This is a genomic window from Anaerobacillus sp. ABR4_321, assembly GCF_056158505.1.
This window is the reverse complement of sequence record NZ_JBSWTK010000001.1, coordinates 1,436,927-1,552,269: the sequence shown is the minus strand read 5'-3', so window position 1 is coordinate 1,552,269 and position 115,343 is coordinate 1,436,927. Positions and strand designations below refer to the sequence as shown.

The 115,343-nt window shown below is 41.9% G+C and carries 119 protein-coding genes, 1 tRNA gene, 1 pseudogene and 2 riboswitches (1 of these 123 cut by a window edge); of the genes and pseudogenes, 26 read left to right on the top strand and 95 right to left on the bottom strand.

Features of this window, described 5'->3' with window-relative positions; all coding sequences use genetic code 11:
• Positions 1-480, top strand: partial view of a PIG-L family deacetylase gene (locus ACXADT_RS08070; RefSeq protein WP_474834134.1) — the 3' end only. 2,049 nt of this gene lie to the left of the window's left edge; only the last 480 of its 2,529 coding nucleotides appear in the window; its start codon lies off the left edge, out of view; it ends in the stop codon at positions 478-480.
• Between the two features lie 119 nt (positions 481-599).
• On the opposite strand, the gene betA is transcribed toward ACXADT_RS08070, so the two are convergent.
• Positions 600-2,282, bottom strand: coding sequence for a choline dehydrogenase (gene betA / locus ACXADT_RS08065; RefSeq protein WP_474834132.1), 1,683 nt, complete (start codon positions 2,280-2,282; stop codon positions 600-602).
• A gap of 140 nt (positions 2,283-2,422) precedes the next feature.
• Positions 2,423-3,895, bottom strand: a complete 1,473-nt coding sequence (betB, locus tag ACXADT_RS08060; protein ID WP_474834130.1) for a betaine-aldehyde dehydrogenase — start codon at positions 3,893-3,895, stop codon at positions 2,423-2,425.
• Positions 3,896-4,181: 286 nt separating this feature from the next.
• On the opposite strand from betB, the gene cudC reads away from it, so the two are divergent.
• Positions 4,182-4,721, top strand: coding sequence for a choline uptake/conversion transcriptional regulator CudC (gene cudC / locus ACXADT_RS08055; RefSeq protein ID WP_474834128.1), 540 nt, complete (start codon positions 4,182-4,184; stop codon positions 4,719-4,721).
• Between the two features lie 72 nt (positions 4,722-4,793).
• Here cudC and ACXADT_RS08050 read toward each other — a convergent pair whose 3' ends face one another.
• Complete coding sequence (locus tag ACXADT_RS08050) at positions 4,794-5,381, bottom strand: TetR/AcrR family transcriptional regulator (RefSeq protein WP_474834126.1); 588 nt, start codon at positions 5,379-5,381, stop codon at positions 4,794-4,796.
• Between the two features lie 462 nt (positions 5,382-5,843).
• Here ACXADT_RS08050 and ACXADT_RS08045 point away from each other — a divergent pair, with 462 nt between their 5' ends.
• On the top strand, positions 5,844-7,418 hold the full coding sequence (locus ACXADT_RS08045) for a high affinity choline transporter 1 (protein WP_474834676.1): 1,575 nt from the start codon (positions 5,844-5,846) through the stop codon (positions 7,416-7,418).
• Positions 7,419-7,571: 153 nt separating this feature from the next.
• Here the strand turns inward: ACXADT_RS08045 and yiaA are convergent, their stop codons facing one another.
• On the bottom strand, positions 7,572-8,039 hold the full coding sequence (yiaA, locus tag ACXADT_RS08040; protein ID WP_270179797.1) for an inner membrane protein YiaA: 468 nt from the start codon (positions 8,037-8,039) through the stop codon (positions 7,572-7,574).
• A gap of 238 nt (positions 8,040-8,277) precedes the next feature.
• On the opposite strand from yiaA, the gene ACXADT_RS08035 reads away from it, so the two are divergent.
• A complete protein-coding gene (locus tag ACXADT_RS08035) occupies positions 8,278-8,790 on the top strand; it encodes a DoxX family membrane protein (RefSeq protein WP_474834124.1) in 513 nt (170 codons plus the stop codon).
• A 128-nt stretch (positions 8,791-8,918) separates the two neighbouring features.
• Here ACXADT_RS08035 and ACXADT_RS08030 read toward each other — a convergent pair whose 3' ends face one another.
• The 16 genes and pseudogenes from ACXADT_RS08030 to ACXADT_RS07955 all read right to left on the bottom strand — a co-directional run bounded on the left by ACXADT_RS08030 (position 8,919) and on the right by ACXADT_RS07955 (position 25,177).
• Positions 8,919-9,593: a response regulator transcription factor gene (locus ACXADT_RS08030; RefSeq protein ID WP_474834122.1), complete on the bottom strand. Its 675-nt coding sequence runs from the start codon at positions 9,591-9,593 to the stop codon at positions 8,919-8,921.
• Complete coding sequence (locus tag ACXADT_RS08025) at positions 9,568-10,980, bottom strand: sensor histidine kinase (protein WP_474834120.1); 1,413 nt, start codon at positions 10,978-10,980, stop codon at positions 9,568-9,570. Before ACXADT_RS08025 ends, ACXADT_RS08030 begins: the two co-directional genes overlap by 26 nt.
• A gap of 163 nt (positions 10,981-11,143) precedes the next feature.
• Entirely contained in the window at positions 11,144-11,473 is a 330-nt protein-coding gene (locus ACXADT_RS08020; protein WP_474834118.1) for a four-helix bundle copper-binding protein, read from the bottom strand.
• Positions 11,474-11,752: 279 nt separating this feature from the next.
• A complete protein-coding gene (locus ACXADT_RS08015) occupies positions 11,753-13,297 on the bottom strand; it encodes a multicopper oxidase family protein (RefSeq protein WP_474834116.1) in 1,545 nt (514 codons plus the stop codon).
• Positions 13,298-13,578: 281 nt separating this feature from the next.
• Positions 13,579-13,785: a copper chaperone CopZ gene (gene copZ / locus ACXADT_RS08010; RefSeq protein ID WP_270179813.1), complete on the bottom strand. Its 207-nt coding sequence runs from the start codon at positions 13,783-13,785 to the stop codon at positions 13,579-13,581.
• A gap of 27 nt (positions 13,786-13,812) precedes the next feature.
• Positions 13,813-16,218 carry a heavy metal translocating P-type ATPase gene (locus ACXADT_RS08005; protein WP_474834114.1) on the bottom strand — a complete coding sequence of 802 codons (2,406 nt, stop codon included), beginning with the start codon at positions 16,216-16,218 and terminating at the stop codon, positions 13,813-13,815.
• A 12-nt stretch (positions 16,219-16,230) separates the two neighbouring features.
• On the bottom strand, positions 16,231-16,551 hold the full coding sequence (locus tag ACXADT_RS08000) for a metal-sensing transcriptional repressor (RefSeq protein ID WP_270179815.1): 321 nt from the start codon (positions 16,549-16,551) through the stop codon (positions 16,231-16,233).
• Positions 16,552-16,722: 171 nt separating this feature from the next.
• A pseudogene (locus ACXADT_RS07995) lies at positions 16,723-16,950 on the bottom strand (glutaredoxin family protein); the annotation flags it as partial.
• A gap of 83 nt (positions 16,951-17,033) precedes the next feature.
• Entirely contained in the window at positions 17,034-17,765 is a 732-nt protein-coding gene (locus tag ACXADT_RS07990; protein WP_474834112.1) for an urease accessory protein UreH domain-containing protein, read from the bottom strand.
• A gap of 26 nt (positions 17,766-17,791) precedes the next feature.
• Positions 17,792-18,784, bottom strand: coding sequence for a F510_1955 family glycosylhydrolase (locus ACXADT_RS07985; protein ID WP_474834110.1), 993 nt, complete (start codon positions 18,782-18,784; stop codon positions 17,792-17,794).
• Positions 18,785-18,899: 115 nt separating this feature from the next.
• The gene (locus tag ACXADT_RS07980) at positions 18,900-20,426 is read right to left on the bottom strand and encodes a multicopper oxidase family protein (protein WP_474834108.1); all 1,527 of its coding nucleotides are present in this window, start codon (positions 20,424-20,426) and stop codon (positions 18,900-18,902) included.
• Positions 20,427-20,506: 80 nt separating this feature from the next.
• Positions 20,507-20,734: a DUF5385 family protein gene (locus tag ACXADT_RS07975; RefSeq protein ID WP_474834106.1), complete on the bottom strand. Its 228-nt coding sequence runs from the start codon at positions 20,732-20,734 to the stop codon at positions 20,507-20,509.
• A gap of 22 nt (positions 20,735-20,756) precedes the next feature.
• Positions 20,757-22,055: an APC family permease gene (locus tag ACXADT_RS07970; protein WP_474834104.1), complete on the bottom strand. Its 1,299-nt coding sequence runs from the start codon at positions 22,053-22,055 to the stop codon at positions 20,757-20,759.
• 189 nt (positions 22,056-22,244) lie between these two features.
• The gene (gene ltaS, locus ACXADT_RS07965; RefSeq protein WP_474834102.1) at positions 22,245-24,215 is read right to left on the bottom strand and encodes a lipoteichoic acid synthase; all 1,971 of its coding nucleotides are present in this window, start codon (positions 24,213-24,215) and stop codon (positions 22,245-22,247) included.
• 415 nt (positions 24,216-24,630) lie between these two features.
• A tRNA-Ala gene (locus ACXADT_RS07960) sits at positions 24,631-24,703 on the bottom strand.
• A 159-nt stretch (positions 24,704-24,862) separates the two neighbouring features.
• Complete coding sequence (locus tag ACXADT_RS07955) at positions 24,863-25,177, bottom strand: YggT family protein (RefSeq protein WP_270179827.1); 315 nt, start codon at positions 25,175-25,177, stop codon at positions 24,863-24,865.
• Positions 25,178-25,296: 119 nt separating this feature from the next.
• Between ACXADT_RS07955 and ACXADT_RS07950 the strand changes: the two genes are divergently transcribed.
• Complete coding sequence (locus ACXADT_RS07950) at positions 25,297-26,289, top strand: potassium channel family protein (RefSeq protein ID WP_474834100.1); 993 nt, start codon at positions 25,297-25,299, stop codon at positions 26,287-26,289.
• Here the strand turns inward: ACXADT_RS07950 and ACXADT_RS07945 are convergent.
• The 3 genes from ACXADT_RS07945 to ACXADT_RS07935 all read right to left on the bottom strand — a co-directional run bounded on the left by ACXADT_RS07945 (position 26,280) and on the right by ACXADT_RS07935 (position 29,550).
• Entirely contained in the window at positions 26,280-26,690 is a 411-nt protein-coding gene (locus tag ACXADT_RS07945) for a YugN-like family protein (protein ID WP_270179828.1), read from the bottom strand. The two genes, ACXADT_RS07950 and ACXADT_RS07945, sit on opposite strands and share 10 nt — an antisense overlap.
• A 106-nt stretch (positions 26,691-26,796) precedes the next feature.
• The gene (locus ACXADT_RS07940; RefSeq protein ID WP_474834098.1) at positions 26,797-28,164 is read right to left on the bottom strand and encodes a glucose-6-phosphate isomerase; all 1,368 of its coding nucleotides are present in this window, start codon (positions 28,162-28,164) and stop codon (positions 26,797-26,799) included.
• A 222-nt stretch (positions 28,165-28,386) separates the two neighbouring features.
• Positions 28,387-29,550 carry an iron-containing alcohol dehydrogenase gene (locus tag ACXADT_RS07935; protein WP_474834096.1) on the bottom strand — a complete coding sequence of 388 codons (1,164 nt, stop codon included), beginning with the start codon at positions 29,548-29,550 and terminating at the stop codon, positions 28,387-28,389.
• 160 nt (positions 29,551-29,710) lie between these two features.
• Between ACXADT_RS07935 and ACXADT_RS07930 the strand changes: the two genes are divergently transcribed.
• A complete protein-coding gene (locus tag ACXADT_RS07930) occupies positions 29,711-29,941 on the top strand; it encodes a DUF378 domain-containing protein (RefSeq protein ID WP_270179831.1) in 231 nt (76 codons plus the stop codon).
• A 40-nt stretch (positions 29,942-29,981) separates the two neighbouring features.
• Here the strand turns inward: ACXADT_RS07930 and yugI are convergent, their stop codons facing one another.
• Entirely contained in the window at positions 29,982-30,395 is a 414-nt protein-coding gene (gene yugI, locus ACXADT_RS07925; RefSeq protein WP_270179832.1) for a S1 domain-containing post-transcriptional regulator GSP13, read from the bottom strand.
• 300 nt (positions 30,396-30,695) lie between these two features.
• Here yugI and ACXADT_RS07920 point away from each other — a divergent pair, with 300 nt between their 5' ends.
• Both ACXADT_RS07920 and ACXADT_RS07915 read left to right on the top strand, forming a co-directional pair.
• On the top strand, positions 30,696-32,036 hold the full coding sequence (locus ACXADT_RS07920; RefSeq protein ID WP_474834094.1) for a sodium-dependent transporter: 1,341 nt from the start codon (positions 30,696-30,698) through the stop codon (positions 32,034-32,036).
• A gap of 176 nt (positions 32,037-32,212) precedes the next feature.
• On the top strand, positions 32,213-33,040 hold the full coding sequence (locus tag ACXADT_RS07915) for an alpha/beta fold hydrolase (protein ID WP_474834092.1): 828 nt from the start codon (positions 32,213-32,215) through the stop codon (positions 33,038-33,040).
• Positions 33,041-33,064: 24 nt separating this feature from the next.
• On the opposite strand, the gene ACXADT_RS07910 is transcribed toward ACXADT_RS07915, so the two are convergent.
• Complete coding sequence (locus tag ACXADT_RS07910) at positions 33,065-33,394, bottom strand: hypothetical protein (protein WP_270179835.1); 330 nt, start codon at positions 33,392-33,394, stop codon at positions 33,065-33,067.
• A gap of 417 nt (positions 33,395-33,811) precedes the next feature.
• On the opposite strand from ACXADT_RS07910, the gene modA reads away from it, so the two are divergent.
• A complete protein-coding gene (modA, locus tag ACXADT_RS07905) occupies positions 33,812-34,555 on the top strand; it encodes a molybdate ABC transporter substrate-binding protein (RefSeq protein WP_474834090.1) in 744 nt (247 codons plus the stop codon).
• A 5-nt stretch (positions 34,556-34,560) separates the two neighbouring features.
• A complete protein-coding gene (modB, locus tag ACXADT_RS07900) occupies positions 34,561-35,223 on the top strand; it encodes a molybdate ABC transporter permease subunit (protein WP_474834088.1) in 663 nt (220 codons plus the stop codon).
• A 32-nt stretch (positions 35,224-35,255) separates the two neighbouring features.
• Here modB and ACXADT_RS07895 read toward each other — a convergent pair whose 3' ends face one another.
• The 11 genes from ACXADT_RS07895 to ACXADT_RS07845 form a co-directional block, all read right to left on the bottom strand.
• Complete coding sequence (locus tag ACXADT_RS07895) at positions 35,256-35,396, bottom strand: hypothetical protein (protein ID WP_474834086.1); 141 nt, start codon at positions 35,394-35,396, stop codon at positions 35,256-35,258.
• 139 nt (positions 35,397-35,535) lie between these two features.
• Positions 35,536-36,444 (bottom strand): AEC family transporter, encoded by a 909-nt coding sequence (locus tag ACXADT_RS07890; RefSeq protein WP_474834674.1) that lies wholly within the window; start codon positions 36,442-36,444, stop codon positions 35,536-35,538.
• Between the two features lie 74 nt (positions 36,445-36,518).
• Complete coding sequence (locus ACXADT_RS07885) at positions 36,519-37,952, bottom strand: aldehyde dehydrogenase family protein (RefSeq protein ID WP_474834084.1); 1,434 nt, start codon at positions 37,950-37,952, stop codon at positions 36,519-36,521.
• Positions 37,953-37,968: 16 nt separating this feature from the next.
• Positions 37,969-38,862 carry a class II fructose-bisphosphate aldolase gene (locus tag ACXADT_RS07880; RefSeq protein ID WP_474834082.1) on the bottom strand — a complete coding sequence of 298 codons (894 nt, stop codon included), beginning with the start codon at positions 38,860-38,862 and terminating at the stop codon, positions 37,969-37,971.
• 16 nt (positions 38,863-38,878) lie between these two features.
• Complete coding sequence (locus tag ACXADT_RS07875; protein WP_270179841.1) at positions 38,879-39,607, bottom strand: GntR family transcriptional regulator; 729 nt, start codon at positions 39,605-39,607, stop codon at positions 38,879-38,881.
• The gene (locus ACXADT_RS07870) at positions 39,597-40,760 is read right to left on the bottom strand and encodes a diphosphate--fructose-6-phosphate 1-phosphotransferase (protein ID WP_474834080.1); all 1,164 of its coding nucleotides are present in this window, start codon (positions 40,758-40,760) and stop codon (positions 39,597-39,599) included. Before ACXADT_RS07870 ends, ACXADT_RS07875 begins: the two co-directional genes overlap by 11 nt.
• 13 nt (positions 40,761-40,773) lie before the next feature.
• Positions 40,774-42,117: a sulfoquinovose isomerase gene (sftI, locus tag ACXADT_RS07865; protein ID WP_474834078.1), complete on the bottom strand. Its 1,344-nt coding sequence runs from the start codon at positions 42,115-42,117 to the stop codon at positions 40,774-40,776.
• Positions 42,118-42,210: 93 nt separating this feature from the next.
• Positions 42,211-44,253, bottom strand: a complete 2,043-nt coding sequence (locus ACXADT_RS07860) for an alpha-glucosidase (protein ID WP_474834076.1) — start codon at positions 44,251-44,253, stop codon at positions 42,211-42,213.
• A gap of 27 nt (positions 44,254-44,280) precedes the next feature.
• Entirely contained in the window at positions 44,281-46,062 is a 1,782-nt protein-coding gene (locus ACXADT_RS07855; RefSeq protein WP_474834074.1) for a solute:sodium symporter family transporter, read from the bottom strand.
• The gene (locus ACXADT_RS07850; protein WP_474834072.1) at positions 46,055-46,744 is read right to left on the bottom strand and encodes a DUF4867 family protein; all 690 of its coding nucleotides are present in this window, start codon (positions 46,742-46,744) and stop codon (positions 46,055-46,057) included. The genes ACXADT_RS07855 and ACXADT_RS07850 overlap by 8 nt, the downstream gene beginning before the upstream one ends.
• A 211-nt stretch (positions 46,745-46,955) precedes the next feature.
• Positions 46,956-47,669, bottom strand: a complete 714-nt coding sequence (locus ACXADT_RS07845; protein WP_474810693.1) for a hypothetical protein — start codon at positions 47,667-47,669, stop codon at positions 46,956-46,958.
• A 139-nt stretch (positions 47,670-47,808) separates the two neighbouring features.
• Here ACXADT_RS07845 and ACXADT_RS07840 point away from each other — a divergent pair, with 139 nt between their 5' ends.
• Entirely contained in the window at positions 47,809-48,393 is a 585-nt protein-coding gene (locus ACXADT_RS07840) for a YiiX/YebB-like N1pC/P60 family cysteine hydrolase (protein WP_270179848.1), read from the top strand.
• 96 nt (positions 48,394-48,489) lie between these two features.
• A complete protein-coding gene (locus ACXADT_RS07835; protein WP_474834070.1) occupies positions 48,490-49,881 on the top strand; it encodes an N-acetylmuramoyl-L-alanine amidase in 1,392 nt (463 codons plus the stop codon).
• Positions 49,882-50,269: 388 nt separating this feature from the next.
• On the opposite strand, the gene ACXADT_RS07830 is transcribed toward ACXADT_RS07835, so the two are convergent.
• The 5 genes from ACXADT_RS07830 to ACXADT_RS07810 form a co-directional block, all read right to left on the bottom strand.
• A complete protein-coding gene (locus tag ACXADT_RS07830) occupies positions 50,270-50,851 on the bottom strand; it encodes a hypothetical protein (protein ID WP_474834068.1) in 582 nt (193 codons plus the stop codon).
• A gap of 4 nt (positions 50,852-50,855) precedes the next feature.
• Positions 50,856-51,545, bottom strand: a complete 690-nt coding sequence (locus ACXADT_RS07825) for a hypothetical protein (RefSeq protein ID WP_474834066.1) — start codon at positions 51,543-51,545, stop codon at positions 50,856-50,858.
• Between the two features lie 260 nt (positions 51,546-51,805).
• Entirely contained in the window at positions 51,806-52,402 is a 597-nt protein-coding gene (locus tag ACXADT_RS07820; protein WP_474834064.1) for a sulfite oxidase-like oxidoreductase, read from the bottom strand.
• An 82-nt stretch (positions 52,403-52,484) separates the two neighbouring features.
• Positions 52,485-53,804: a Na+/H+ antiporter family protein gene (locus ACXADT_RS07815; RefSeq protein ID WP_474834062.1), complete on the bottom strand. Its 1,320-nt coding sequence runs from the start codon at positions 53,802-53,804 to the stop codon at positions 52,485-52,487.
• Between the two features lie 81 nt (positions 53,805-53,885).
• On the bottom strand, positions 53,886-54,263 hold the full coding sequence (locus tag ACXADT_RS07810; RefSeq protein WP_474834060.1) for a DUF309 domain-containing protein: 378 nt from the start codon (positions 54,261-54,263) through the stop codon (positions 53,886-53,888).
• An 85-nt stretch (positions 54,264-54,348) separates the two neighbouring features.
• Here ACXADT_RS07810 and ACXADT_RS07805 point away from each other — a divergent pair, with 85 nt between their 5' ends.
• Together ACXADT_RS07805 and ACXADT_RS07800 are read left to right on the top strand one after the other, a co-directional pair.
• Complete coding sequence (locus tag ACXADT_RS07805) at positions 54,349-54,834, top strand: divergent PAP2 family protein (RefSeq protein WP_474834058.1); 486 nt, start codon at positions 54,349-54,351, stop codon at positions 54,832-54,834.
• A 9-nt stretch (positions 54,835-54,843) separates the two neighbouring features.
• Positions 54,844-55,644 (top strand): cobalamin-binding protein, encoded by an 801-nt coding sequence (locus tag ACXADT_RS07800; protein WP_474810686.1) that lies wholly within the window; start codon positions 54,844-54,846, stop codon positions 55,642-55,644.
• 37 nt (positions 55,645-55,681) lie between these two features.
• Here the strand turns inward: ACXADT_RS07800 and ACXADT_RS07795 are convergent, their stop codons facing one another.
• From ACXADT_RS07795 to ACXADT_RS07775, 5 genes are all read right to left on the bottom strand, one after another.
• Entirely contained in the window at positions 55,682-56,278 is a 597-nt protein-coding gene (locus tag ACXADT_RS07795; RefSeq protein ID WP_474834672.1) for a 3D domain-containing protein, read from the bottom strand.
• A 110-nt stretch (positions 56,279-56,388) separates the two neighbouring features.
• Complete coding sequence (locus ACXADT_RS07790; RefSeq protein ID WP_474834056.1) at positions 56,389-56,706, bottom strand: YuiB family protein; 318 nt, start codon at positions 56,704-56,706, stop codon at positions 56,389-56,391.
• Positions 56,707-56,801: 95 nt separating this feature from the next.
• Positions 56,802-56,942, bottom strand: coding sequence for a YuiA family protein (locus ACXADT_RS07785; protein ID WP_270179856.1), 141 nt, complete (start codon positions 56,940-56,942; stop codon positions 56,802-56,804).
• Positions 56,943-57,082: 140 nt separating this feature from the next.
• Entirely contained in the window at positions 57,083-57,553 is a 471-nt protein-coding gene (locus ACXADT_RS07780; protein WP_474834054.1) for an NUDIX domain-containing protein, read from the bottom strand.
• A 170-nt stretch (positions 57,554-57,723) separates the two neighbouring features.
• Complete coding sequence (locus tag ACXADT_RS07775; RefSeq protein WP_270179858.1) at positions 57,724-58,926, bottom strand: NAD(P)/FAD-dependent oxidoreductase; 1,203 nt, start codon at positions 58,924-58,926, stop codon at positions 57,724-57,726.
• Positions 58,927-59,296: 370 nt separating this feature from the next.
• Here ACXADT_RS07775 and ACXADT_RS07770 point away from each other — a divergent pair, with 370 nt between their 5' ends.
• Both ACXADT_RS07770 and ACXADT_RS07765 read left to right on the top strand, forming a co-directional pair.
• Positions 59,297-60,304 carry an NAD(P)/FAD-dependent oxidoreductase gene (locus ACXADT_RS07770; protein ID WP_474834052.1) on the top strand — a complete coding sequence of 336 codons (1,008 nt, stop codon included), beginning with the start codon at positions 59,297-59,299 and terminating at the stop codon, positions 60,302-60,304.
• A 13-nt stretch (positions 60,305-60,317) separates the two neighbouring features.
• Positions 60,318-60,446, top strand: a complete 129-nt coding sequence (locus ACXADT_RS07765) for a hypothetical protein (protein ID WP_270179860.1) — start codon at positions 60,318-60,320, stop codon at positions 60,444-60,446.
• Between the two features lie 50 nt (positions 60,447-60,496).
• On the opposite strand, the gene ACXADT_RS07760 is transcribed toward ACXADT_RS07765, so the two are convergent.
• Entirely contained in the window at positions 60,497-60,685 is a 189-nt protein-coding gene (locus ACXADT_RS07760) for a hypothetical protein (protein WP_474834050.1), read from the bottom strand.
• A gap of 692 nt (positions 60,686-61,377) precedes the next feature.
• Between ACXADT_RS07760 and ACXADT_RS07755 the strand changes: the two genes are divergently transcribed.
• A complete protein-coding gene (locus ACXADT_RS07755; protein WP_474834048.1) occupies positions 61,378-62,199 on the top strand; it encodes an SDR family oxidoreductase in 822 nt (273 codons plus the stop codon).
• Between the two features lie 52 nt (positions 62,200-62,251).
• On the opposite strand, the gene ACXADT_RS07750 is transcribed toward ACXADT_RS07755, so the two are convergent.
• The 17 genes from ACXADT_RS07750 to ACXADT_RS07670 form a co-directional block, all read right to left on the bottom strand.
• Positions 62,252-63,220 carry a sugar phosphate isomerase/epimerase family protein gene (locus ACXADT_RS07750; protein WP_270179863.1) on the bottom strand — a complete coding sequence of 323 codons (969 nt, stop codon included), beginning with the start codon at positions 63,218-63,220 and terminating at the stop codon, positions 62,252-62,254.
• A 26-nt stretch (positions 63,221-63,246) separates the two neighbouring features.
• Positions 63,247-64,284, bottom strand: a complete 1,038-nt coding sequence (locus tag ACXADT_RS07745; RefSeq protein ID WP_270179864.1) for a Gfo/Idh/MocA family protein — start codon at positions 64,282-64,284, stop codon at positions 63,247-63,249.
• Positions 64,285-64,288: 4 nt separating this feature from the next.
• Entirely contained in the window at positions 64,289-65,317 is a 1,029-nt protein-coding gene (locus ACXADT_RS07740) for a Gfo/Idh/MocA family protein (RefSeq protein WP_474834045.1), read from the bottom strand.
• Between the two features lie 24 nt (positions 65,318-65,341).
• Complete coding sequence (locus tag ACXADT_RS07735; protein ID WP_474834043.1) at positions 65,342-66,061, bottom strand: ThuA domain-containing protein; 720 nt, start codon at positions 66,059-66,061, stop codon at positions 65,342-65,344.
• Positions 66,062-66,080: 19 nt separating this feature from the next.
• Positions 66,081-66,908: a carbohydrate ABC transporter permease gene (locus ACXADT_RS07730; RefSeq protein WP_474834041.1), complete on the bottom strand. Its 828-nt coding sequence runs from the start codon at positions 66,906-66,908 to the stop codon at positions 66,081-66,083.
• A 30-nt stretch (positions 66,909-66,938) separates the two neighbouring features.
• Entirely contained in the window at positions 66,939-68,282 is a 1,344-nt protein-coding gene (locus tag ACXADT_RS07725; RefSeq protein ID WP_270179868.1) for a carbohydrate ABC transporter permease, read from the bottom strand.
• 66 nt (positions 68,283-68,348) lie between these two features.
• Positions 68,349-69,659, bottom strand: a complete 1,311-nt coding sequence (locus ACXADT_RS07720) for an ABC transporter substrate-binding protein (RefSeq protein ID WP_270179869.1) — start codon at positions 69,657-69,659, stop codon at positions 68,349-68,351.
• Positions 69,660-69,732: 73 nt separating this feature from the next.
• Positions 69,733-70,722: a LacI family DNA-binding transcriptional regulator gene (locus ACXADT_RS07715; RefSeq protein WP_270179870.1), complete on the bottom strand. Its 990-nt coding sequence runs from the start codon at positions 70,720-70,722 to the stop codon at positions 69,733-69,735.
• A 128-nt stretch (positions 70,723-70,850) separates the two neighbouring features.
• Positions 70,851-71,609 (bottom strand): sugar phosphate isomerase/epimerase family protein, encoded by a 759-nt coding sequence (locus ACXADT_RS07710; RefSeq protein WP_474834038.1) that lies wholly within the window; start codon positions 71,607-71,609, stop codon positions 70,851-70,853.
• A 122-nt stretch (positions 71,610-71,731) separates the two neighbouring features.
• A complete protein-coding gene (locus tag ACXADT_RS07705) occupies positions 71,732-72,490 on the bottom strand; it encodes a hypothetical protein (protein ID WP_474834036.1) in 759 nt (252 codons plus the stop codon).
• Between the two features lie 17 nt (positions 72,491-72,507).
• Positions 72,508-72,804 (bottom strand): hypothetical protein, encoded by a 297-nt coding sequence (locus tag ACXADT_RS07700; RefSeq protein WP_474834034.1) that lies wholly within the window; start codon positions 72,802-72,804, stop codon positions 72,508-72,510.
• Positions 72,805-72,954: 150 nt separating this feature from the next.
• Positions 72,955-73,311 (bottom strand): HesB/IscA family protein, encoded by a 357-nt coding sequence (locus tag ACXADT_RS07695; RefSeq protein ID WP_270179874.1) that lies wholly within the window; start codon positions 73,309-73,311, stop codon positions 72,955-72,957.
• Positions 73,312-73,384: 73 nt separating this feature from the next.
• Positions 73,385-73,582 (bottom strand): Spo0E family sporulation regulatory protein-aspartic acid phosphatase, encoded by a 198-nt coding sequence (locus ACXADT_RS07690; protein WP_474834032.1) that lies wholly within the window; start codon positions 73,580-73,582, stop codon positions 73,385-73,387.
• A gap of 78 nt (positions 73,583-73,660) precedes the next feature.
• Positions 73,661-74,518, bottom strand: a complete 858-nt coding sequence (dapF, locus tag ACXADT_RS07685; RefSeq protein WP_474834030.1) for a diaminopimelate epimerase — start codon at positions 74,516-74,518, stop codon at positions 73,661-73,663.
• A gap of 21 nt (positions 74,519-74,539) precedes the next feature.
• Positions 74,540-74,779 carry a hypothetical protein gene (locus tag ACXADT_RS07680; RefSeq protein WP_270179877.1) on the bottom strand — a complete coding sequence of 80 codons (240 nt, stop codon included), beginning with the start codon at positions 74,777-74,779 and terminating at the stop codon, positions 74,540-74,542.
• Positions 74,780-74,888: 109 nt separating this feature from the next.
• On the bottom strand, positions 74,889-76,112 hold the full coding sequence (locus ACXADT_RS07675; protein ID WP_474810674.1) for a NupC/NupG family nucleoside CNT transporter: 1,224 nt from the start codon (positions 76,110-76,112) through the stop codon (positions 74,889-74,891).
• Positions 76,113-76,346: 234 nt separating this feature from the next.
• Positions 76,347-76,565: a YuzB family protein gene (locus ACXADT_RS07670; RefSeq protein ID WP_474834028.1), complete on the bottom strand. Its 219-nt coding sequence runs from the start codon at positions 76,563-76,565 to the stop codon at positions 76,347-76,349.
• 221 nt (positions 76,566-76,786) lie between these two features.
• Here ACXADT_RS07670 and ACXADT_RS07665 point away from each other — a divergent pair, with 221 nt between their 5' ends.
• Positions 76,787-77,851 (top strand): NAD(P)/FAD-dependent oxidoreductase, encoded by a 1,065-nt coding sequence (locus ACXADT_RS07665; protein ID WP_474810673.1) that lies wholly within the window; start codon positions 76,787-76,789, stop codon positions 77,849-77,851.
• A 37-nt stretch (positions 77,852-77,888) separates the two neighbouring features.
• Here the strand turns inward: ACXADT_RS07665 and ACXADT_RS07660 are convergent, their stop codons facing one another.
• Entirely contained in the window at positions 77,889-78,194 is a 306-nt protein-coding gene (locus tag ACXADT_RS07660) for a DUF1462 family protein (RefSeq protein WP_270179881.1), read from the bottom strand.
• Positions 78,195-78,400: 206 nt separating this feature from the next.
• Here ACXADT_RS07660 and ACXADT_RS07655 point away from each other — a divergent pair, with 206 nt between their 5' ends.
• Entirely contained in the window at positions 78,401-78,628 is a 228-nt protein-coding gene (locus tag ACXADT_RS07655) for a NifU family protein (RefSeq protein WP_270179882.1), read from the top strand.
• Between the two features lie 43 nt (positions 78,629-78,671).
• On the opposite strand, the gene yutH is transcribed toward ACXADT_RS07655, so the two are convergent.
• The gene (yutH, locus tag ACXADT_RS07650) at positions 78,672-79,673 is read right to left on the bottom strand and encodes a spore coat putative kinase YutH (RefSeq protein ID WP_474810672.1); all 1,002 of its coding nucleotides are present in this window, start codon (positions 79,671-79,673) and stop codon (positions 78,672-78,674) included.
• A gap of 167 nt (positions 79,674-79,840) precedes the next feature.
• Between yutH and ACXADT_RS07645 the strand changes: the two genes are divergently transcribed.
• The gene (locus ACXADT_RS07645) at positions 79,841-80,338 is read left to right on the top strand and encodes a phosphatidylglycerophosphatase A family protein (protein WP_270179884.1); all 498 of its coding nucleotides are present in this window, start codon (positions 79,841-79,843) and stop codon (positions 80,336-80,338) included.
• A 35-nt stretch (positions 80,339-80,373) separates the two neighbouring features.
• Here the strand turns inward: ACXADT_RS07645 and ACXADT_RS07640 are convergent, their stop codons facing one another.
• Both ACXADT_RS07640 and ACXADT_RS07635 read right to left on the bottom strand, forming a co-directional pair.
• A complete protein-coding gene (locus tag ACXADT_RS07640) occupies positions 80,374-81,138 on the bottom strand; it encodes a TIGR01457 family HAD-type hydrolase (protein WP_270179885.1) in 765 nt (254 codons plus the stop codon).
• A gap of 57 nt (positions 81,139-81,195) precedes the next feature.
• A complete protein-coding gene (locus ACXADT_RS07635) occupies positions 81,196-81,639 on the bottom strand; it encodes a DUF86 domain-containing protein (protein WP_270179886.1) in 444 nt (147 codons plus the stop codon).
• Between the two features lie 142 nt (positions 81,640-81,781).
• On the opposite strand from ACXADT_RS07635, the gene ACXADT_RS07630 reads away from it, so the two are divergent.
• Positions 81,782-82,054, top strand: a complete 273-nt coding sequence (locus ACXADT_RS07630; RefSeq protein WP_270179887.1) for a DUF3055 domain-containing protein — start codon at positions 81,782-81,784, stop codon at positions 82,052-82,054.
• A gap of 49 nt (positions 82,055-82,103) precedes the next feature.
• Positions 82,104-82,379: a hypothetical protein gene (locus tag ACXADT_RS07625; RefSeq protein ID WP_270179888.1), complete on the top strand. Its 276-nt coding sequence runs from the start codon at positions 82,104-82,106 to the stop codon at positions 82,377-82,379.
• Between the two features lie 23 nt (positions 82,380-82,402).
• On the opposite strand, the gene ACXADT_RS07620 is transcribed toward ACXADT_RS07625, so the two are convergent.
• Positions 82,403-82,708 (bottom strand): YutD family protein, encoded by a 306-nt coding sequence (locus ACXADT_RS07620; RefSeq protein ID WP_270179889.1) that lies wholly within the window; start codon positions 82,706-82,708, stop codon positions 82,403-82,405.
• A 124-nt stretch (positions 82,709-82,832) separates the two neighbouring features.
• On the opposite strand from ACXADT_RS07620, the gene ACXADT_RS07615 reads away from it, so the two are divergent.
• Positions 82,833-83,492, top strand: a complete 660-nt coding sequence (locus ACXADT_RS07615) for a YhcN/YlaJ family sporulation lipoprotein (RefSeq protein WP_270179890.1) — start codon at positions 82,833-82,835, stop codon at positions 83,490-83,492.
• Positions 83,493-83,525: 33 nt separating this feature from the next.
• Here ACXADT_RS07615 and lipA read toward each other — a convergent pair whose 3' ends face one another.
• Entirely contained in the window at positions 83,526-84,413 is an 888-nt protein-coding gene (gene lipA, locus ACXADT_RS07610) for a lipoyl synthase (protein WP_474834025.1), read from the bottom strand.
• Between the two features lie 181 nt (positions 84,414-84,594).
• Here lipA and ACXADT_RS07605 point away from each other — a divergent pair, with 181 nt between their 5' ends.
• The gene (locus ACXADT_RS07605) at positions 84,595-85,587 is read left to right on the top strand and encodes a M23 family metallopeptidase (protein ID WP_442865125.1); all 993 of its coding nucleotides are present in this window, start codon (positions 84,595-84,597) and stop codon (positions 85,585-85,587) included.
• 30 nt (positions 85,588-85,617) lie between these two features.
• Here the strand turns inward: ACXADT_RS07605 and ACXADT_RS07600 are convergent, their stop codons facing one another.
• The 8 genes from ACXADT_RS07600 to ACXADT_RS07565 form a co-directional block, all read right to left on the bottom strand.
• The gene (locus ACXADT_RS07600; protein ID WP_270179893.1) at positions 85,618-85,722 is read right to left on the bottom strand and encodes a methionine/alanine import family NSS transporter small subunit; all 105 of its coding nucleotides are present in this window, start codon (positions 85,720-85,722) and stop codon (positions 85,618-85,620) included.
• 1 nt (position 85,723) lies between these two features.
• On the bottom strand, positions 85,724-87,250 hold the full coding sequence (locus ACXADT_RS07595) for a sodium-dependent transporter (RefSeq protein WP_270179894.1): 1,527 nt from the start codon (positions 87,248-87,250) through the stop codon (positions 85,724-85,726).
• Positions 87,251-87,482: 232 nt separating this feature from the next.
• Positions 87,483-89,054, bottom strand: coding sequence for a Na+/H+ antiporter NhaC family protein (locus ACXADT_RS07590; protein WP_270179895.1), 1,572 nt, complete (start codon positions 89,052-89,054; stop codon positions 87,483-87,485).
• Between the two features lie 116 nt (positions 89,055-89,170).
• A riboswitch (Lysine riboswitch) is annotated at positions 89,171-89,351 on the bottom strand.
• Positions 89,352-89,427: 76 nt separating this feature from the next.
• The gene (gene yunB / locus ACXADT_RS07585) at positions 89,428-90,198 is read right to left on the bottom strand and encodes a sporulation protein YunB (protein WP_270179896.1); all 771 of its coding nucleotides are present in this window, start codon (positions 90,196-90,198) and stop codon (positions 89,428-89,430) included.
• A 103-nt stretch (positions 90,199-90,301) separates the two neighbouring features.
• Positions 90,302-90,604, bottom strand: a complete 303-nt coding sequence (locus ACXADT_RS07580; protein ID WP_270179897.1) for a YunC family protein — start codon at positions 90,602-90,604, stop codon at positions 90,302-90,304.
• Between the two features lie 74 nt (positions 90,605-90,678).
• Complete coding sequence (locus tag ACXADT_RS07575) at positions 90,679-92,067, bottom strand: bifunctional metallophosphatase/5'-nucleotidase (RefSeq protein ID WP_474834022.1); 1,389 nt, start codon at positions 92,065-92,067, stop codon at positions 90,679-90,681.
• Positions 92,068-92,082: 15 nt separating this feature from the next.
• A complete protein-coding gene (locus ACXADT_RS07570; protein WP_270179899.1) occupies positions 92,083-92,904 on the bottom strand; it encodes a sulfite exporter TauE/SafE family protein in 822 nt (273 codons plus the stop codon).
• A 15-nt stretch (positions 92,905-92,919) separates the two neighbouring features.
• Complete coding sequence (locus ACXADT_RS07565) at positions 92,920-93,771, bottom strand: DUF72 domain-containing protein (RefSeq protein WP_474834670.1); 852 nt, start codon at positions 93,769-93,771, stop codon at positions 92,920-92,922.
• A 519-nt stretch (positions 93,772-94,290) separates the two neighbouring features.
• Between ACXADT_RS07565 and ACXADT_RS07560 the strand changes: the two genes are divergently transcribed.
• On the top strand, positions 94,291-95,337 hold the full coding sequence (locus ACXADT_RS07560) for an NAD(P)/FAD-dependent oxidoreductase (protein ID WP_474834020.1): 1,047 nt from the start codon (positions 94,291-94,293) through the stop codon (positions 95,335-95,337).
• A gap of 38 nt (positions 95,338-95,375) precedes the next feature.
• Here ACXADT_RS07560 and ACXADT_RS07555 read toward each other — a convergent pair whose 3' ends face one another.
• From ACXADT_RS07555 to ACXADT_RS07490, 14 genes are all read right to left on the bottom strand, one after another.
• Positions 95,376-98,504 (bottom strand): efflux RND transporter permease subunit, encoded by a 3,129-nt coding sequence (locus tag ACXADT_RS07555; protein ID WP_474834018.1) that lies wholly within the window; start codon positions 98,502-98,504, stop codon positions 95,376-95,378.
• 68 nt (positions 98,505-98,572) lie between these two features.
• The gene (locus ACXADT_RS07550; RefSeq protein ID WP_474834016.1) at positions 98,573-99,931 is read right to left on the bottom strand and encodes a sensor histidine kinase; all 1,359 of its coding nucleotides are present in this window, start codon (positions 99,929-99,931) and stop codon (positions 98,573-98,575) included.
• Positions 99,928-100,605 carry a response regulator transcription factor gene (locus tag ACXADT_RS07545; RefSeq protein ID WP_474834014.1) on the bottom strand — a complete coding sequence of 226 codons (678 nt, stop codon included), beginning with the start codon at positions 100,603-100,605 and terminating at the stop codon, positions 99,928-99,930. The genes ACXADT_RS07550 and ACXADT_RS07545 overlap by 4 nt, the downstream gene beginning before the upstream one ends.
• A 339-nt stretch (positions 100,606-100,944) precedes the next feature.
• On the bottom strand, positions 100,945-101,949 hold the full coding sequence (locus ACXADT_RS07540) for a FecCD family ABC transporter permease (protein WP_474834012.1): 1,005 nt from the start codon (positions 101,947-101,949) through the stop codon (positions 100,945-100,947).
• Positions 101,946-102,989 (bottom strand): FecCD family ABC transporter permease, encoded by a 1,044-nt coding sequence (locus tag ACXADT_RS07535; protein ID WP_474834010.1) that lies wholly within the window; start codon positions 102,987-102,989, stop codon positions 101,946-101,948. Before ACXADT_RS07535 ends, ACXADT_RS07540 begins: the two co-directional genes overlap by 4 nt.
• Positions 102,990-103,004: 15 nt before the next feature.
• On the bottom strand, positions 103,005-103,946 hold the full coding sequence (locus tag ACXADT_RS07530; protein WP_270179907.1) for an iron-hydroxamate ABC transporter substrate-binding protein: 942 nt from the start codon (positions 103,944-103,946) through the stop codon (positions 103,005-103,007).
• A gap of 66 nt (positions 103,947-104,012) precedes the next feature.
• Positions 104,013-104,825, bottom strand: coding sequence for an ABC transporter ATP-binding protein (locus tag ACXADT_RS07525; RefSeq protein ID WP_474834008.1), 813 nt, complete (start codon positions 104,823-104,825; stop codon positions 104,013-104,015).
• A gap of 174 nt (positions 104,826-104,999) precedes the next feature.
• Entirely contained in the window at positions 105,000-106,397 is a 1,398-nt protein-coding gene (gene sufB / locus ACXADT_RS07520) for a Fe-S cluster assembly protein SufB (RefSeq protein ID WP_474810658.1), read from the bottom strand.
• 101 nt (positions 106,398-106,498) lie between these two features.
• Complete coding sequence (sufU, locus tag ACXADT_RS07515) at positions 106,499-106,945, bottom strand: Fe-S cluster assembly sulfur transfer protein SufU (RefSeq protein ID WP_270179910.1); 447 nt, start codon at positions 106,943-106,945, stop codon at positions 106,499-106,501.
• Positions 106,935-108,158, bottom strand: coding sequence for a cysteine desulfurase (locus ACXADT_RS07510; RefSeq protein ID WP_474810657.1), 1,224 nt, complete (start codon positions 108,156-108,158; stop codon positions 106,935-106,937). Before ACXADT_RS07510 ends, sufU begins: the two co-directional genes overlap by 11 nt.
• Positions 108,158-109,465, bottom strand: a complete 1,308-nt coding sequence (gene sufD / locus ACXADT_RS07505) for a Fe-S cluster assembly protein SufD (RefSeq protein ID WP_270179912.1) — start codon at positions 109,463-109,465, stop codon at positions 108,158-108,160. Before sufD ends, ACXADT_RS07510 begins: the two co-directional genes overlap by 1 nt.
• Before the next feature lie 18 nt (positions 109,466-109,483).
• A complete protein-coding gene (gene sufC / locus ACXADT_RS07500; RefSeq protein ID WP_270179913.1) occupies positions 109,484-110,269 on the bottom strand; it encodes a Fe-S cluster assembly ATPase SufC in 786 nt (261 codons plus the stop codon).
• A 317-nt stretch (positions 110,270-110,586) separates the two neighbouring features.
• On the bottom strand, positions 110,587-110,727 hold the full coding sequence (locus tag ACXADT_RS07495; RefSeq protein ID WP_474810655.1) for a YuzK family famiily protein: 141 nt from the start codon (positions 110,725-110,727) through the stop codon (positions 110,587-110,589).
• A gap of 258 nt (positions 110,728-110,985) precedes the next feature.
• Complete coding sequence (locus ACXADT_RS07490) at positions 110,986-111,357, bottom strand: carboxymuconolactone decarboxylase family protein (RefSeq protein WP_270179914.1); 372 nt, start codon at positions 111,355-111,357, stop codon at positions 110,986-110,988.
• A gap of 162 nt (positions 111,358-111,519) precedes the next feature.
• Here ACXADT_RS07490 and ACXADT_RS07485 point away from each other — a divergent pair, with 162 nt between their 5' ends.
• Positions 111,520-112,470: an L-lactate dehydrogenase gene (locus tag ACXADT_RS07485; RefSeq protein ID WP_474834005.1), complete on the top strand. Its 951-nt coding sequence runs from the start codon at positions 111,520-111,522 to the stop codon at positions 112,468-112,470.
• A 42-nt stretch (positions 112,471-112,512) separates the two neighbouring features.
• Here ACXADT_RS07485 and ACXADT_RS07480 read toward each other — a convergent pair whose 3' ends face one another.
• Genes ACXADT_RS07480 through ACXADT_RS07470 form a run of 3 tightly spaced genes read right to left on the bottom strand, consistent with a single transcriptional unit; the run spans position 112,513 to position 115,062 of the window.
• Complete coding sequence (locus tag ACXADT_RS07480; RefSeq protein WP_270179916.1) at positions 112,513-113,355, bottom strand: MetQ/NlpA family ABC transporter substrate-binding protein; 843 nt, start codon at positions 113,353-113,355, stop codon at positions 112,513-112,515.
• A 23-nt stretch (positions 113,356-113,378) separates the two neighbouring features.
• Positions 113,379-114,047, bottom strand: a complete 669-nt coding sequence (locus ACXADT_RS07475) for a methionine ABC transporter permease (protein WP_270179917.1) — start codon at positions 114,045-114,047, stop codon at positions 113,379-113,381.
• Positions 114,040-115,062, bottom strand: coding sequence for a methionine ABC transporter ATP-binding protein (locus ACXADT_RS07470; protein WP_474834003.1), 1,023 nt, complete (start codon positions 115,060-115,062; stop codon positions 114,040-114,042). The genes ACXADT_RS07475 and ACXADT_RS07470 overlap by 8 nt, the downstream gene beginning before the upstream one ends.
• A gap of 116 nt (positions 115,063-115,178) precedes the next feature.
• Positions 115,179-115,288, bottom strand: a riboswitch (SAM riboswitch).
• Between the last annotated feature and the right edge of the window lie 55 nt (positions 115,289-115,343).

Below are 115,343 nucleotides of genomic sequence, written 5' to 3'. Positions count from 1 at the left end.
GATTTGGTGCAGCATAATGAGCGGTTATTGGAATATGTGAACAATGGTGGTCACCTTGTAGTACAATACAATAAACCATGGGATAACTGGGACACGAACACAACCGCTCCATATGAGCTCGAAATCGGACAACCTTCCATCGAGTGGCGCGTTACAGATGAAGACGCTCCGATTAACGTATTAAAACCTGAAGCAACGATTTTTAATTATCCAAATAAAATCAATCAATCTGATTGGGATAACTGGGTACAAGAACGAGGACTTTATTTCCCGATGAATTGGTCAGAGGAGTTTGAAACATACGTAAGCGTTGCGGATCCAGGTGAAGAGCCATTCGAAGGCGGGATCTTGAAGGCTGATTATGGAGAAGGTACTTACATCTATACGAACTTAGTTTGGTACCGTCAGATTCAGAACCAAGTTCCTGGTGGGTATCGCATTTTTACTAACTTGGTAAGCTATCCTTACTATGAAGAATAATATAGGCTAACCCTTCAATGTTTAAATGGTAATAAGTATAAAAAAACACCTTCAAAGTTGTATATCATGCTTTGAAGGTGTTTTTATATTCAGTGAAAAAATACTGGTTCTCTATCTTATTACTCAGTTACTGTTCCTGCATCAGCTGGATGTACACCATGACGATAGAAGTCAGCATCAATTGGTTCCAGTGGCTTACGTCCAAGAATAAGATCAGCAGCCTTTTCTGCCAGCATGAGTACAGGTGCGTGGATATTTCCGTTTGTTACATATGGCATTGCAGAGGCATCGACTACGCGAAGGCCTTCTACACCGTGTACCTTCATTGTTTCTGGGTCCACAACAGCCATTGGGTCTGTCTTAGGTCCCATCTTACACGTACATGATGGGTGAAGTGCCGTCTCAGCATCTTCTCTTACCCATTCAAGAATCTCCTCATCTGTTTGCACAGAAGGTCCTGGGGAAATTTCGCCACCATTGTATTTTTGCATAGCAGGTTGAGACATGATGTTACGAGTAACGCGAATTGCCTCTACCCACTCACGCTTGTCCTGTTCAGTGGAAAGGTAGTTGTAAACCATGCTTGGATGCTCTTTCGGATCTTTCGAGCGAATTTTTAGTGAACCACGAGCGTCAGAGTACATCGGTCCGATGTGAACTTGGAAGCCGTGTTTCGTTTCTGCTTTTTGACCATCGTAACGTACCGCTACAGGCAGGAAGTGGAACATCAAGTTCGGGTACTCAACATCCTCATTTGAACGGACGAATCCTCCACCTTCAAAGTGGTTTGTTGCGGCTGGGCCTGTACGGTTAAGCATCCACTGCAAACCGATCCATGGCATACGCGCTTTGCTTAAGTTAGGCTGTTCAGAAACTGGTTCTGGACATGTGTGCTGCACATAAACTTCTAGGTGATCCTGAAGATTTTCACCAACACCTGGAAGATCTACAATCGGATCGATTCCAAGAGAACGAAGGTGTTTAGCGTCACCGATTCCATTTAGTTGAAGCATTTGCGGCGTCGCGATCGCACCACCTGAAAGAATAACTTCACCAGCTTTGACTTGATGCGTTTGTCCGTTGCGACGGTACGTTAACCCTGTCGCACGTTTCCCATCAAAATCAATGCCCGTTACAAAAGCACGTGTACGAACCGTCAAGTTTTCACGGTCCATGAATGGGTGTAGATACGCACGTGAAGCAGATAGACGTTGACCTTTGTAGACATGCTTATCAAACGGTCCAAATCCTTCCTGACGGAAACCGTTCACATCTGGAGTACGTGAATAACCAGCTTCTACACCTGCATTAAAAAATGCTTGGAATAGTGGATTTTTTGCAGGTCCACGCTCTAGTTTAATCGGTCCATCGTGACCACGAAGCTCATCGTCTGGAGATGCTAGCGCATTTTCCAAGCGTTTGAAATATGGAAGGCAGTGTGCGAAGTTCCAGCTATCCATACCTTCGTCAGCACCCCAACGTTCATAGTCCATTGGGTTTCCTCGTTGGTAGATCATTCCGTTGATGGAACTAGATCCTCCAAGTACTTTTCCTCGTGCATGTGGGATGTTGCGCCCCTTCATGTAAGGTTCTGGGTCTGTTTCGTATTGCCAATCATATAGGTCTTTTCCAGATGGGAAAGGAAGAGCTGCTGGCATTTGAATTAAAAGGTCCCAAGAATAGTCACTTCGCCCAGCTTCTAATACAAGCACGCTTTTCTTTCCATCTTCACTTAGACGGTTACCGAGTACAGAACCTGCACTACCACCGCCTACGACTACGTAATCATATGATTCCATCATATTCTGTTCCTCCTTGATGTTGAAAATAGGAGAGGTAGTAGAACTAACGTCTACTCCCTCACCTATTACATGTATTTACTAGTTTGGTATGTTGTATGGTTAGCCGAATCGTCGGCTTTGGTTAATTAATAATCGGTATCTTAGAACCAGTTGATCGTTTCTGGCTTCAGGTTTTGGAAGATATGCTTTGTTTCTGTATATTCCTCTAAACCAAGCTTTCCAAGTTCACGTCCGATACCAGATTGCTTGAATCCACCCCACGGTGCGTGAGGGAAATAGAGGTTGAATTCATTGATCCAAACTGTACCCATACGCATTTTCGCAGCACAGCGTTCAGCTTTCGCAATATCGTTTGTAAAGACGCCTCCAGCAAGGCCGTAAATGGAATCGTTCGATAGCTTGATCGCATCTTCTTCTGTACGGAATTTCTCAACTGTGATGACAGGACCAAATCCTTCTTCCTGCACCACTTTCATATCTGTTGTGCATTCAGTTAAGATCGTAGGCAAATAGAAGAAACCGTTTTGCAATTCAGGGTCTTCAGGACGTTTGCCGCCTACTTCTACTTTTGCACCTTCTTGAATTCCTGCTTCTACATACTTTTCTACTTTCGCAAGATGCTCTGCAGAAATAAGAGGACCCATCTGCGTATCTTCGTCAAATCCGCTTCCAAGCTTGAACTTCTTCACTCGCTCTACAAGCGCATTAACAAATTTATCGTGAATGCTTTCTTCTACAATCAGTCTTGTACCAGCTGAACAAATTTGTCCTGCATGGAAGAATACTCCGTTAAGAGCTTGATCGACTGCTAGATCAAAATCAGCATCTGCAAAGATCACGTTTGGGTTCTTTCCGCCAAGCTCGAGTGCGAGCTTCTTCACATTTGTGCTCGCAGATTGCATAATCTTTTTCCCTGTCGCAATACCACCGGTGAAGGAGATAAGATCAACATCTTCATTGATAGAAAGCTCTGCACCTACTGTGTGACCTGAACCAAGAACAAGGTTAGCAACACCAGCAGGCACTCCAGCTTCTTCAATTAGTTCAAATACTTTGATATGAGTGAGTGGTGTAATCTCACTTGGCTTAATGATCAACGTATTCCCTGTCGCAAGTGCTGGAGCTAGTTTCCAAGATGCTTGAAGAAGAGGATAATTCCACGGTGTAATTTGCCCGCAAACTCCTACTGGTTCACGCACAACTTTACTGATGGAATTCGGGACAGGAGAATCGATGAGCTCTCCACCGTCTTTATCCGCAAGTTCCGCAAAATAACGGAACACCCCTGCGATATCATCCATGTCTCCGCGGCTTTCTTCGACTGTTTTACCTGTATCCAACGTTTCTAAGTGAGCTAACTCCTCTTTGTCTCTTTCAATGAGCTCAGCAATTCTTCTAACGATCGCTCCTCGTTCAGTCGCTGGTGTCGTAGACCATTCGCCGTTATCAAAAGCTTCTCTTGCAGCAGCGATCGCAGCTTTTGCATCGGACTCATTTCCTTCTGGAACAACAGCGATCTCTTCCTGGTTAAATGGGTTAATGATCGAACGTAATTTTCCAGAGTTCGCACCGACCCATTTTCCATTTATGTATTGTTGTAGTTTAAGATCCATATCTATCAACTCCAATTTCGAAGTAAATTAATTATATTAAAAATTTATTTAACATAATTAACGTTAACACGTCTTATTTTTGGTGTCAAAATAAATTCTTAAGTAGATAACCAAAGATTCAAGCCTCTCTATGATGGGTATAATGAGTACTATCCTCACTATCTCTATTCATTTTTTAACATCTTGTGTTTGACATTTAATGTGAACACGTCAACAATTAGTTCATAAATAAAATTCAATAACTTTTTAACTCGATTTACTTTTCTATAAAGGAGCGACCTATTTTATGAGTGAATCTATTGAAAGACTAGAAGAAGCCAAAGATAAAGTTATTGGCACGATAGCGGAGACAATGGATTTGTACGGGGTAACACCAGCTGCGGCCAATTTATACGCAACGATGTATTTTAAAGATCAGATGACTCTTGATGAAATGCGAACAGAACTCGGCATGAGCAAACCAAGCATGAGTACGAGCGTTCGGAGACTACAAGAAATTAAGATGGTAAAAAAAACATTCACACGCGGCTCGAGGAAACATACATACGTAGCAGAGAAGAATTTCTTCCGCTCTTTTATGGCATTTTATTGTCAGATGTGGGAACGCGAAGCGAAAATGAATATGGAAGCCATCGAAGAAGCACAAGAAGAATTCATCGAAGTCATCAAAGATTCAAGCAGCACTCCAGAAATCGTTGCAGAAGCAAAATCATACTATGATCAACTAGAAGAATCGAAGACCTACTATCGTTGGTTGGAGGATTTAGTTGAAAGCATTCGAAGCGGGCAAATATTCGAATTCTTACCGAAAGATCCACAAGATTAACGATCAAGAAAAGGTAGCCTATAGCAATGAGCTATAGGCTACCTTTTTTATTGGAATAGAAATTCACTCCTATCATTCATGCTTGATTCCATTCCAAAATATGCGCCATACATTTTTCAAACGCTCTTCATACTCAACTTCTGAATAATAGAATAGCTGCTCTAAGCTACCATCAAGTAAACATAAATAAGCATCGATCACTTGATCTTCCTTCGCTCGAATATCTCCTTTCCGCTTCCCCTCTTTAACAATCTCCATTAATACTTCCGTTAAGGCTTTTTCTGATTCGATAAACTGTTCATTGTAGGTATCATTTACTTTTAGCGAAGGGAAAAGCATGAATCTCTTAAATAATAGACCAAGATCTTCATTCTTAAGATAAGCAGAGTTATCTTTCAACAAATAATACAGTTGCTGCTCTGTTGTCATGTTCCTGAACTTCTCAACTCTTTCTTTTAGAAAAAGGCGATAGTCTCTATTTACTTTTTGAAGCATTCCGAGAAAGAGATCTTCTTTGCTATCGAAATGGGCGTATAAAGATGGCTTCTTTATTCCAACACATTGTGCGATTTTCGTTAAAGACGTTCCTTCAAATCCATTTCTAGCAAACAGCGGCAAAGCTGCTTTTTCTATTTTTTCAACCATTGGGGTAGATGACATGTTAACCACTCCTTGCTTTTTGTCCAAGCATCATTCATACCATACTACATTTCCTCTCTAGCGTAAAAACGGGTGCGACTGGAATAACGAAGGCACATTGCAGATTACTCAGACACCGGTTTGACAAAAAAAATCTCTTCCTGTAGCATTTACAATTAATTGCGTTAAGAAAATATTTAACATACTTAATTTTTTGTACAAAAAGGAGTGGAGCGTTACTTAAAAAGTATGAAACTCGTTGTCCTCTTGATTTGATAAGGATTCCGTAGTAACGAGTTAACAAAGTATGAAATGAAACCGTTGTTTTATAAAAATTGCATCATGAAGGAAGAAAGTGTCTTATTGCAGAGATACGCCTGAAAAAGGTTTTAAATTAAAACTATTTCGAGGGGTGATGATATTTTGACTAAACGAAAAGGAAACCTGTTAAAAGCAGGAGTTTTTGTAACAGCCATTGTCATTATGTTTATTTACTTAGGAGCAACAAATTCAGATATCAACTGGGGTTCATTTATTTCAATGCTCGCCTTTTACGGGGTCATCTATTATATTGGGGCCTTTATGGCCAGTAACAAATCCGAGTCAGCATCCGATATGATGGTAGCTAAACGATCGTTACCACTATGGATCTCTATGTTTACGATGGCTGCAACTTGGGTCGGCGGTGGATACATATCAGGAACAGCAGAATCAACGTATTCCTTTGGATTAGCATGGGCCCAGGCCCCGTGGGGGTACGCACTGAGCTTAATTATTGGCGGTATTTTCTACGCTAGAAAAATGCGTCGCTATGAATTCATGACCATGATCGATCCACTCGAACAGCGCTTTGGTAAGAAAGTTGCTGGTGTATTATACATCCCAGCACTTTTAGGCGAAGTCTTTTGGAGTGGTGCGATTCTAACTGCTTTAGGGACTACATTTGGAACGATTCTAGGACTTGACTTCCAAACATCGATTATCCTATCAGCCATTATCGCGATTGCCTACACAGTGGTGGGAGGCATGTGGTCCGTTGCTTTTACGGACGTTTTTCAAATGCTCGCCGTCATGATCGGCTTGTTCTTAGTACTACCATTTGCACTATCAGAAGTAGGCGGATTAAGTTCCGTTTGGAGTAATTACCAAACAGACATGGGAAGTTATGCAAGTCTCTTTCCCCCTCTAGACGGCTGGAAGGATCCTGAATGGGGGAACTATTACTGGAACTGGTGGGACTTTGCCCTACTCCTTATTTTCGGAGGGATCCCATGGCAAGTATACTTTCAGCGTGTGCTTTCAGCTAAGACTGAGAAAACAGCTATGTGGCTTTCCATCACAGCAGGATTTATCTGTATTCTAGCAGCAGTCCCTGCAGTGATCATCGGAGCGATCGGGTTAGATACCGACTGGGCAAGTCTTGGCGTAAATGCACCTGATAATCCAGCGATGATCCTCCCTTATGTGCTGCAATATTTAACGCCTGATATTATTGGAGCAATTGGATTAGGAGCACTCGCAGCTGCCGTTATGTCATCGATGGATTCGTCCATCTTATCAGCGTCTTCCATGGCTGCTTGGAATGTGTATCGACCACTGTTCAAACCAAAAGCTTCAAGTGATCAGCTTAAGAAAATGATCAAACGTTCCATCATCCTTGTTGGAATTGCAGCGACGATCATCGCATTGAATGTGAAAAGTGTTTATGCCTTATGGTATCTTGCTGCTGATCTTGTATACGTTATTCTATTTCCACAGCTCACAACCGCACTGTTCTTTAAAGGAGCAAATAAATATGGGGCAGTTGCAGGTTTAATCGTTTCCTTCGTTTTACGTCTAGGCGGGGGAGAGCCGATCATCGGACTTCCTGTATTCTTGCCATATCCAATGATCGAAGCAGGCACAGTACTCTTTCCATTCCGAACACTCGCAATGGTTTCTGGCTTAGTGACAATTATCGTTGTGTCTAAATTGACTCAAAAAGTTTGTCCACCTAAGCCATTGTTGATGCCGGCAGAGAGAAAAAATGGAAATGAAAAGATTGAGAAGATCGCCTGATTTAGGTTGTACTAATCAATGAAGCAAAATGGAATGGTTTAAAAGCATAAAATAAAGCACCTCACATAATGCGCCTACTAGCATTATGTGAGGTGCTTTTTATGATTGATTCATACTCAAATTACAAACCACCACGTTAAAATGGGGAGTCCCTTACCCTCTCTCTTTTGCCACCTGCGTATCACGAATATTTTTCTGAATCGTTATGGCTGCAAATAAACTAAGAACGAATGACATTCCGTAAAATCCTTTTTCACTTAAGATGATACTTCCAGCGTTATAAAGTCCGATTGCCATCAAAGAGATCGCGATAATTACTGCAAACCAACTTAGTCCATAATAAATGCCCGAGACAGGGATATCTTCTTCCTTGTCTCTAACCGCTTTTTGCAGAGAAACAGCTGCATACAGCCCAAATACCAATACAGCAAAGTAATACCCCTTCTCATTCAGTTCCATCCCAGCATTAAAAAGACCGATTAAATAAGCGGAAACACCGATGACCAAAGCTGCCCAGCTTGCCCCTTTAAAAGCTGCAGTCGGTTCCCCTTCTTTTCTTTCCACCTTCACCTTTGGCTTTTTTTCATCCTTCACTAACGGGTTACCATTTACTTCTGACATTACCCGCCCCCCTTTTTACTATACGCAGGCTATTTTACTATCCTACACAGACTATTATAGCAATATTTTACATTTTAACACTATTATTGTATGAATTTTTTGTTATTTATAAATAAGACGAGTTTATATCCTCTATTTAAATTAATCTTCAAGGTTGTGATACTTATCACAGAAGACGGTTTAAGGATTGGCGATAATAAACATGTGATCAGACTATTAAAGTAGGAGCGTGAGAAAAATGTTTATTCAATTTCTAAGAGAAAACAAAGTAGCTTCTGGTATTCTATTGTTCATACGTTTATACCTAGGTTATCAATGGATAACTGCTGGCTGGGGAAAGATCACAGGTGGTTTTGATGCAAATGGCTATCTTCAAGGAGCAGTTGCGAAGGCTACCGGTGAACATCCTGCTGTGCAAGGATGGTGGGCTGCATTCTTAGAAGGGTTTGCGATCCCAAATGTCGAGCTTTTCAATGTACTCGTTGCTTGGGGAGAATTGCTTGTTGGACTTGGCCTAATTCTTGGTACCTTCACAACCCTTGCAGCATTAATGGGAGTTATCATGAATTTTGCCTTCCTATTTAGTGGAACAACAAGCACGAACCCGATGATGGTGATCCTTGGAGTGCTCATCTTAATTGCAGGTTACAATGCTGCTAAGATTGGTCTTGATCGATGGGTAATCCCATTTATCAAGCAAGGACTTCATATTCGTAATGTTAAGGTAAAGCCTGCGCTTGAGCATAAATAATCACAAAAGGTTCCGACTAAACACGATGTCGGAACCTTTTTTACACTTAAAATTCATTTTTCATTTGGGATTCAGACTCTTTTTGTGCTGGACTAATGCAATCATCAGGTTCGACTCCTTGTCCTACGCTAATTCGTCCACTTATACCCAACTCCCCAAACAGTCTTTAGGTGCTCCTCTATTTGAAAGCCGGATTGCCGGCATTTCTCTCGAAGGTTTCGGATATGGGAATCGATTGTGCGGCCTTCTGTACTCGACTCGAAGCCCCAAATCATTTGTATGAGGTGCTCTCTACTGAAGACTCGGTTTGGGTTTTTCATAAAGAGGCCAAGAAGGTTAAATTCTATCGGAGTCATCGTGATCGACTTTCCTTCATAGGAAACCGTATGTGTATCCTTATTCCATCTTAATCCTTCCACAACCAGAGTGTTTTCATTACCCTGATGAAATCTCCTGAAAACAGCTTCGATTCTTGCGAGAAGAACTTCTTCATCGAATGGCTTTGTGATATAGTCATCTGCTCCTAGCTTCAACCCTTTAACGATATCGTCCGATTGATCCCTTGCTGTTAACATGATGATTGGCACTTTTGAAAAAGCACGTATCTCTTTACATGTAGACCACCCATCCATTTCAGGCATCATCACATCTAACAACACGAGATCAATCTTATTCTTTTTTAAAACATCCAAGGCTTTCAAACCTGAATTCACTTTATACGTCATGTAGCCTTTTGGCTCCAAAAACAATTCGATTAGTTCTACCATTCGTTCTTCATCATCTACGATTAAAACGTGTTGCATGTGATTCAACTCCTGGAATGACAATTTTGATCGTTGTGCCTTTATTTACCTCGCTTGTAGCTGAAATTGTACCTTCATGTTTCTCGATTATTTCCTTTGCGATGGCAAGCCCTAACCCAGAACCGCCGTACTTTCTTGATCGTGATTTATCCACTCGATAGAGGCGGTCAAAAATAAACGGAAGATCTTCTTCAGGAATACCTTCTCCCTCATCAATAACCTCGATTTGTAAATCATGATGTGCTTGAAAAACTTCGATTTTCACACGTTTACCTCTTTCAGAGTAATGAAGGGCATTATCTAACAGGTTGAGTAAGACTTGAGAAAACCTCTCAGGATCTAGAGTAATGAACATTTCTTCTTGACATGAAGCTATCAGCTTTATCTCTTTGTCTTCGAACGCAGGCATCACTTTTTCTCTCACTTGATTGACGAGAGAACAAATTTCAATTTTCTCCCGTTCGATCAAGAACCCTTTTTGATCCATTTTCGCCATGTCGAATAAGTCTTTTACTAAGTTTGTAAGGTTTCCAGATTCCTCTTTTATGATTGTAAGGTACCGGTTTCTTTCCTCTGGTGTAAGATTATCCCGCTTTGCAATATCCGCATAACCGCTTAAATACGTGAGTGGAGTACGTAACTCATGAGAAATACTTGCGAGAAACTCACTTCGTTCATTCTTTAAACGAAGTAAGTCGTTCGATAACGTTTGAATGGCTCTAGCGAGTTCTCCTAATTCATCATCGCGATCTTCAATTAAATACACATCATGCTCTCCATTACTCATCTTCTGAGTCGCTTCTTTCATATGTATAAGGGGCTTCGTAATGATTCGAGATAAGTAAATGATCGTGATTACCGTTAGAAATAGAGCTAACCCAGTTACGATCAAAAACTGAACGGTCAATTTATCACGAATATCTCTGATCCCTTCTGTATCGAGAAACATATACACATATCCTATGGAAACACCATTGATCACTACTGGAGAAACCGTCGATACATATGGCGCACTCGCCCAATCTCCTTCTATAATCCCGTCTTCTACTTTGGTGTGATCAATAGACTGGATAATTGATTGAATAGCTGGTGTAATCGTATTCGAATGGTCGAGAATCGAATTTGTGGCATCCGTTATGACAACTTGAGTCTCAGCCTCAGATTCCATCAATGCAACATGAGCTCTTGTCGCTTCATCAAAGTGCTTTTCCAGAACATCTCGATGACTATTTCCCCGGGCCATCAATGAATCGGTTTCTACCATGACACGCTGGTTGAGATACCCAAAATATAAAACAACAAAGAGTATGCCTTCTAACAAAATGATGCTCGTTAGAAACAAGAAGCCTAATTTTGTTGCTAATTTATTCTTTCGTTTAAATAGCATAATGGTCCCCTTTATGATTGATCCTACCACTAGTATATCGAGAAACTGTGCATTCCACTTTTTACATCTCTAATAAGACTTTATTAAAAAAACACAAAAAAAGCTACAGCCCCCATGCCTTTCTGAAAGAGGGGGTGTAGCTTTTTATAAGTACAAATATTCATTAAGCTGCAAGCTTCTTACATTCTTCTGCACATTTAAAGCAAGCGTCCGCGCAATCTTGGCAATGCTTATGATCGTGCTTCTTACACTCATTCCCACACGCTTCACAAATAGCTGCACAAGCTTGAGCAAGTTCAGCTGCAAATGGTGTACCTCTAACTAGCGCTTGTTCAAGGAATCCACAAATATCCGAACATTCGCGATCAAGACGAATACATTCAGCCATCATCTTGACATCATCTTCCTTTAAGCAAGAATCGTAACAGTGATTACATGCAGTCATGCATTCATGAAGCGTTTCGATCATTGAACCGTATTTTTCGTGTGACATAATCAAATTCCTCCTTCATATTTGTTTACACTTTGGTATTTTGCCTCAATTTAAGGGATCAAAACATCATTTTGAAATAAATTGGTATTTTGCAAAATTTCATGTTTTATGCACACTTTCTCCATATTATTGGGTTACATATATACGTTAAGACTACAAAAAGCTGAAAGATATCACCTATCTCATTCGACAGAGACGGACTCTATATCGAGTATCTTCATATAAAAAAAGAGAAGCAAATGTTTTACATTTGCTTCATTGGTGACGAAAGACTAGCTCTTATTCAGGCATATTCTCAATATCTCCACTACTCTGGTAAAATTCTTTGAAGTTGTTATAGTTTACGTATGACACCATTCCGTTAGTAGCGTGGTGTAAATCATGACAATGAAATAACCAATTCCCAGGATTATCTGCTAGAAAAGCAACTTCATAGGTTTCTCCTGCTTTAACGTTTAGTGTATCTTTCATGATCGGAGCTCCTTTAAGTTCTTTTCCATTTTTACTTAGAACCTGGAAGAAGTGACCATGTAGATGCATTGGGTGCACGGATTTATCTTCACTATAATTGGTCAACGTTACTTTCACTTTATCATCTTTGTTTACGTTTAACGGTGGAACATCAGGGAATGTCTCGTTATTAATCGTCCATTCCATCTCCATCGATTTATGATTCATCTTCACTCCAAGATCCATGGTATACTCTACATCAAACTGATCATCTATTGAAAATGGTCCTTTTTTCTTTTCTCCAAGGTTGTTTAGATCGATCACGTTCGTTACATCTTCTGAATGTGTTTGCGTGTTAGAAGGGTTCTCCCCCTCAAACACAAAATCAATGTTCATACCTCCTGCTTCTCCACGATCATCATGACTGTCAATAAAGAAGCTTCCCTTCTTACCATTTGCTATAAATTCAATATCATAACGCTCTCCAGGTGCAATTTCGATTAAAGAAGGTGAATTCGTTTTAGGGTTATTTATTTTTTGACCATCCACGTGTGTAACTTGATAGTCTATGGGAATGTGTAATTTATGAGCCATGTAACCAGCATTAATAAATCTCAATTTAACTTGCTCACCATGCTTAAGTTGCATTGCCTCAATACTTTCTGACGCCTTTCCATTTATGGTCATTAAATCATAAGAGCTCATATCATGTTTCATCATCTCGTCCATACTTCCTGTATGATGATTACTCATACCATGATGGTCATTCTCCTCACTCGTCATGCTATGATCCTCTGAATCTTTTTGTCCAGACTCCCATTCATCAAGCACAAAGGTTAGATCCTTATCCGCACTAACACCTTCTTTTGGCTCAACAATCAGTGTCCCATACAACCCTTTATCGATTTGATTGACGCCATTCTGATGGGAGTGGTACCAATATGTACCAGGTTCATTCGCCACAAATTCATACACGTACGAATCACCTGGTAAAACCGCGTCCTGCGTTACCCCTGGGATTCCGTCTTGTTTATTTGATAGAGGAACACCGTGCCAGTGAATCGAAGTAGGTTCTTCTAACTCATTTTCCAATGTAACGCGAATGGCTTCTCCTTCGGTTATGCGTAGTTCTTCACCAGGAACTGTTCCGTTATATGTCCAAACAGGAAGTGTGGTTTCTGAATCGAATGTCCATGTCGATTCCTCAGCAGTTAACGTGAATTCATTTACTTTCTTTCCGCTAAGATCTTCCTCTTTTGCTTCCACACTTTCCTGATTCGTGCTGGTTGTTAACGTTTTTTGATTAGAATTGCTTCCGGCACAAGCGGACAATACGAATATTAATAAAAATAAAGATAGTATTGCTCTTTTCATGACTACACCTCCATCAAATACCTTGCTAAATGAATTATATGGAATGATTGTGCAGAGACTGTGCATCTTAATTGTATTTTTGGACACATAACTTCAAAAAAACCTTATTCTAGCGATCTATGAAAGAATAAGGTCTGTTTTATTAACCTTGACTGTTATACGCATCAAGGATGTGGTTTTTTGCGTTACACTTAGTTTAGTTGTGATAGTTGCCACTCTTTTGATCATTTTCATTTTGGTAAATAAAAATGAGAGAGGTTCGCCCTCTCTCATTCTCATCGTTACTTTACATCATACCCTTGTTCTTCTACTGCTTCATTCATATCAGATACAGTGACTTTAGCTGAATCGTACGATACATCCGCCTTGCCTTGCTTCAGATCAACCTCAACACCTGAAACACCCTCTAACTCGGTTAATGCTGTTTCCACTGCCGATTTGCAGTGGTTGCACGTCATACCTTCAATTTTGATCGTTGTTTGTTCCATGTTTAAAATCTCCCTTCAAGAATGAAATTATAATTTAACTCGCTTCAATCGAAGTGAGTTCGTTACAACTGATACAGAACTGAATGCCATTGCGGCTCCAGCTACCCATGGTGCTAATAGACCGATTGCAGCGATCGGTATACCGATCGAGTTATAGAATAGTGCCCAGAATAAGTTTTGGCGAATGTTTTTCATCGTTTTTCGACTTAAGTTGATCGCCTTTGGAATATGCTCTAAGTCCCCTCCAACAAGGGTAACATCAGCCGTTTCGATCGCAACGTCGGTACCTGTTCCGATCGCCATCCCTATATCAGCCGTTGCAAGAGCTGGCGCATCGTTTATTCCGTCACCAACCATGGCAATTCGTTTCCCTTGACCTTGCAACTCTTTTACTTTGTTTGCTTTGTCTTCTGGAAGAACTTCTGCATAAATACCTGTGATGTTCACTTGTTTTCCAATTGCTTCTGCCGTGCGTTTATTATCTCCAGTAATCATGTAAACATCGATACCGAGATTTCGTAATTCTTGTATCGCTTGTTTCGATGTTTCTTTCACTGTATCAGCAACGGCGATGATACCGCTAATGTTTTGCTCGATGGCGATGAACATAGCGGTCTTTCCTTCTGTTTCATAAGCTGCCATCACTTCTTCATGTTGCGTGTACTGAATATTTTCTCGTTCCATTAATTTTCTCGTTCCGACCAGCACCCTCTTACCGTCGATCATAGACGTAATACCGTGCCCCGGGATCGCTTCGAAACTCTCAGCTTCATCCACTTTGATTTGTTTTTGTTCACCGTATTGAACGATCGACCTAGCAAGTGGATGCTCGGAGGCTTTTTCTGCGGCTACAAGATAGGATAAGACTTCTTGTTCTTCCCCTTCAAACACTTTGAAGTCCGTTACTTCCGGTTTCCCTTTCGTAATCGTTCCTGTTTTATCTAACAAGATCGCGTCGACTTTGTGTGTGCCCTCAAGAAATTCGCCGCCTTTGAACAGCACGCCTATTTCAGCACCTTTCCCTGTGCCTACCATGATCGAAGTAGGTGTTGCTAGACCAAGTGCACATGGACAAGCAATCACGAGAACGGCAATCGCAACTTCTAGTGCCTGAGGTAAATCGTATGGGTTCACCCATAAATACCAGACAAGGAACGTTACGAAGGCAATACCAACAACGATCGGAACAAAAATGCCTGAGATGACATCTGCCATTCTTTGAATTGGGGCTTTTGAACCTTGAGCTTCTTCTACAATTTTAATGATCCCTGCTAATGCAGTATCACTTCCTACTTTCTCAGCCGTGATCGACAAAGTACCATTTTCATTAATGGTTGAACCGATGACCGCATCACCGTTAGTTTTTTCAATAGGGATCGACTCTCCGGTAATCATAGATTCATCTACTGAGGACTTCCCTTTTTGGACGCTTCCATCAACTGGAATCTTTTCACCCGGCCGGACGATGATCGTATCACCAACGACTACCTGATCGACTGGAACCTTCACTTCTTCTCCGTCTCGTAAAACACTCGCTTCTTTCGCCTGCAGGTTGAGAAGCTTCGTGATCGCTTGCGTCGTCCTGCCCTTGGCAAGATCTTCAAACAACTTCCCAACAAGAATTAGTGTGATTAAAACAGCACTCGTTTCAAAATACAATTCCGGATGGTACCCTGGCGTAAGGAGTAATCGAATACCCTCCACCACACTATAAAAGTAAGCAGCTGATGTCCCAAGAGCTACGAGGACATCCATGTTAGCACTCTTATTAATAAGAGCACGGTAAGCACCTACGTAAAACGGAGCACCAATATAGAACTGTACAGGAGTAGCCAATAGAAATTGAAACCAAGGGTTCATGAAAAGGTCAGGCAGCGGAAGAGCAACATCGAACGGAAGATGAGCAATCATGGTGTATAGTAACGGTAGTGAAAGCAAGACCGAAATACCAAGCTTTACTTTTTTCTTTTTTATTTCTTCTTCCTTGTGGGATTTCTTCTCTTCTCGATCTTCTTTAACGACGGCATCATATCCTAATTTCTTTACCTTTTCGATGATCTCATCTACCGTAATGGCACCAGGCTGATATGCGACAACACCCGATTCTGTTGTCAGGTTTACCGAAGCTGACGCTACTCCAGAGGTTCGGTTCAATCCTTTTTCGACCCTGGTTGAACAAGCAGCACATGTCATCCCATGGATGTCTAACTCAACTTGTTCTTTACGAACCCCGTATCCTAACTTTTCTATTTTGTTGACGATGTCTGAAGGGTTAACTTTTTGTTCGTCGAACTGAACATCTGCTCTTTCCATCGCAAGGTTCACATTCGCTTCAACGCCGTCCATTTTGTTTAGAACTTTCTCAATGCGCTGTGAACATGAAGCACATGTCATACCTGTTATATCGAGTGACGTTTTCTTTACAGCATCCATTTTATCACCTTCTTATTTGGAGAATTGTTGGATCACTTTCATCAATTCCTCTATATGATGATCACCATTTCCTTCTTGAATCGAACTTGCCACGCAAGTTTTTGTATGCCTTTCGAGTAAGGTATACCCTACTTTCTTTAAAGCAGCTTGAATGGCTGATAATTGAATCAGAATATCCACACAATAACGATCATCACCGACCATTTTCTGAATCCCACGAATTTGCCCCTCTATTCGCTTCAAGCGATTTTGCAGCTGCTGCTTTTCTTCTTCGGTCCGATTCTCAGATGGCTGTTTATCTGGTTGAAGCTCAAGATCCAAATCTTTATTCATAGTGGTCATCTCCTTTTTATTATTATATTTAAAATATACCCCCGTAAGGTATGTTAGTCAAGTGATATATATACTAATTTATTGAATAATACTTATATATGATTATTTTACCCTTAGGGGGTACCTGTTTAAACACAACAAAAAAGGGCAATCGAATGACAGCCCTTCTCGCTACCTTCCTCCAAGAAGAAGCGACGTAATCTCTTCTTCATTGTTTTCAAAGCCGGTAAACGTGTATTGTTTTCTATTTAGTCCCCATATTGAAGAGGCGGTGATGATGATACCTGGAACGATTCGATTTCCAAGTTGATCGATCATGTCACTTTCTTTATGGGGAGAAGACGATAAATCGTGCTCTTCATATGCGATCGATGAAGTTGAAAGAAACTCTTTCAATTTTTGGCAATCTCCTCAAGTGGGTCTTGTATAAACAGTTACGCTCGTTATATTCATCTTCATTCCTCCCCTAACTGCTGATTTCGTTAAAACCAGTATGTGATCGCATCGAGGGTCCCGATTACAACCAGGGTCACACCTGCAATTCTTTGTAAAACCAATCCGATCTTTCTACTTCTTTTCATTAGTGATCCACTTAATCCGAAATACCAGATTAAAAACATCGCGAAAATAAAAGGTAAAGATGTCCCTATAGCAAACGTAGCTGGCAGCACTGCACCGTAAGGACTAGCAAGGACAAGAGGCATCAATAAGATAAAAAACAACGAAAACATGGTAGGACAAAACCCTAATGAAAAGCTTCCTCCCATTAGAAACGCGCCCCATTTCCCCTTCTTTAAAAACTTTTTAGGAACTTCGCCTAGCTTTAGATTCCAATTCATTTTGAATACCCCTAATAGGTATAAACCGATTAAGATGACAAGCGGTCCGAAGAACTTCCTTGCCAAGGGTAAAACCTTTGTAAGGCTTTGCTGAAACTCTTGTCCAAGCATCCATACGATAAAGCCAAGTGTTGAGAAAACAACGATTTTACCCAGTATAAACGAAAACACTTCGCCCCAGGCGATTCCTTTTTGAAATGAACGATTTCCATAGAACGTGATCGCGCCAATATTTCCTGTGAACTGACAAGGGGCAGTCGCGCCAAGCACTCCCAGAATAAAAGCGGATAACAAAGGAATTGAATTCGTCTGGTAGGCGAGTGTTGTGAGAGGCCCACTAAGCAGTTGACTCAATGAATTAAAAACATCATACATATTAAGACTCCTTACTTAAGCCTCGCTTACTCAACAATCTCTCCATTCTTAACGAGTGCATTCCATTCTTCACCGAGATTTGTTGTTTTATAAATCGACTCACTTGTCGTATGAAAAACAATCTCTTCCTCATTCTGAGGATTGACTGCTATAAAATCGATCGTCTCGATCTCATCACTTGGCATCGCGAGTTCCTGCTCATCTCCGTTACTTAACTCTTGAATGACTAATTTATTATTCTCTTTAGCATAAATCAGTTGATTTTCCATAAAAGAAACAGCGCTAACTGATACTTCATCAGTAACTCGGTCGAACGAACTTCCTTTATCACTTGAAACATATAAGCCTTCAGGTGATGTTAAGGCTAATACGTTTGAATCTACTGGGTGCGTCGCTATACCCGATAATCGATCAGGTGCGCCATTCAATTCAACTGGCTCCCATTCTTTTGCATCTTCACTAAAGTAGACCCCGATATCCATCTCACTGTTCTTTTGCTGATTCACTGCATAAATGGCATGACTCTCATAACCTACAGTAAGATAATGAAAATCTGATTCTCCCTGGAAACCTAACTCATTGATTGTATTTCCTCTATCTGTACTCTTGATTAAACCGAGTGGATTAGGAAGGTCAGATCCCTCTCCTGGGTGGCCGCTACTATAAAAACCGTCAGAAACTGCGTTAAAACCCATGTAATCATTTTTATTATCTTTCGCTGCATACCAGGAATCTTCGAAATAAATGATCGGACCATTATGAGTCGCAATCATCAATTCATTCCGATCCCCTGGATATCCGATTCCATGGACATGCTCGATTTTCTTATTTTTTAGTTCACCATAAAAGCTTGATTCAGTTAAAGAAACCAGTTTATCTGATTGTTCTTCTTGAACGACTTCCGTGTTGTCTTCAGCTTTCGATTCCTCATTATTTTGACATCCTGCACCTACTAAAAGGATTGCTGTTCCTACAACAATCAACGTTTTCTTTTTCAAATCATAATCATCCTTTTGCATTGAAGTAAACATCCTCATCTACTTTAACAATAAAATATGGATTTTTTGTGCAAAGACTTTTACATTTGTTTATTAGACTTGGTAACCCGCTTTGGTGCCCTCCGCTTCTCACGCCTTAATTCGGCTGGTTTTTTTGCTCTCCACCAAGCTCAAATGGTGAATAGACTCCATCATAATCTAAAATGGTTACCATTCCACGATCAGCATGGTTATTATCATGACAGTGAAACAGCCATTCTCCTTGATTGTCAGCTTTAAAATATAGCGTGTATTCTTCTCCAGGCTTAACATGGAGAAGGTCTTTTACAATCGGGGCATCGTAGTTGGTTCCATTCTTTGCAACAACTTGAAACCTGTGCCCATGCAAATGCATAGGGTGATTCATATTACCAGAATTCGTTATCTTTACTTTCACGATATCTCCTTCTATTACACTGATAGGAGGCGTTTCTGGAAACACGTGATCATTGATTTGAAAAGCTACGCCATCCCCCATATCCATCCCCATGTTTAAATCCATGTTATACGTCACGTCCGGCTCAGGTACTTCTTCAAAAATGATTTCTTCACTTCCAAATGAAGTGCCAGTTGCCACTTCGGATGATGAAGGGGATCGATTGCTTTGCACAGAATCATCATTCCTACTAGAAACCACTGGAATAATTATATCATCTGCATGTTCTTCATTAGCGTTTTCTTGAATGACTCTAGGTTCACTAGTCTGTCTCGTGTATGCTACGTCAATTCGTTCCCCTGGAGCAATTTCCAGCACGCTCGAGGTGCGATCCGCATTCTTAACTTCTTCACCATCCACTTCCATCACTTTCATAGAATTCTTTGGAAAAACCAATTGATGCTGCTGGTAACCTGCATTCACAAATCGTAACCTAGCCGTTTCTCCTTCTTTCATTACAAGTGGTTCAATGGCCTGTCCCGCTTTTCCATTCACTGTAAACGTATCATACATTTGTTCTGTATCAGATTCACCGTTTCCTGAGATCGCACCCTTCATCATACCGCCCATGTTCGTGATATCTCTTTTCTCCTGATTTACGGCCCATTCATCAAGCATATAAAACTCGTCTTTGTCATACTCTTTCTGTTTCTCTTCAATAACAAACGAACCATAGAGACCTTTATCTACCTGCTTGGAGCTATGCTGATGAGAATGGTACCAGTACGTTCCTGCATCGTTTGCAAGAAATTCATAAGTAAAGGACTCACCCGGCTGCACAGCATCCTGCGTTAATCCTGGGACACCATCCATATTATTTGGCAGAATCATCCCATGCCAGTGAATCGTAACCGGAACCTCTAGTTCGTTCTTCAGGTGAATACGAACGTAGTCTCCTTCCGTAACGCGCAAAGGCTCACCAGGCACAGTACCGTTGTAGGTCCAGGCATTTACTTTTTCACCACCACCGATATTCCATTCCGTTTTCTCCGCGGTGAGATCGAATTCCTTCACAGACCGATCCTCTGGTTCTTGTGCATTCACTTCAAGAATACTTGTCTCCCCTTGTTTCACACCATCTGGTAAAGTAGAATCGCTACTACTAGAAAAGGGAGAGTTAATGAAAACCGCTCCTCCTATAATCAGTAGAATGACAATCATGAGCGATCCGATAACGATTCGTTTCATTCCATTTCACCTCTATATTGTTCGTTTATAATTATCGCCACGTTAATAGGAGCTCACCTTTCAAGATGAACTCCATTACCTCAGTCATTCAGCTTTCTTTTTAAACGGTCATATTCTTCTTCCGAAATCTCACCTTTCGCGAGACGCGCCTTTAACGTTTCATTTGAGTTCGTTGAAGGAGAATTACGCGATCTCGGTTTCATCATCCAAAAAACAATTATAACGATCGCAATGATAATAAGAATCAAGAGAAGACCGAAACCAAAGAAGCCGCCTCCCATTCCACCCATTCCACCGCCATTCATCATATTGTCTCACTCCTTATTTGACTTACTCTTCACTTTTGTACTTTAAGAAAAAATGTTCACCGATAAAGATGAATACAATAAACACAATCGAAACTGCGACGATCAACCAGTCAGTCGTCGCTTTCACCCACATAAATGCGACTAGTACAATCGCATCGAGCGTTAAAGCAGTCAGCACGATTCCTGTTTTAGCATTTACTTTTTCTCGTAAGTGCTTAAAGACTCCCCAATGAACGATCATATCCATCACGAGGTAAAGAATCGCACCTACAGAAGCAATTCTGCTTAAGTCGAATACAACTGCTAATACCATTGCGAGGACAACAGTATAGACGAGCGTATGCTTTTGAATACGCCCTGGCATACCGAAGTGCTTATGTGGAATCAGCTTCATATCTGTTAACATCGCGAGCATTCGAGAAACTGCAAACACGCTTGCGATAATTCCAGAAATCGTTGCTATGATTGCGATCGCTACCGTAAACCAAACACCATATTCCCCAAACGAGGGTCTTGCAGCTTCCGCTAAGGAATAATCTTTTGCCGTAATAATGTCACTTAGCGGCAGGTTACTCGATACTGCCCATGCAATGAGTAGATAAACGACTAAGCTGATAAGGATTGAAGCGATAATCGCTCGACCCACGTTCTTTTTTGGCTTTACGATCTCCGAACCGCTATTCGTGATGGTCGTGAAACCTTTAAACGATAGAATCGTTAATGCAACTGCGGCTATGATGCTAGCTAAAGTAGATTCAGGTGTTCCGCTGCCACCTTCTGCAGGAGTAATGGAAAAACCTGCGGCCCATAATCCTCCCATTGCAAAAATGACTAAGCCAAGTATTTTTAATAGCGACACAATCGAAGTAAATGTTTGAATAAAACTGTTCCCCGAGATGTTTACTAAGAAAGCAAATAACAACAAGCCAACCCCTAGCACAGGCACAAGATAGCTTGTTTCGTCGACGTTAAACATCTGCAGCGTATACGTACCGAAGGTTCGAGCGACAAGGCTTTGATTGATCACCATTGAAACAGCCATCAGCATAGCAGCTGATGCAGTCAACGTCCCCTTTCCGTAGGCTTTAACAAGAAACATTCCGATTCCGCCTGCTGAAGGGTACTCGTTACTCATCTTCACATATGAATAAGCACTAAACCCTGTGACAATCCCACCTGCAATAAAAATCAGTGGAAACCAAATACCCGCAAGTTCTGCCACTTGACCAAGTAAGGCGAAGATTCCTGCACTGATCATGACCCCGGTCCCTAATCCAATTGCTCCTATTAAAGACAAACTGTTTTCTTTGTATTCTCCCAATACTCTCACCCCACTATCATTCTCTCTCTTAGCTCCTTCCCACCATTTATGCAGATTTCATGCATTTTTTACATTTCCTTGTTGCATAACCTAAAAGGTGAAATCTTATAAAGAACGTTAAAACATATCTAATAATAAAAAAGGTTCCAATCATCATGCGATGATCGGAACCTTTTTATCAAGTAGGGCTTACTTCTTCTGTTTTTCTTGTGATTGTGGTGCTTCTTTTTCAGGATCTAGTTGATTAACATTGTAGTTGTAATCTTCACGATTAACGGGCTCGAAACCTTCTGGATTGTAGAAGCGCAGGAGATCGCCGTAAACAACTTTATCAGAGAGTTCAAGAGACTCTTCGACAAACTTGCCAGGCTGTTCACATGCTTCACCATCTACTTTTTCACCTGTAGGATTCTCGTAGCATTTTTCGTTTACTGAAGTGACCTCAGGTGTTACGAAGTCACCATTTCGAAACGGTACAATTTCACGGTGATCTTCTGATAGAAGATCTGAACCGAATGAAATGAACTCATCTGTTTCTACACCTAACAAGTGAAGAACAGTGTCTCGAATATCGATATGCCCGCCGTATTCGTGTACCTGCATTCCTTCAAGCCCAGGTGCGGTAATGAAAAGTGGCACACGCTTCAATTGTGCATTTTCGTACGGATTGATTTCTTTATCCATTACTTCACTCATGGCTTTGTTGTGGTTATCCGAAATACCATAGTGATCTCCATACATGACGATCATCGTATTATCATAAAGACCAGATTTCTTCAGGTCATTAAAGAATTGTTCGATCGATTCGTCCATGTATTTCGCCGTCTGGAAGTAACCATTTACCACTGCATCATCTGTTTCAGGTGTAGGGAAATCAACATCTCCCTCATCCATTGTAAATGGGAAGTGGTTCGATAGCGTAAGCATCTTCGCATGGAACGGTTGCTCTAGACTTTCAAGATAAGGCATGGACTGTTTAAAGAATGGCTTATCTTTCAGACCATAGTTATGAACATCCTGCTCGTTCATATCATAGTAGCTTGAGTCAAAGAACTTCTGAATACCAAATGACTTATACATTTCGTCACGGTTCCAGAACGTTTTCCCGTTTCCGTGTAGAGAAGAAGTTGAATAGCCTTTTTGTTCAAGAATCGCAGGCTGCGCTTGATACGTATTACGCGCTTTCTCCATCGCTACAGATCCACTTGGTAACGGATAAAGTGAATTCGCCAACATAAATTCTGCGTCAGACGTTTTCCCCTGTCCAACTTGTTGGAAAATGTTATCAAAATAGAACGTGTTCTGATCTTCAACGAGACTATTTAAGAACGGTGTTACTTCTTTTCCATTCACTTCTTTTCCAATCACAAAGCTTTGGAGGGATTCGAGTGAAATATAAACCACATTCATGCCTTCAGCTTTACCGAAGTACTCAGGATTCGGTTCCGTTCTGTTTGCTTCAACAAAGTTGATTACTTCTGTTAAATCATCACTGCTCGCTAAAGCACTTTGAGAGTTTGATTTAATTGTTTTAACTGCATCGATGACTTGATAGTTAAACTGTCCAAGATACTTCACAAGGTACGTACGATCAAACGAACGTGTCAGAAGCTGCGGACGATCCGTCTCAGCTAGACCAAGATTGACTACAAAAAAGACTGCTGCTGATGCAAAGATCATCGCGATCTTCTTTCTTCTCAATGGTGCCTGTGGTTTCACAACTTTAAACAGGATCAACCCAAGGATTAGCAGTGTATCAATAAAGTAGAAAACATCTGTAAATTGCATCAACGCAAATGCACTGTCTTTTAACTCTCCTGCATCATTCGAGTGCATCACGGTTGGTAACGTAATGAAATCATTAAAGAATCGATAGTAAACAACATTTGCATAAAGGACAAATGAGAGCAAGAAATCAATAATCAGCATTGCCCACAATCGTTTACGTCCTTTAAAGAATAATGCAAACCCAAAGAAGAACAATAATGAACTTATTGGATTTAATAAAAGTAAAAATGATTGAATACCGTTCTTGATACCCAATTCAAATTCCGTTTGATAGATTGAATAGGTTTTTAACCAGAATAATAGAATGACGCCAAAGAACAATGTCCACGGCTTATTCAACTGGCCTTTTAATTGTTCAAACATGACTGTCATCAGCCTCCTAGCGGAATGCACCGCTTAATATGATTTATGAAATAAATGTAAATTAATTGGATAATGGTTAATACTCGAGTATGATACGACCATATTGAGTTAATGTCAAATATGTATTGAAGGATGTATTTAATAAATTTTTGAGTAGATATTGCTAAAAGTTTTCGAAATAGCTAGTGGATTTCAGGGAATCATTTTGATAATCGATACCGCCGAAGCCTTTTAGATCCTTGCTCTTCTTATAGTTAAAAGGAAAGTTTAGTGATTGACTGAATTATTGGCTTTTACATTAAATGAATATAAAAAAGAGGATTTCATTATAGAAACCCTCCTAATAATTACCACGAATGGAAGTCGAATTTATAAACAAAAAAGTACCCCTCTTGCTTTTGCAAGAGGGGTACTTTTATATCGATGGAGCATAGCGGGCTCGAACCGCTGACCTCTACACTGCCAGTGTAGCGCTCTCCCAGCTGAGCTAATGCCCCGTATTGTGATGTTGGTAGTCCAACAAACTGTTTTCCAACTAGTTTTCATTATACTGAAACGGCTTACATCCATCAAGTACTATTCTCCAATAATATGCAATTGCGGCTGCCCTATTACATATAAAAAAAGAACGCCGCTTCCACGACGTCCTTCCTCTATTACCGTTTCCCCGCTCCTGATTCAAGTGCAACGATCGCTCTCACCAGAATAGAACCGATAATGCTATAAATAATAAGTGCAAACACAGCCGAGAACTCAATCACAAATTGGTCTCCGAATTCTCGTGTCGGAAAGATATTTCGAAACGGATAGAGCAGTGGTTCGGATAAGTCATAGATCAACTGCACGAAAGGCGCTGAGGGATTGGCGCTGAACAGCGTCAGTAAGATGCGCAGCCCTATGATTGCTTCTACGATGCCCACTATAAATCGAATAAGAGCTATTAAAAATGACGGTTTCCGTCTTTGTTCCATTGTTATCACCCTTTTGACCAGTCGTCTCTTTTCTTTACCCCGTATGAAGCTCGTGCACACGTGTCGTTTTTTTCCAGTGATAAGTGGACATAATGGGGATGAGAAGGGAGACGTTCTACTTGAATTTTCGAGATGTTATTAATTATATATCGCGCTATCCACTTATATTACAGTTAGGATTTCTTATTGTCTTCATTTTATGCTTCATGGGTTTTATCATGCATTTGATCGAGCCGGAGATTTTTCCGAATATCTTTGAAGGAATCTGGTGGGCAATCGTGACGGCTTCGACGATCGGGTATGGAGACGTTTCACCTGAAAGCAGGTTAGGTAAAGTTGTTGCCATGTTCTTTATTATGTTTGGTGCGGGATTTATGACGTTTTATATGGCGAAGCTTGCGTCAAGCTTTGTTCTTTCTCAAAGTGCATTGAGCAGAGGGGAACGGAGTTATGAAAAGAGCAATCATTTGATTGTGGTCGGTTGGAATTCAAGAAGCAATCATACGATCAATCATATGCTCAAGCATCAACCAGAACGGTCGATCGTGTTGATCGATTTTTCACTTCATGAAAATCCACTGCAAGCAGAAGGCGTTCATTTTGTAAGAGGACATCCCGGAGAAGATACGACATTCAAAAAAGCGAATGTAAAGGATGCTAAGACAGTGCTGATAACGGCGGACCAGTACAAAAGTGAGCTTGAAGTCGACATGCAGACAATGTTGACGCTTCTTACTGTAAAAGGAATCAATCCTGATGTGTATACGATCGTTGAGATTCTATCACCTGAACAAATGGCCAATGCAAAGAGAGCTGGGGCTGATGAAATTATTGAGAGTGCGCACCTACTTAGTACAGTGATGATCAATAGCGTCTATTCTCATGGTATTTCAACAACGCTCCTCGAGATGCTGGATCACTTAAAGCCGAATCAGCTTGGGTTTCTTAATGCAGAGGGATACGCAGGACAATCGTTTTGTGATGCAGCACAGCGGATGAACGAAGAGGATATTTTACTCATTGGAGTAAAAAGGGGCTCTGAATTGATGATGAACCCCACTCCTTCTACGACGATCGATAAGGAAGATCGCCTGTTTGTGATTCACACATAAGGCATAAGCGCAGCCTCGAGCTGCTTCACATAGCGTTCGCCATATTTCATCCACTTCTCGTCAATTTCAGCGTCCTTATCGACAGGTTCCTGAAACTGATTGAACGAAGCGGTGATGTTTCCAATGTTTCCGCCCGGGTCAACACCAGCCTGATACATATGGTGAAGCATGAACGGCTGACCGATCTGGACGATCGCGCCATCCACACCAAGCTCTTTCTTCACAGCTCTGATCGGAACACGGAGATACAAGTACCCGTCTTCATCATCGATTTTATAATCAAAATAGCCGTGGTCATACTCCCAGCCACCGCCGTAGCTATAGCCGAGCTGTCGTAATTTATCTTCCATAATGCTGAGTTCAATCGTTTTTCCTTCAAGTACGGAGTCCATCTCAATCATGGTCTCTTCCTCCCTGTATAAGTGGTCTACGTTTATCGTATCCAAACAAAGAGAAATTCATGTGATGATAAAACAAAAGAGAGTGCCTCGGCACTCTCTTCGCTATTTATTCATTTCCCATTGAGTTCAAACGATCTTCAAGCTCAGCTTTTTCTTTTTCGAATCCTGGCTTCCCTAGAAGAGCGAACATGTTCTTCTTGTACGCTTCTACTCCTGGCTGATCGAATGGATTCACGCCTAGAAGGTAACCGGATATCGCACATGCTTTCTCGAAGAAGAATGCAAGGTAACCGAAGTGATAAGGAGTAAGCTCAGGGATGTTGACGATTAAGTTCGGTACGCCACCATCTGTATGTGCAAGCAACGTTCCTTCGAACGCCTTCTGGTTCACGTAGTCCATCGTTTCACCAGCAAGGTAGTTCAGCTTATCAAGGTTCTTGTCATCTTCTTCAATTGTGATCTCGTGACGTGCTTTCTCTACGTTAAGAACCGTTTCGAATAGGCTGCGACGTCCGTCTTGAACGTATTGACCCATCGAGTGAAGGTCAGTTGAGAAGTCAACGGATGCTGGGAATAGCCCTTTGTTGTCTTTTCCTTCACTTTCACCGAAGAGCTGCTTCCACCACTCAGCAAAGTAGTGAAGAGATGGCTCATAGTTCACGAGAAGCTCGATGTTGATGCCTTTGTTGTAAAGCGCGTTACGAACCGCCGCATACTGATACGCTTCGTTTGACGCAAGATCAGGCGTGTTAAGATCATCTGCAGCGTCTTGTGCACCTTTCATCATGTCTTGAATCGAAATGCCGCTTACTGCGATCGGAAGAAGTCCAACAGCTGTTAGGACAGAGTAACGTCCACCAACGTCATCAGCAATAACGAAGCTTTCATAGCCTTCTTCGTCTGCAAGTGTTTTTAGTGCACCTTTCGCTTTATCCGTAGTCGCATAGATGCGTCTTCTTGCTTCTTCAACGCCATACTTTTCTTCAAGGAACTTTCTGAAGATACGGAATGCGATCGCAGGCTCAGTCGTAGTACCTGACTTAGAAATCACGTTAACGGAAACGTCTTTTCCTTCAAGAAGACTGAAGAGATCTTTCACGTACGTCGAGCTAATGTTGTTTCCTACAAAGAAAACTTGAGGTGTTTTGCGCTCTTCTTTTGCTAGCGTGTTATAGAAAGAGTGGTTTAACATCTCGATCGCAGCACGTGCACCAAGGTATGAGCCACCGATTCCTACAACGAGAAGAACGTCAGAATCTGATTTGATTTTCTCTGCAGATTTTTCGATGCGAGAGAATTCCTCTTTGTCATAGTCATGAGGAAGTGTGAGCCAGCCTAGAAAGTCATTTCCAGCTCCTGTTTGGTTATGTAGTGCTTCATGCGCAGCTTTTACTGCATCCGCCATGTATGTTACTTCATGTTCGCCGACAAACGACAATGCTTTTGAATAATCAAAACTTACTTTTGAAGTCATGGTTAGCCTCCAATATCGAATTTTGTTCGTTATAGATGTTCATCTTCACTTTATCGAAAGAAGAATTTTAAATCAAGAAGACTGACCCATGTAAGCGATTACGCTTTGAATTTTTCTTTTAAATGACGAATTACTTGTTAAAATTAGCCACTTACGAAAAATATTACAAGCTGCTTTTACAAACAAAAAGACCGTTCTGATCGAACGGCCTTTCCACATTTTTTATAGTGAAGCTTTTAGAATCGCCATAACATCATCACGCTCAAGTGATTTAAAGTTACCGAAAGCACCATTTGCCATCGCGCGATCTGCGATTAAATCTAGCTTGGTGTCATCGATGTCGTAGTCAGCTAGTCTGTTTGGTGCACCAAGGCTTGTCCAGAATTCGCTTAGCTTATCGATTCCTTCAAGAGCGATGTCTCGATCTGTTTTACCTTCTTCACTAACGTTTAGCACGTTAACTGCAAGACGCTTGAATTTTTCTACGTTCACTTCAAGGTCATGTTTCATGAGGTTAGGGAATAGGATTGCGAGACCACCCGCATGTGGAATATCGTATACAGCTGAAACAGCATGCTCGATATTGTGAGCAGCCCAGTCACCGCGAACGCCCATTTGTAAAGACTGATTAAGAGCAACTGTACCACTTAGCATAATTGTTGCGCGAAGATCGTAGTTCTTTGGATCTTCAAGTAGCTTAGGTGCTGCATCTTTAATCGTGTTCAGTACAGAAAATTGCATGTTTTCTTGTAGCTCTGTGTCCGTTTCGGAATGGAGATATTGCTCAAGTACGTGTGACATCATATCCACCATACCGTAAACCGTTTGGTCTGTAGGTACAGAGTACGTATGCTCTGGATCTAAGATTGAGAATTGAGGATGAACGAGTGGGTGACCCCAGCCGTACTTCTCATTCGTTTCCCAGTTTGTAATAACAGAACCTGGGTTCATTTCAGATCCAGTTGCTGCAAGTGTTAGAACCGTTCCGAACGGAAGTGCAGCTTCAGGAGCAGCTTTCTTCGTTACGAAGTCCCACACATCGCCATCGTATTTTGCACCAGCAGCGATTGCTTTCGTGCAGTCGATCACACTACCGCCACCAACAGCAAGAATGAAATCGATGCCTTCGTTCTTACAGATCTCGACACCTTTGTGTACCGTTGTAAGACGAGGGTTCGGTTCTACACCGCTTAGCTCAGAAACCTCTGCGCCAAGCTCGTTCAATATATTCATCACGTTATCGTAAATGCCGTTCTTCTTAATGCTTCCTCCGCCGTAAACGACTAAGACACGCTTACCGTATTGCGGTATTTCTGTCTTCAGGGCCTCTAGTTGCCCTTTTCCGAAGATTAGTTTCGTTGGGTTTTGAAAAGTAAAGTTATTCAATGCTTTCTCTCCTTTCAAGCTAAATCACGTCTTATTATGCCTTAACTCTGTACTAAAATAAAGAAATCTGTTTGGCAATATTTTTTGTGAAAGGTATAACATTTCAAAATGGAGTTATCTTATACAAGAACACCTATGTAGAACTAAAGGAGGTATACTCATGAGTACTCTACAACGATTTACTCTTGCACTTGTTATTATTGGAGCGATCAACTGGGGGCTGATCGGTTTCTTCCAGTTCGACCTTGTGGCAGCCATCTTCGGAGGGCAGAACACGGCACTGGCTCGAATCGTGTATGGTCTTGTAGGACTTAGTGGTCTTTATTGCTTAACACTCTTATTCAAGCCAACAGAAGAACTATCAAGAGAACCTGATCGTTCCACAACCTAAAAAAGAAGGCAGCCATGTTGGCTGCCTTCTTCGTTAGTCATTACTTCTTAAGACGTTTGTTAAGTTGCGCTTGACGGTCGTTAGACTCTTTCAACCAGTCTTTAAGCTTGTCTTCAAGCGTGTTGAAACCTTGTGGAGAAGAAGCTTGTTGCTGTTGCTTCTTGTTACCGCCGCTAGCTGGACGAGGTTTCTTTTCTTGTCTTTCAGGTTTCGGCTGAGTAGCACGGATAGAAAGAGAGATCTTACCAGAATCTTCTTCTATGTTAAGAACTTTAACTTTAACTTCGTCTCCTACTGAAAGATGTTCTTCGATTTCTTTTACGTAGCCGTGAGAAATTTCAGAGATGTGAACAAGACCTTGCTTTTGGTCATCGATTGCTACGAAAGCACCAAAAGGCTTAATACCTGTTACCTTCCCTTCTACGATATCACCGACGTTATATTGTTCTGCCATGAAAACACTCCTAACAAATTTTTTCAACTTAACTAGTATAACACAGATTTCCTTCTAAAACAAAAGACACGATTTGTACTCACTAGAATCATACCGTTCATAATAGGGAATATCAAGAGAGAGAATATGGCGTTTCTCAAACTTTTTTCAAAACTATTTTAACAAGAATATCCGCTATAAATCCAGTCATACCTGCTTTACTGCGAAGTGGTAAATCATAACAGAATTTTTTGATATTGACGCTGGATGAACTGTTGGCTATAGTGTGTAAATGCGACTTATTACAATAGAGGTGACAATATGAGTACGAACGAGCAATGGTCTTCCCGCTTCGGGTTCATCCTAGCATCAGCAGGATCAGCAATCGGGCTCGGTGCGCTATGGAAGTTCCCTTACATGGCAGGTACGAATGGCGGAGGAGCTTTCTTCCTTATTTTCTTACTTTTCACATTCTTAGTTGGAGCGCCTATGCTCCTTGCAGAATTTGTAGTAGGAAGACATTCACAGAAAGATGCGGTAGCGTCTTACGAAGACATTTCAGGAAATCCAAAGTGGAAAGCACTAGGATACCTTGGAGTTGTAGCTTCATTTATCATTCTTTCGTTTTATAGCGTTATCGGCGGATGGGTTTTAACATACTTACTAAGAAGTTTCTCAGGGTCACTAACTGGCCTCGAAAATGACGTGTATGGCTCTCTATTTGAATCCATCATCGGAAATCCAGCAACCGCTCTGTTATCCCAGGCGGCGTTTCTAGCCATTACGATTTCTGTTGTTCAATTCGGCATCAAGAGAGGAATCGAAGCAGCGAGTAAGTACATGATGCCAGCACTTTTTATCCTTTTTATTGTACTTGTTGTTCGATCTCTTACACTTGAGAACGCGATAGAAGGTGTGGCTTTCTTCCTTCAACCAGATTTCTCAAGACTGACTGCTGAAGGCGTGCTCGATGCACTTGGCCAGTCATTCTTTGCTCTCAGTGTCGGGATTTCCCTTATGGTAACGTACAGTTCTTATCTCGATAAGAACTCGAATATTACAGGATCGGTCTTCTCCGTTGTAGGCTTGAACATTTTTATTTCGTTTCTTGCAGGTCTCGCGATTTTCCCAGCCGTATTTTCATTTGGCTTCGAACCTTCGAGTGGACCTGGACTGATCTTCACCGTACTACCAGCCGTCTTTAATCAGATGGCGTTCGGAAACCTTTTCCTAGGTACGTTCATGGCACTGCTTTTGTTCGCAACGTTAACCTCGGCGTTCTCTCTGCTCGAGATCATCGTTTCGACTGTCACGAAACGACAAGGAAATCGGAAAAAAGCAGCTTGGATCTCTGGGTTCTTCATCTTCCTTCTTGGAATACCTTCTGCCCTTTCGTTCGGGGTATTTGCGGAAGTCTCTCTTTTGGGAAGAGGGATATTCGATGTGATGGATTTTCTTGCGAGTAACTTGCTGATGCCGATCGGCGCATTATTCATCTCCATCTTCGTATCGTGGAAGATGAAAAAAGACATCCTCGCGAATGAAGTGATGATGAGCTCAAAAATCGGAAAAACCATTTTCCCGATCTGGTACGTACTGATTCGCTATTTTGTCCCAGCTGCGATCACGATCGTACTGATTACATCACTACTTTCATATTAATTTACGAAATCATGTATAAAAGACGGCGTAAATGGCTATAACAGTATTATTAAGCTATCTATATTCCCCCTTATTGATGACGAAGCGTATGCTTCGTCTTTTTTTTGCTCATAATCAGCTCTCTTTTAAGCCAAACTTATGATACAGAGTATATATAGGAGGGAGGACGAGGGAACATGTTCGTACAGTCTAAAGAAACGATCGATATACAAAATGTGACGATTTCGTATGAGTTTTATCGCGCGAATAAGCCAGATGCAGACACGCTCGTGTTCATCCACGGCTTTCTTTCATGTTCATTTAGCTTTCGAAAACTCTTTCCTCTCCTCTATACGGATTTCAACCTTCTCTGCTTTGATTTACCAGGGTTCGGTGAAAGCGAGAAAATCAGTTCGATCCACTACTCGCTTCATGAATACGCGAGCCTTGCAAATGACTTGTTGGAAAGGTTCAACATCGAGAAAGCCATTTTGATCGGTCATTCCATGGGTGGGCAAATCGCACTTCGTACATGCATCCAACACCCAGAACGGGTTAAAAAGCTTATTCTTCTCTGCAGCTCAAGCTACATTAAATCGTCATCGCTGCCACTGAGACTGTGCTCGTATCTCCCTTTTTTCCCTTTTTGCCTCAGTATCGGCATGAGTTCGATCAACATCCAAAAGAACTTTCAACACCTTGTCTATGACCATAAGCTCCTCACGCAAGAGGTGATCGATGGGTATACAACGAGTTTTAGTGAAAAAGGATTTTACAATGCCCTTGCCAAATTGGTTCGAGAACGTGAAGAAGATCTGTCTACGAGTACGCTTAATAAGATCAATTTTCCAATCCTGCTCATTTGGGGTGAAGATGATCGTCTCGTCCCTTTGCGTGTAGGTGAACGAATGAAAAAGGATTTACCTGATGCTGAACTACTCGTTTTTCCACATACAGGCCATCTCATATCAGAAGAGCATCCTGAGAAAACCGCAGATGCCATCCGATTGTTTTTGGCAAAATAAATACCGCTCCATAAGTTGGAGCGGTTACTTGTCTGTAACTAATTGTGTTTCGTCTTTAAGAAGGATACTCAAAAATCCTGAAGTGATTAAAAACGCAGCAGGTATAATATAAAAGACGGATAAAAAGATAATGCCTCCTACTGCAGAAACTAGCAAACAGAATCCCCCGACGATCGGACGTGACCTCACGAGATAGCAACCGCTGATCGCCACAATAGGAAAAAGAAACGCGATTATAGATGAAAGATCTTGTAAGTGAAATAGAGGTATAATATCGAATCTGGAAAGCACTGCTGCAATGACACTCAAAACACTACCAGCTAGTGCCAGTCTAAACATGCGTTTTTGTTTCATTCTATTCCCTCTCTCGTATTCGGAAGCTGAGTCATATAAACTAATTCGATTTAACCGTCGTTCATCCTGCCTTCTTTGTCTACATTCATCTATTTTATCATGAAATATGTAGGAGCTAGAGGTAGAATTAGAAACATAACATGCGTTAAACCATCGAATTGTTCTTATTTCCATTTTAGTAGTTATCTTACAATTAAGCACTAGCTATTCGGTATTTTCTTATATAATTCGTCAATATTTCCAAGGAAATGACGAAATAAAATTGCTAAACTCATCCATTTCCCCCATTAGCTCAAAGATGGTAGATTTATCTCTCCAAGACATAAATCTACCATCTTCCATTGAAAAATGATATAACACAAACAAAAGATTTTTTCGCTATAATAAATGAAAGATTAATTGAGGGGATTTTCACATATGTCGTTCCGTATTTTACTAGCGATTACTTTCCTTATTCTCGCCGGGTGTCAATCGAATCAGAATTCAGAAGAAACGATTACGATCGCTGCTGCTTCCAGTTTAAGTGATGCGATGGAAGAAGTGATCGAAACATATGAGAAGACAAATGACATTGATATCTCCCTACACGTTGCTTCTTCAGGGGTATTAGCGAATCAGATCAAACAAGAAGCGCCAATCGATGTGTTTGTTTCTGCCTCAAGCGAACATTTCAATGCGGTTGAAGATGACATTGACTCTTCCTATCGAACAGAACTTTTAAGCAACTCTTTAGTCCTTATTTCTAAAAAGAATTCACCGATTACAAAATGGGATGACCTTTTCTCTTCAGAAACGAAGAGAATCGCGATTGGGACACCTGAAACGGTCCCTGCAGGTGCATATGCAAAAGAAGCCTTCACATCGATGGGGATTTGGAACGACCTAGAGGAAAAGCTAGTCTACGGAAAAGATGTTAGACAAGTTCTTACATATATAGAAACAGGCAATGCCGAATCAGGAATCGTCTATAGTAGCGACCACAAGGTTTCAAAGGATGTTAAGATTGTTTCTGAAGTACCGCAAGAACACGTTCCACCGATCACGTATCCTGCTGGTGTTGTGAAAGATGCACCGAAAGCTGCTCAAGCATTCTTCACCTATTTAAAAAGTGAGCAAGCGATGCAAATATTTGAAGACTATGGATTTAAACGAAACGAGTGATTCACGTGCCCTCTTCTTTTATCGATCCTATCCTTATTTCATTAAAAATTGCGACTGTCTCAACGATCATCGTCACGATTCTTGGCGTAGCCGTTAGTCGTTTTATGGCGAACCGAACGTTTCGAGGAAAAAGTATAGTCGATACACTGCTCATGCTTCCCCTCGTCCTGCCTCCGTCAGTTGTTGGGTTTCTCCTGTTAATTGGATTTGGAGCAAGCAGTCCCGTTGGCAGATGGATTGAGGCAATCTTTCACCATCCGCTCGTCTTTACCTGGCAAGCTGGCGTTCTAGCGTCAAGTGTCGTGGCGTTTCCACTCATGTATCAAACGGCACGAATTGGTTTTGAAGCCATCGATTCGAATTTAGAGGATGCTGCAAGGGTTGACGGAGGTGGGAGATGGAAGGTGCTATGGTACATTTCTCTTCCGCTCTCATTGAACGCACTGCTATCAGGGGTCATTCTTAGCTTCGCTAGGGCTTTAGGAGAATTTGGGGCAACACTGATGTTCGCAGGTAACCTGCCTGGTAAAACTCAGACGATGCCGACAGCGATCTACGTGGCCATCGATTCTGGAAAAATGGGATTAGCATGGTCATGGGTCGCGATTACAATTCTGATCTCGATGGTGATGCTGTTACTTAGCTACCGCGTAAGCGCGAGGACATAAAAAAGGTGACGGGCACCCGTCACCTTTTTTACTTATTTCTGCTTGTGAAATGGATTACCGCTGATCACTTTTCTTGTATCATCTGTAAGTTTGAATGGTGGCTTGATTTCGCCAACGGACGAATTAGAGGGAAGAACAGAGCTACCATCATAATGGATTGGTTTGTCGTTCATTCAATCGCCTCCTTGCGTTTTATCAGTACACGTTAATCTTCCATATCTTTTACAAATCCCCTCTTTTCTACACTCAACTTTTTACTTCCAATTTAAGATCGTCCTAAATAAAAAGACGTTCCTTGGTTTAGGAACGCCCCTACATTAAAGTTGTAGCTAAATAAATCACCACTGGCATTGTCACGAGACTCGATAAGGTTGAAACTAACGTGGCACTCGAGACATTCTGAGGTTCAGTTTGGAATTGGATCGCATACATCGTTGTGTTTGCAGCAGTTGGTGTCGCTGCCATGATGATCATGATCTGTTTTGTCATTGTATCCACAGGCATCAGTAGGACGATTCCTGTTGCGATGACCGGTGCGATCATTAGTTTTAGAGAAAGGGCGGTCGATAGCTTTCGCCAGTCGATCGATTTCACGGTGATATTACGAAGTTGCATACCGAGCGTTACCATGATGACTGGAATTGCAGCATCCGCAATCAAGTCTACCCCGCCTGCAATTGTGCCAAGCGGAACGTTTAACCATTGAAACAGTATCCCAACGATTGCGCCATACACCATCGGCATTCGCCGCACTGCTCGAAGCGCTGCCTTGAATCCATCATGATCCGGGCTACCTTTCGCAGCATAATAAACGCCGAGCGTACTCATCAGTAGCTGCTGTAGAACCATTAATACAATGGCCGTTTCCATTGCAACTGCTCCAAATAAAAACAGGATAAGTGGGGTTCCGTAGTTTCCGTTGTTCATAAAAGCGCTCGATAGGACAAGTCCACAACGCTCAGATTCTGTGAAGCGATAGATTTTCGATAGAATACTAACGATTGCGATCAATGCAAAACAGAGTCCGAGCATATAGAGTGAAAGATATCCATAAGACGAGTCGATTTCCTGCTCATAAAACGTTCGAAACACTAAGATTGGTACGAGGACATAAAGCGCGAGTCTGGATAATACTTTCGTCTCAAGTTGCAGAAAACGCTGCGCAACATACCCAACACCAAACACAAAAAAGATCGGTAACAAAATCGTGATGATCGACATACTCATTCTCCTTCACCTTGTAACGCATCCACTACTGATAAAAAGGGATCCAAAATGATGGATCCCTTTCCTTTCTACCCGTTAAACACGACGATTTTTTCTTCTGTCATTTCTTCGATTGCGTAACGTGGTCCCTCTTTTCCAGTTCCACTTTTCTTAACACCACCGTATGGCATATGATCAACCCGGTATCCTGAGGTATCGTTGATAATTAGTCCGCCAACGTGAATCTCATTGATCGCTTTTAGGGTGAATGCTAAATCGTTTGTGAATAGACCTGCTTGAAGACCGTACTCCGAATCGTTTACACGAGCGATTACTTCGTCCTCTGACTTGTACGTACTCACAGCAACCACTGGACCGAAGACCTCTTGACGACAAACTTTCATATCATCGTTCACGTTTGTGAGGATCGTAGGTTGATAGAAGACCCCGTCTCGTTTTCCACCGGTTTCGACTGATGCGCCTTGCTCAACCGCTTCGTTCACCCATCCTTCAACACGTATCGCTTCACGCTCTGCGATCATCGGACCGATATCCGTTGCCTCATCCATTGGGTCACCGAGGACCAACCCTTCCGTAACTTCCTTCATTTTGTTCAGAAATGCTTCGTAACAATCCTCATGAACATACACACGCTGAACAGAGATACAAACTTGACCCGCGTTGTTGAAACTCTTCTGTGCTGCTAGCGTTGCTGCCGTTTCGATGTCAGCATCGTGGTGAACAATCGTCGCCGAGTTGTTACCAAGCTCGAGTGAGACATTACGAAGTCCTGCTTTCTCCCGAATGTACTGTCCTACACGTGGACTTCCTGTGAATGTAAACATGTTCACGTCTTGGTTTGCGATCAACCATTCACCGACAGTCGAACCTTCACCTGTTACAAGGTTTAATCTACCAGCAGGAAGACCTGCTTCTTCCATGATTTCAGTTAAGAGAATTGCACTCACTGGGGTCACTTCTGCTGGCTTTAGAACCACGCTGTTTCCTGCCGCAATCGCTGGACCGATTTTGTGACAAACTAGATTAAGAGGAACGTTAAACGGCGTGATAGCCGCTACGACACCGATTGGAAAACGTCTTGTAAATGCCTGACGTTGTTCAGAGCCAGGAGCTGCTTCAACCGGAACCCCTTCACCGTGGATACGCTTTGCTTCTTCTGCAGATACTTCAAGCGTAAGTGCCGCACGTCCGACTTCACCTTTACACTCAGCAAACGGTTTCCCTACTTCTTTAGCGAGCACTTCACCAAGCTCATCCTGACGAGCACGTAAGGTTGCGGCTGCCTTGATCAATACAGTATAGCGGTCATATGGTGAAAAAGGGGTTTTCAAAGCTTTTTTAGCTGCCTGGACTGCGTCGTTAACGTCCTGTTCTTCTGCTGCAGCTGTTTTTGCGGTAACTTCTTGCGTGTATTTATTTAATACATCATCTGTCTGTGTTTTTTCTCGCCATTCGCCATTAATATACAAGCCATATGTACGTACTGAAGTTTGTGTGCTCATCGATTCATCATCCTCCTCAAGAAATGGTAATGACCTTTTTGTTTATTAAAAGTTCTTCTGCTTTGTTCTGGCTACCAAATACACGGATCTTCTCTTGAACTTTTTCCTTCATTCTCTCTCGACCTCGGCCAAGGGAACTTGCAAGTACGATATCGTCAGGGTTCTCAGCAAATGCTTCTTGCACACCTCTTGTAAATGCCTGACGGAGTTCCGTATCAACATTTATTTTTGCGATTCCAAGTGAGATGGCACGCTGTACCTGTTCATCAGGAACATCAGAACCACCGTGAAGAACAACCGGACGTTTAACCGCCTCAACAATTTCCTTTAAACGATCAAAGCGAAGGTTCGGTGTTTGTTTGTAGATACCATGGGCCGTTCCGATTGATACAGCTAGATAGTCCACATCTGTTGCTTCAACAAATGCAACAGCCTCTTCGGTCGTTGTAATGAGTGCATCTTTTTCATCAACCGTGATGTCATCCTCAGTTCCACCGATCTTACCGATTTCACCTTCTGATCCAATTCCTAGGGCTCTTGCGATATCCACCACTTTTTTCGTAGTAGCGGTGTTTTCTTCAAACGAAAGACCTGAACCGTCGAACATCACAGATTGAAAGCCCATTTGAACGGCTTGCATCGTTTGTTCGAACTGACGACTGTGATCGAGGTGGATTGCTACTGGAACGGTGTAATTTTTTTCATACGTGTCGATCAGAGCTTTTAATGCTTCCATTCCAAGTGTTTGGATAACCTTTTGCCCGACCTGAATCATGATCGGGGCTTTTTCCTCTTCTGCCGCCTCCAATATCGCGACGACAGTCTCTGCGTTATGTGCACTGAAGGCACCTACTCCGTACCCGTTTTGAAAAGCATGGTCAAGCATCGTTTTTCCATCAATAAATGGCATGTGATATGCTCCCTTCTTATCGTTTCAGTTCAATATGGTAGTGGTACTGATCGCTTCTATATTTTGTTCTTGTGTATTCCATGGGATGATCATTCAGCCCATAACTGAGTCGTGTCATTTCTAGTAACGCCTCTCCAGGTCGAATCGCAAGCAAATCTGCTTCATCGATCGTCGCGTTCATCGCAGCGATACGTTCGTTCGCACGATTCAAATAGATTTGATCGTTCTCTAAAATTTCATAGTACTTTGCTTCATTCAAGTCATGCTTCATTAAGAGTTGGCCGATTTCTTCCGGCCAGCAGCTACGCTCGAGTGCAACCGGGGTATCATCGGAAAAACGGATTCTCTCAATTAAAAGGATAGGAGCATCTTCTGGTACTTGCAGCATTTCTTTTTCATGGTAAAGATTCGTTTTAAACTCTGCTCGAATCAATTTTGATCTTGGAACAGAACCTCGATCCATTACTTCTTCTGCAAATCCTTTTAGCTGGCCGAGGTTACCAACGAGCTGTTGAGGTTTAACAACTGTACCCCTGCCCTGTTTCTTCTCTAGAAGACCATTTTGTACAAGAACGGTGATTGCCTGACGGATCGTTGTCCGACTGACACCAAATTCTTTTATTAATTCTTGTTCGGTTGGGATCAATTCATTCGCTTTCCATGCTCCGCTTTGAATCCGATCGATCAAGATATCTTTTATTTGTAGGTAGAGGGCTTCACCTTTAGTAAACTGTTCATTCGACATACACTTCGTCTCCTTTTAGCGGTGGAGGATAGACTGACACATCCTCTCCTATCAGCGGTTTCAACCACTCATAGTACAGCTTTCGATTTTGTATGAACTGCTCAGGCATCACGCGTTCACCTGCTTTTACAACAGCTTCGAGCTGAACAGGAATCATGCGAGCAGCATATCGATGGTGGGAATGACGAGTGATGGAAACCATAACATTCGATAACCCATCACGAATCCATTCTGCACCAACTCTACCTACAGTATAAGCTTCTTCACGATCGATGTCAGATACAACAGCTGAAAAACTGCGCTGATTCATTCCTAAAAGCTCTGCTCTCGTCATGACGTTGCACTCTTTTTTTAAATAAGCGGCAATGTCATTTGAAATTCCACCAAGAACTGGTCTCCCATCAACGATTTCCCGTTGCACCTGTGTGCCCTGACTCCACGTAACACCTTCACTCACAACAACAGTCGCATGACCATAACGACTGAGGGCGCTCGTGACTCCTTCCAATAGAGCCTCTCGCTCAAGTGGCCGTTCTGGAATCGCGATAACATGTGGTCCATCCTCTTCGTATTTTTGAAGAAGACCTGAGGCTGCTGCTAGCCATCCAGCATTTCTCCCCATCGTTTCGAGCACGCGAACTTTCTCAAAGTTCTTCATCGATGCGAGGTCGCGGCTCATATCTCTCGTTGCCTGCGCAACATATCTGGCTGAGCTTCCAAATCCAGGTGCGTGATCGGTTTCACCAAGATCATTGTCGACCGTTTTCGGAAGCCCCAGGACTTGTAAGGGATAATTCTGTTTTTTCGCTTCTCTATCGACTTTTTTCAGTGCTTCCATCGTGCCGTTTCCACCAATAAAGACAAGCGCATCAACGCCTTCTTTTTTAAGTCGACGAACACCGTTTTCAATATGCTCGACAGTGAGAGGATAGCGGCCTGATCCGAGACACGCACCTGGAACATCTCGATGAAGAGAAATGCTCCTCACCGTTTCATCATCGCCTCCAAAGTAGCTGCCTTCTGCCAATCCTTCATAGCCATTCTTGATAAAAAGCAGGGCGTGATCGCGTTCAAGCTCTTTAACAAACCCTGCGAGAGTAGCATTAATTACGGCCGTAGGTCCCCCCGCCTGGCCAACAGCGACCTTCTTCATGCACCCCACTCCTTCAGTTCTTTGTATAGACAGTGGTCTCTAGTCCTAGCTGTTTACCTAACTCGACTAGCTCCTCAGCCACGTCATCGTAAACGATCGCATAGTGCGGTTCGAAACCTTCTTCCATCAAACCGTACAACGTGTCGTTAATATCTGTTTCAAGTTCAACTTCCACTGACGTTCCGTTAAAACGCTGTGGTGTATCGAGCGCATTTCCTCGCATCACGAGAAGACGGTATCCCTCAGGCGTATACCCTACTCGGAACATCGTCACGCGCCCTGGCTTCAATCCAAACTCCATCGTGAAACCAAGCTTACGGTTTGGATGTACACCAGGTTTTGCCCCTTGATCAGGATGTGCGAGTGAATAAGCTCCTGCTCCGCAGTGCCAGAACACAACAGAATTACTCGCTTCATTCACGTGTACCATGTCTCCAAGGTATGGTGCGCTACCTGTTAGCTGTTGCAGGATGAACATGGAGACAGAGCCGTGAATGTCTGACTCACACGACGACACCACACCATCTTCTGTAAATTGAGACAGTGTCGAGCATGCTGCAGCCCCGAGTTCGTTGAAAAAGTCTGGCCAACAGCGAATAGCAAGGGCAGAAACGTCTGCTTCATCGATTTGTTCCTGAACGTATGTAGTAAACTGAGCGAAACGCTGTACCGTCTCCTCATTACGATTCAGTCCGATGACCTGCTGTTCTGCTCGTTCGATTGCACCTTCCCATTTTTCACGTGGAAGCTTCACACACTCTTCAAACGCTTTGTTAAGGTCAAAATTCTTCACGGTGACTCCTAACTGCTTATGAAGAGCTTCTTCATCTGTTCCTGAGAAGAAAAAGCCTGGAGGATGTTCTCCGATTACACCGATTCGTAGTCCTTTGAGGTCTTCGATCACCTTTTGGACTTTGAGTTGAATCTTCAAGCGCTTTTGAACCTGTGCTTCGTCTGCATTTCCAAATACAAAACTGAACGGGTGGCTCGCACACCTAAGAACATGACTCGTGCTATTGCCGCCAGTTAGTGAATTCAATCGTAACCTTCCGCCAACGCTCGGCTCTCTTACTGACCAAACGACAACTGGCGCGTCAACCTTCTTAATGAGTGCTTCAACAAATTCCCCATCTGCAAACGTAACGCTCTGATAAATACTTGCGATAATTTCGTCATTGTTAACGGTATCAAGAAACGCATCAAGGTCCTCTGGAGAAGTGATGATCTCATCAGGTTCAATGACATTCTCTGTTACATTATGGAGAAATTCAGAGCTTTTCTTTCTCTGAACTTCCCCCGCTTCAAGATCAAATGTTTTTCTTCCGATCGGTACATACAAAATGCTCGTTTTTGGCACGATTGGTCACAACCTTTCTACGCTGTTCGTTACCTACACTGTATCATAAGTAATAACCTTTTAAAATAGGTTATTACCTTTTATTATTCTATTTCATATTTTATTTTCGGCAGCTTTTTTGAAAAGATCTGCGTACGTAGAGTTTTTACGATAAAAAACTGGCGTTTCACCGAGTGGTGCGTCTACTTCAATCGTGCCACCATTCGTCTCTTTCCCACTCCAAAAGTGTACCCACTCGTCTTCAGGAAGGTAGACACTCCACGTTTCTTTTCCTTCTTCGTATACCGGTGCAACTACAAGGTCAGCCCCTAGCATGTACTGATACTTAATGTCATACGTTTTCTCGTCATGTTCATACTCCATAAACAATGGACGCTGCATCGGAATACCTTTTTCCGCATTTTCTTTTGTTAGTGCTTTTAAGTAAGGCTTTAACGTCGTGAATACATTCGTCATCTTCACAAAGTGATTCAGCGTTTCCTCGTCATGGTCATACTGACAGCAATCATCCGGACGATTCCCTTCATGAGAACGCATAACTGGTGTGAATGCCGCCATATCGACCCACCTAAGGAGAAGCTCTTTGTTCCGTTTGTTGCCGTGAAGACTCGTGTATCCGCCGATATCACTGTGATGAACACCGTTACCGCTCATCCCAGCAGATAGCGCTGCAGGAATAACAGATGCGAGACCATCATCAAGACTCCAATCTACGCTTTGATCTCCTGCCCATAGAAGTGGACAATACCCCTGCGTACCGGAATAACCTGCACGCATGAAGTATACGATATCTCCCCAGCGACCTGCTTTTTTCACTGCATCATGGTTGATTTTTGCCCACATGACTGGCCATGCGTTATGCATCATCGTCGCGGACTCGCCACTATGAAGCTTCAGGTCTGTCGGAAGATACTCACCGAAGTCAGCCATCCAGCCATCCATTCCAAAGTCGATCATGTTTTCTTTAATAACGTTTTGATACCATTCGCACGCTTCGTCGTTTGTAAAATCGACGACTCCACAGTCGAATTCACCGAAGTCTACAACATAATCGCTTCCATCTAGCGCTGTTGCAAGATACCCTCTTTCATAGGCTTCTTTATAAAGATGTCCTTCAACTGCAACGTATGGATTGATATAGCCAAGGAACTTGATCCCTTGCTGCTTCCACTCTTTAATTTTTTGATCGAGTTCTGGATACATTTCAGGGTTCCACTTCCAGTTCCACATCAGTCGCTTGCCAAATGACGTCTCCCGTTTCCCTTGCCAATCTTGACACCAAAGAGCACCGATCTTCATTCCTTTTTCTAGTGCACGATCAATTTTGTTTTGAACGATTTCCGTGCCACCTTGCATACCAAGCCAGATGCCATCGAACGTCCAGTCAGGAAGCTCCGGCTGTCTTCCAAGACGAGCCGTTAGCTTTTCTACTAAACGTTTATACGACTCACCTGTTTCAAAAAGAATCGATGCAGGTGCTTCCCAAATATGAAGCTCGTGGAAATCATCACGCTGAAAATCAAAATCTGCGAAGGCAGTTGTCTCTACATGACAAAAATATTTATTAGTAGATACATAGGTTGGCTGAGGGTAGTTAGTATTGTAATAATCTCCACCCGCTTGATCCTTCACGTCTGCTTGCCATGTGGTGTACGTAGACTTGTTACGACCAACACCCGGCTCTGATGTCCAAAGCGGAAAGTTCTTTCCACGCAAGTTGAAGTAAGATAACTGCTCTCCACAACCATAAACTTTCTCTTCTGCATCTGCCGCGACACGTACCCAGAAACGATTGAAGAGGGGGTCAACGAGTTCGAATGAAACCCGCAGACCTTCTCCATCTTTTTTTAGGACCATCGTTAGAAGCTCGTGATCATGTGAGAAGTGACGGAACGAAATCCTACACGTTTCTCCCTCATGTCTTACAGTTGCATATCGAAGCGCTACTCTCTCAACCACGTAATCTTTTATTTTGAAATTCCCTCTATACATATCGATCGTCTCTTCGCCACTCCCTACAAAGATGAAAGGTTTTGCTGGAGAGTGCTTAAACAATAAACGACCGTCTAGTTGTACGTCGAATTCTTCTCCATTCTGGTTCACTTCAAATAATTTTTGAGCCTCTTTTGTTTTCAAAATAAACGCCTCCTACAACATAGTGATTTAAGCACTTCTAAACTTCTTATCTACTTCAACGGCTTCATTGTGCTTCCGCGTTACATAACTCGAATATTTCTTGTTCCATGATTTGAGCGCAAGTACGTAGCAAAGGGCCCCTGCTAACGTTGTTCCTAGCATGGCTGGCCAGAACCATCCGGACGCGATTCCTCCTGCATACGCAACGCCGATCGGTGAAAACAGAATGTATACCATCACAACAAGACTGATAAGAACGACCGCAACCGGCATCGTATATTTCCAAGGCACCATATCTACTTTCGGATTCGCTCGGAACTGATAGGCCTCTTTTAGCGGGCGAATTTGACCTACTACCATCATGATTGCCACTTCGATCACAAAGAGAATTGCTGAAATGTGGATGAAGTTCATGGTGATCTCAATACCAAACATCTGTGTTAAGCCCCATACGAGCATATAGTACGTGACGACGTGGAAGATAATTGCTATCTTCGCACCGAGCGCTGGTATTCGTTTTGAAACGATACCGACCAGAACGATAGCGATAATCGGAATGTTAAAGAATCCAGTAAAGCGGCGGATGAGGTCCCAAAGACCATCTGGAGCGTTCATCAACATCGGCGCGATGAAGAACGAAATGAGCGCGAGAACGCTTCCAAAATATTTACTCACGTTGATCAATTGACGGTCAGTTGCGTTTTTGTTGATTCCTGCTTTATACACATCGAGTGCAAACATGGTTGCTGCACTATTTAGAAGTGAGTTAAAGCTTGAGAATACTGCTCCGAGAAGAACAGCAAGGAACAAACCAGACATGAATGTTGGTAGTAAGTTTGATACGACGGTCGGATAAGCGAGATCGACAGGATCCATCGAACTGCCGTATAGATGAAAAGCAATAACACCAGGGATCATCATCATGAACGGAACAGTCAACTTATAGAAGCCTGACAGCAAAACACCTTTTTGTCCTTCAGCAAGGTTCTTTGCCCCAAGCGTCCGCTGGATAACGTACTGGTTCGTGCCCCAGTAGAACATGTTCATAAAGATCATACCGGTAAAAATCGCAGAGAACGGAACGGAGTCTGTACTCGAGCCAATTGAGTTTAGCTTTTCAGGACTTTCTGTAGCGATCGTCTTCATTCCTTTTAGAAAATCGCCATCGCCTAGTGCGAAGAACCCTAAAACAGGAACGATTAAGCCGATGAATAGAAGTCCGATTCCATTCAATGTATCAGAAACAGCAACTGCTTTTAGCCCGCCAAAGATCGCGTATAACGCGCCAATAATTCCGATCACCCAAATAACGAGCCAAACCGATGATTCAAATGAGATGCCAAATAATGATGGCACGTCGAACAATCTAAGAATAGCAAGAGCACCAGAGTATAAAACAGATGGAATCGTGACAAATACGTATCCTAGCATAAACAGAATCACCGTATACCTGCGAACGCTTTCATCATAACGTTTACTTAAAAATTCAGGAAGTGTGGAGAAAGCACCGCCAAGGTATCTAGGTAATAATATGAGAGCCATAATGACAATTGCAAATGCAGCAGTGACTTCCCAGGCCATGTTGGATAAGTTCGTTCGGTAAGCTTGTCCATTCAGCCCGATGAGCTGCTCCGCTGATAAGTTTGTTAATAAGAGTGAACCAGCGATGAAGCCTCCTGTAAGTCCGCGACCAGCTAGAAAGTACCCATCTGAATCATTGACTGAATTTCTAGTTTTCAAATAGGAAACCCAGGCTACGAGTGCCATGAAGAAAACGCATGAGACAAGTGTAAAGGTGATACTAGACATTCAACTTCCTCCTTTGTTCTTTACTCGGATATGCAACCGTGATGTTTTCACCAACAATTCCGTTATGTGCTCCTAGTTTCATGAAGCGCTCATGTTCTTTATGTGCAAGAAGCCATTTATTTCTCATAAAAAGCAGAGGATCATATCCTTTTTCATCATCATCTAACGGCGTATTCGTTCCCTCTGGTAGAATCACCGCACATTTAAACCCAGCTTCGCTTACTTTACAAGGCGCAAGGTGCAGTGTGGTCTGATACATTTCAATTGTAGAACCTGCTGGAACAAAGAATGCCTTGATTTTCTTTACGTTGTAACTATTGTCGAATATATCATTCGTATGACCAAGTAAGAGAACCAAATCGGTTATCGCAACGTTAATTTCACTTCCTTTATGATACTCAAGACCCCCAAGTGAAGAATTATTTCCATTACAATAACCAATTTGTACCTTCATCCCTCCATAATAGCGTTTTTCAACGAAGCTTTTGAGAGCTTCATCCTCTAGATCTGGATGAGATGGAACATATCGATTCCCTTCTTCAGGAATGACCGTCTTTTCCATATGTTGAGCCACATCATCATAAGGGAAGTCACTAAGGACTTTTCCATAGGGAATGAAAGCTTCACTATGTACGTTTTCTAACTCAAGGTGCTGATTCAATTCCGCTAACACATCAATCACATCGAATCCCTCCGCTCATTAGTAATAACGTTTATGCAAACATCATAACCTTTTACACATTATATTGTAACCGCATACAAAAATGCAACAGTTTTTAGAAAATTGTTTAAATGGAATTGAATGGAGCATTAGCAGGCATTAAAAAAGACGTTCCTTTTTTTAGGAACGCCAATTTCTAAACTATAAAACTTTTATGATTCCAAATAAAAACTTAGTTTTCTTCGCCCTCTTCATCAGGGACAGGTGTTGGATAGATTTCTTTCTTGATATAGATCTTCTCGATCGCCCCTTCTGTTCCCTCATCTTCCACAGCGGAAATCGTTACATCTGAGAACCCGCCGATCAAATAAAACGTCACAGGGTCTTCGAAGGGATTCGAGCCTTTTTTCAATTCTTTAATATCGAACCCGAGGCTTGCGAGTAACATGCGATTATCTTCTGGGTATTGCAGCCCTTCTGGATAGTACGTTATCTCTTTTGCAATATTCTCTTCAAACGTTACTTCTCCATTTTCAAACGTCATGACCATTGCGTCTTCTGTATTGTTTTCAAGTTCTTTATCTAATTTGTTCGTAAATTCTTCTCGAGATAGCCCGAGTAAACCTGGAACATCGATGATTTGTTCGATCGAATCGATATCAAAATCGACCTCTTCTTCGAGCTTCGCTTCTTCCGCTTTTTCCTCAGCAGGTACTTCTTCTTCATGCTTAGGGACTTCTTGCTCGACGTCTCCATCCTTTTTACCTGAGACTTCTTCAGATGAATCCATAAATCCAGGGACTCCCCAAACGAGCAAATAAAGAATGACCCAAAAGCCTGCATATAACGCAGCTCGTTTCCTCGTAACTGAACCGATGAACGGCTTAATAATATTGATTGTCATAAACAGAAAGGCAAGTATTACGATGATTTTCAAAACGTCCATATCATTCTCCTCCTCCCTTAACTATAGTGTGAGCATCGATCGTAGACAACTGTTTTATTGAATTTTCACATGAAAAAGAGGGATACAAGAAAAATTATCCAACTACTTAGTAATGGACCTAAGAAGGAGGGTTTCGTTCATGACAACAGACCGTTTTGAGCACGCACCAGTAAAGAAATATGATGATGCGCGCGTAGAGATCATAACTGCAGATCTTCTACTATGTAGCGGAAGTTATCCAGTAAGTAATATCATAAAAAAAGTTTCGAACTCTCGCTTTAGTCATGTGGGACTATTATTCAGATGGATGGATCGCGTCATGATGATGGAAAGCGTGGAAAGTTACGGTGTACGCATCATCCCTCTTTCTCACTATATACAAGACTATAAAAATACTGGCGCACCATACAAGGGAGATCTCTATCTCGCGAGACATAGTGGTGTAAAGCATTTAACGAATCAAAAGACGGAAGCGATGCTGAAACGGGGAGCGGACTTATCAGGGAAACGTTACGATCATGAAGAAATACTGAAGATACTCGCAAGTGTCGTGATGGGCGACTTACGCTCGATTCCTAATGATCGCTATATTTGTTCAGAGTTTATCCATGAGTGCTACAAGCAGGCTGGTCTTATTTTTCCTGATGATGGACGTGGATTTATTTACCCTAAGCATATCGCTCAAGCACCAGACGTTCAGCCTCTCTATCGATTACGTTTTTAATGCGCCTATTTCTCTTCTAACTTGTACACTTCGTCCAATCGCATAAAATTGGAAATAATATACTATTATTAATGCACAGTTAATGGAGGGATTAGGTTGAAACGAATCATCATAGACCCTGGACATGGGGGGTCTGACTCAGGTGCAACGTATAAGGGGTTTTTTGAGAAAACGTATAACCTATCGATCGCTCTACTCGTCAAAGCTACGCTCGAATCAAGATATGAAGTAGATATCATTTTAACGAGAACAGCGGATCAAACGGTTTCGCTAAAACAGAGAACTGATTTTGCGAATGCAAGGAATGCTGATTTTTATCTTAGTATCCACAACAACGCAGCTGGAGGACGAGGTTTTGAAAGCTTCATCTACAACAGAACCGTCCCTGCGGAAACCGTTCGAATCCAGAATGTTATTCATGATACCATCGCTTCTACTATTCTCAATAAATATAAAATCCCGAACAGAGGAAAGAAACGCGCGAACTTCCATGTGTTACGCGAAACAAAAATGAATGCCCTGTTACTTGAAGTCTTGTTTGTAGACAATGACACAGACCTGAACCTATTAAACAATTCAATTTTTATAAAAGATGTGTCTACAGCGATTGCAGAAGGTACTGCTAAAGCATTGAACCTACCCAAAAAGACGCCGCCACCTTCAGGAACGCTCTACAAAGTCATTGCCGGATCATTCACAGAAAGAGAAAATGCTGAAGAAAGAGCAGCATTCTTAGCTACCAAAGGTTTCGATTCATTCATCACATCACTCGTTATCAAGGGAACCACTTACTTCCGCGTTCAAGTCGGTGCCTTTTCTGAGAAATCGAATGCAGAAGATCTCGTTGCGAAATTGAAGACGATCGGGATCGAATCGTTCATCTATACAGAAGGTACAGTCGAACCACCGCCCCCGCCAGAGCCTCCCGAGCCAGAACCTGACAAAGGGTATCCGATCGCTGGTAACAGCGAACTAGCTGCAGCACATATGAACAATTATGCTAGGTCGGTAAACCCAGAAGCCCCATTACTCGCCGCTTATTATCTCGTACACAGTAAACGCTATGGCATTCGAGGAGATATCGCATTCGCTCAAGCTCTACATGAAACGAACTTCTTCCGCTTCACAGGAGATGTGACGCCAGAACAAAACAACTATGCAGGGATAGGCGCTACAGGTGGAGGAGCAAAAGGAGCTTCGTTCGATACACCTTCAGACGGCGTACTCGCACACATCCAACACCTTTATGCATACAGCTCAAAAGATCCGATTCCAGCTGGCGAAAAACTAGTAGACCCTCGCTTCTCATTAGTACAACGAGGATCTGCTACAACGTGGCAAGCATTGAATGGGAAATGGGCGGTGCCAGGCACCACTTATGGTGAAATGATCCTAACGCTATACAAGAAAATGGTTCAATCGTCGATCACAGACATGGAGACGGCGATCGAGAAACTGAATAAAGTTCTTAAAGATATCATCATCTAAACGTTCGGGTTGGGTAAAACACCAAAATAAAAAAACCATTCTAAATTGATTAGATTGGTTTTTTTAATGCTTATCGATTCTTTTCCACCTATCCCTAACTTCCGGTATTGAGAAAGCTATAAAATAAATCATACCAAATAAAGTATGTATTATTAAACCAGTGAATAATTGATTAGGTGGGATAGGAGGTTTCACCTCAGGTTTGAATATGGAAACCATCCAAGGAGTCCCAGTCATTATTACTACAAACACTATGTTCATTGCGTAGAATATAAGGTAAAAATACATACCTTTTGTTAAGTTTGATTTTTTTACAAGCTCAGTACCCATATTACTAATCGGACTACCGTTTTTTTGAGGATCTGGCATCTGAGAAACCAAAATTAAATTAGGTAGCATTTTTAGAATCACGTTCCTTCCAGTCTATATATGCACCTATCATGCCAGTTAAACCTGCTATAAATCCAGAAAGTGAGGGGAATGGTGCTAAAATGCCTACAAAACCAACAACGGCAAAAATACTCATAATTAAGATACTCATCATCCAAAGAAATGAATAGTACCTATACAATGAGAATTTAACATTAAGCATTTGTATGACCTCCTCCTTATCTGCATTTTCATCGTTAACTATTCTAACATATGCGTCTTCTTCCGGAAGATTGACCGTGATCTCCGAAACTTTTGCCTCTTTCATAAAATCATTCATCTCAATCAAGTACTTCCTTGAAAGATATTTCTCTACTCCAGAGGTCTTGGATTTATTCAGTTTGGATATTATCCAATCCCCGCTCCTATCCAAATTTTCTGGCTTATTTTTATTTAAAAGTCCTTCAAAAGAAAATGATTCTTCATATGTATTCATGTCATTCCCTGTATTCTCATCATTGAAGCCTAATTCAGTATCATTGATTCTAAAACCAGTGGAACTCATGTTAACATCTTTTTTTAACTGTTTAGTGGGCATCATAAAATCAACCACCTATCATTTCTTCAACCGCCATGAGCTTATTAGTAGCTGCATCCATTGCACTTAACATAAATCCATTGAAATTATCAATTGTAAGTGAATCCTCTTTAAATACATCTATGTCAATTACTAGTAAGCTTTGTTGGCTATGCGAAGCTCCACTTGGACTAACATGAACCGAGGCATTGGTCTCTGTTCTCAAAGAGATATTTACAGTGAAATCATTGTAGCTAGTCACAAACTGAATCATAGGATTATCAATATTCCCACCGAAAGAATGCTCTTCAATTTTCAGAAAACTAGATTTCAGTGCAGCCACTGCTGAATGATGATTAGGAAACGGTTTTCCGAAAAAGAACCTCAATCCAAAACGTGAAAATTCCTCAATGTCTAGATGCATCCTCACTTGGTCTAAAACAATTTTTGCCTTGTTTTTAAAATTACTGAATTGAGGATTTTCACAATCTACTGAAGTTCTATCAGCCTGTATCGCTGAAAATGCTTCCATTTTAGGATTAATGACCAATAATGCTCCGGTATTCTCATCTCTTTGATACTGTTGGAACTCTTTTCGCAACCCTTTTGCAATTTTATTGAGTGTTGATATATCATCAAATAAGAATGAGCGATCATAACGTGCTTCCACAAGAGCTTTACTCAGAGTAAGTCCTTTTTCTCTTAAGAAATCCTCCATTCCCAACATTCCCCTTTACTTATCTGCTTATAACACTATTCTACATATTACTATATACTTCCTCTGATAACATGTAAAATAATTACTTTTTTCAAAAAATAAATATTTACACATATAACTATTGATTGTTGACGCAACATAACGGCTTTAAAAATGAAAAATCAGAAAATTAAATTTACAGCAACGAAAGAGACAAATTGCGGCCAAACTTTATATTAGACATTGAAATAAGAGACTACTATTTGGGACATACCTAACATTTAGTCCCACGCAAAACGCTGTTCTTTCCATGGATCTCCATACATATGATAGCCATTCCGCTCCCAAAATCCTTGCTCATTCTCAGATTGAAATCGGATGCCTCTAATCCACTTCGCGCTTTTCCAGAAGTAGAGATGCGGAATCACTGCTCGCAGAGGATACCCATGCTCAGGCGTCAGCCGCTCACCGTTATGCGAATGAGCGAGTAAACTCGTTTCATGCAAAAAGTCCTCGATCGGAAGGTTCGTCGTCCACCCTTCTTCTGCAATGAGCATGACGAACTTCGCTTCTTCTTTCAGACCCACGTGTTCTGCTAGTACACGTGTCGAAACGCCTGTCCAGCGATTATCAAACTTCGACCATCCTGTTACACAGTGGATATCATTCTGTTTTTCCACTCTCTGAAGCTTGAGCACCTCTTCGAACGATAGCACAGTCGGTCGCTCGACTAACCCTTTGATTTCTAAACTCCAGTTCGATAAGTCATCGTTGTAGTAAGGAACATTTCCAACGTGAAGAACTGGCCACCCTGACGTTACCTTCTGATTCGGCGGTACTCGACCTTCATTCTGCTCTTTTTCCTTCCCAAAGTACATTTTTCACCCTCCCTATCCTCAGCATTTCCAACTATTTCTATCATAACAAAAACACAGGGAATTCCTCCCCTGTGTTTGCACATTAAAAGATCATGACCGCAATCCATCCGAATAGGATAAGCGGAATATTGTAGTGTAGAAACGTTGGAACGACCGTGTCCCAGATGTGATTGTGCTGACCATCCGCATTCAGTCCGGATGTTGGTCCGAGCGTACTATCTGATGCTGGCGATCCAGCGTCTCCTAGCGCTGCTGCTGTTCCTACGAGTGCGATGGTTGCCATCGGACTGAATCCTAGTTCCATGGCGAGCGGCACATAGATCGCAGCGATGATTGGAATCGTAGAGAATGATGAGCCGATTCCCATCGTGATGAACAATCCGACGATCAGCATCAATAGTGCAGCAAGAGCTTTGTTATCACCGATAACGCCAGACACCTGCGTGACGAGCTGGTCCACTTCGCCTGTTTGTCTTAGTACTTCAGCAAATCCATTCGCAGCTAGCATCACGAATCCGATGAATGCCATCATCTTCATTCCGTCTGTTAACACTTCTTCTGATTCGTTCAAACGGATGCTTCCTGTCACATATAAGACGATGATACCTGCGAGCGCACCGAGGATCATCGACTCAGTGGGAAGTTGAACTGCTAGTGTGACAACAACCGAGAGTAGAGCGAACGTAATGGAGCGTTTTGAATACGTACGTTCCTTCTGAGGTTCTTGCGAGATGGATAGCTGCTTATACGTTCTAGACTTGCGATACGTAATAAACACAGCGATGAATAGTCCCACTACAAGCCCAGCAGTCGGTAGCAGCATAGCGGTTGGAATAGAAGAGAGTTCGATGTCCATACCACTGTCAGCCATATTAGACTGAAGGATTCCGTGAAAGATCTTCCCGAATCCAGCTGGTAGTAAAATATAAGGCGCAGTCAACCCGAACGTAAGAACAGATGCTACAGCTCTACGGTCAACGCCTAGTTCATTCAGCACCTGTAAAATCGGTGGAATTAAAATTGGAATAAATGCAATATGCACGGGTACAAGGTTTTGAGAGAAACAAGAAATCAATAAGATAATGAACAAGATAAGTACTTTTGCAAGTCCCTTCCTTCGATCTCCACCTTGTCGGTTGACGACTTTCAAAGCCTTCTCAACCATGAGTTCCGGTAATCCCGTTCTTGATAATCCTACTGCAAAGCTCCCTAGTAATGCATAGCTCAAGGCAACTGTTGCTCCTCCCCCGAGTCCAGAGGTGAATGCGGCAACCGTGTCATCGAGTGACATACCGCCTAACAGGCCACCTACGATTGCACCGATAACGAGAGCGACAACAACATGTATACGAAAAAGGCTAAGCCCTAGCATGATGAGTACGGCTATAATAACAGCGTTCATTGATGTAACAACCTTTCATAACTTTTACTTTAGTTTGGTAAATCACTAATAAGTTAACACGAAAGAGGATGTGTGTCAAACTCAATTTACTTGCTCGATAAGTAAGTAGGGCAACAAGGATTGTTGATCAACTTTTTCAACTGAGCGTGCCTCGGAATGTGGTATAATAGACTGACAATTTTCAATGTGAGCGATGATGTTACAAACATCGATGTCCCAATGGAAAGGCTTATAGGGAGTAAGGTAATCCTTAGCAGATTGCATCATCAACCTTGTTCCTTTACTATTTCCATAGCTATCGTGGTAATGAGCTACTGATAGGTGCAATAAGCCTTTCACGAACGTGTTCGATCGATCTGTTAACCAGATTTCTTCTAAGAGATCGTGACATACATAAAACTCTTGTTCATTGAACGCCACAAGAAAATCATAAAACTCTTGGGGATACGGGTACTTCACCTTGAGGTCACCCCCTTACATGTGATTGAGTTGAAATGACTTCGGGTAAATCATACGTAAGATGAGAAAGGAAGATGTTTCACCAATGGAGATCTTATTTAATTTCCCACTTTGGGCAGCACTATTCGGTGTTTTTTTCGCTCAGTTCTTAAAAGTACCGATCTATTTTATTGCAACAAAACAAATCGATTGGTCGTTGATGAATTCAACGGGAGGTATGCCAAGCTCTCACTCTGCGGCAACAACAGCTCTCGCTACAGGTGTAGCATTTGAAACCGGACTTGATTCTCCAGTGTTTGCCGTGGCTGCGATGTTTAGTATCATCGTGATGTTCGACTCGACTGGTGTTAGAAGACAAACCGGAGAGCAAGCGATCGTGCTCAATCAGCTCGTACTCGACTTCAACAAATTCATTGAAGAAGCCAAAAGCTGGCCTCAGAAACAAGAGGGCGAGAAAGTAGAAGAACTGAAAGAGCTTCTTGGTCATAAACCGATCGAAGTATTGGTCGGCGGACTTCTAGGTATCGTCGCAACAATCATTCTTTATTACTTATTCAAAATCGGCTCATAAGGAGGACCTATGCGAATCGTTTCAATATGCCCAAGCAATACAGAACTCTGTGCGTATCTTGACTTAACTTCTCAACTTGTTGGTGTTGATGACTTCTCCGATTGGCCAGAATCGATTCAAGAACTTCCTAGGCTTGGTCCTGACCTTTCGATCGATATGGAAAAAGTTCAAGCGTTAGAGCCAGATCTCATTCTCGCTTCCTTAAGCGTACCGGGAATGGAGAAAAATATTGAAGCGCTCGAAGCGTTAAACTTGAATTACACTGTCCTGAACCCCAACTCGTTAGACGATATTTGCAACGATCTCGTAACGCTCGGAGAATTAACGAATAAACGAGAAGAAGCTGTTGCACTTACAGAACGGATAGAGCACATGATCGAAGAATATAAAGAAATCAGTGCCTCGATCGAACATAAGCCAGAAATCTACTGGGAATGGTGGCCAAAACCGATCTTCACGCCTGGGAAAACAAATTGGCTGACTGAAATCAGCGAACTAGCTGGTGCAAGAAACAGTTTCAGAGACGTAGAGCTCGCATCCGTACAAACGGATTGGGAAGATGTACTTCGTCGGAAGCCAGACCACATCTGTCTCGCCTGGGTAGGCGTACACCAGAAGAAGGTCAACCCAGTCGTAGTCAAAAAGCGTGAAGGTTGGGATGAGCTCGGTGAAACGCCGATCCACATCCTTGAAGAGTGGCTTTATTGTAGGCCATCACCACGGTTACTTACAGGGTTAGTAAAACTTGCCTCCATTCTACATCCTGATCACTATCCTGCTTACGACGGAAAAGACCCATTCCTTTCATAGATAGCACAAACGACGGAGATCATGATCTCCGTCGTTTTTAATCACTTGTTTTATTCAATAACTGTTGTCTGAATACCTGCATCGATTCATCTTCATTCAAAGACTGCAGCACTTCTTCTGTTAGTGAACCGTCCCCTTTTTTGATAACATACACTTCGATCGTCTTCTTCCCCCACTCATCGTATACATCCTGAACGGTATCGTAATAAAGGTCGATTCGGTTTCCAGTTATCGCACTTCCCGTATCTGCCACAACACCATATCCATAGCCTGGTATGAACAAGATCGTTCCGATTGGAAATGTATCTGGGTCTGCTGCGATCGTGGAGTAGAGATCTCTCGTCACTTTAACACCAGAATACGTAATCCCGTATGCAGGATGATCTGGTTTCTTTCCAGTAGATTCTACACCGGCTGTATATCCAGTTGCTGTTACGGTATGAACAGGAAACTGTGACCAATCCTGTGAATTATCAAGCGTTCTCGGCTTTTCTTCTGTTGTAAGTACTTTTTGATCCGGAAAGAACCAGTTGGTCAAATCGTTCAACGGTACCCCGGAAAGTAGTAAATATGTTGAAATAAGGGCTGCTAAAACTAGACTTGTGAAAAACAAGCCCTTTGTCATCACGATCAAAACTCGCACTTGCTTCACTCCTCTCATGGTCTATTCATGTCCAGAGAAAAGCAAAGCTATTCAGAAACCCATACGAAAAAAAGCTTCTGCCAGTGGCTGGCGAAGCTTTTCTAGAACATTTGATATCCTCTGACACGAAGCATACGAATTGCGACACCCGCAAAGATTGCTCCTACTAAGCCAGAAAGTAATATAACTGTATCTGCACTCCCTAAAGATATCAAGTCAGATCCAAGCGCTCGCAATGAGGTGCCTGGTTGAGAAAAATAATTGAAAAACGGAACATTATCAACGATCATGATTACGATAATCGGATATGCGACTGCCATGATCCACGTTGAACGCAACAGCATATTGAGCAAGAATCCGATTCCAAAAAACAATACGATAAAGAGCAGCATCGAGATGATTAGCTGTGGAATTGCCATCCTTTCACCTCCATTTAATCAATGTAAGTTTACTGGATTGCGCACTTTTAGTCAATGAACACAGCGTGAACAAAAAAACTAAGCGCGATTGGCGCTTAGTTTGTTGGATTTTGCTTTGCTCCACTACCTCCACAGTTATCGCATGTTTCCGATCCTCCAAGAAGTAGTTGAAAATACCCCTTCCCCTGGCAGTAAGGACAATCTGTTGCCTTTACTTTTCTTTGCTGTCTTCTCAAATCAACCACTCCTTTTCTTAATTTTCTGATAATATAACAAGAATGATTGAAAAAGAAAAACCTCAAATATGACCAAATACGTCCATGTAAGCGAATACAACCTTTATTATCAGAATATTCCGTCTGTAATCTAACAGTTTTTACGGATTATGAAATAACTTATAAGTGGTGTAGCCAAACTGATTTCCTGGGTTCATTTCAGTTTTGAATTCTTCCTTGTCGCCTAAGAAATATGGAATCATTGAAGATGTATCTGGGTCTCGAAGAAGCTCATCTTTCGTTAGAAAGCACGCTTTTTCGATCTCTCCCTCTTCTGCTTTCAAGTCGCCACCAGATTTTTTCATATAAAACACGACTAAGTTGTCGCTTATTTCGTTTTTGATAACGCCAGTCCTGATTCCTGCAATCCTAACCGGTTCAGCCACGATCCCGGTTTCTTCATGAATTTCACGAATCGCCGCTTCATCGACCGTCTCGCCTTCATCAACAAACCCAGCTGGAAACGACCACTTTCCTTTTAGACCACCATATTTCTTTTTCACAACTAAATATTTTCCATTCTCTTCAACGATGCCCGCTGCACCTAACCAGACGTTTCCTCTCTTAGTCAAGCAATCATTCCCCCCGGTATAATCTCAACAGTGCGTTCATAAGCTTTACTATAGCCCCTATCCTTATTATAGAAAAGCAAGGCTTACGTCTAAGCCTTTGCTTTTCCTTATGTACGCTTAAAAAAGAAGGCAAAGACATCGCGTCTTTGCCCTCTTAGCTCATTCATTTTTTAGAATAACTTAAGTTTACCTTTTTTCCATACAAGCCCTGGTCCGCCAAGCATGAATAGGTAACGGTTATCGATTACCTTTTTCATAGCGGAAGCCGTTGAACCGTATAGCTTCTTGTTACCAACTTTACCGATCGCTTCGCCTTTACCAAGAGAAGCAACTGTACCTTTGATATCAGGTACAAATCCTTCTGTTTCTTTCCCTCTTACAAGGTTAAGGATGTTCTTGGATACTGCACCAGCAGCTTGAATCGCAATCTGAGCAGTTGGTGGGAATGGGCGGTCGATTTCTTCGTTGATAATAAGTGCACAGTCACCAACAACAAATACGTTATCGTAGTCTGGCGTACGCTGATCTTTACGAACAGGTACACGGCCACGGTTTGTTTCGAAACCAGAGTCCGCTACGATGGAGTTACCTTGAACACCACCTGTCCATACGACAGTTGCTGCTTTCACTTCTTCATCTTCACCAAGAATAACGCCGTCTTCCATCACTTCTTTGATCATTGTGTTCGTACGGAACTCAACGCCTTTACGCTCAAGAAGGTTCATCGCGTATTCTACTAGTTCTTCATCGAAGCCAGGAAGTACTGTTGGAGAAGCTTCAACGTTAATGATTCTTACACGATCGCGGTCGATATCGAACTCTTTACAAAGTTCAGGAACGCGCTCTGCTAGTTCACCAACAAATTCGATTCCTGTAAATCCAGCTCCGCCGACGATGATCGTTAGAAGGTCGTCACGACGTTCAGGTTCATTGTTGTAGCTAGCGAATTGATATTCGATGTGCTCACGGATCTTACGAACGGAGTTAACGCTACGGATGCTAAACGCATTTTCTTTCAAGCCTTTGATACCGAATGTTGCTGGTTCAAATCCAAGAGAAAGGACGAGGTAGTCGTATTCAAGCTCGCCGTTTTCGAGAATAACGCGCTTCTCATCTGGCTTAACTTCTACAACAGTGTCTTGTACAAATTTGATTTTGTTCGTATCGATCACATCTTCGATCATGATACGTGTTTTGTCATGATGCATTGTTCCCGCTGCTGGTTCATGAAGCCATGTTGTTTGGTAGTGATAGTCATGCTTGTTTACAAGCGTAACTTCCACTTCATTGGTTCCCATTTCCTTTTGAAGGCGAACCGCTGTCATCATTCCACCGTAACCTGCACCTAGGATTGCGATTTTTGGCCTACTCACTAGTATCACATCCACCTTTTTACCGAAATTTTTTGGACATTACAGATTGGATTCCTGTTCTGACCATTCGTGAAACGTCAATAAACGTTATGATTATGGATATTATCCCTCAATGTTCAAATTTTAATAGAAAAGAATCAGAGAGATTGTTAAAGATTTCACGTTCTAGATCGAAAAAAATGCTATTCTAGCACGCATATTGTCATAAATACTTCAATTCTGACGCTCAATTTTAATCATATTCTTTTTTATTTTGTTTTTCAACCCTTATAATAAAACTTCTAGGTGTGTTTTCATGATTGGGGTTTAGTTCCGTTTTTATTACGATTATAATAATGAAAGGTTCATTAATTTATGAGGGGGACTGACAATGACTGACCAACAAAAGGTTTATGATATTACCATAATTGGTGGCGGTCCAGTTGGACTATTCACTGCCTTTTACGGTGGAATGCGTCAGCTAGACGTTAAGATAATAGAAAGTATGCCTCAGCTTGGAGGGCAGCTATCGGCTCTCTATCCTGAAAAATATATATACGATGTCGCTGGCTTTCCGAAAGTGTTGGCTCAAGATCTCGTTGATAACTTGATCGAACAAGCTTACCAATTCAATCCAGATGTTGTGCTTGAGGAATCTGTTGAAGAAGTGAAACAGATGGAAGATGGCACACTCTACCTTCGCTCGAATACTGGAGCAGAGCACTACACGCGTGCCGCTATCATTACAGCAGGCGTAGGTGCGTTCCAACCTCGCCGCCTGAAGGTTGAAGGCGCAGATCAATATGAAGGTAAAAACCTTCACTACTTCGTGAACGACTTAACGAAATTTGCTGGACAAAAAGTGCTAGTGGCAGGCGGCGGAGATTCCGCAGTCGACTGGGCGAACATGCTCGAGCCGATTGCAGAAGAAGTAACGCTCATTCACCGTCGAGACAAGTTTAGAGCACATGAGCATAGTGTCGAACAGTTGATGAACTCTTCTGTTAACATTCAAACGCCATACAACATCAGCGAATTTATCGGTGATGGCGAGCGTATCAATCAAGTTGTTCTGAAACATGCTAAAGAAGATGAAGAGATCACAAAAGACGTTGATGCTGTCATTGTGAACTATGGCTTCATCTCTTCTCTTGGCCCTATTAAGGAATGGGGACTCGATATCGAGAAGAACTCCATCGTTGTAAACTCTAAGATGGAAACGAACATCCCAGGAATTTACGCCGCTGGTGACGTCGCTACATACGAAGGTAAGGTAAAACTTATCGCTTCAGGATTTGGCGAAGCACCTACAGCAGTAAATAACGCAAAATCGTATATGGATCCGGATGCCAAAGTACAGCCGATGCACAGTACGAGCTTGTTCGATAAGAAAAAATAAAGGAGGCATCTTGATGGTCAAACTACTATTTATCATCGTAATGGCCGCAGGTCTCGGCTACTCCTTGTTCCAAAGCTTGAAACATACACCTAAACCAGACTGGAAATCCGTTCGACACCACCTTTTCCACTCTTCTCATTAAACATACGAAAACCCCGTGCGATGGCACGGGGTTTCAATATGTATAATGTTTTACCAGCCAAGTCCTACTTTTGTTGATAAGAGTGATTCACCTGACTCATGATGTAACGATATTTCATAACGACCAGGTCGGTTCGAATAATCTAACGTGCGTCTCTTAAACTCCACATTTGCACGATAGCGAATATCGATACTTTGTGTTTCTAAATGACCTGAATTCTCCTCACGTATCTTTAACAAGAACAACATGATCCCCCCAAATTCATTACATAATACATTAAGTTTATCATCCTGAGAGATAGGGAGATATGCGTAAAAGTTTACATAGTGCCCAGGATTTACCTTTTGTCGTGGCTGTTTATTCGTTGAACGTGGTTGGAGCAGTTTTGTAGGAGTTGTACTTGGAATTAAAAGCGTAGCAAGTGGGTTTTACGCGGTTTCAGGTTGGATTGAAGGCCTTAGTGAGGGTGATATCCGCGATTTTAATGGGATATCCGCGAAATTTAGATTTTATCCGCGAAACTGGACAGGATATCCGCGAAACAGATTTTTCTGCTGTGACTGCTGGGGTGCGATTCACTGTTTATTGTCCACTTTTCCTTTTAATTAGCTAAAATAGAGATTTATTAGCCAAAACCAGCATTTATTGTCCAAAAATCAATTTTATTAGCCAAACCAGCTCGCAATAATACACCTCCCGCCCCATATATCAGCGCAATTTGAATTTTATCAGCGATATTCCCTCTTTTATCAGCGCAAATCCAACTATATCAGCGAAACCCCTACTTTTATCAGCGATTCCGCAATTATATCAGCGAACCAAAACGCACCTCCTCCTTCCCACCCTATACCACCACCCCAGCACAATCTTATGATTACACCTCCCTACCAGCGGGAAAGAGCCTATTATGTTTATATGGGGAGGCACGATTATGAAGAGATTAGAAAATAAAACCGCTGTCGTAACAGGCGGCGCTACTGGAATTGGGAAAGCAACGGTAGAGCTTTTTGCCAAAGAAGGGGCAACAGTCCTGTTGGCAGATGTGAATACGGAAGAAATGGAAAAAACGGCAAAAGAAATAAATAGCGAAGGCGCACAAGTCAGAACCTATCAAGTCGATGTTTCTGACGAAGATAGCGTCTCAGCTTTTGCAAAGAAAGTGAAGGAAGAATTCGGTGCGATCGATGTACTCTTCAATAACGCTGGTGTGGATCAGGAAGGTGGCAAGGTACACGAATACCCAACCGAATTGTTCGACCGTATTATATCGGTGGATTTACGCGGTACGTTCCTAACAAGTAAATACTTAATTCCACTCATGCTCGATAAGGGCGGATCGATCATCAATACGTCTTCTATGTCAGGACGAGCAGCTGACCTCGATCGCTCTGGATACAATGCGGCAAAAGGCGGCATCACGAACTTCACAAAAGCAATGGCGATCGATTATGCGAGAGAGGGCATACGAGTCAACTCCATCTCACCTGGTACGATTGAAACCCCGCTCATCGATAAATTAGCTGGATCAAAGGATGAAGAAATGGGTCAGAAATTCAGAGAAGCTAACAAATGGGTAACGCCTATGGGGAGATTGGGACGTCCTGAGGAAATGGCAAAGGTAGCTCTCTTCCTGGCTTCTGACGATAGCTCTTACGTTACTGGAGAAGACATCGCAGCTGATGGTGGCATCATGGCCTACACGTGGCCTGGTAAGATGCTGATCGATAACGAATGGAAAGAAGGAACCGAATAACAATAAAACCCCCGATCCATCAAAAATGGAATCGGGGGTTTTATACTGTATCTTAAGCCCACCACATTTCAGTCGGCTGTTCTTCGATCAAAACAGATTGCAAGTTTCTCACTGCGCGCTGGAAACCTTCTTCGATCGACATGAGCGGGTCCTCATGTTCGATACTTACAACATGATCATATCCATAGGTGCGAAGTGCACTCATCATGTTCGACCACTCGCGGTTGCTATGGCCACATCCTACAGATCGGAACGTCCATGCCCGGGTCTTCACTTCACCATAAGGCTGCATGTCCGTTAAGCCATGCATGTTTACATTATCTTGGTCGATGTAAGTATCTTTTGCATGGAAATGGTGAATGGCATTTTCTTTACCAAGGATTTTAATCGCTGCAACAGGATCGATGCCCTGCCACCACATATGACTTGGGTCGAGGTTTGCTCCCACTGCGTCACACGTAAGCTCACGAAGCTTCAGCATCGTGTAAGGCGTGTGGACGAGAAAGCCACCGTGTAGCTCTAATCCGATTTTAACGTTATGATCCTTCGCAAATTGACCCCACTCTTTCCAATATGGAACGAGCTTCTCTTCCCACTGCCAAGTCAATACATCTGAATATTCCGCTGGCCAAGGTGTAACTGGCCAATTGGGGAACTTCGCGTCTTCATGATCACCCGGTGTACCGGAGAATGTGTTAACGACTGGGACATTCATCAATGAAGCGAGCTTCACTGTTTTGACGAATGTTTCATGACACTCCTCAGCGAACGCCTTATCAGGTGAGATCGGGTTTCCATGGCAGCTGAACGCACTGATTTCAAGCCCTCTCTCTTCTACTTTTTCAAGGTATGCAGCACGCTTTTCTTCGCTCTCTAGCAGTTCATCAAGGTTACAATGGGCATTGCCTGGATAACCACCCGTGCCGATTTCAACCGCTTTTAGTCCAGAGGCTTTGGCGTGGTCAAGCATCTCTTCAAATGATTTATCAGAAAAAAGAACAGTAAATACGCCGAGTTTCATCGTCTCACTCCTATTTTTAAAATAATTTATAGACGAACGCTTCTCCCTGTTTCACAGCTTTCATAAATGGCTTCGATCACTTGTGAAACGGCCCTTGCTTCTTCCGCTTTCACGATCGGTTCTTCTAATCCAAGACAGCTATTCACAAAGTTTGCCGCTTGAGGTAAGCCTGGATCGTCCTCACCTGGCACCCACTGGCTGCTACTGTTCAGAAGCATGCCGTACTTCGCTTTGTTCAATTCGAAAGGAAAAACATCGAGTCCTCCCTCACTTCCTGAAATGCTGACGGTCTCTTTATCCTCCGCAATGTTCGCGGACCAGGACGTTTCGAACAAGAGAGAAATGTTGTTATCGAATTTGATATAAGCCGTGACGTGATCATCAACATTGAACGTTTCATGGTCGAATCCGCCCCACAGGTTCACTTGCTCAGGAGTTTTACTTAATCGGTTGTACGTGGTGCCTGTCACCTCGACTGGCTTCGGGTTGCCCATTAGCCACATGCTGAGATCAAGGAAGTGACAGCCGTAGTCGATCAAGCTTCCTCCACCTTGAAGCTGCTTGTTTGTGAACACTCCCCAGCCAGGTACTTTTCGGCGGCGAAGGGCTTGTACTCTCGCTACCATCGGATCACCGATTTCTCTTTCGACGATCACTTGACGAGCGGCGCGCGGCTCCTTCATAAAGCGATAGTGATAGCCGATCGAAAGCACTTTTCCTGACGCTTTTTCCGCTTCGATCATTCGATCACATTCTTCAACGGTCATCGCCATCGGCTTTTCACATAATACGTGTACGCCTGCCTGCAGCGCTTGTATCGCGAGGTCCGCATGGAATTTATTCGGTGTACAAATCGTTACCGCATCCACTTCTTTCAGCATTTCAGCAACTTCTTCATAGACATTCGGTATGTTGAATAAAAGTGAAACTTCTTTTGCTCTTTCAGTGTTAACATCATACACACCAAACAACTCTACTTGTTCAGAGAGTTGTTGGTATGCTGGAATATGGCGACCTTGAGCAATCCCGCCAGATCCTATGATCCCCATTCGTAATTTACTCACGTGATCACCTCAGGTTAATGATTTTCTTTGTTTCGTTTGATTCGAGTGCTGCTAGTACGACTTGAAGTGATTTCATCCCTTCATCTCCGCTTACTGGGCTTTCCTTATCTGAAACGATGCTATCAACAAAGCGATCGATAACCTGTGAACTTGTTTGTCCACCACTCTCGTTTGTCTGGATACCGCCGAGCTCGTATTTTACAACATCACCTGTTTGGTACTGAACGACGAGTGAGTTAACTGGATCATCTTCTAAACGAAGAATCGCCTTTTCTGCATAGATGATCGTGGAATTATCTTCACTCGCTGTGTACGCCCAGCTCGCAGCAAGCGTACCGACAACTCCGCTTTCAGACTTTAAGATACAAACTGCGTTATCATCGACCGTCGCAAAATCCTTTGCACTCGTTTCGACAAACGAGCCTACCTCTACGATTTCTTCGCCTAGCACATAGCGAATAAGATCTGTTTTATGAACACCTAGATCTCCCATTGCTCCAATAAATGCTTTTTCTTTTTCGAAGAACCAGCTTTCCTTACCGTCAACGCTCCATCCCTCAGGTCCTGGATGTCCAAATGCTGTTCTGAAACTATACACCTTGCCGAGTTCACCGCTTGCTAGTAACTCCTTCGCTTTTGCATGAGACGGGACGAATCGCTGGTTATGAGCGATCATAAGCTGCTTTCCGTGTTCACGTGCCGTCTCGATCATGAGCTCAGCGTCTTCTTTCGATGTCGCCATCGGTTTTTCGCAAAGAACATGCTTCCCTGCTTTTAGCGCAGCAATGGAAATCGGTGCATGTAAATAGTTTGGCGTACAAACACTGATTGCGTCGATTTCTTCAATTTGTAAAACATCTTCAACATTCTCATATGATGTCGCACCATATAGAGAAGCGATTTCATCAGCTCTAGATTTAACGATGTCACACACCGCAACGATCTGAACGTTCTTGTTCGCTGCGTATTCTGGTATATGACGATGCTTCGCAATACTTCCACACCCAATAACACCAATTTTTAATGTTTTCATGGTTACTCCTCCTCGATCTCCCTCTTATTTTGCTGAAATGGTTTCGAGCGGCTTTGCATTTCCATAGACTGGTTTCGAACGTTTCGTAGGAGTTGCCCATGCCACCGCATTTTGAATCACGCGCTGTATTTCCTCGTTATAATACGTTGGATATGTTTCATGTCCAGGTCTAAAGTAAAAGATTTTTCCTTGTCCACGCTTATATGTACAGCCACTTCTAAATACTTCGCCGCCTTCGAACCAGCTTAGAAAAACAAGCTCGTCAGGTGCTGGAATATCAAAGTGCTCTCCATACATCTCTTCTTTCTCTAACTCGATCTTCTCACCGATCCCTTCAGCGATTGGATGAGAAGGATCGACTACCCAAATCCGTTCTTTTTCATCTGCTTCACGCCACTTTAAATCACAACCTGTGCCCATCAGCTTCTTAAATATTTTTGAGAAGTGTGCAGAGTGGAGCACGATTAACCCCATCCCATCTAGCACACGATTGTGAATTCGCTCCACGACTTCATCTGATACTTCCTCATGTGCGATATGTCCCCACCAGAGTAAAACGTCTGTTTCGTTTAAAACCTCTTCAGATAATCCATGTTCCGGCTCATCGAGCGTTGCAGTCCGAACGCGATGGTCGCCTTTTAGAAAGTCAGAGATCGCACCGTGAATCCCGTTCGGATATACGCTTCTTACTTCCTCGTTTTGTTGCTCATGACGATTTTCGTTCCATACTGTTACATTAAGCATCTCTTCCACTTCCTTTTCTCTATTCTTTTACAGATCCTGATGTTAGACCAGATACGATTCTTCTCTGGAAAATAAGTACCATGATGACGAGTGGAACAGTAACGACAACTGTTGCAGCTGAGATTTCTCCCCAAGGAATCGTAAATTGTCCCTGAAAGAGTGCGATTCCAACTGGTACCGTTTTAAACTTATCCGCCGTGTTGATGGTTAGGGCGAATAAGAACTCGTTCCATGCTGCGATAAAAACTAGAATCGCTGTCGTGAAGATCCCAGGCACTGCAAGAGGCATGATAACCTTCCAATAGGTCTGCCATAGTGATGCGCCGTCGATTCTAGCAGCTTCCTCTAGATCGAATGGAATCTTCCTAAAGAAGGTTACGAGAATCCAAATCGATAGTGGGAGCGTGATCGTCGTATATGGAATGATCAATCCAAGATAGCTATTCGTAAGACCTAGATTCTTCAAGAAAATATAGATCGGTGAAATGGTTGCAATCTGCGGGAACATCGATACGGATAGCACAACACCGAGGATGATCGGCTTCCCGCGAAAGTTTAAGCGTGCGATCGCATATGCTGCGAACGATGCCACAAGTACGGTATACACGGTTGTGATTCCCGCTACAACGAAACTGTTCCATAGATAGCGCATGAATGGATACTCTACGAAAACGGATACATAGTTTTGCAGAGTCGGATTAGATGTAAATGGAGAAAAGGCTTTTTCCCCGAATAGCTCTGACAATGGTTTAATCGAACTCGCAAGCATCCATAAGAATGGAAACATGACGACAAATACAAATAACACTAGAAAAACGTAAAATAATGGTCCCGCTTTCTTATTCATTTTACTTGGCCTCCTTCTCGATTTCACTCATTATTTTCCAGAACCGTCCTTGATTAATTCAGATCCAAGTAATTTAATGAAGATAGCGGAAATGATCGCAACACAGAGGAAGACGATAACGGAAAGTGCTGATCCTTCACCAAAGTTGGTTTGTGAGAACATCACCTTGTAAGCTAGAATCGATATCGTTTCAGTTGAGTTTGCTGGACCTCCACCAGTCAATACGTAGATCAAGTCGAACACTCGGAACGCATCAAGTGTACGGAATAAAAGGGCTACAAGAATGCTAGTTTTTAAAAGTGGTAGCGTTACGGTTAAGAACTGTTTCCACTTGTTCGCTCCATCGATCGACGCCGCTTCGTAAAGAGAAGATGGGATCGTTTGGAGCCCAGCAAGAATAAGTAGGGCCATATACGGCGTTGTTTTCCAAACATCTGCAAAGATAACGGAGAACATCGCGCCCGTATCAGTCGTCAAGAGGACAGTCATCTTTTCTACTAAGCCGACGTCAGCAAATAGCTTTGCAACGATACCATTCTGACCATCATATAAGAACTTCCACATAAGAGCGGCTACGGCGGTTGGCACTGCCCATGGGATCAAGATACTCGCACGGATAAGTCCTCTACCGATAAATGCTTTATTGATCAATAATGCGATTGCGAGTCCAAGAATCAGTTCAGCTAAGACGGAAATGAACGTAAATACACCGGTGTTCCAAAGCGCTTTCCACATTCGACTGTCACTGAAATTATCTTTGTAATGTTTGAATCCGATAAAGTTCGGTTCAACGACAATATCGTTGAGTGAAGAAGAGAGACCAACGATTTTATCGCCTTGCTCAAGCTCTCCTGCACCATTGATCGCTTTTAACTCCGAATTGATATCTTTCACTGAAGTTACTAAGTCTTCAGCAACACCTTCTTCGATTTCAACATACTTCATATCTTCCGGAATGTTTTCAAAGTTATCGAGCTTCTCGTTGATTAAATCATAGTTTTCAGCAGCTTTTGGCTTCTCTTGGATACGACCATCCAATTCTTCAAGCGTCGCTTTGATTTCACCAAGATCACCTGCTGCATTGCCTTTATTGATTTCTGAATCGATCGCCCCGATTAAGAACGGGTAGTTCTGTAAATAGCGGTCCATATCGAGCTGGTAATCCAGGTGAACGGAAGATTTCGTCGGATCGTTCAACCTGAGGTCAAATAAGCTAAAATAAAAGGATTGAATAACTGGCCAAATCGAGATTGCTAGAATTAAAAGCAATGCAGGCGCGACAAGTAAATAGCCTACTTTTGCATCACTTTTCTTCTTTTTCGTCTTCTTATCAACTTTAATAGGCTTATGAGGATCAATATCCGTTTGTGGCATGCCGCCGCTCCTCCCTTATGAAAGACATTAGCCTTCACACATATGAAGGCTAATGTTCATTTAGATTTACTTGACTAGCTTTTCTTTCATCTCTTTCTCCATCGCAGCTGCAGCTTCTTCTGGAGTTAATTCACCAGAGATCGCTTTCGATACGTTGATCTGGATGATTTCAGAGATTTCAGGATAGTTTGGAGCTACCGGACGAGACACTGCACCTTCAAGTGCGTTCTGGAATCCTTCTTCACCAAAGAATGGGTTAGCTTCAATAATTTCTTCGTCTTCAAATAGTGCTGGAAGTGTTGGAGCATGAGAACCTTCGATCGCATCGATCTTCTGTCCTTCTGGACCAGTCATGAACTTTAAGAACTCCCAAGCTTCTTGAGGGTGCTCAGAGTAGTTATTGATCGCAGCCATCCAGCCGCCAAGTGCAGCTGCTGAACCAGCATCGCCTTCTGGAAGTGGTGCTACTTCTACGTTTCCAACGATTTTAGATTGCTCTTCATCGTTAGCTAGTGAATATTGGTAAGGCCAGTTACGGATAAATGGTGCTTGTCCTTCGATAAAAGCAGTATGAGATTCTGGCTCTGTAAACGTTGTGATGTTATCTGGAACGAAATCAGCATTTGCAATTTCAACCATCTTGCTTAGACCTTTAATCGCTTCAGGTGAGTTGATCGCTACTTCACCATTCTCATCGATGAACTCTCCACCGTAAGATGCAACAAACTCAACTGCGTTTGTAACAAGTCCTTCATATTGCTTCGCTTGCATTAAGTAACCAAACTGTGTTCCATCTTGGCCTTTTAGCTCAGATGCTTGTGCCATAAGGTCATCCCACGTTTTTGGCGCTTCAGAAGCTAGGTCAGAACGATAGAAAAGCATACCAGCATCGATAAATTTAGGCATCGCCCACTGCTTCCCGTTGAACGTAGCAGCTGACACTGGTCCTTGGTTATAATCTTCCATGTTGATACCGTCTTTTTGAATGAAGCGGTCAAGAGGTAGTACGTATCCAGCTTGAGCAAATTCAGCAGGCCAGATAACATCGATATCGAACACATCGATTTCAGATGATTCAGCGTTAAGCATCGTTACATATGCATCGTGCTGTGCACCTGTGTCTGTTGGCATTTCACGGAACTCGACTTTAATGTTAGGATTTTGCTTCATGAATTCTTCAACCATAACATCGGTTGCACCCGTCGCATCCTTACCTCTTGCATAGACGATCGTTACTTGTTCTTCATCTGTCTTCGCTTCTTCATCATTTGAATTAGAGTTACTGTTGCTTGAAGTAGAATTAGATCCACAAGCGGATAACACAAGAATAAAGGCCATTACAATGATCAACAGCTTACTGTTCTTCAAAAAACGCATGATAGAAATTCCTCCTTTTAATTGTTGAAATCGTTTTCAAAAATAATTGTAATCGATTTCAAAAAAGTGTGTCTTAAGTTGTCTTTCTTTTGACAAGTGAGATCGGTAGTTCAATCACCGATTGTTGCGTACGTTCGATCACACCATTCAAACAGTCGATAAATACAGACATCGTTCGTGAACCAATCTCTTCTCCTGGTTGATGGATCGTTGTGAGCTCAGGTTCTATCAAACTAGCGATAGGCTGATCATCAAACCCTAAAATTGCAAGTTCTTCTGGGACCTTAAGTCCGTGGCGCTTTGCTTCTTTCAAAACTCCTGAAGCAACTTCATCTCCACCTGTAAAGATCGCTGTTGGACGATTCTTTAGGTTTATGATTTTTTTTAGCACCTTTTTGCCATCTTCCATTGTATATGTATCATGGAATACCCATTCTTGGTTGAGTGGAAGTGCAGCTTCTGCAATGGCACGCTCAAATCCTTTACGGCGATCATTTGAAAGACCGCTTTTAGAACCGTGGCAAAATGCAATTTTCTTATAACCTCTCTCAATCAGATGACGAGTGCCTAAATAACTTCCATAGGCTTGATCAAGACGAACGATCGGAACGGTTGCATCCCGGTGATACTCATTACATAGAATGATTGGACCAGATTCAGTGTATGGTTCGATCTTACTCCAATCATTTTCGATCGAAGTGAAGATTACCCCATCTACCTGCTTTGTCTTTAATAACGTAAGAAAGTCCAATTCCTTCTTCTTGCTAGACTGTGTTTGGCAAATGAGCAGTTGAAATCCTTTTTCCTCTGCAACCTTTTCGATCCCATCAAGGATCGTTGTGAAAAATGGATTCGTTAGTCTCGGTATCAGTACAGCTACTAGATTCGTCTTCCTATTCCTTAAGTTTCTTGCTGAGGTATTAGGAAAATAACCTAATTCTTGCATCGCTTCATGTACAAGCCTTCGCTTCTCTTCCGATACGTGAGGATAGTTATTTATGACGCGAGATACTGTCGCACTCGAAAGTCCAGTTTGTTTGGCGACATCTGAAATTGTAGCCATCAATTAACCTCCCCAGAAAGCTCAATAGCCTCCCCCCGTTTTTTGTAATCGATTACATGGAATCGATTGCATTCATTGTACCCCATCTTTTTTACTCCTTCAAGACTATTTTTAGAAAATTTTCACGATTATTCGCTCTTTATTTCAACTTTTCTTAAATAACGGTAGCTTCGAGACACACTTTCGATCGGATCTAACTGACACTCGTCCTGTTCGACGACCCACCACTGTACGCCGCTAGCTGGACCCACTTCAAGAACCTTTTCAATCTCAATATTTCCCGTTCCTAAAATAACCGTGTCTTCATTCGCGTCATCCGAACGATCCTTCAGATGAACGACCGGCGTTCGTCCCTTGTATGTTTGTAACCATTCGATCGGATCGTGCCCTGCTCTTTGCAGCCAGTAAATATCGAACTCTGCTTGAATCGTGCTATCGCTATCTAGAATCATGGCGAGTGGTGAGTTCTTCATTTCTTTCTCAAGTTCAAAATCATGATGATGGTAGGAGATCGACATACCATGCTCGGCACATTTTCCTGTCGCTTCTTTTAATACGTCAGCAACGTGTTGATAGCTCTCTTCATTTCTCATTTCAGAAGGGAGCCATGGACAAACGATTCGGGTATTTCCGAGCTTCATCTGCTCATAAATCACCTGTTCAAGATCCTGTTCGATGCGTTCGAACGGAACATGGTGACCGACCACATCTAAACCAAGCTCATCCAGCTTTTCCTTTACTTCTTCCGGTCGTTTTCCGTATAGTCCAGCGAGTTCAACACCTTCGTAGCCGATTCCAGCTACCCGTTCGAGAGTCTTGAAGAAATCTTTTTCACATTCATTTCTTAGCGTGTAAAGCTGCACGCCAATGCCAATTTCATTTAACATTGTAAACCTCCTTAAAAGATAAATTTCTCTCGTGTCCATCATTCGAGATGTGATCTTTATATCCTCTTTTAAAATAAAAAAGTCCTTCCATTTATCATGGAAGGATGGAATTCAAGGTCCAATTAAGGACAATCTTCAATCGTTACTGCCTTTCCTCCACCAACGGACGGTGTGAAAGGTGCTGTTTCAAACACGATATTACTGTTTTCATCATACAGTGTGATTTTGATCGTTCCTTCTGCACCCTCAGTTAAGATAACCTCGTAGGTAAATACGCCATCTAACCCATTCGGCCCAATTGGTGTAGCCGTTCCTACGCCACACACTGTAAGAATCGAATTTTCCATCGCGCAAACTACACTTGTGAAGATATCTGCTTCAAAATTAAAACCAAACATTGACCCTCCACTAGGAGGAACACGGAATTGAAAAACGCTCTGATCGATCGAACAGCTTGGGCAAATACTGATTCTTCCGTTCACATTTCTTCGTATATCAGAAGGTACAAGAAAGTCCACTCTGTTATTCGCGAACGTTTCTGGCGTACCTGATTGGCCAGCTGTAATGGTTCCTCTGCACATGCACTCAACAGGCGGTTGAGGAGGAATTGGCGGTACGTTTTGCTTGATGATTCCTGCAAGCTTTCGACAATCCCATACTTGTATCGTCTGACCTGTAAACGATTTGAACTTCGCACAGCATGTTTTTGGGTCGAGTTTAATAAACCTTAAGTTTGCTACTTTCAATCCATTCTTTTTTACTAGCGTAAAAAGCTGCTCTTCCTTGTCGTCAAATAGACAATCCTTTTTACTTAATTTACGTAAGATACTGCACACACAACCTTCACAATCGCAAGAAGTGTGCTTTTTCTTATGATCCATCGTTATCCTCCTCTCCTTTATTCACTATTTAGCTGAACTCTCATACTGCTAATTCCATGAAGCTTTCGGCAATCAAAGATATAAACATTTCCATCCATATCCACAAACGTTGCACAGCATGTTTTCTCATCAAGATTTTTAAACATGAGTCCACCGATATTCAATGTTGGATCACCAAATAATATCGTGAAAAACTGAGTCCCTTTTTTGCATAGGTCGTGCTCGTTATCCGTACAGTCTCTTAGGATTGAACATACACATCCGTCGCACTTGCCTTTCTTGTCTTTCGATTTTGAGTTACACCCACAGTCCATCTTGACCCTCCTTTACCCCTAAAAGTGTTATCACTCCATCTTACTCTTAAAAATTCGAATTGCTTGGACTAGTCACTAGACAACCTTAGGGATTTTCAGCTCAATAAAAAAAGCCTCCGCAAACTTAATTGCGAAGACTTTAATATCGTGTTAACAATTCTCCGGCGTACCAGCGTTCGTCGCTGTTTTAAACGAAGAACCGCAGCCGCATGATGCGATCGCGTTCGGGTTTTCGATTGTGAACCCGCCGCCCATCATGTTTTGTTTATAGTCGATCTGCACACCGTTTAAGATCGGTGCGCTTTCGTTATCCATAATAATCGTGACGCCATGTTGTGGTTCGAGCGCTTGATCATCGTCGTTCATTTCTGTGTCGAAGCCCATTCCATAGCTTAGGCCAGTACAGCCTCCACCTTTCACACCGACGCGCAGGTAAAGGGTGTCACCTTCTTCTTGCTTCATCATTTCTTTTACCTGTGCTGCTGCAGCTTCAGATAAATGGATCATACGTATCCCTCCATTTCACCATAATGCTACTTCTAGTATACCGCGCTTAGTCTTTTAGCTCAACAATCCGACCTTATCGGGCAGATACACTCATATCTTCAGAACGCTGTTTATATTTTATCTGCAATATTAGATTATGCTTTTCATCAAGCTTTTGACTGTACTCTAGAACTTTTGGATGGTTCAAGCCCATCGCTACTGCGGTTTGCATCATTTTCGTTCGTAGAGATTCAATTTCGTCATTGTATTGCTGGATTTCAATACCGTCCAATGCCTGCGTCCCCTCTCTATAAGTACCTCCTTCCATTCTACATGAATATCCTTTTATTAACAAACATACTTAAATTTGTTAAGAGGCAAAATACGTTCCCGTAGCAATCGTCGTCGCTGGTCCTGTCATCATCACATGGTCATCTTCTTTCCATGTGATCTCGAGGTCTCCGCCGGCTAAATGAACTGTGACAGGCGTCCCTTTTTCGGTATGTCCATTCAACACACCGGCTACAACGGCTGCACAAGCTCCTGTTCCACAAGCTTGAGTGATGCCAGATCCTCTTTCCCATACGCGAAAGTGAAATTCAGATTTTGAAATCACTTCAACGAACTCGACGTTGATGCTTTCAGGAAATAGCTCATGATTTGTGAAATATGGCCCAGCAGTGGTTAAAGGAGCTTCATGAATAGTGTCTACAAACATCACCATGTGTGGGTTGCCCATCGAAACGCCTGTCATGGTAAAAGGTGTGCCGTCATAGTGAACAGTTTCCCCGATCACTTCATCTTCTGGATTTCCTACCATCGGAAGGCTCCCTTTCGTCCATTTAGGAATCCCCATGTTGATCGTGACAGACTCTACTTCTCCATTTTCTTCATGCACAACAGCTTGAACAATGCCACCAAGGGTTTCAATTTTAAATGATGTGTCTTTAACGATTTGATGCTCGTATGCGTACTTTGCTAAGCAACGCAGTCCATTTCCACAGTTTTTTCCTTCTGACCCGTCTTTGTTAAAGATTCTCATCTTAACATCCGCTTTTTTTGAAGGACAGATCAAGATCATGCCGTCTGAACCGATGCCAGTATGAACGTCTGACACATCGATCGCATACTGCGACAGCCGCTCTTCGTCTAAGTGTTGTTTAAACAGATCAATGTAAATGTAGTTGTTTCCTAATCCGTGCATTTTTGTATACGTAATTTCAGGCAATGATTTCACTCTTTCTATATCTTAATTGCTTTTTCGAACAGCTTGAGTTGTCCAAAAATAGTCATCATCTATTTTTACAATATGAACCTTACCATTGCAGCAAGGCATAACCAATCGAGTTTTAATCTCTTGTAATCCCTGTTCAAAGTCTCTTTCGGTCATAGGAGTCAATACATTTTCACTATGACAAAAAGGGCATTCATTCACATAAACGTCGCCCATCATCCTGTCATATGGCAGTGTATGGTTAAAGCTCGTCATGCGTGCTCGCCTCCCCATGTCAGTTATTGAAACAAGTATACAACAAAAACTGCAAAATACAATCATCCCGCACTAAAAGAAAAAAAGCCTCTATAAAAGAGGCTTCAAATTAAAAGATAAGCATTCCAGCGATCGCTGCGTTAAGAAGGTTTGCAAGCGTACCTGCAAGGATCGCACGCATACCGAATTTAGCAATTTCCGGACGACGTTTAGGAGCAAGTCCACCAAGTCCGCCTAGCAAGATCGCTAGAGATGAGAAGTTTGCGAATCCACAAAGAGCGAAACTGATGATTGCAACTGACTTATCCGAAAGGCTTCCGCTACCAATTTCTGGTCCGAAAGAAGAGAATGCTACGAATTCGTTAAGAATAAGTTTTTGTCCAATGTAGTTACCAGCCTGTACAGCATCTTGCCAAGGTACACCGATTACGAACGCTAGAGGAGAGAATACGTAACCTAGAATTTGTTCGATCGTAATGTCACCAGCTCCGAACCAGCCACCGATTCCACCGATAAGTCCGTTAAGAAGTGCGATCAAAGCGATGAAAGAAAGTAGCATCGCACCAACGTTAAGCGCAAGCTTTAGACCGTCTGATGCACCATGTGCAGCTGCATCGATAACGTTTACATGATCTTCGTTTCTTTCCATCTTGATCTTATCAGCTGTTTCTGATTTTTCCGTTTCAGGCATGATTAGCTTTGCCATCAATAGACCTGCAGGCGCTGCCATGAAGCTTGCTGCAAGTAAGTATTCCAATGGTACACCTAGTAGTGAGTACCCGATAAGCACAGAGCCGGCTACTGATGCAAGACCACCAGTCATAACAGCGAATAGCTCTGACTTTGTCATTTTATCTAAATATGGTTTTACAACCAACGGTGCTTCTGTTTGTCCAACGAAGATATTCGCTGTAGCAGATAGTGACTCTGCTTTACTCGTACCAAGTGCCCAAGAAATCGCTCCACCTAGTAGACGAATAATCCACTGCATGATTCCAAGATAGTAAAGAACTGAAATCAAAGAAGAGAAGAAGATAATGATCGTTAGTACTTGGAAAGCAAAAATAAATCCAACTTGCTCATTACCAATCAAACCACCGAATAGGAACGTGATTCCATCATTCGCATAGTTAATAATATCTTGTACACGAAGCGATAGCCATTTCAGACCAGCTTTACCAGCTTCCCACTTAAGAACTACAAATGCGAATGCTATTTGAATCGCAAGTGCACCGAAAACAGTGCGTAGGTTAATCGCTTTACGATTCGTTGAAAAGATTAACGCGATAGCGAATAGAACAGCCATACCGCCTAAACCCCATAATATTTGCATGTCTTACACCCCTTAATTAATATTCGTACCAGTCATAAGCTTAGCGTACCCAATTCATTCCTATAAGAAAGCATATATAAATCAAAAGTTTGGATACAGCGCTTACAAACGTTTTTTGAAAAATTCGACATTTTTCGCAAAAGCCGCAAAAGAAAAAGCCTGTTCTCTCTCTATCAGACTTCTTTTGACCTTTGTCATTATAACACATATCGTTTTTATGAAAAGGATTTATTTTTATAATTCTAGAGCAGAAAGTATTTTAACCAAAAGTTGATCTGCATCCGTTGAACTCACCAAAACCCCGTCTACAATAGCAAAAGATTCTTCAAAGCAGTTCCCACAATACCCAAGACACCCGTAGTCTACAAGCTCAACATTTCCATAACTTTCTAGCGCTTTCCAAACTTTCTTATTGTTTCTTAAGTTCCCTTTGCAAAACTCGATCGTATGCAAACGTAAATATCCCCCTTACAATCGTTTTCAGAATTCATATTGTAGAAAAGTGGCAGTTTCGCTATACTTTTAACTGTCGAAGCAGATCGAAAAACAAACTCTATCTAACATTATAACGCGTGTATCATCTTACTTCCTTCATTTCCTTATCATTTTATTACTTAAAATTACTAATTTGGATGCAGCGTTATTGAATATGTCTTATAAAGGGGAAATTTCTAATGAAAAGGCTAGTGCTTTTAGGTGGAGGATATGGCGGCATGCGTATACTCCAAAAATTATTTGCTCAAGATGTACCGAAAGATGTAACGATAACGCTAGTAGACCGTAATCCATACCATAGTTTAAAAACAGAATACTACGCGCTTGCTGCTGGGACAGCAAGTGATCATCATATTCGCGTTCAATTTCCGAAGCACCCAAACCTCGAAGTCAAGTATGGGGAAGTTACAGGGATCGATCTAGAAGAAAATGTTGTTTCGCTTAAAGACGATGAACCGTTACCCTACGATTCTCTTGTGATCGGTTTAGGATGTGAAGATAAGTACCACAATGTACCAGGTGCGAAAGAACATACGATGAGTATTCAAACGATCGATGCTTCTCGAAGAGCGTACGAAGTCTTGAATAACCTTGGTGCGAGATCTGTCGTTGGGATCGTAGGCGGGGGACTAAGTGGCGTTGAACTTGCTAGTGAACTGCATGAAAGCCGCCCTGATCTCGAAATCAAACTGTTTGACCGTGGGAAAACGATACTTTCCGCATTTCCTGATCGTCTTGGAAACTATGTACAATCGTGGTTTGAAGAAAGAGATGTTACCGTCGTAAGTGAATCGAACATTACACAGGTCGAGCCAAATACCCTTTATAATCACGGAGACCCAGTCCACTGTGATGCAATCGTGTGGACTGCTGGAATTCAACCGAACAAATTAGTTCGTGATCTTGATGTAGAGAAAGACGCTCAGGGCCGCATCACCCTGGATTCACATCACAAAATACCTGGTCATACAAACGCATTCGTTGTAGGAGACTGCGCGAGTCTTCCATTCTCTCCAAGTGCTCAACTAGCTGAAGAGCAAGCGGAACAAATCGCCCTCGTCCTTCAGAAAGAATGGAAGCAAGAATCATTGCCTTCTTTACCAGCGATCAAAGTTAAAGGAACTCTCGGTTCACTTGGGAGCAAGCATGGTTTTGGGGTCATGGCAAACAGACCTTTAACAGGAAGAGTACCTCGCCTTCTTAAATCAGGTATTTTATGGATGTACAAAAATCATAATGGATAAAAAAAGGTCAGTGGGATTCCCCACTGACCTTTTTACTTTACGCTGTCGCACGCTTATCAAGTACTGCATATAGATCTTTTAAACGAGGGTTACCTTCTGAAACAATTTGATGTTGGTAAACGACCACAGGATAGAAAAGATCTTCTTCGATCACTTTTGATGCAAAAGCAGCTTCTGCGCCCTCAAGTTCACCGAATATATCGATATAGCGTACTAAAATATCTCGTTCCGGGTATTTACGGGATAACGCGGCTTGTAACCAATCCGCCGTTTCTTCTGAAGATGGGAGGTTGACACAGCTTGCACAACGTTCACCTGCTCCATACACTAGCACTTCTTCCATGATGCAAAACGCCCTTTCTATACCATCTGTTGCTTTTATTGTACCTCAATCTCTATAGAACGAAAAGAAGCATTCGCCTTTTTTTAATTCGTTATTGCTTGTCGTCTATTTGCATGATAAATTTATAGTGATAATAATTATCATTCCGCGATAGCACATAGATTTTTTCGCTAATCATTAGTATAATGAAAGTATGAAGGGAGTCGATGAATATGCACGAACAGGTCCAGGATGTACTTAACAAACTGCGTCCATTCCTCCTACGTGATGGTGGAGACGTAGAACTGGTAGACATCGAAGAAGGCGTGGTAAAGGTACGTTTGATGGGAGCGTGCGGCAGCTGCCCTAGTTCCACAATCACTCTAAAAGCAGGAATCGAGCGCGCACTTCTTGAAGAAGTCCCAGGCGTGACTGAACTTGAACAGGTATTTTAATAACCGACAAAATTCATTCCCTCCAACATTTGGAGGGAATTTTTCATAACATCAACCATTCGATTTGTCTCATCGTATTGCCCCGCTCACCGATCAGCTCACTGAATACCCCTTTGAACAAATACTCTCGCTCTCCTTCACGGTCTACATAGTTTTGTAGCATGTGGGTAATCTCTTGCTTTTCTTTAAGGTTTTCTTCACTATAATAACGTTCGATCGCCTCTACATACGTGATCGGAAATAACAAACGCGCATACAACAAGTTCCATTCCATCGCACTCATCGATCTTCTTTGATGATACTCCAAAATAAATGATCTCACTTCATCATATCCCGCTCTCTCATCAAACAGCTTATATCGTGTCCATTCAGCAAGATCTCTCGCAGGATGATCGAGTATGAATTCTGATGGCAATAGAAAGTCAGTACCTCCGATGTTTTGAGCATTAAATCGTCTGAAAACCAATGTTCTTACATCGAACGGATTCACGCCAGCATCGATCGAAGCGTCGACAAGATACTGTATCGCATTTTCAGCAAGCCCCAGATAATAAGGAAACGTCTCGATGAACAACGTGTCAAACTCCCCTAACGGTTGCTCTTGCTTCATCAACGTAAATCGATAAGCCTCTAACTGATCGATTCGTCGTTGCCACCTAAGCTGCCATGGTTGAACTTCTGGAAGCTCACTATAGTTATTTAGTAAATTCCCACCTTTTCGATGAAGGAGTGCTAAACGATGACCATCGGATTCTCTGATCGTGCGTGTTTTCCACGGCAGCTGATAGAGCGTAACTGCTTCGTTCCCAATCGTCTCGATGTACCTCCCCCTTTTTGTAGAGATAGGTAGTAGTGTTGGCTCATTTTGCTGATTAAAATATTGTGAGATAAGGACGTACCAGGGGAAATCCTCTTCTCTTTCTGTTTCTGCACGTTTTAGGATACATTCACCCAATTCTGTGGTCTGAAGTACGTATCCACCGTTCACTCGATATACATGATTGACCACGATTCCGTACTGGTGAAATAGCTCTCGCTCTAGCATCTTCGCCCTCCACGTTGCGTCATATATATGTAAGATATGCCCGACCGCCCAATTTGTGTATGAATTATGGGTGCTAACAATTGTCATATTTCACAACTTCTAACCATATACTAATAAAACTAACCAAACAACAATACCAATTTACTATAAAGTTAGGTGGGACAAGAATGGGCGAAAAACCTGTAGATGCTGTAGAGAAAGCTGCTCGATCGAAGTTAAAAGAACGAGGAGTAGAATTAGAGGATATCGCAGAACTAGTGTATTACCTGCAAGTAAAATATCACCCTAACCTAAAGATGGATGAGTGTAGAACAAACGTTGATCGCGTACTATCGAAGAGAGAAGTACAAAACGCAGTCCTTACGGGCATCCAGCTCGATGAGCTCGCTGAAAAGAATATGCTCGATCAGCCTCTTCAAGATATATTGATGAAAGACGAAGGATTGTACGGAGTCGACGAGATTATTGCGCTATCGATTGTAAACGTATACGGATCGATCGGTTTTACCAACTATGGATATATCGATAAATTAAAGCCCGGAATTCTCGAGAAATTAAACGATAAGTCATCAGGAAGTTGTCACACGTACCTCGATGATATCGTAGGTGCAATTGCCGCTGCCGCTTCAAGCCGTCTTGCCCATCGTTCAACAGAGTCTAACTAAACAATGCCCTAGGCAATCGCCTGGGGCATTTTCAGCTATACTTCCCACTCTTCTAGTGAGTTTGCGGTATAAATCGGTGCTTTTTCTACACTTTCTAAATGCTGTTTCGTTGTAACACCCGTGTGGACAAGTAATGTATCCATCCCTGCCTGAATACCTGCCATAATATCTGTTCTATAGTTATCCCCAACCATTAGCGTTTCATCTTTGTCCGTTCCAAGCTGTTTGAGCGCTTGCTCCATAATCACTGGCTCCGGCTTACCGATAAAAATTGGCTCTACTTCTGTAGACACAGTAATAACTGCTGTTAAGGAGCCATTGCCTGGAAGCAGTCCTCTTTCTGTCGGTATTGCGATATCACCGTTCGTCGAGATAAATGTTGCACCGTTACGAACTGCGATACATGCCTTCGCTAATTTTTCATATGTAATCTCCCTGTCGATTCCGACCACTACATAATCTGGGTTCTCGTCCTGTAGAGTTAGGCCTTCATCCGTTAAGGCATCACGAATTCCCTCTTCGCCAATCACATACACGGAAGCACCTTTCTTTTCATTAGAAATATAGCTTGCCGTCGCCATGCTCGTGGTAAATACGTGCTCTTTTGTACAAGGGACGCCAAAGTTTACAAGCTTCTCTGCTACTTGTTCTTTTCGTTTTGAAGAATTGTTCGTCACAAACAAGTATGGAATTCCTGCTACTTCTAGCCTTTTCACAAAATCTACAGCTTCTTGTATCTTTTCAGTGCCACGATACATCGTACCGTCCAAATCGATCAAATATCCTTTATACTTTTTCATAATGTCTACCTCCACTTATCTAAAAACCGCTTTCACAATGAAAGCGGTTAGCATTTTCTATGAATCTTCAGGCATAAAAGCTGAAACAGCACCAAGTTCTTCATTCAAATATCTTCTCACTTGTTCTGGAAATAATTCTAGCACACGTAAGTTGTTCGTTAAGTTCGTAAAGAGAGCGTCATGGTCTATATTGGTGAATTCCTGCATAAGCGACTTTCTCTTTGCAACGACTTGCTTTAACGCATCACTGCTCGTAGCTGGAATCACTTTTTCATCAGTAAGAATTTCAATGATATCCTCATAGCTTCCTGGATCCCTCATGATGAACCCATCGATAATCGTATTTCCAACATCGATGATGCTTTCGATAAATACATGGTGAAGTCTTTCTAACGCTACTTTTTCTAGAGGGGTTTGGAAAGAGTTTTCCTTTAGAAGCGTTAGGTTATTTTCAAGAAAGATAAGCTGTTCTTCGATTTTCTTACGATCTACAAAATACATTCATATCCCCTACCTTCGACGAGAACTGAATATAGTTTATCATAATCTCGAATGAGATATCAGTTAATCGGGAATTTGAGAATGCCTCAGAGTCTGGTATGATAAGGATAAAAACTGATAAAGTTAAGAGAGGGTGTAGAATATGTTAGAAGATGATCAGTTCATTTATGATGAAAAGGAAAGCACGGAATCAAGGTTCATTTGTTTTATGGGACATAATCATCGGTTTGACTTGTGCATCGTGAAATCAGATCGATTTTATGGAAAGTCCCTCGTATTAGATATTCAAGGTGGAAAATTTGCGATCGTTGGACAAGATGATCTCGATGAACCAGGATACTTAGAACATGCCTATACGCTTAATGAAGAAGATGCAGAAGAACTTCGCGAATTTCTTCGTGGCGCACTCGTTTAATAAATAATTTCATTATGAATACACTACCTGATGAAGGTGGTGTTTTTTCATGTTTTACGATGATGATGAAACGTATACAGATTTTGCAAATGTTGAAAAAGGTAGAAACTATGTCCTTCCAGAGGATACGCCTGAAGGTCCTTATGGGTCTCCGGTGAATAAAAAGCTTGGTAAAACGACTCCCTGGAAAGAAGGGCAACGCTCATACAGTGCGTTTAACTACGAAAACAAGAACCTTCACCAAGGGCTTCCTCGTCAAGATCCTGCATCACATCCTCCGCACGATGATCCGGATCGTGAATCTGAAAAACCTTATAAAGCATAATAAAACCCTCCATCTCTGGAGGGTTATGCTTCTTGATATTGCTTTTTGGTTTTCTCTTTCTTCTGCTTCTTTAATACAAAATAAGGGCAGCCAAAATTGCAATATTCATATAGATAGTCAAGAACCGTGCTGAACTTTGTATCGAATGTGGCTTTCTGGTTGCGATCTTCAAAAAATCCCTTCAATCTTAATTGACCATATCCCCAGTCACCAACGATGTAATCATATTTATCGAGGATTTCGCTGTAACGATTTTGAAACGCTTCCTCGTTCCAGCCCTCCCGTTCTTCTTTTACCAACTCATAGGAGTGTTGATTAACTTTTATCATGTTACTTCCCTCACTTTGATATGGCTCGTTAAGATAATCATACCTTTTTTATTCCAAATGTCCAAGTATTGCTAGGAAAAAAGATCTTACAATCGGTGATGATAACAGTATGGAGGTGAATCTTTTGAAAAAGCAAACCCTGCTTATCGTTCCGCTTTTGTTTGGCCTAGCTGCTTGCCAAGGGGAGCAGGCAACAGACCCGTTCGACCATGCGGACTTATCACCGGTTAAAACCGACCCTGATGAATACGGAATGAACCATGCGAATACACAGGAAAAAGCAAGAAAAGGCTCATTTGGTTATGTGCGTCATTCTAGAAACACAAACAACATGAACTCAGCAAAAAAACCATCAAATGTTGTTTACCTTGATCGCGATCGTTTGGCTGAGATGATCAGTTCTATGGCGGTCGAGCTGCCTTATGTACATGACACTGCTGTTCTTGTAACCGACGAAGAAGTACTGATCGGGTATAAAACGACAACTAAAAATCGTGACGCTACTGCTGACCAAGTTAAGAAAACAGCTCTTTCCGTAATCCCTAGATATTACCATGTGTACGTTTCTGATATGGAAGGAATCATCCCAGAGATCGAACGCTATCAAAACGGATCGGCTGCAAATGGTCAAATGGACAAGAGCATCGATCAGACGATCGCTCAGATGAAAAAAGCGCCACAAGGGAAAAAAGTAAATGATGGAGAGAACGAAAACGGTGAGATGGTCGGTGAATCGAACGACGAATTGAACGACATGAGTGGAAAAGAAATGAAGAGTGAATAAAAGATCGGCCCTCATTCAGGGCCGATTTCTTAATTATTTTGTAGCTTCTTTTGCAGCATTAACCTGTTCATCAGCATGGTAAGAAGAACGTACCATCGGACCTGATTCACAGTGTTTGAATCCTTTTTCAAGAGCGATGTCTTTCAATTCCAAAAATTCCTGAGGTGTCCAGTACTTCATTACTTTCAGGTGCTTCTTAGAAGGTTGTAAGTATTGCCCTAATGTCACGATATCAACGTCATGAGCACGAAGATCATCAAGCGTTTGAATAATTTCTTCCTTCGTTTCCCCAAGACCTAGCATGATGCTTGATTTCGTTGGAATGTTTGGATTCATTTCTTTCGCACGTTGTAAAAACTCAAGTGTACGGCGGTATTTTGCTCTAGCACGGACTCTTGGAGTCAGTCTTTCAACCGTTTCAATATTATGGTTCATAATATCAGGTTTTGCGTCCATCAATGTTTTCAGAGCTTCAAATTGACCGCCCATATCGGATGGAAGCACTTCGATTGAACAGAAAGGGTTCTTTCTTCTGATGGCACGTACGGTTTCTGCGAAAACAGCAGCCCCACCATCTTTTAGATCATCTCTTGCAACTGCTGTGATAACGACGTGTTTAAGACCCATCATCTGCACGGAATCCGCCACTCGCTCTGGTTCTGCCCAATCAAGCTCAGTTGGTAATCCTGTCTTAACCGCACAGAAACGGCAAGCTCGCGTACACACATCTCCAAGAATCATAAATGTTGCTGTTTTTCTCTCAGCCCAGCACTCATGGATGTTAGGACAACGCGCTTCTTCACAGACGGTATGTAAGTTCTTCTCACGCATCATCTTCTTAAGACCCTTGTAGTTTTCATTCGTATTTAATTTTATTTTTAGCCATTCCGGTTTCCGTAGATGTTCTTCTTTTTTCGTCATAATTGTGTCCCCCTAAAACTGCTTTTCTGTATTAAAGAATAACATACGTATGGTGAATTTTTCTAGGAAAAGTCTGAATCTAATGACGAATGTCCCAGGCTTCTCTTCCATTATTTAGACATAATGATTTACCACTGTAAAACCACACTATACATAACGACAACATAATGAAAGGAGAAGAATCGTGAGAAAATACAGCTTTCTTATCCTTATACTTTTTTTCCTATTCCCTGCGAATCTCTCTGCTAATGAGCAAAATGAAGACGAGTTAAGAAAGACACGAATGATGCTGTTTAATAAAATGGAAACTGTTACGCAACTTCCATGGTACGTCTTTGCTGGAATAGATCAATACGAAAGAAGCATAAGAAGATCTCGAAATGATATTCCTAGAGAAACCGGGTCGATCGCCATCAACATTTCACCAGAGAAATGGGCTGGAGCTACTAACCCAAATAAAGATGACTCATCCCCAGAAGCGATCTCTTTCTTTGGAGGGATCGGTTTAGATGGAAATGAAGATGGCAAAGCAACACGAACAGATGATGAAGACTTGCTCTTTACGATAGGCTCGTTTCTACAACAGTATGGGACGGATATGGAAGATATTCGTATTGGTTTGTGGGACTACTATCAGCGAGATCAAGCCGTTAGAACAATCACAAGCAATAGCTTAGTTTATAAAACGTTCAATACGTTGAAGCTCGAGAAACATGCCTTTCCAGTACCGTTAACTGCGAATTACAGCTATCGCAGTACGTGGGGGGATCGTCGAGGCTGGGGAGGACTTCGCATTCATGAAGGAACCGATATCTTTGCTTCGTACGGTGTTCCTGTTAAAGCAACAAGCTATGGAACAGTTGAAACAAAAGGTTGGAACCGCTATGGAGGTTGGAGAATCGGAATTCGAGACATAAACGGAAATTACCACTACTATGCACATTTGAATGGCTTTGAGAAAGGGATCGACAAAGGAAGCGTCGTACAGCCAGGGGAAATAATCGGTTATGTAGGTAGTTCTGGTTATGGACCAAAAGGCACTGCTGGTAAGTTCCCTCCTCACCTTCACTATGGCATCTATAAAGATAATGGTAGAACCGAATGGTCCTACGACCCTTATCCATCATTACGATTGTGGGAAAGACAAGAGCGATCATACAAAAAGAAGAACTAACGCCACAACGTTAGTTCTTCCTTTTTTGATCTATTGGTTTTTAGAGACTCGAACAGCATTTAAGATGCTTGCTACAAGGCCTCCCCATATAATGACAATCCCAACAATCATCATGAAAATTGCGCTACCACCCATATTAACTTACCTCCTTATACTTTTCCTGTTCTACTTTAGCGTCCCATTTCTTTACGCTGAATAGGATACCAACAAGAAGAGCAAATCCAGCTACGAACCAGCCACTATATAGGATGAAGCCATCTGTGTATCCTCCATAGTTTCCTGTTTCAGTTTCAAATTCTTTAAGAAGGTTCGTTTTAAATAGATCGAACATCATGTAGCCGAGCACGATTGGAGTGATGACCCCAAGACATGCTTTCCACCAATAGTTTAGCGGAATGTCAGAAATGCCATTGGCATGATTTTCAAGACCAGGAAGCTGACGTAGGAACCATGCTACTACGACGACTTCTACAAGACCTACAAACGCAATACCAAACTGATTGATGAAGTAATCCGCTGCATCTAGGAAGAACAATCCACCTTGTGTCGCGAACAAGATCGAGATGAGTGATGCGACACCACCACCGATCAATACAGCTTTCGTACGAGAAATGCCAAACTTTTCAGAGATACCAGCAACGTACGTTTCTGAAATTGAGATTAGTGAAGATAATCCAGCAAGTACGAGTGATGCAAAGAAAAGGAATCCAAACATACCATTCAGTGCAGGGAACTCATTGATAATTTGAGGGAATACGACGAACGCTAGTCCGACTCCTCCGCTTACAACTTCATCGACACCTAGACCTTGTTGAGTAGCCATAAATCCTAATGCGGAGAATACTCCGATACCTGCTAAAAGCTCGAATGAAGAGTTACCAAACCCTGTAATAAACGCATTGTTCGTAATATCAGATTTCTTCGGAAGATAGCTTGAATACGTAATCATAATAGCAAAAGCAATCGATAAACTGAAGAAGATCTGTCCATACGCTGCTACCCAAACACTACCGGACGTAATGGAGTCAAAATTCGGTGTAAAGAATGCACTTAAACCTTCAGCTGCCCCAGGAAGCGTCACAGCTCTAATTACGATGATTAAGAAAAGCACGATCAACGTAGGGATAAAGATTTTGTTCGCACGTTCGATTCCTTTCTTAACCCCTGCAAGAAGAACGCCTAGCGTAATAATCCAAACTGCCACAAGCGGAATGAATACTCCTGGCACAAGGCTACCTGTTTCACCAGGATTAACAGTCAGCTGCAGATAGTCATTGAATAGGAAGCCTTCTGTGTCTGAACCCCAGCTCAAATTGAATGCAAAATAGCTATAAGAAATTGCCCAACCTATAATGACCGCATAATACGTAGAAATAACAAACGCAACAATAACGCCCCACCAACCGAGCCATTCGGTCTTTTTATTCATTCTGAAGAACGAAAGCGGAGCTGAACCTCTGAACTTATGGCCAATCGTAAACTCCAAAATAAGAATCGGAATACCCGCAGTTATTAGTGCAAATAAATATGGTATAAAAAATGCCCCTCCACCGTTGTCATATGCAACGGCTGGAAACCTCCAAATGTTACCTAGTCCGATTGCAGAACCAACAGCTGCTAAGATAAAGCCAGCTCTCGTTCCCCACTGAGCTCTTTTTTCCACTAGTATTACCCCCTTAGACGTTGTAACCCTTCTCCTTGTTCTCCTCCTTCCAGAAAAAGGTTTAGATTTTTAATTAAATTCTGATTATTTTGTTTATAGTATATCTAGTACTATTGGCCATGTCAAAGCAATCTTTCAGATAATTTGTAAAATCACTTCGAAAATTAGCCAAAAACACCCCTTTTTTGTAGGATGACATAAAAAAAACAGGAGGATGGTCCCCCCTGTTCGATTATTCGTTAACGGCTTCAACCGTACGATTTTCGTATTTTGTTTTTAGTATATAGACAACAACCGCAAAAACTACTGCTGTTGCAAGCAGCCCAGCAATCGAGCTTCCTGTAAACCCAAGTACAAGATAGCCTACGAGCGCGATTCCAGCTACAGTCAGAGCATAAGGAAGCTGTGTCAACACATGGTCGATATGATGGCTTCCCGCGCCTGTAGAAGAAAGGATCGTTGTATCAGAAATCGGCGAGCAGTGATCTCCAAACACCGCTCCCGCTAGTACAGCGGCTAGTACAGGTAGCATATAGGTTGGGTCTGTCGCAGCAGCGATTTCTCCAGCAATCGGAAGCATAATACCGAATGTTCCCCATGATGTTCCAGTAGCAAATGCCATTACGCCTGCTAATAAGAACAAGATTGCTGGAAGAAAACCGATGGCTATATGCTGATCAACTAGACCAGCTAGATATTTACCTGTTCCAAGTGTTCCGATAATCTCGATCAACGTCCATGCAAAGAGAAGGATGTAAACTGCAGGAAGCATCGATTTGATTCCTTCAACGACACCTTTTCCAAACGCTGCTCCTCCCATGTTCTTAAAGAAGAAGAACACTAGAGACGTACCTAAACCGATCAAACCACCGTATAATAACGAAGCTGCAACATCTGTATTTTCAAAAATCGTTAACGGCGTTACGGCAGCATCCGTTCCACTCACTGCCTGAATACCTGTGATGATCATAAAGATGACCGTACCTGCGATCAGCATAATGATTGGCCAAGCAAGATCTGCTACTTTCCCCTTATCACTTTCAGGTAAGCCAGTTGTTTCCCCTGGTACAGCACCTTTTGAAGGGTCGAGTACTTCTCCTGTTTTTTGTGCACGGTTTTCATGAACTCTCATTGCCTTAAGGTTAATATCGAAATAGCTTACGAAGAAAACCATTCCAAGTGCGAAGATCGCATATAAATTCATAGGAATCATTTTTATGAAAGCTTCTAAAGCACCAACACCAACGATGCTATGTGTAGTAAGAATACCACCTATAATTGCAATAATATAAGCTCCCCAGCTAGAAATAGGGGAAATGATACACATCGGGGCAGCAGTTGAATCGATGATGTAAGAAAGCTTGGCTCTCGAAACTTTGTGCCTGTCTGTAATAGGACGACTAACATTCCCAACCGCTAGAGAATTGAAGTAATCATCGATAAAAATAATAACTCCAAAGACTGCAGTAACGATCTGAGCACCAGTTCGCGTTTTCACTCGTTTCATGGCCCACTCACCGAACGCTCGGCTACCACCTGAAATTGAAATAAATGCAGTCATCATGCCTAATAGAAGTAAGAAGAAAATAATATACATGTTCCAGGTATTTAACCCACCGTCAGAAATAAAAATGCCCTTCACAATCGTATAGATTTCTTTAATAGAACCACCAATACTCCAGTCGTTGATCATCAACGCACCAAGGATAATTCCCACCCCTAGTGAAGGCAATACCTTCCTGGTTGCCACTACCATCAATAATGCGATGAGCGGCGGAATAATCGAATAAATCGTATTTTCCATATTCACCATCCTTTTCAAGTTATGGTTCACTACTTTTGGATAAACAAAAAAACGGCCAATGAAAGGATATGGTCCTATCATTGCCCGTTTTGCGGTTACAATGTCAAGTGTCCATCCCGATCAGTAGTTCTCCATTATAAGTAAGCCTCATAATGACAGTTCGACATTTATTCAATGTCGCCCCAACAAAAATAATGTGACGATTATTTCTGCTTCGGCAGATCTCCCTTTCGATGCTGATCATAGATGTCATTCTCCCAACACGTACTTATGAGTATCTGCTCCTCTACCTCATCGTATAAGATAAGGAACATTATTTAGTTTAATACAATTCGTTATTATAGCTTAGTTCTAAGTGCTATGCAAACACAATTTATTCCATTCCTCCAATATCGATAGCCGGATCAGGCAATCCTGTACCAGATCCATTATTGTAGAAGTTCGGCACATCTCCCTTTATAAACGTTGCAATAACAGGAATATCCGTTGTGACGACATCTGAATCTGTAGCAAATGGAATAACGATTTTCACATGCACTTCGATATGGACGCGAATATCAACCCAAGTGTTGTTGATCCCTACTTGCTGAATGTTATGTTTGATATCAGACTTTACTTCTCCAATCGCTGTAAATCTCACAGGAACTTTTGGTCCAAAGTTCGCGAGTAACGTATTGTTAAACGCTTGCCCAATCGGAATGTTATGGATGATTCCTTTACTTAATGGTACATCTTCATCAACTTGAAGCTCGACCCCATTTTCCTCTGCCCAATAATCGATCGAGTTATCTTCAACGCTCTTTAAGAACTTTTGCACTTTATCTGTCGATTGAGCAAGTACTTTATTTACAGCGCTTTGGTTAATTTGGACGATATCTACTTGGTTAACCGTTTCTTTTTTGATCAGCTCTTCTGTGCTATCTGCTTCTTCAACGATTTTTTTGTTGATGGCCTGGTTAATCGCGAGTGTTGCGATTCGGTTCGTTTCTGTTCTAGCTATTTCGATAAGAGTAGGCTTAATACCTTTTTCAACGATCCATAGTCCTTGAACTGTCATAAAAATAAATAGAATGAACGAGATAACAAACACATATCGAAAAGGAAGCGGACCTTTTCGAATGAACCTTCTTCGAGTTCGGAACAAGCCAATATCCTCCCTTCTCCTCAACATGTATATGCGAAGAAGGAAAGAAGTATGGACATATTTTCCCTAAAGAAAAACCACAGCCCGCAAGCTGTGGTTTTTCTTATAACATTTTGAGCATCGCATCTCTTCCGATGGTTCCTACTTTGATGCCCCTTGCCTCTGCTTCAAGCGTTACAGATTCAAGTGGTGCTTCTAGCAGCTGTTCGATAGACCTTACACCAACAGCTCTGCCTGCAATGATTTTGCGATCACTTAACTTTTCATTAAGTAACGCAATATCCAGTGCTCCACACATGATGTAGCCATTTTCATTTGTAACAGCAAGAAAATTGGTCTTAGGTAGTTTCATGCTAATCGCTGTAAATGGATGACCATCGATCATGATAGGTGTAACATTGATCACGTATCCTCCGCCTCCTGACTCACAAGTTGTCATTCTATTTATATGAGCGCGGAGGCATGTTTGACAATCAAAGATTAATATCTGTTCTCAAGTCTAAATGCAAGAAGATCCCGAAGCATTTCTGGTAAGTAGTACTTCTTCTTAGCGTGCTTCATCTGCGGATAAAATTTTCCGAAGGTGAACATATCCGCCGTAGCCACTGAATATTCTTTTTCTGGAGATAGCTGATGACCGTTATGGAGAATTTCTGTTACGTGATGAAGACCATCATCCATTACGACTGTTTTCACTTCGAGTCCATCAAAAGCCATGATACCCATGACTTCTCCTCTGAAACCTAATCCTTTAAACGTTAAATGCACGAGTTCGTCAGACATTGCATATGCGACGATCTCACGTAATTCACTTCCTTTTAGAATAACTTTACATGGATTGACTGGGTGTGGACATATACGATGAAGGTCTTCTCTCGACACCTTCCCTTCACTTAATCCATCAAGTAGCATACCCGAATTGATCATTCCAATATCAGCATTGCACCATTCTCTAAGAGCAGCAGAGAGCTCGTCAGGAAGGACAGAGCGCCTGAACCACTCTGCTTCTAGAGGTTGTTCGAGGCGGCACACGACCTCGTCTAATAAGTTTTGTGCATTCGCTCCTAATCGATCTAGCTGTTCCTTTGTCGCTTGATCTTCTTTATGATCACGCACAGAAATCGCATAAGCTTCTGCCTCAACTAATTTGCACTGTTCAGTATCATAGTTCAGGACGACTTCTCCTACATAATTTCCATTCTTACCTGCTTGAGTAATCAACGTTCCATTTACATTCATTCCATGCTTAAGAACGTGATGGGTATGAGAGCCGATGATCACATCGATTCCTTCAATATCCGTTGCAATCTGCTCGTCGTTCCCAAGTCCCATATGTGACATCAACACGACTACATCAGCTTTCGAACGTACTTCATCAACCACCTTTTGCAGCATTTCCCATGGTGATTGTATCGACCAGCCGAGGAGACTATAGAATTGTTCATATGGAATCGTTATCCCGATTAGTCCGACCTTAACGCCATCTTTCTCATCGATCGCGTACGGAACTGCCCAGGCAGGTCTTGCTCCATCAGAGTGAAACAAGTTCGACACGATGACTTGAAAATTGGCATCAGTGTATAGCTCTTCCAATTCTTGCTTTGAAAATGTGATTCCCTCGTTATTTCCGATCGTCGCATAATCATATTTAAGTTCATTTAATAAATGTACATTTCCCTTACCTGAGGTCCCCTCAGTAATCGGGTGAACTTTATCCGCGTGATCACCAAGATCTAACAATAAGTAGTGATCATGATGATAATCATGAATTCTTTTTCTATCTTTTATATAGCCAGCCACCTTAGACCAATTTTCAAAGTGACTATGAAGATCGTTCGTATAATATAAATGTACCTTTTTTGAAGTCAAGACACTCTTCCTTTCTTAACCCGTCATTCCCTGCCAGACCAATCGTATCCCGACGAGAATTAACATCCACCTTAAAATAACGACAATCGTATTATCTGACAGTTTCTGATTAATGAAAGAGCCACATTTTGCCCCAATCCATGCGCCTGGAACTAATCCAATCAATAAAAATCCTGCGATATTCCCAAGGGCTAAATGCGTCATCGTACCGATTATACTCGACAGAAATATCATAAACATCGATGTTGCAACTGCAATAGAGGTTGGAAATCCGAATAATAAAATCATGGCAGGAACCATCAACGACCCACCGCCGATACCAAAAAGCCCTGATAGAATCCCAACGATAAACGAAACAACTAAGGCAGCTATCACTGAAAACCGATATTCACTAGCGTTCCCATCCAAATCAGTAATCGATCGCGAAAAACGTCCATCTAACTTCAATGGTCGCAAACGTCCCCTTACCATTAATAATATGGAAACAAGCACCATAAATACCCCGAAATATACAGAAAATTGATCGACGGCGATAAATTTGTTTAACCAAGCTCCTGCAATTGCACCAGGACCGCTTCCAAGAAAGAACAACCCACCGCTTTTATAATCGACTGTCTTTTTCTTCATATAGGACAATGTTGACGATAATCCAATAGCTACCAATACGACGATCGAGCTACCTACGATAAGCTGTGGAGATAACTCAGGTAGCCAATTCGTATACTGATCTATGATCAAAAGCCCAGGAACGATGATGATCCCTCCACCAAGACCAACCAAACTTCCAATCGTACCTGCAGCTAATCCGATAAAGAATAATAAGACCCAAGTTAACATGAAAAGAACTCCTTATTAGTCGAAAAGATCAAGTTGTCTTGGGTTAAGGTTCGTATACTCAATATCAAGCATTCGAATCATTTCTTTCGCATTCCCCGACGCATGACCACCAGAATTATTATTGAATAGTATATACACATTCTTACATTCTTTTCGTAACTGCTCAATTCTTTCTTTCCATTCCTTGAGCTCATTATTGTCATACTCATACAGATAGCGAACTTCTCGCCACTTTTGATTGTTCCCAGGGTTCCGCCACCCATTAACATTTCTTCCATGAAGTCGTACAAGTACATCATCATTCGAAATCGTCTCCATGACGATTGGGATCGAACCTTCTCCAGCTTGAGGCTCATCACAGATTGAATGTATGTATCCTTGTTCCTCAAGAAAAGAAAGTGTTTTCTCCCGAAATGCCTCATGATACCAGGATTGATGTCTAAACTCTACCGCACAAGGGGTATCTCCCATTCTTTCTTTACAATCTCGCAAAAGATTCACGTTATCTTTGTTCACATCAAACCATGGTGGAAACTGAAAAAGAACCATCGCAAGTTTTCCAGAACGTTGTAAAGGCACGATTGACTCCTTGAAAGCCTTGAACATAGCATCTCTCGTCTCAAAGGGAATCTCCCCCCGCTCGTGTCCTGTCATTCCCTGATAAGCTTTCACAACAAACTGAAACCCATCAGGCGTCTCACTCGCCCATTTCTCATAATTTCTTATAGGTTGCACTGCATAAAAAGAAGAATCAACTTCTACAACCGGAAAATGAGAACTATAAATCGATAGCTTTTCATTACTCTTTACACCCGGAGGATACAAATCATCATGATCCCCCCAACCAGTAACACCTATGTATATCATCAAATCCTTCCCTTCTATTTCTCTGCCTCTATTTTCTGACTTTAAAGGAGAAATAGCAAGGGAAAAACCCCGAAAAGCGGAGGTGGGCGTTTAGGTCCGACAGGCACTGGAACCATTTCGAATGAACACGCTTTTTGTGTTCAATCGAAATGGTGAAGTGACCCGAGGACCTGCCCCCTGCAGCTGGATCAGAAAGGCGGAGGCGAGCGTTTAGAAACGGAGATATTGGAACTCTTGAAATAGAACACGCTTTTTGTGTTCTGTTGAAAGAGTGAAATATCGTAGTTTCTGCGAGTCGCAGCTAGATCAGAAAAGCGGAGGTGGGCGTTTAGACCCGACAAGCGCTGGAGCCCTTTCGTTTGAACACACTTTTTGTATTCACCTTCAACAATTGCATATAAGATATAATCCATTAACACACTTTCATTCCCCCCAATGTATTGTAAATTACAAGAATCTATTATATATTTTAATTGATAATGATAATCACTACTGTTTACTTTCTGGGGAGGACTGTAAATGTTTAATAGAGACGTATTCGATGTAACGATAATTGGTGGAGGTCCTGCTGGGCTTTATTCTGCATTTTATGGTGGCTTAAGAGAACTAAAAGTCAAAATTATAGAATTCCAGCCTAAATTAGGCGGTAAGATTCATGTTTATCCTGAAAAAATGATTTGGGATGTAGGAGGACACAAGCCATTATCTGGTGCAGATCTCATCGAATCCTTAGTTGAGCAGGGATTAACATTCGACCCAGAAGTAGTTTTAAATACAAAAGTTGAAAGTATCACAAGAGATGAAGAAGGAATTTTCACTTTAAAGAGTGCTGAAGGTGAGGAGCACTACTCAAAAACCGTTATCGTCGCTGTTGGGAGTGGAATCCTAAAACCACAAAAACTTGAGATTCAAGGCGCAGAAAGGTTTGAAGTTTCTAACTTGAATTATACGATCAAGTCTTTGAAACATTTTAAAGATAAAACGGTTGTCATTTCAGGCGGTGGTAACACAGCGATCGATTGGGCGAACGAATTAATACCTGTCGCAAAGAAAATATACCTTACATATAGAAAAGATGCTCTTACTGGCCATGAAGCACAAGTCTCAAAACTTAAAGAAAGCTGTGTAGACTGTATCTTTAACACTTCGATCTCTAAACTGATCGCTTGCTGTAGCCATGAAACGATTGAACAGATCGAATTAACCAACCATGTTACAGGTGAGATTTCCTACCTCCCGATCGATGAAGTGGTTATTAATCATGGGTATGAAAGGGATTCTTCGTTAATTGGTAATAGTGATTTGAATATTGAACTAGTCGATCAGTTTTTTATTGAAGGAAATTCAACGAGTGAGTCATCTATTCCAGGACTATATGCAGCAGGAGATATCTTGAAACACGATGGAAAATTAAACCTTATTGCCGGTGCATTCCAAGATGCAGCAAATGCTATAAACAAGGCAAAGCTGCATATTCAGCCGGAAGCACAAGCGGTTGGCATGGTTTCTTCACACAACTCAGTGTTTAAGGAGCGAAATCGTGAGCTGATCAAACGAATGATATAAGAAGAAGGACCGCTCTACAGGGCGGTCCTTCTTACTCTTTACTTATCAACGACTCCTATTTTTCTATACTTCCCAATAGCTTGATAAAAGACAGGAACAAACACGAGAGTTAGCAGGGTAGATGTTGTTAACCCTCCGATTACCGTGATAGCTAATCCTTTTGAAATCAAACCTGAAGCAGAATTAGAAAGGGCTAGTGGGATTAATGCAAAGATGGTCGCAAGTGCCGTCATTAGAATTGGACGTAATCTTGTTGCTGAAGCTTCAACAATGGACTCGGTTAAGTCCATCCCTTCTCGTCGATTACTTTCCACACGGTCAAGAAGAACGACAGCATTCGTTACGACAATCCCAATCAACATGAGCATTCCAATCATCGCACTCATCGACAGGGTCTGACCACCGATGAGGAGTCCAGCCAATGCTCCGATCGGAACAAAGATAAGAGACGATAGAATAACAATCGGGGTGATGATGCCACCGAATGTGATACTCAGTACAAGAAACACTAAGCCGACAGCTGCGGCCATTGCTAAACCAAGATCTGAAAACCCTTCAGTAATCATGTCCATACCACCAGAAAGGTCTACTTCGACATCATCTGGTAGAGAAAGATCCTGAATACGTTCTTCAATATCTCTTGAGGTAGCCGCAGTATCATCCCCTTTGATCGTAGCAGAAATCGTATTTGCTGTATCTCCATCTTGGTGCTCAATAGAAGTTGGGACGTTAATCTCTTCAATCGTCGCCACTTCACTCAACTCTTTTTCACCTTCAATTGTCTTTACAGAGAACGCTTCTAATTCTTCTTTAGAAGACAACATATCGTCGAAAACAAGCTCAGTTTCCCAACTTTGGTCGTTAAGCGTTAGCGTACCACCATCAACCGTATGCAAACGTTCCTGGATAGGTTGTATGAGCTGGTATGGACTAAGCTTTAGTTCCTCTCCTTCTTCGCTGAGACGGATCCGATATTTTGTTTGCGAATCCTCCATCCCGTTTTGAACATTTTTCAGCCTTTCATCTTGCATTAATAACGTTTCAATTTGATTCGATGCTTGATCTAATTGATCCAGATCATCACTGTAGAGGTTTACATCTATACTATTTCCAGATGGCGGTCCTTCCTGTTGGATTTCTGTTGCCTTGACAGTTGCTGACTCATACTCATCTTGAGCGATAGTCAGAATTTCCTGTTCATATTTCGTCATCCACTTATCGATCGGTTCATCTTCATTTAACTGAACGAAAAATCGAGCAACGTTTTCCATTGTGTTTGCACTGGATCCTGGCATTTGCTGCTGACTCGTAAAGCCAATCGAAACCTGATTGTAATCGATCGCATCTTCATCACTTAGGACACGTTCAATTTGTTGAGCCAGCTCATTTGTATCTTTTAATGTCACCTCTTTCGGTAAGGTCACTTCCACTTCAAACGATTCGTTCCCTTCTGTTGGTAGAAATGATACCCCTAGTGCTGGGATAAGCGAGAATGAGCCAACCAACAAAAAGATTGATAGAGTAAATACAATCCATTTTCGCTTCAAAGCCCCATGTAGGAACCGTTCGTACCAAGAGGACCCTTTAGAATGATTAGACTTTTTATCCACTTTCTTAAAGAAGGTCTTTCCAAGTACTGGAATGAGCATCACTGCTACAAGGAGTGAAATGAGAACAGAAAACACAACAGCTAAACTAAATGGTCGGAAGAACTCTCCTAAGATGCCACTTACAAAAGCAAGAGGCATAAATACAATCACCGTAGCAATCGTAGAAGAGGCGATCGCACCCATCACTTCTTTTGTTGCACGAAACACGAGTTCCCGCTGCTTCATATCAGGATAGTTCTGCTTCCACCGATATATATTTTCGATAACAACGATTGAGTCATCTACAATCCTACCGACCGCAACAGCCATTCCACCTAATGTCATGATATTTAGCGTGTAATCAAACTGATTGAGTAGTGCAATTGTTCCTAGAATGGAAATAGGTAAGGAAAGAATGGCAATGAAAGTTGCACGGATATTTCGTAAGAACACCAAAATCACGACAACTGTAAACAATGCGCCAAATCCGCCTTCTTTTAATAGTGCCGAGATTGATTTTTCTACTTCTTTCCCTTGGTCTAACACAGTGTATAGCTTATAACCTTGCTCATTTACACGTTCATTTAAATACGTTTTGACAGATTTAGCTACATCAGCTGTGTTTGCTTCTTGACCTTTCGTAATTTCGATTAAAATGGAATCCTCTCCATTAAAACGAGATATTTCAGGTCGTTCCGTTGCTTCTTTCACCTCAGCTATATCCGACAATACGACACTCTGTTTTCCATTCATAGCGGCCTGAGAAGGCTGTGCCGCTTGCTGACTGGGGGATCCTTGATCATTACGTTCCTCGCCGGGAGATTGCTGCTGAATCGCCTGATTTTGGGATAAGGGAATCTCAACCTCTTTTAAGTCTTCAACATCTTGCAAGTCACCCTTAATCTCTACAGGAATGGAGTTTCCTTCTTCATTCAATGAACCAGTTGGCAATTTATACTGTGATTGTTGAATGGCATCTTTAATGTTAGATAGCGATAACCCATATTGAGATGCTTTTTCTTCGTTGACCACTATTTGTAAACTTGTCTCTTGCCCCCCTGTAATTTGAACACCTGATACACCTTCCATATTCTCAATCGTAGGGACGATGTTCGATTCGATATCATTTTGTAGCTTTTCTATTTCCGTAGATGAAAGTGCTGCTTGATACACTGGGGTAGAGTTGATCGATATAGCCGTGACATCAGCTTCCACATCATCAGGCAGCGATACACCGTTCACTACGTTTTCAACATCGGATTGAGCTTCCTCAATGTCCTGACCAAAAGGATACATAATGGTAATCATAGACATGTTTTCTCTCGTTGTACTAGATATTGAGTCATACCCTTCCATATTAAGCAGTGCATCCTCAAGTGGAGTCGTAACCTTTTCCTCTACTTCCTCTGTAGAAGCATTGGGATATGGGGATTGAACAGTTAACACAGGGAAAGATACATCTGGGAATGTTTCAACTTTAATTTTATCAGCTGCCAGCACTCCGCTGACGACAACAAGTAACGTTAAAATAATAATAGCTACTGTATTTTTTAAACTTAGCTTTGTAATCCAACTCATAGTGGGTTCTCTCCTTTCAAATACCTAGAGTCAGCATACCCACTTATTATGAACTGAATATGAACAAATTAAGATTTATGAGTTTTTTTTATTTGCGGAAGCGTAACGAGGAACGTCGTGCCGATTCCTATGTCACTCTCTATTTCCACAGAACCTTGATGAAGATGAATAATCTTGCGTGCGATCGAGAGCCCTAAGCCGTTACCTCCCTGGTTTCTTTTTCTAGATTTGTCTACTTTATAAAAGCGTTCAAACACCCTCACTTGCTCTTCTGGTGAAATACCGACACCTTCGTCAGAAATAGAAACTGCGATTGCATCCTCCCTTTCTTGCATTGCTACAGTGATCTTCTTATCTTCAGGAGTGTATCGAATAGCATTCGTAATTAAATTGATCCACACTTGCTTTAATTGGTCCTCATCAGCTTGGATTTTGTAATCGACCGTATCTAGTTGAATCGTTTGATTTTTTTCAGCCCATTGAGGCTCTAAGGAAGCAACCACTCTGCGCAACTGTTCATCCAAATAGAACGCTGACAATGCGAACGGTGGATGTTCGGAGTCTAGCGTAGCAAGTTTTAATAAGTTCTGACTCAATGAAGATAATCGCATACTCTCATGTTCAATGATCGATAGATATTCCTTACGTTCACTTTCGTCCTTCACAACATCATCCTTTAACGCTCTAGCAAATCCTTGAATAGACGTTAGTGGCGACTGAATCTCATGAGAAACATTAGATACAAACTGCTGCCTCATGTCCTCAAGCTCATTTAACCCTTTCACCATGTGGTTAAAATGATGCGTTAATTCTCCAAGCTCATCTTTTCGCTTACTCTTGATTGATACATTAAAATTTCCCCGTGCTACCTTCTTCGTTAATGTGGTCATCTCTTTTATAGGGCGAATTGTGTATTTTGTTGTGATAATAAAAATAGCACTGCCTAATAAGAGAATGGATGAAAATAGCGTTAACATCACTTTTCTAAAATCATTAAAGATAAATTGGAAGTTTGGGGTGATGAATATAGCGTAGGATTGACCTTCTACCTCAAAAGGTATTCCAACGATAGTTCGACGGAGTTGTTCTTGTGTCTTGTACGGCTCCCCATTCAATACCTCACTAATTGCTTCTTGAGAAAGATTTCGAATCGGTCGACTCTCATAAACTGCGGTGTCTAATTTCTCGCTGAACAATGCGATATCAAAGCTAATAGAAGATATCGCATCCAAGTATGTAGAAATATCGAGATCTGGATTTGATTGATAAATTTCAATAAAATCTCTTCCAACACTTTGCATCCGTTGTTCCACACGATCTGAAATCTGATGTTCATACAAACGACCTGAAATCAAAAAGGTAACGAAAAGACTAAAAAAGATCGCAATGAGGAAGGTAGCAACGATTTGAACATATAAGCTCTTCACGCTTCGACCCCCTCTATCCGATACCCTAGTCCTCGAATGGTTTTAATCGATACTGTTGCATCCCTTTGTTTAAGCTTGTCTCTTATCCGTTTCACATGAACATCGACGGTGCGGTCGTCTCCTTCATAATCGAATCCCCAAATCTTTTCGATCAGCTGCTGTCGCGTGAAAATTCGTTCAGGATAGCTAGCTAACATATATAGTAGTTCAAATTCTTTCAGTGGAAATTGAACAAGCTCCTCGTTCACTTTCACTTCCTTTTTTTCTGTCTCCATTCTGATATTGCCAACTTGGAGTGATTTAGAAGCCTGGACCTGATACCTCCGGAGTAAAGCCTTAACACGCATCACTAGCTCTGTTGGTTCAAACGGCTTGACGACGTAGTCGTCTGTCCCCACTTGAAAGCCTTTTACTTTGTCGTGTGTTTCACCTTTCGCAGTCAGCATCAATACTGGAATTTCGTAGTAGCGTCGAATCTCTTCACATAAGCTATAGCCATCTAACCCTGGCATCATGATATCAATGATTGCGAGGTCAATGGACTGAGATACTAAGATCGACAACGCTTCTTCGCCATCTGCAGCTTGCACTACATGATACCCTTCATGATTCATATATAGAGATACTAACTGTAGAATATTTGGATCATCATCTGTTATTAAAACGCGAATCATGAGTTTCCCCCTTTTTTAAAAAAATAAATGTTACTAGTGTATTATGGCTAAACGAGAACAGTAAATAAAAAATTATTACATAATGTGCAATGAAAAAGATAGTAGGAAAACTAGTCCTCTCTCTATTTTAGCTCTTGTTTGTATCTTTACACGCCCTTTTAATGAATCCTGCAACAACTATTTCATCAAACCTGTTACAATCGTTTCTTTACTACGAATAAAATGAGATTCGTCATGGTCTCAAGTATATATCTCAAATAATGAGAGTGGACTATATAAAAATAAGCCACACCTTGATCCAGCTAAGGATTAAGATGTGGCTTTATTTTCGTAGCCTTACTACTTTTTCGCTAAAAGATACATAAAGTAAGGAGCTCCGATAATGGTAACGATGATTCCAGCTGGAATGCCGCTAGGATCCAAGATCACACGCCCAATCGTATCGGCAGTCAGGAGCAAAATACCTCCTAATAATGCAGTGACCGGAACAAACGCTTGGTGGCGTGGTCCAACGAGGGACCTAGAAATATGCGGAGCCATCAACCCTACGAATGCGATACCACCGCTTACTGCTACTGAAGCAGAAGCTAGCGCAACAGCGATGATAATTAATAGAATCCTCTCTTTACCAATGTTTACGCCCACACCGATCGTTACGTTTTCATGAAGTGTTAACGTGTTCAACACGTTCGCTTTCATAAAGACAATCGGGAAAAGAATCAGGATCCAAGGTGCCAATGAAAGGACGAATACCCAATCATCACCCCAAATACGACCCGCCATCCAATTGGCCATAAACGCATGGTCTTCCATCTCTAACCGAGTAGATAGCACCAACGTAGCTCCATACAATGCAGCAGCTAAACCTACACCGATCAACACTAACCTCGTGGGCTCAACACCTTCACCTTTTATGTATGACATGACATAGATGATAGCAGCAGTCACCATTCCACCAGCTAACGCAAAAAGTGGAAGGATGTATAGAAAACTTGTAGACTCTACCGAAAAGAACATGATGTAGACTACGATCATTAAGCCTGCTCCGGCATTGATACCTAGGATACCAGGGTCAGAGAGTGGGTTTTTCGTAATACTCTGTAATATCGCACCAGAGACGGCAAGTCCCATTCCAGCAAGTACCGCAACGAAGATTCTTGGCATTCTAAATTGAAATAGAATTAAATTCTCCCGCTGAGTCCCTTGCCCGATAATCGTACGAAAAAGTTCGCCAGGAGTTAAAGAAGCATAACCTGTTCCGATGCTTATGATAATCGCAAGAACTAATAACATAGCTGCAGTAATTACAGTAATTCTAAACCGTTTGACCTGTTGTGCATTCATGATAGCTTCCTCCCTCCTTTTCTAGCGAGATAAAGGAAGAAAGGAACACCGACCATAGCGACAACAGCTCCTACGGGCGTTTCATATGGAGCATTCACCGTTCTGGCAAATGTGTCTGCTAGGACTAAAAGTACACTGCCAAAAACAGCTGAACAAGGAATGATCCAACGATAATCTGTTCCAACTAGAAAGCGAACGATATGTGGCACGAGTAAACCAACAAAAGCAATCGCACCTGCGAGTGACACAGCCGCTCCTGCCAAAATCAATACTACGGTCATCAAGATCGTTTTCGTTAAAAGGGTTCGTTGTCCAAGACTCTTAGCTAAGTCTTCTCCAAAGCTAAGAATCGTTAGTTGTCTAGATAGCATAATAGAAATTAAGATTCCTACTAGAGCAACAGGAACAACAATTTTCAACTGTGTCCAGTTCGTTCCAGAAACACCACCAGCTGTCCAAAAAGCCAGATCTTGAGAAAGTTTATAATAGATCGCAACGCCTTCTCCTAACGAAGAAAGCAGTGCAGACACAGCTGCACCTGCTAACGTGATACGTATAGGAGAAAGCCCTCCTCTAGTCATTGAACCTAAACCGAAGACTAATAACGCCCCAACTCCCGCTCCAACAAACGAAAGCAGCATAACGGTGAAGTATGACGAACCTAGGTTAAATGCAAACACACAAGCGAGGGCTAAACTTGCACCAGCGTTCAAACCGAGTAAACCAGGGTCTGCAAGAGGATTTCGAGTCATTCCCTGCATGATTGCTCCACTCACAGCAAAGGCAGCGCCGACTACTGCAGCTCCAAGCTCTCTTGGTAACCGAAGACTTACGATAATGCGATCTGTTTCTCTGCTAGCATCATAATTAAATATAGCTTCCCAAACTGTTCGAAAATCAATCTTTGCAGCTCCAACTGATATAGCAAGACCAATACTTAATAAGAGGAGTAAGCACCCCAAAAGCAAGATGGTCAGGCCTACCTCAGGTCTTGAATACACTTTTACATCTTTTATAACCTTCGTCTTCGTTTTGAACATTGAAATTATCCTTTGTTATTTCGTTAATTCTTCGACGATAAACTCCAATTCTTTCTCTAGAGAGATCGGATCGTTAAAATAGAACGATTCTGAGTCAAACTGAATTGCATTTCCATTCTTTACAGCAGGAAGCTCTTTCCAAACATCAGATTCCATAAAGGAGTTGTCTGGATTACCTGCTCCAGTTCCAACAAAGATATAATCTCCAGCATAAGTAGGAATCACTTCTGTAGAGATGGCTTTCCAACCTGGACCGAAGACATCTTCTTCTAATTTCTTAGGTGCTTTTAATTCAAGAGCTTGATAGATGACCTCTGTTCCACGTCCCCAGTTTTCACCATAAACGTACATATCTTTTCCGTATGCTTCCATAACCATGAACGTCTTGTCTTCTCCAATAGCAGCTTTTACTTTTTCGCGAGCATCTGCAGCTTTTTCCTTCCACTCTTCAACCCATGCTTTTGCTTCATCTTCTTTTCCTACGATTTTCCCGATTTCAACATGCTGTTCCATGTAATCATACTTATCGTATGACATCGTTACTGTAGGAGCGATTTCTTCATATTTCTTTAAATTTTTATCATCAGAATACGTAATGATTAGATCTGGATTAAGCTCTAACAGTTTTTCATATGAGTCTGCAGTAACGACTTCAACGTCATCAAGCTTATCTCCATAGAATTTATTAGATTTTGGATATTCATTTACAGCGATCGGTGTAATGCCTAATTCCAACAAGTTTCCTGCATATGTAGCCGCTAGCATTGCAACACGCTCTGGTTCTTTAGGAACTTCAACCTCTCCATTTTCACCTTCATAAACCCTTGTATCTTGTTTATCACTATCGTCTTTTTCCGCAGAACTTTCACCTGATGTGTTCTCAGAACACGCTGCTAATGCAAACACCAAAGCTAATAAAGATAAACTAAGTAAAAGTTGTTTAAATCCTTTTTTCATGTTGTTCTTCCTCCTGAATGTATGATAATAAGAATCATTCTCATATGATGGAAATAAAAAAAGCAGTTACGCTAAGTTCTCTATGAACTGCTCAGTTTTTACGAGATCATACGTCAAACATACTGGCTTCCTCGTTCTTGGGTCCATCCCGATTTCAGCATCGATATTGAACACATCGTAAAGGACTTTAGACGTCATCACTTCTTCAGCTCTTCCCTCTTTTACAATTGAGCCGTCTTTCATAGCCACCATGTGATGAGCAAACCTCGCAGCATGATTTAAATCATGTATGACCATTACGATGGTACGCTTTTCATCACGGTTCAGTTGATGTAATAGCTCGAGTACTTCTAATTGGTGAGATAAGTCTAGATAAGTGGTAGGCTCATCTAATAATATGATATCGGTTTCTTGCGCGAGTGCCATGGCGATCCAAACACGCTGTCTTTGACCACCAGAAAGAGCATCTACAGGTCGTTCCTTAAATTCAAGAATACCCGTTACACGAAGTGCCCATTCGATCACATCATAGTCCTTTTTCGTTAGCTTACCGAATCCTTTTTGATAAGGATACCTGCCATAAGAAACAAGTTCTCCAACAGTCAGACCAGCAGGTGAATCCGGTGACTGAGGTAAGATCGCCATTTTTTGCGCGATTTTCTTAGTAGATTCTTTGCTGATGCTTTTACCGTCTAAGTAAACTGTTCCAGCATTCGGATTGAGTATGCGTGATAACGTTTTAAGAACCGTTGATTTACCACACCCATTCGGGCCGATAATCGTCGTGATCTTTTTATCTGGAATCTCAATTTTTAAATCTTTAACGATATTTTTTTCACCATAACCAACCTTTAAATCCTCTGCATATAGTCTGGACATGGTTCCCCTCCTTAGAAATTCTCGAGTATCACTTAACTCCAACTCACCAAATGAAAATGATTATCAATTTCATAACTTATTCTAGTCTATCGTATTTATACTGTCAACCGAATAATCAGCATTCTTATGCAATAAAAAAAGACCCTGGAGTAACCACCAGGGTCTTTATGAATGTTAACCGATCGAACCTTCCATTTCAAACTTGATAAGGCGGTTCATTTCGACCGCATATTCCATTGGAAGTTCTTTTGTAAATGGCTCGATAAAGCCCATTACGATCATTTCTGTTGCTTCTTCTTCTGAAACCCCACGGCTCATTAGATAGAAGAGCTGTTCCTCAGAAACCTTCGATACTTTCGCTTCGTGTTCAAGAGAAATGTTATCGTTAAGGATTTCGTTGTAAGGAATCGTATCAGAAGTAGACTCGTTATCCATGATAAGCGTGTCACACTCAACGTTAGAACGTGCGCCTTCAGCTTTACGGCCGAAGTGTACGATACCACGGTACGTTACTTTACCACCTTGTTTAGAGATGGATTTAGAAACGATCGTTGAAGAAGTGTTTGGAGCAAGGTGAATCATCTTCGCACCTGCATCCTGATGCTGTCCTTTACCAGCTAGGGCGATGGAAAGTGTCATTCCACGTGCGCCTTCACCTTTAAGTAGAACGGCAGGATACTTCATCGTAAGTTTTGAGCCTAGGTTACCATCGATCCATTCCATCGTTGCATTTTCTTCTGCAACAGCACGTTTAGTAACAAGGTTATATACGTTGTTCGCCCAGTTCTGGATCGTTGTATAACGACAGTAAGCGTCCTTCTTAACAATGATTTCAACAACCGCACTGTGTAGTGAATTCGTTGTATAAACAGGAGCTGTACAACCTTCAACGTAATGTACAGAAGAACCTTCATCAGCGATAATAAGCGTACGCTCAAACTGTCCCATATTTTCAGAGTTAATACGGAAGTATGCTTGTAGAGGTGTATCCACTTTTACGCCTTTTGGTACGTAAATGAATGATCCACCAGACCAAACAGCAGAGTTAAGAGCTGAGAACTTGTTATCTGTCGGAGGAATCGTTTTACCGAAATGTTCTCTGAACAAGTCTTCGTTTTCTTTAAGAGCTGTATCCGTGTCCTTAAAGACGATTCCCATCTTTTCAAGGTCTTCTTGCATGTTATGATAAACAACTTCGGATTCGTACTGAGCAGATACACCAGCGAGGTACTTTTGCTCAGCTTCAGGAATTCCAAGCTTATCAAACGTTGTTTTGATTTCTTCAGGTACTTCATCCCATGATCTTTCAGACTTCTCAGAAGGCTTTACGTAGTACGTAATCTCATCAAAGTCTAAATCAGCAAGGTCGCCGCCCCACTGAGGCATAGGCATCTTATAAAATGTTTCAAGAGATTTCAAACGGAAATCAAGCATCCACTGCGGCTCATCCTTAATTCGAGAAATTTCTTTAACGATTTCAGGAGTCAAGCCACGCTGTGAGCGGAAAATTGAAACGTCTTTATCACTAAAACCATATTGGTAATCGCCAACTTCAGGCATTTTTTTAGCCATAGTATTTCCCTCCTAGACATATTACATGTCAGTGTTTGGCTTACGTTCTCTTTCCATCATTCTAGTATGAATAAGCATCTATTACAACACCTGGAAAGGGCTTAAGCCTGGTCGTTCTGTTCCTTAAACCCTTTCTCCATCGCTTTCCAAGAAAGTGTTGCACATTTGATACGAGCAGGAAATTTAGAAACTCCTTGAAGCGCTTCGATGTCACCTAGATCGAATTCTTCTTCATCGTAGTCTTTCCCTTGCATCATATCAGAGAAGATCTTAGACATACGGAGTGCTTCATCAACTTCAAGGCCCTTCACAGATTCTGTCATCATGGATGCGGATGCTAGAGAAATCGAGCACCCTTCTCCAATAAACTTGGCGTCTGAGATTTTACCTTCATCAACTTTTAACTGAAGCTGAATAGCGTCTCCACATGTTGGATTGTTCATATTGATTTTCAGGTCGCCTTCTTCAAGCTCCCCTTTATTTCTAGGGTTTTTATAATGATCCATAATGACCTGTCGATACAACTGGTCAAGATTGTTAAAAGACATGACCAAAAAACTCCTTTGCTTTTTGTAACCCTGCTACAAAAGTGTCCACGTCTTCTTCAGTGTTGTATAAATAGAAGCTAGCACGAGCTGTAGCCGATACCTCTAACCACTTCATAAGAGGTTGAGCACAGTGATGTCCTGCTCGAACGGCGATTCCTTCTGTATCGAGCACTGTCGCCAGGTCATGAGGGTGAACATCGTCACTGTTAAACGTTACGACTCCAGCACGTTCTTCAGGACCATAAATCTTTACACCTTCAATTTTAGACATTTGCTTCACTGCATAATGAGCAAGATGCTGTTCATGTGCTTTAATGTTATCCATTCCGATCTCGTTCAAAAAGTCGATCGCAGCACCAAGGCCGACAGCTCCTGCGATGATAGGAGTTCCTCCTTCAAACTTCCAAGGTAGATCTTTCCACGTGGAGTCATATAAACCAACGAAATCGATCATTTCTCCACCGAATTCAAACGGCTCCATGTTTTCAAGGAGATGCTTTTTACCGTATAGAACACCTATGCCAGTAGGACCGCACATTTTGTGAGCAGAAAATGCGAAAAAGTCGCAGTCCAAGTCCTGAACATCGATCTTCATATGCGGTGTACTTTGTGCACCATCTACGACCATCACAGCACCTTTTCGGTGAGCAATCGCAGCGATTTCCTTGATTGGATTGATCGTCCCAAGAACGTTCGACACGTGCATAACAGATACGATCTTCGTATTTTCAGTTATCGTATTCTCCACATCTTCAAGAGAAATCGATCCGTCTTTTTGAAGAGGAATGTATTTGAGTGTGGCACCTGTAGCTTTGACAGCTTGCTGCCATGGAATGATATTACTGTGGTGTTCCATAGGGGTGATGACAACTTCGTCACCTTCCTGAAGGTTCGCACGGCCATAGCTTGATGCAACCATATTCAGTGCTGTGGTCGTACCTCGCGTGAAGATAACTTCCTCAGTCGAGGGTGCATGAATAAATTCACGTACCTTTTCCCTGGCACCTTCATATGCATCAGTGGCGTGTGTCCCTAACGTATGAACCCCTCGGTGTACGTTCGAATTGATTTCTTTATAGTAACGCTCAACTGCATCGATGACTTGCTTTGGCTTTTGAGACGTTGCAGCACTATCAAGATAAACAAGAGGTTTCCCATTTACCTCTTGATGTAAAATGGGAAACTGCTTGCGTATATCCTGCACATCGAACATTAATTTACTTTCCTTTCAGTTACCTCGATCGCACGGTTTTTAACGCCTTCGATCGGAAGTTCGTTAATAACTGGAGCAAGGAAACCATGGATGATCAAACGTTCTGCTTCTTTACGGTTGATTCCGCGGCTTTGTAGATAGAAGAGCTGAAGTGGATCTACTTTACCTACAGATGCAGCATGTCCAGCCATTACGTCGTCTTCATCGATAAGAAGGATAGGGTTAGCGTCCCCTCTTGCCTTGCTGTTCATCATAAGAACGCGTTGAGTCTGGTCGCCGTTTGATTTTGTAGCGCCGTGCTCGATCTTTGTAACACCATTAAAGATTGCACTTGCACTTTCTTTTTGAACGCCATGAACGAGAAGAACACCTTCAGAGTTCTTACCATGGTGGAACATCTCATTGGTAAAGTTCTGTTTCTGATCACCGCGGCCAATCGTTACCGTCTTAGAATCACCATAAGAGCCGTCACCAACTAGGTTCGTTGAGTTCGTTGAAATCGTGTTTCCGTCATTCATCTGAGCAAGAGCCCAATCGATCTTACCATCACGCCCTACGTTCGCACGACGATTCACATACGTTGTAACACCTTTTGCAAAGTTATCGACTGAACCAAACGTTACGCGAGCATTTTGCCCAACGTGAACTTCAGCAATAATGTTAGCAACTGATTCAACGTCATGAGAATAAGATAGATAGTTCTCAACGTATGTTACTGAACTGTTATCTTCAGCAACGATGATCACGTGATTGAATAATCCTGCTTCAGGATCCTCTTGCCAGTATAGCGCTTGAACTGGAACGTCTACTTCCACGTTACGAGGTACATAAAGGAATGTTCCTCCATTAAGAAGTGCTGTATGAAGTGCTGTTAAACGATGCTCATCGACTTTCATAACATCTTTCATAAAGTACTTCTCAACAAGCTCACTATGGTTTTGTACAGCCGTTAAGATGTCTGTAAAAATAACACCTTTATTTTTAAGCTCATCAGAAAGCTGTTTGAAAACTGGCGTTGAGTTACGATGCACGAGAAGGTTACCAGATTGCTGGTCTTTGGCAACCAGTTCTTTAATATCTTCAGGAAGTTCATCCAATGAAGAAATACCTTCTGTCGGAACATCGTGCTTAAACGAAGTAAAATTAAATTTATCTATTTTCGTCTTATCAGGTTTTGGCATAGGTAGGTCTGCTGACTTCTCTAGTGCCATTAGGCGAAGCTGAGTAAGCCACTGTGGCTCTTGTCGCTTCTCTGAAAAAGACCGAACATAATCTTGATCGAATGCAATCTTCGTATCCACTGACATTGTCATCCTCCTTACTGCTTACGCTTCTTGGCCAACTGTTTCGTCTTTGATACCTAGTTCTTCTTTAATCCAATCGTAACCTTCTGCTTCAAGACGCTGAGCTAGTTCAGCTCCGCCTGACTTCACGATGCGTCCTTGCATCATTACGTGTACTTTATCTGGAGTAATATAGTTAAGAAGACGCTGATAGTGAGTGATGATCAAGCAACCGAACTCTTCGTTACGCATTGCATTAACACCTTTTGAAACAACTTTAAGAGCGTCGATATCTAGACCAGAATCAATCTCATCAAGAACTGCAATCTTTGGTTCTAGCATCATAAGTTGAAGAATTTCGTTACGCTTTTTCTCACCGCCTGAGAATCCTTCGTTAAGGTAACGCTGAGCAAATTCTTCGCCCATATCAAGCTCAGCCATTTTGCTGTCTAGCTTTTTAATGAATTTCATAAGAGAAATTTCATCGCCTTCTTCACGACGAGCATTGATTGATGTACGTAGGAAATCAGCGTTTGTAACCCCGCTTACTTCACTTGGATATTGCATAGCAAGGAAGAGGCCCGCTTTCGCACGCTCATCAACTTCCATTTCAAGCACATCTTCATCATCAAGAAATACTTTACCTTGAGTGATTTCATATTTCGGATGTCCCATGATAGCGGAAGCAAGGGTAGATTTTCCTGTACCGTTCGGCCCCATTACTGCATGAATTTCGCCACCATTTATTTCAAGGTCTAGTCCCTTGATAATCTCTTTTCCTTCAATGGAAACATGAAGATTTTCAATCTTAAGAGTTGATGCTGCCATTTGTGAATACCTCCAATAACGTTTATACTATTCCTTCTTCCTTCCTTATTGTATTAGCTATAAGGTTTATGTCAAGGAATGTGTGCTGAGTCATTCTCAATCTATTTTCATTCTAATTTTATAACAAATCCAAACTATTATCAAGGAACGAGAAATGCGTCCTTAACTAGAGTTAACAACATCTATGTGTCCTATTCAGACTACAAATCTCACCCAAGATTAAGCGTATCATTTCCTTATAAGGGAAACAACGGATGTTGTACTCATTTCAAAATAAAAAACCAGTCAGCGACTGGTTTTTATAGCGTATTGCTGATTCATTTTTGCAATTTACGGTCGAATTCACTTACCAACATCAGACTTTGGCGATGATCCATGTCACGATCGCGCTCTACTTGCATTCGTTTGTTAAAATTCCTGCTATATTCTGCGTATCCTACTCCGTGAGACTGGAACATTGCCTTTTCCATTTCAGGTGTGTGGTTTAACCGCAAGGGGCTAATAATGAATCAATCCTTTCAGTAATTGGTTATTTATTTACTCACTTAATTTACCACTTTAATACAGTCGCCTACAAATGCCATATACACCAATTACAAAGGAAATAACCTGCTCTTCTATGTTTTGAATATATTGAAAAGTATAAATCTTATCTTTCCTTCGTTTAAGAAGCAATTCCAATACCGTGCATATATATAATGGAAGAAACTCGTAGTTTAATGCTTCATTTGATTAAGATCTGTAATACATTCCTGAACGAGGGTTACAGCTTGACTCATGGAAGCTCCTCCACCAAAGGCTGCTGTTACTCCAACTGTCTCGAGGATTTCCTCTTCGGTGCACCCTTGATCTAAGCACCCTTTCGTATGATAAATGATGCAATATTCATCTTGAGAGAAAATCGAGATCCCAAGTGCAATCATCTGCTTTTCCTTCTTACTAACGGCACCCTCTCTAAAACAAGCTTCTGTAAATGCATTATACTTCTTTGCTATTTGGGGCATTTTCTCAGTAAAGACTCCAAGGCCTTCTTTGTAATCATGCAATGCTGTTTGTGCAAAATTTGTATTTTGTTGTTCCTGCGTCACGTCACATTCCTCCTTCAATTATTCAGAGTTAGTATGAGAAGACAATCACAATGCTATCCATAAATTTGAAGAGAAAAAATTAAAGGTTGTGTGAGAATTATCACATTAATGGAGGGAATAGTTCTTTACTATGTAACTATAAGAGCTAAAGGAGTGGATGATATGTTTGAAGGTAAAACAACACGAGTCGTTGTGATTGGAACAGGGTTCGTAGGGACTAGCTATGCATTTTCTTTACTTAATCAAGAAGTTGCAAATGAGCTCGTATTGATCGATGCCAATAAAGAGAAAGCTGAAGGAGAAGCAAGGGACCTTAATCATGGCCTTCCTTTTGGTGCGCAGATGAAAATTTGGGCAGGTGATTATAGTGACTGTCGTGATGCAGATATCGTCGTCATTGCGGCTGGAGCGAACCAAGCGCCAGGTGAAACAAGGTTAGATTTAATTGATAAAAACACCAAAATCTTCAAAACAATCGTGACGAACGTGATGTCTTACAATTTTGATGGAATTTTTATTGTCGCTACAAATCCAGTTGATATCCTAAGCTATGCAACTTGGAAGTTCTCTGGCCTCCCGAAAGAAAGGGTTATCGGATCAGGGACAATTCTTGATACTGCAAGATTTAGATATTTATTAGGGGAATACTTTGATGTAGATTCTAGAAATGTTCATGGATACATTTTAGGTGAACACGGAGATACTGAATTACCTGTGTGGAGCCACACAACGATCGGCAGCAGGCCCGTTCTTTCACTAATCAAAGATACCTCTGAAGGAAAAGCAGAACTTGATGCCCTGTTTGCAGATGTGCGTGATGCAGCCTACCACATCATCAATCGTAAAGGTGCGACACATTTCGGTATTGCGATGGGATTACTTCGATTAACCAAAGCCATCTTGCGTAACGAAAATTCTATTCTTACTATATCCACTCTATTAGAAGGTGAATACGGTTTAGAAGATCTCTATATTGGCGTTCCAGCAATCGTCAATAGAAATGGTATTCGAGAAGTCATTGAACTCGATCTCACTCCTCATGAAACTGAACAGCTTCAACACTCTGCAAAAACGCTTACTGACGCTATGAAACCGGTCCTTCTTCATAAATAGCACTAATAAAAAGGTTCTCCACAAAGGAGAACCTTTTTTGCTTTATTCATTTACTGGTACGACTGCTCCATCATATTCTTCTTTAATGAAGGTTTGAATTTCTTCTGAGCGTAGAACCTCAACAAGCGTTTTTACAGCTTCGTTACTTTCATCACCTTTGTTCACGGTGATCACGTTCACGTATGGAGAGTCCGAACCTTCAAGTGCTATTGCGTCTTCTTGTGGATTTAATCCAGCATCGATCGCATAGTTCGTGTTGATCATAACAGCATCGCCTTCACCTTGCTTATAGATCTGAGGAAGAAGGGAAGCTTCTACGTTTGTTTTAAAGGTAAGGTCTTTTGGATTTTCAGCGATATCTTCAACTTGTGCATCTGTTGGATCGATACCTTCTTTAATCTTGATCAAACCTTTCGCTTCTAACAATTGAAGCATACGACCGTGGTCTGATACAGAGTTACTCATGATGATTTCTGCACCTTTAGGAAGTGCATCAAGGTTTTCATATTCCTGTGAATAGACACCGATCGGCTCGATATGAATCCCACCAGCGTTTACGAAATCATAGTTATCGTTTTCTTCCATTTGTAGCTCCATATAAGGCACTGTTTGGAAGTAGTTCGCATCTAACTCACCATTAGCGAGAGTTTTGTTCGGAAGAATGTAATCCTGGAAGCGCTCGATTTCAAGAGTAATTCCTTCTTCCTCAAGAAGCGGCTGTGCTTTTTCTAGAATTTCAGCGTGTGGAACGTTTGATGCACCAACAACTAGTTTCGTTTCTTCACTTTCTGATCCTGAGCCTTCACTGTTTCCACCGTTATTTGCTCCACAAGCCGCTAGAGCTGCAAGAGCAACAACTGACAAAAGTAGTAATAGTTTTTTCATGGTTTCTCTCTCCTTTTTTTATCTTATCTTTTATCCATAGCTCGCGTTGTAACATCTCCGATAACCTGAAGAACTGCTACAATAGCGAGAATTAATACAGTTGCGACAAGCGTCACGTCGGGATTATTTCGTTGGAAACCATCTAGATATGCAAGATCTCCTAATCCTCCAGCCCCAACGACACCTGCCATCGCTGTATAGCTCACTAGAGCGATCGCAGTTACTGTTATTCCTGAAATCAATGCTGGCATCGCTTCAGGAAGCAGTACTTTAAAAATAATCTGGCCATTCGTAGCCCCCATCGCTTGGGATGCTTCGATCACTCCCCTGTCTACTTCTCTTAGAGCGATTTCGACCATTCGTGCGTAAAATGGGGCAGCCCCTGCAATAAGTGCTGGCAATGCAGCATTAGCTCCCAGCATCGTACCAACAATATATACAGATAATGGGATAAGCAAAATAATTAATATGATGAATGGAATCGAACGGAACAGGTTTACAATCCCTGCAACAAAACCGTTAATATATCGATTTTCCCAGACGTTTCCCTTTGAAGTTAAGAAAAGCAGCAGGCCGAGTCCAATGCCGAGTATAAACGTTGCGAACACAGAGATCGCGGTCATGTAGATCGTTTGTAATGCCGCTTCCCACATATCTTCCCAACGCACGTTAGGAAATAGTGAACTAAGCATTTGGAATCACCTCCACTTCTACTTTCTGCTCACGTGCATAGCTCAGTGCTTTGTCGATAGCAGATTGTTCACCTTTTAGTAAGACCGATAGCTTACCATAAGGACCATCCTGCGTATGGGTGACCTTCCCTTGAATGATGTTCACTTCGATCTGAAACTCTCTGATTAACTTCGTTACGAGAGGTGACCCCGTAGCTCCTTTTACAAAAGTAAATTGTACGAGTGTCCCTTCTGCACCTTCAGTAAGATGTGAAATCGATTCTTTCATTTCCTCTGGCTCACTCAGCTGGTTTACAAAATCACGGGTGATCGGCTGCTTGGGATGATGGAAAATATCAAGTACTGGACCTTCTTCAACAACACTGCCACCTTCCATGACCGCAACACGATGACAAATCTTTCTGATCACGTGCATTTCATGAGTGATCAACACGATCGTTAGTCCTAGCTCTTTATTAATTTTCTTTAATAGGTCGAGAATACTATCTGTGGTCTTCGGATCCAGGGCCGATGTCGCTTCGTCACAGAGTAACACTTTAGGGTTATTAGCAAGTGCCCGCGCAATCCCAACTCGCTGCTTTTGACCACCACTTAGTTGAGATGGGTACGCATCTTCTCTCCCGGATAACCCAACGAGGTTGATCAACTCGTCCACTCGAGCTTTTCTTTTCTCTTTCGGCACGCCCGATATTTCAAGCGGGAACGCAATATTTTCTTTTACAGTACGTGACCAGAGAATATTAAAATGCTGAAAAATCATTCCGATTTCTTGTCTTGCTAGACGAAGTTCCTTGTTATTCAACTTAGATAATGCTTTGTCATCTACTGTTACGCTGCCATCAGTTGGTCGCTCAAGTAGATTTAACATGCGGATAAGTGTACTCTTTCCAGCGCCACTATATCCGATAACTCCGAAAATTTCGCCTTTTTCAATTGTAAGATCAGTATTCTTCACCGCTTCTACTGGTCCAGAGGCTGCAAAGAACGTCTTCTTTATACCTTTTAACTCAATCATTTGCACACTTCCTTTTACCTTACGATGTCCCATCACAATAGGTTGATTTTAAAACCTTTTGAAATAAAAAATGCCTTTCCGCTATGAGCAGAAAGGCACTTGAAATCGATGTCTTTCTCTCATTTCTCAAAGCATCTGCTTTGCAGGAATTGGCACCTTCTCAAACACGCTGTTTGACGGTTGCCGGGCTTCATAGGGCCAGTCCCTCCACCTCTCTGAATAAGAGATATTTAGTTATTAACACGTTACTCTAGTTAAGTACTAAATCGAATTCTAGCATG

Excerpts from the sequence above, each read along its gene's own strand:
- betA (WP_474834132.1), bottom strand. The coding sequence starts at position 2,282 with ATGATGGAATCATATGATTACGTAGTCGTAGGCGGTGGTAGTGCAGGT.
- betB (WP_474834130.1), bottom strand. The coding sequence starts at position 3,895 with ATGGATCTTAAACTACAACAATACATAAATGGAAAATGGGTCGGTGCG.
- cudC (WP_474834128.1), top strand. The coding sequence starts at position 4,182 with ATGAGTGAATCTATTGAAAGACTAGAAGAAGCCAAAGATAAAGTTATT.
- ACXADT_RS08050 (WP_474834126.1), bottom strand. The coding sequence starts at position 5,381 with ATGTCATCTACCCCAATGGTTGAAAAAATAGAAAAAGCAGCTTTGCCG.
- ACXADT_RS08045 (WP_474834676.1), top strand. The coding sequence starts at position 5,844 with ATGTTTATTTACTTAGGAGCAACAAATTCAGATATCAACTGGGGTTCA.
- yiaA (WP_270179797.1), bottom strand. The coding sequence starts at position 8,039 with ATGTCAGAAGTAAATGGTAACCCGTTAGTGAAGGATGAAAAAAAGCCA.
- ACXADT_RS08035 (WP_474834124.1), top strand. The coding sequence starts at position 8,278 with ATGTTTATTCAATTTCTAAGAGAAAACAAAGTAGCTTCTGGTATTCTA.
- ACXADT_RS08030 (WP_474834122.1), bottom strand. The coding sequence starts at position 9,593 with ATGCAACACGTTTTAATCGTAGATGATGAAGAACGAATGGTAGAACTA.
- ACXADT_RS08025 (WP_474834120.1), bottom strand. The coding sequence starts at position 10,980 with ATGCTATTTAAACGAAAGAATAAATTAGCAACAAAATTAGGCTTCTTG.
- ACXADT_RS08020 (WP_474834118.1), bottom strand. The coding sequence starts at position 11,473 with ATGTCACACGAAAAATACGGTTCAATGATCGAAACGCTTCATGAATGC.
- ACXADT_RS08015 (WP_474834116.1), bottom strand. The coding sequence starts at position 13,297 with ATGAAAAGAGCAATACTATCTTTATTTTTATTAATATTCGTATTGTCC.
- copZ (WP_270179813.1), bottom strand. The coding sequence starts at position 13,785 with ATGGAACAAACAACGATCAAAATTGAAGGTATGACGTGCAACCACTGC.
- ACXADT_RS08005 (WP_474834114.1), bottom strand. The coding sequence starts at position 16,218 with ATGGATGCTGTAAAGAAAACGTCACTCGATATAACAGGTATGACATGT.
- ACXADT_RS08000 (WP_270179815.1), bottom strand. The coding sequence starts at position 16,551 with ATGAATAAAGATTTGGATCTTGAGCTTCAACCAGATAAACAGCCATCT.
- ACXADT_RS07990 (WP_474834112.1), bottom strand. The coding sequence starts at position 17,765 with ATGTATGATGTTTTTAATTCATTGAGTCAACTGCTTAGTGGGCCTCTC.
- ACXADT_RS07985 (WP_474834110.1), bottom strand. The coding sequence starts at position 18,784 with ATGCAAAAGGATGATTATGATTTGAAAAAGAAAACGTTGATTGTTGTA.
- ACXADT_RS07980 (WP_474834108.1), bottom strand. The coding sequence starts at position 20,426 with ATGAAACGAATCGTTATCGGATCGCTCATGATTGTCATTCTACTGATT.
- ACXADT_RS07975 (WP_474834106.1), bottom strand. The coding sequence starts at position 20,734 with ATGATGAATGGCGGTGGAATGGGTGGAATGGGAGGCGGCTTCTTTGGT.
- ltaS (WP_474834102.1), bottom strand. The coding sequence starts at position 24,215 with ATGACAGTCATGTTTGAACAATTAAAAGGCCAGTTGAATAAGCCGTGG.
- ACXADT_RS07955 (WP_270179827.1), bottom strand. The coding sequence starts at position 25,177 with ATGGAACAAAGACGGAAACCGTCATTTTTAATAGCTCTTATTCGATTT.
- ACXADT_RS07945 (WP_270179828.1), bottom strand. The coding sequence starts at position 26,690 with ATGATTGAGATGGACTCCGTACTTGAAGGAAAAACGATTGAACTCAGC.
- ACXADT_RS07940 (WP_474834098.1), bottom strand. The coding sequence starts at position 28,164 with ATGACTTCAAAAGTAAGTTTTGATTATTCAAAAGCATTGTCGTTTGTC.
- ACXADT_RS07930 (WP_270179831.1), top strand. The coding sequence starts at position 29,711 with ATGAGTACTCTACAACGATTTACTCTTGCACTTGTTATTATTGGAGCG.
- yugI (WP_270179832.1), bottom strand. The coding sequence starts at position 30,395 with ATGGCAGAACAATATAACGTCGGTGATATCGTAGAAGGGAAGGTAACA.
- ACXADT_RS07920 (WP_474834094.1), top strand. The coding sequence starts at position 30,696 with ATGAGTACGAACGAGCAATGGTCTTCCCGCTTCGGGTTCATCCTAGCA.
- ACXADT_RS07915 (WP_474834092.1), top strand. The coding sequence starts at position 32,213 with ATGTTCGTACAGTCTAAAGAAACGATCGATATACAAAATGTGACGATT.
- ACXADT_RS07910 (WP_270179835.1), bottom strand. The coding sequence starts at position 33,394 with ATGAAACAAAAACGCATGTTTAGACTGGCACTAGCTGGTAGTGTTTTG.
- modA (WP_474834090.1), top strand. The coding sequence starts at position 33,812 with ATGTCGTTCCGTATTTTACTAGCGATTACTTTCCTTATTCTCGCCGGG.
- ACXADT_RS07895 (WP_474834086.1), bottom strand. The coding sequence starts at position 35,396 with ATGAACGACAAACCAATCCATTATGATGGTAGCTCTGTTCTTCCCTCT.
- ACXADT_RS07890 (WP_474834674.1), bottom strand. The coding sequence starts at position 36,444 with ATGTCGATCATCACGATTTTGTTACCGATCTTTTTTGTGTTTGGTGTT.
- ACXADT_RS07885 (WP_474834084.1), bottom strand. The coding sequence starts at position 37,952 with ATGAGCACACAAACTTCAGTACGTACATATGGCTTGTATATTAATGGC.
- ACXADT_RS07880 (WP_474834082.1), bottom strand. The coding sequence starts at position 38,862 with ATGCCATTTATTGATGGAAAAACGATGCTTGACCATGCTTTTCAAAAC.
- ACXADT_RS07875 (WP_270179841.1), bottom strand. The coding sequence starts at position 39,607 with ATGTCGAATGAACAGTTTACTAAAGGTGAAGCCCTCTACCTACAAATA.
- ACXADT_RS07870 (WP_474834080.1), bottom strand. The coding sequence starts at position 40,760 with ATGAAGAAGGTCGCTGTTGGCCAGGCGGGGGGACCTACGGCCGTAATT.
- ACXADT_RS07855 (WP_474834074.1), bottom strand. The coding sequence starts at position 46,062 with ATGTCTAGTATCACCTTTACACTTGTCTCATGCGTTTTCTTCATGGCA.
- ACXADT_RS07845 (WP_474810693.1), bottom strand. The coding sequence starts at position 47,669 with ATGGACGTTTTGAAAATCATCGTAATACTTGCCTTTCTGTTTATGACA.
- ACXADT_RS07840 (WP_270179848.1), top strand. The coding sequence starts at position 47,809 with ATGACAACAGACCGTTTTGAGCACGCACCAGTAAAGAAATATGATGAT.
- ACXADT_RS07830 (WP_474834068.1), bottom strand. The coding sequence starts at position 50,851 with ATGATGCCCACTAAACAGTTAAAAAAAGATGTTAACATGAGTTCCACT.
- ACXADT_RS07825 (WP_474834066.1), bottom strand. The coding sequence starts at position 51,545 with ATGGAGGATTTCTTAAGAGAAAAAGGACTTACTCTGAGTAAAGCTCTT.
- ACXADT_RS07820 (WP_474834064.1), bottom strand. The coding sequence starts at position 52,402 with ATGTACTTTGGGAAGGAAAAAGAGCAGAATGAAGGTCGAGTACCGCCG.
- ACXADT_RS07815 (WP_474834062.1), bottom strand. The coding sequence starts at position 53,804 with ATGAACGCTGTTATTATAGCCGTACTCATCATGCTAGGGCTTAGCCTT.
- ACXADT_RS07805 (WP_474834058.1), top strand. The coding sequence starts at position 54,349 with ATGGAGATCTTATTTAATTTCCCACTTTGGGCAGCACTATTCGGTGTT.
- ACXADT_RS07800 (WP_474810686.1), top strand. The coding sequence starts at position 54,844 with ATGCGAATCGTTTCAATATGCCCAAGCAATACAGAACTCTGTGCGTAT.
- ACXADT_RS07790 (WP_474834056.1), bottom strand. The coding sequence starts at position 56,706 with ATGGCAATTCCACAGCTAATCATCTCGATGCTGCTCTTTATCGTATTG.
- ACXADT_RS07770 (WP_474834052.1), top strand. The coding sequence starts at position 59,297 with ATGACTGACCAACAAAAGGTTTATGATATTACCATAATTGGTGGCGGT.
- ACXADT_RS07765 (WP_270179860.1), top strand. The coding sequence starts at position 60,318 with ATGGTCAAACTACTATTTATCATCGTAATGGCCGCAGGTCTCGGCTAC.
- ACXADT_RS07755 (WP_474834048.1), top strand. The coding sequence starts at position 61,378 with ATGAAGAGATTAGAAAATAAAACCGCTGTCGTAACAGGCGGCGCTACT.
- ACXADT_RS07750 (WP_270179863.1), bottom strand. The coding sequence starts at position 63,220 with ATGAAACTCGGCGTATTTACTGTTCTTTTTTCTGATAAATCATTTGAA.
- ACXADT_RS07740 (WP_474834045.1), bottom strand. The coding sequence starts at position 65,317 with ATGAAAACATTAAAAATTGGTGTTATTGGGTGTGGAAGTATTGCGAAG.
- ACXADT_RS07735 (WP_474834043.1), bottom strand. The coding sequence starts at position 66,061 with ATGCTTAATGTAACAGTATGGAACGAAAATCGTCATGAGCAACAAAAC.
- ACXADT_RS07730 (WP_474834041.1), bottom strand. The coding sequence starts at position 66,908 with ATGAATAAGAAAGCGGGACCATTATTTTACGTTTTTCTAGTGTTATTT.
- ACXADT_RS07725 (WP_270179868.1), bottom strand. The coding sequence starts at position 68,282 with ATGCCACAAACGGATATTGATCCTCATAAGCCTATTAAAGTTGATAAG.
- ACXADT_RS07720 (WP_270179869.1), bottom strand. The coding sequence starts at position 69,659 with ATGCGTTTTTTGAAGAACAGTAAGCTGTTGATCATTGTAATGGCCTTT.
- ACXADT_RS07715 (WP_270179870.1), bottom strand. The coding sequence starts at position 70,722 with ATGGCTACAATTTCAGATGTCGCCAAACAAACTGGACTTTCGAGTGCG.
- ACXADT_RS07710 (WP_474834038.1), bottom strand. The coding sequence starts at position 71,609 with ATGTTAAATGAAATTGGCATTGGCGTGCAGCTTTACACGCTAAGAAAT.
- ACXADT_RS07705 (WP_474834036.1), bottom strand. The coding sequence starts at position 72,490 with ATGGATCATAAGAAAAAGCACACTTCTTGCGATTGTGAAGGTTGTGTG.
- ACXADT_RS07700 (WP_474834034.1), bottom strand. The coding sequence starts at position 72,804 with ATGGACTGTGGGTGTAACTCAAAATCGAAAGACAAGAAAGGCAAGTGC.
- ACXADT_RS07695 (WP_270179874.1), bottom strand. The coding sequence starts at position 73,311 with ATGATCCATTTATCTGAAGCTGCAGCAGCACAGGTAAAAGAAATGATG.
- ACXADT_RS07680 (WP_270179877.1), bottom strand. The coding sequence starts at position 74,779 with ATGACGAGCTTTAACCATACACTGCCATATGACAGGATGATGGGCGAC.
- ACXADT_RS07675 (WP_474810674.1), bottom strand. The coding sequence starts at position 76,112 with ATGCAAATATTATGGGGTTTAGGCGGTATGGCTGTTCTATTCGCTATC.
- ACXADT_RS07665 (WP_474810673.1), top strand. The coding sequence starts at position 76,787 with ATGAAAAGGCTAGTGCTTTTAGGTGGAGGATATGGCGGCATGCGTATA.
- ACXADT_RS07660 (WP_270179881.1), bottom strand. The coding sequence starts at position 78,194 with ATGGAAGAAGTGCTAGTGTATGGAGCAGGTGAACGTTGTGCAAGCTGT.
- ACXADT_RS07655 (WP_270179882.1), top strand. The coding sequence starts at position 78,401 with ATGAATATGCACGAACAGGTCCAGGATGTACTTAACAAACTGCGTCCA.
- yutH (WP_474810672.1), bottom strand. The coding sequence starts at position 79,673 with ATGCTAGAGCGAGAGCTATTTCACCAGTACGGAATCGTGGTCAATCAT.
- ACXADT_RS07645 (WP_270179884.1), top strand. The coding sequence starts at position 79,841 with ATGGGCGAAAAACCTGTAGATGCTGTAGAGAAAGCTGCTCGATCGAAG.
- ACXADT_RS07640 (WP_270179885.1), bottom strand. The coding sequence starts at position 81,138 with ATGAAAAAGTATAAAGGATATTTGATCGATTTGGACGGTACGATGTAT.
- ACXADT_RS07635 (WP_270179886.1), bottom strand. The coding sequence starts at position 81,639 with ATGTATTTTGTAGATCGTAAGAAAATCGAAGAACAGCTTATCTTTCTT.
- ACXADT_RS07630 (WP_270179887.1), top strand. The coding sequence starts at position 81,782 with ATGTTAGAAGATGATCAGTTCATTTATGATGAAAAGGAAAGCACGGAA.
- ACXADT_RS07625 (WP_270179888.1), top strand. The coding sequence starts at position 82,104 with ATGTTTTACGATGATGATGAAACGTATACAGATTTTGCAAATGTTGAA.
- ACXADT_RS07620 (WP_270179889.1), bottom strand. The coding sequence starts at position 82,708 with ATGATAAAAGTTAATCAACACTCCTATGAGTTGGTAAAAGAAGAACGG.
- lipA (WP_474834025.1), bottom strand. The coding sequence starts at position 84,413 with ATGACGAAAAAAGAAGAACATCTACGGAAACCGGAATGGCTAAAAATA.
- ACXADT_RS07600 (WP_270179893.1), bottom strand. The coding sequence starts at position 85,722 with ATGGGTGGTAGCGCAATTTTCATGATGATTGTTGGGATTGTCATTATA.
- ACXADT_RS07590 (WP_270179895.1), bottom strand. The coding sequence starts at position 89,054 with ATGGAAAATACGATTTATTCGATTATTCCGCCGCTCATCGCATTATTG.
- ACXADT_RS07570 (WP_270179899.1), bottom strand. The coding sequence starts at position 92,904 with ATGTTAACTTGGGTCTTATTATTCTTTATCGGATTAGCTGCAGGTACG.
- ACXADT_RS07565 (WP_474834670.1), bottom strand. The coding sequence starts at position 93,771 with ATGATATACATAGGTGTTACTGGTTGGGGGGATCATGATGATTTGTAT.
- ACXADT_RS07560 (WP_474834020.1), top strand. The coding sequence starts at position 94,291 with ATGTTTAATAGAGACGTATTCGATGTAACGATAATTGGTGGAGGTCCT.
- ACXADT_RS07555 (WP_474834018.1), bottom strand. The coding sequence starts at position 98,504 with ATGAGTTGGATTACAAAGCTAAGTTTAAAAAATACAGTAGCTATTATT.
- ACXADT_RS07545 (WP_474834014.1), bottom strand. The coding sequence starts at position 100,605 with ATGATTCGCGTTTTAATAACAGATGATGATCCAAATATTCTACAGTTA.
- ACXADT_RS07540 (WP_474834012.1), bottom strand. The coding sequence starts at position 101,949 with ATGAATGCACAACAGGTCAAACGGTTTAGAATTACTGTAATTACTGCA.
- ACXADT_RS07535 (WP_474834010.1), bottom strand. The coding sequence starts at position 102,989 with ATGTTCAAAACGAAGACGAAGGTTATAAAAGATGTAAAAGTGTATTCA.
- ACXADT_RS07530 (WP_270179907.1), bottom strand. The coding sequence starts at position 103,946 with ATGAAAAAAGGATTTAAACAACTTTTACTTAGTTTATCTTTATTAGCT.
- ACXADT_RS07525 (WP_474834008.1), bottom strand. The coding sequence starts at position 104,825 with ATGTCCAGACTATATGCAGAGGATTTAAAGGTTGGTTATGGTGAAAAA.
- sufB (WP_474810658.1), bottom strand. The coding sequence starts at position 106,397 with ATGGCTAAAAAAATGCCTGAAGTTGGCGATTACCAATATGGTTTTAGT.
- sufU (WP_270179910.1), bottom strand. The coding sequence starts at position 106,945 with ATGTCTTTTAACAATCTTGACCAGTTGTATCGACAGGTCATTATGGAT.
- ACXADT_RS07510 (WP_474810657.1), bottom strand. The coding sequence starts at position 108,158 with ATGTTCGATGTGCAGGATATACGCAAGCAGTTTCCCATTTTACATCAA.
- sufD (WP_270179912.1), bottom strand. The coding sequence starts at position 109,465 with ATGTCAGTGGATACGAAGATTGCATTCGATCAAGATTATGTTCGGTCT.
- sufC (WP_270179913.1), bottom strand. The coding sequence starts at position 110,269 with ATGGCAGCATCAACTCTTAAGATTGAAAATCTTCATGTTTCCATTGAA.
- ACXADT_RS07495 (WP_474810655.1), bottom strand. The coding sequence starts at position 110,727 with ATGTTCCAGTCTCACGGAGTAGGATACGCAGAATATAGCAGGAATTTT.
- ACXADT_RS07485 (WP_474834005.1), top strand. The coding sequence starts at position 111,520 with ATGTTTGAAGGTAAAACAACACGAGTCGTTGTGATTGGAACAGGGTTC.
- ACXADT_RS07480 (WP_270179916.1), bottom strand. The coding sequence starts at position 113,355 with ATGAAAAAACTATTACTACTTTTGTCAGTTGTTGCTCTTGCAGCTCTA.
- ACXADT_RS07475 (WP_270179917.1), bottom strand. The coding sequence starts at position 114,047 with ATGCTTAGTTCACTATTTCCTAACGTGCGTTGGGAAGATATGTGGGAA.
- ACXADT_RS07470 (WP_474834003.1), bottom strand. The coding sequence starts at position 115,062 with ATGATTGAGTTAAAAGGTATAAAGAAGACGTTCTTTGCAGCCTCTGGA.